Consider the following 114,182-nt stretch of genomic DNA (forward strand, 5'->3'; position numbering starts at 1 on the left):
AGGCGACGGTTCCTTCAAGACGACGAGTCATGGTTCAAGCCTTTCGATGAACGACCACGCTGCCGCGGGCCGTACGGGATAGGAGGTCGACGGCCCTATTGGCGGGCCGTACGGGGACGACGGCCGGTCAAGGCCGAGCCACGGGCACAATGGGGAAGTGAGCATCACTGGGCAGAACACCGACGACGCCACCAGCCAGGAGACCAAGAAGGAGGGAGAGCTGCCGCCCCGCGAACGCCTGGTCCGGGCAGCGTCGCGGCTGTTCTATTACGAGGGTGTACGCGCGATCGGCGTGGAACGGCTGATCGCCGAGGCCGGGGTGACGAAGGCGACCTTCTACCGGCACTTCGCTTCCAAGGATGACCTGGTTCTGGCGTATCTGCTGAGCAAGGACGCCTACTATCGGGCGGTGGCCGAACCGCTGGCCGCCGGGCACCCGCCCGAGGAGGCGATCGACCTGATCTTCGAGGCGATCGCCGAGCACGCCCGCGAGCGCGGATTTCGCGGATCGCCGTTCATGAACGCGGCCGCCGAGTACCCGGATGCCGCCCATCCGGTGCGCCGCCTGGTGGCGTCCCATCGGGACTGGACCCGCGCCCTCTTCCAGGAGCTGCTCACTCGGGTCGACCATGCCGACCCGGAGTCGGCCGCCGGTGCGCTGCTGATGCTGTACGACGGCGCGATGGCAGCCGGTTACCTTGACGACACGACGGCCGCCCACAAGACCCTGCTGGACGCGGTCCGGCTGATCCGATCGGGGGGCTGATCCCATCGGGGGCGCATGCGAGGCCGACCGTCAGGGCGGCGTGTACCGGTTCGGGATGGGCCGGCGGGTCGGCAACGCGCGGCGTCAGGTCGGCGAGGGACTCGGCGGCGGGGGCTCTCTGACCCTGGGGCGGATTTGGCTTCATGGAAGTTGTTCATCTCTGTTCGACGCGCACCTGGGACCTAGCGGCAGTTCTCCGCCTGGAGGCTGTCCCGCCCCGACGGGCGAGAGGCCACTCAGGCCACTACTCAAGAGGTAGGAAGACCGGTCGTTCTACCTGGTGACGATAGCCTACCTTGCGTACTGCGCGCCAGTGGGCCATCCGAGCGCGGGGTCCCTCACCGGTTCGGCGCTGGCCAGAGGGCCTCCCCAGCTTGCACGGCCCTGATTCTTCTGGCGCCGCCTTCGAACCGCATTCGATAGGAGCCCGAGTTGTCGCTCTGTGATGTCGGCGTTGGAGATCGAGGTCGCCACGTTCCTCGGCCGTGACTGCTATCGGCGCGCCGTTGCGTCCGCGAAGTTCGCCTCGCGGCTGTTCGGCAAGGTCGCCAGCATTTAAATCTCCCTGCCTGCAGGACCTTATTGAGCCCGACTCTGATTACATACATGCCCCTGCCAAGTCCACCAGGCCCGAGCATGCAGGAGGGAGATTGCCGGTCGCATCGCGTACGTGAGGTGCTGGTCATCGGCATGACTACGAAATTGCGGCACCTTGCGTCGCGCCTAGACCTCGTCCGAGGACCACGTAAGGCGTCCGGCCTAACCGCCAGGCCGACCTCAGCTCCCCGCCTGACCATACCCAGGCGCCCGCCCGGGGTAGAACGCCGAGGATTTGACACGCCGAATGATCAATCGGCACCCGCAGCCGCGCCCATGAACGCGAACTCCACCATCCCGACACGCAGCTCCGTCATAGCATCCCCAACCGCTCCGCGCCCGCCAGCCTGTCACGCACCGAGGGCCATCTGGCGAGGGCGTTCCGTACGTCCGGTCGGGTCTCGTCGCGCAGCGCCTGCGCGTGGGCCCGCTCAAGCACGTCGTCCAGGCGCTCGAGCCTGCCGCTCGTCGCAGACTGCACCGCCGCCTCCACCATCGCCAGGCTCATCACGTTCTCGTGCACCTCGCCGGACGGCAGCTCCCCGGTCCGGAGCGCCCGCACGAACACCTGCAAAGCACCCGCGATTCCGGAGTACGGCGGGCCGGCCGGTGCGCTGACGTCCACCTCGGCGTCGAGGACCGGCTCGTGGTCGCCGTCCCAGAGCGCAGTGCCCTTCTCGCCGCTGACCCGCCAGGTCCCGTTCCATGAGGTGATACCGCCGGGACTGCACCAGCTGCCGTTGTAGACATACCGGGTGCCGCCCTCCATCTCGAACACCACGGTCGCGTTGGCGTCCCCCGCGAACCAGCTCCACGGCGGGTTGTACGACTGGCAGTACGCCGTTACCGGCTCGGCCCGGAGCAGGAAACGCGCCGAGTCGAAGGCGTGGATCGCCATGTCGACGAGCAGCGGGTACGCCATCAGGTCACGAAACCCGCCGAACCGCTCGGATCGGAAGAACGCCGTACTCACCGTCCCGATCGCGCCGAGCCGCGCGACCATCCCCCGTAACGCTGCGAGTTGCGGGTTCCAGCGGCGGGACTGGCTGACCATGAACAGTTCACCGGTGACCTCGGCCGCGGCGGCCAGTGACAGCGCTCGGCTCACGTTCTCCGCGACCGGTTTCTCACCGAGCACCGGCAGGCCGGCGAACAGCGCGGCAGAGGTCACCGGGTGGTGCGCCTCGGGGACGGTCACGTTGATCAGAGCCTGGGCGCCAGTCTGCCGTGCGAGAGCCTCGGCGTCGGCGCCGACTGGAAGGTACGGCAAGCCGGCCGAGTCGGCGGCGTCCCGGGCCAGCGCCACGTTCAGGTCGGCGATGCCGGTGAGGGTCACCTCGGGTGAGTCGGCGATGGTGGCCAGCCAGGCCCGACCCATGCTGCCGGCGCCCACGAGAACCACCCGGAGCGGGTCCGCCGGGCTGGAGGGGATCGTCCTGAACCTCACTGGAGCGGTCCCGTGTAGCCCTGGCCCTGGAAGAACTCCTCGGTCGCGTACCGCAGGAGCACAGGATGGCTCCGTTCCGGCCGATCGGTGCGTGCCCAGGCGACGCCGTTCGCGATGACCCGGCGTACGTCCTTGTGATGGTAGGTGGGGTATGCCTGGTCCCCTGGCCGGAAGTAGAAGATCTTGCCGTGCCCGCGGCGGAACGTGCAGCCGCTGCGGAACACCTCCCCGCCGCTGAACGAGCTGATGAACACGATTTCGTCCGGCGCCGGGATGTCGAAGAACTCCCCGTACATCTCGTCCTCCTCGATGATCAGCGGGTGCGGCACGCCCTTGGCGATGGGGTGCGTGGGGTCGACCGTCCAGATGAGCTCACGGTCGTGCTCGTCGCGCCAGCGCAGCGTGCAACTCGTACCCATGAGCTTGATGAAGATCTTCGACCAGTGCCCGGAGTGCAGCACGACGAGCCCCATCCCGGACAGCACATGCCGGTGGACGCGCTCGACGACCTCGTCGGACACCTCGTCGTGCGCCGCGTGACCCCACCAGGTGAGCACGTCGGTGTCGGCCAGCACCTCCTCGGTCAGCCCGTGCTCCGGGTCGTCCAGGGTGGCGGTACGGACGACGCAGCCGTCGGCGAGGTTCTCCTCGATGCCCTGCGCGATCGTGGTGTGCATGCCCATCGGATAGATCTTCGCCACGTGCTCCTCGATTTGCTCGTGGCGGTTCTCGCCCCACACCGTCACACGCAGCGGGCCGGCGGCGGTTGTGTTTGTCATGTCGAATCCTTCTGTTAGGTTCACTTGACCGCGCCGGCGGTCGTACCTGCGGCGACGTAGCGCTGGGCGATGACGAGCAGGACGATGGCCGGCAGGGAGGCGAGCACGGCGGTGGCCATGACCGAGCTCCAGTCGTTCACATATGTCCCGATGTAGGTGTACAGCCCGAGCGTGACCGGGCGTACGTCCTCGGTCGTGGTGAGGGTGAGAGCGAACAGGAAGTCCGCCCAGGAGAAGAGAAAGGTGAACAGGGCCGCGGTGATGAGCGCGTTGCGGCTCATCGGCAACACGATGGAGATGAACGTCCGGATGTGTCCGGCGCCGTCCACCCGGCCGGCCTCCAGGACCGCCCGCGGGATGTTGGTCATGAAAGCGCGGACGATCAGGATCGCGAACGGGATGCCCGCGGTCGAGTCGGCGAGGATGAGGCCTGGGATCGAGTTGAGCAGTCCCAAGTCGTTATAGGCGGTGTAGAGCGCGTTCGCGATGACGATTCCCGGGATCATCTGCGAGATCAGGATCCCGAAGAGGAACGCGCCCGCGAAGCGGACCTTGAACTGCGCCAGGGCGTACGCTGCCGGCATCGCGATCAGCAGGCTGAACGCGACCGAGCCGAGGGCGACGACCAGGCTCGTGACCAGGTTGCGGCCCTGCTGGCCGAGCGCGCTGGCGTAGCCGTCGAAGCTGGGATCTAACGGCAGCCACGGGGTGCCGACCGCCGAGCCGCTCGGCTGCAGCGAAACGTTGACCATCCAGTAGATCGGGAACAGCAGGACGGCGAGGATGATGATCCCGGCGACGGTGCTGCCCCAGCCGGCCCTTGTGCGCCGACGCCGACGGGCGACGTGCGAAGGCGCGGGAAGCGTGGTGGTCATGACTGCCTCACTCGTCCACGGCACGCCGGTTGGCGCGCAGGTAGAAGACGGCGAACACCAGGGAGATCGCGATCAGGATGTTGCCGAGCGCGGCCCCCTGACCGAAGTCGAACTCCTGGAACGACAGGTGGTACGACTGCGTCGCGATGGTCTGGCTGGCGTTGGCGGGGCCGCCGCCGGTCAGTGCCAGGATCACGTCCAGCACTTTGATCGTGTAGACCACGCCGAGCACCAGCACGACACTCACCACCGGACGCAGCAGCGGCCAGGTCACGTACCGAAACCGCCGCCAGCTGCCCGCCCCGTCCAGTGAGGCGGCCTCGTACAGGTCCTCCGGGATGTCCTGGAGCCCGCCGTACAGGATGGTCAGGTTGAACGGGATACCGATCCAGATGTTCACCAGGATCACCGCCACCAGGGCCAGTGAGGTGCTGGTCAGCCAGCCGGGGTGCTCGCTCGCCACCCCGATGGCGGCGAGGAACCGGTTGAGCGCGCCGTTGTCCTTGTCGAGAATCCACCTCCAGACCGCGCCGGAGGCGATCAGCGGGATCAGCCACGGCAGCAGGATCAGCGAACGGAGCACGCCGTTGAGCGGGAAACGGCGCCGGAAGAACATCGCCAGGGCGAGACCGATGACGAACTGCCCGGCGATCGAGCCGGCGGTGAACAAGACGGTGTTCAGCATGGCCTTGCTGAACACCGGGGAGGACACCACCGCGGCGTAGTTGGCGAACCCGACCCACGGCGCCTCGCCGGTGTAGAAGGTGCTCGTCGAGTACTGCTGGAACGCCATCACGAAGTTCTTGACGATCGGGTAGCCGAAGAACGCCACCATGTAGCTCACGGCCGGGGCCAGGAACAGCACCCGCGCGGCGCGGTTCTGGAAGCGGTTCGACTGCCAGAAGGAAGGTCCGGCGACGGCCTCGTCGTCCGCCACAGTTTCCGGAGGTGGTGGATCTGTCTGCCGTTCCATCGTGGACTGTTGTCGGTGCTCAGCCATTCTGCGCCGCTTCCAGGGCCTTGGCCGGTGTGGCCTGGCCGGTCAGCGCGGACTGGAACGCGGTGTAGATCTTCGTGGCCGCCTTCGGCCAGTCCGCGCCGAGCTCACCGGTGCGGGCCCGCGCGGTCGGGATCTGGTCGACGAAGCCTGCCATGTTCGGGTTGCTCGAGCTGAACTTCGCCAGCAGCGCCGTCTTGGTGGGGATGGTCTGGTTGTCCTTGGCGAGGCTGAGCTGGTTGTCGTCCGAGTTGAGGCAGGCGACGATCTTGGCAGCCTTGGCCTGCTTGTCCTTGTTCCCGGTCTGCGGCACCGCCCACGTCTCACCGCCGAGCGGCGCGACGACCGGCCTGCCCGCTGCCGGTGCCGGGATCTTCACCACCCCGTACTTCACGCTCTTGTTCTCCTCCAACGAGGGGAACTGCCACGGCCCGTTCACCATCATCGCGGCCTTACCCGCCTTGAACTGGTCGTTGACGTCCGCCTGGGTCCAGTTCAGAGCGGATTTCGACACCGAGCCGTCGTTCATCAGGTCGACCCACAACTGCACTGCCTGCGCGGTTTCCGGCGTCGCGATGTTCTTCTCGTCGCCGCCGTTGGACCACATGAACGGCAGGAACTGCCAGGTGCCCTCGTAGTTCGCCGGCGCCGAGAACGCCAGTCCGTACGTGCCGCCGGAGGTCAGCTTCTTGGCCGCCGTCTTCAGCTCCGCCCAAGTCGTGGGTGGCGTTACGCCCGCCTTGGCGAGCAGGTCCTTGTTGTAGAACAGCCCGATGGTGTTGGTGATCGGCTGCAGGCCGTAGAGCTTGCCCTTGTACGTCGAGGCGCTGACCACGCCTTCGGCGTACCCGTCGGCCTTGAGCCCGAGGTCGTTCAGCGGGGTGAGGGCGCCGGTCTGGGCGATCTGCTGGAGATCAGGGTTGTCCAGCATCAGGACATCCGGAAGGGTACGTGAGGACGCCTGCTGGAGCACCTTCTGGATCAGGGTCGCGCCGGGCACCGACTCTCGCTGGATGGTGACACCGGCCTGTCGGCCGCACGCGTCGATGACCTTCTGCCAGACCGTCTTGCCCGGATCGTTGTTGTAGTAATCGAGCACCCGCAGGCTTGAGGAGTCGCCGCCGGTATTCGAGCCGCCGCCGGGCCCCCCGCCGCAGGCGCTGAGCGCGAGGGGCAGGGTGAGCATCGAGGCGAGCGCGGCCTGGGTCCGGGGGGAGCGGATCATGTCGTGTCCTTTCGGATACGGAAGGTTCCGGGGCGGTTTGGTGTCGATGGGCCAACACCGCGGGGGGGCGGGGTGGGGGGGGGTTGGGGGTCGTGCCGCATCGACGGCGGCTGAGCGGGGCGTCGATGCGCATCGACTTTGTGCGTAGCGGGTCCTGGGTCGAAGCCACCGATGATCAGTGGGCGGGAGCGGGCATCACGGTCGTACGACGAGTGAGTCGTGGCGCGACCAGCTCGATCGCGGGAGGTTCCACCGCGGAACTCGGATCGAGTAGCCAGAACAGCGTCTCCATCGCGCGCCGCGAGACGTCGCGTGGTTCCTCGGAGACATTTGTGTACTGCGGATCGGACAGTTCGGCCTCCCGGTCGGGACTGAGTCCGATGACGGAGATGTCACGGCCCGGCACGACGTCTCGCTTCCGCAGTGCGTCCAGCAGCGGCACGATCGCGTCGCTGTGCGGCACCAGCACTCCGAGACGCCCGCTGGTGCGCTGAGCGAGGAGCTGATCGGCGACCTTCGCGGCGGCCTCCCGTCCACGCTCGACCGGTTCGATCACCGTCAGCGGAAGGCCGCGCACCTGTGCCTGCCGACGCACCGATCGCAGAAACCGGCCGACGTAGTTCAGGCCACGCTTCATCGCCGAGGCCGTATAGCCCACCACGACGATCTCGTCGTGCTGGGTGTCGGCCAGCTCGTCGACGGCCATCCGAGCCGCCGCCTCGAAGTCGAGGTCGACGCAGTGCAGCCCGGCCGGGTCGGCCGGCACACCGATGAGCACCACCGGAACGGACAGTGCGGCGGCCACCGGGACCCGGTCGTCCTGCTCCTGGATGTCCATCATGATGATCGCGTCGCACAGGGCCCGTCCGGCGAGGCGCCGCAGACCCGCCGAGCCCTCGTCCGCGGTCACCAGGAGAACCTCGTGATCGTGGGCGCGAGCCGAGCTGGCGATGGTCTCTATGAACGGAAGCAACCCGAAGACCTCACCCCCGACCCCGAAGGGCACGACCAGACCGATGACCTGGGTACGACGCCCCGCCAGAGCCCGGGCACTGGAGTGCGGCTCGTAGGTGAGCTGTTCCATCGCGTCCAGGACCCGTCGCCGCGTGCGCTCAGAGATGGGTCTCTTGCCAGTCATCACATAGGACACGGTGCTCTGCGATACGCCGGCGACGCGCGCGACGTCCTTGCTGGTGAACGCCATGACACCCCTTTGGAGGAAATCGTCGATACGTATCAACCGCCAGTTCCGACACGCTACGACGGCGATCGTCCGAGCCACAAGACATCTCCGGAAATATTCTGCAATCCCTGTGGTTGCCCGAAACTCGGCCGTTGGGGCCGACCTGGGGTTCGGTCTGGCAGGCATGATCGCCGTCATGGCATTGCAGCTAGGGAGCGAAGCGAGGACTCCTTCAGGACTTCGAACGTGCCGCCGACCAGCGGGACATCTGACGAGGAGGGATGTACTCGAAGCTGACCAGCCCCAGCCGTCGCAGATCGAGTGACGGCGCATGCGTCCACCGGTGCTTCGAGGTCGTCGCGAGCGTCCACTTGGCCTAATGCCGACGCCACCGCGGCGACCGGGCCCGGTAGGAGAGCAGCGACGGGTGCGACGACACCGACCGTTGCCGGAATCCCTGCTCCCAGGTGAGCCGGGTCTCGGCTCCAAGCTCCCATCCCTTTCGGTGGACCTCGTGCCATGCCCGTGCGTCCATGCCCGCCGGGTCGTCGTGAACCAGGCGACCCCATCACGCACCAGGCGGTCGCGCACCCGGCGGACCCGCGTCCTCCTCGCGGTACCGCGCGTCGTGCTCCGCCATCGGATCCGTCGCTGGATCAGCCATGCAGACCGCCCTGGTGATGAGTTGTCGCGCCCGCACCCGTCACACCTACGACGGGACACGACGAGGCGGAAGGATGACGTGATGAGTGCGGACACGCGGCTGGATGAGCTGAGCGAGAGCGGTCTGGACGGGGTCGACGAGTCGGCGTTCTCGGGGCTGGCGGAGCGGCACCGGCGGGAGCTGCACGTGCACTGCTACCGGATGCTCGGCTCGTTCGAGGACGCCGAGGACACCGTGCAGGAGACCTTCCTCCGTGCCTGGCGGCGGCGGGAGACCTTCGAGGGGCGGTCGACGTTCCGGGCCTGGCTGTACCGGATCGCCACCAACGCCTGCCTGGACCTGCTCGCCAAGTGCCGCCCGGAGCCTGCGACCGGCGGCGAGGTGCTGTGGCTGCAGCCCTACCCAGACCGGCTGCTCGACGAGCTGCCCGCGGGCCACGCGGACGAGCCGGAGACCGTCGCCGTCGCGCGGGAGACCATCGAGCTGGCGTACCTGGTCGCAGTCCAGCACCTCGCGCCGCGCCCGCGGGCCGTGCTGATCCTTCGGGACGTGCTCGGCTGGCCGGCGAAGGACGTCGCGGAGCTCCTCGGGGACTCCGTCAACTCCGTGAACAGCGCGCTGCAGCGGGCCCGCGCCGGCATGCGGGAGCACCTGCCCGCCGAGCGGCAGGACTGGACCGGCGGCGAGGAAGACGCCGGGACGCGCGAGGTAGTGCGCCGCTATACCGACGCCAGCGTGGCCACGGACGTCGACGGACTCGCCGCGCTGCTGCGGGACGACGTCCGCTGCTCGATGCCGCCCACGCCGGGCCTGTACGTCGGCCGCGACACGGTGGTGAACGAGTGGGTCGAGAGCGGCTTCGAGGGCATGAAGCACCTGCGCGCCGTCCTCACCTCCGTGAACCGGCAGCCCGCCGTCGCCTTCTACCTCTGGCGGAAGCGGGAGGGCGCGTACCTGCCGCTGACAATCGACGTCCTCCGCGTCACCGGCGGGGCGATCACCGAGATCCTCACGTTCCACGACGACCAGTTCCCGCGGCTCGGGCTGCCGGAGCGCCTGCCGGCGGACGGCACGGAGTAGTCCCGGTGTGGACGCTCGCGCTGCGCGGTGGTCGCGGCGGTCCTGTGGAACCCCGGCCGTCGCACGGCGAGGGTGCGCATCGTCACCCCAAGGCCAGGACCGTCACATGCCGGTCAACACACCCCGTAGGCCAGTTACCGAATGATGGAGGAACGACATGAACAGCATGAATGACACCGGGGGCGTCGCAGGCCCGGCATCGGGCCAGACCAGCCACACCCACCGACTCCGCGGGCTCGCCGGCACCGGCTTGATTGCCACGCTCGCAGCGATGGTGGCCACCACCCTCGCCGCTGCGCTTGCCCAGACCGTTGGCGTCGACTTCGAGGTCCCCGATGGCGGCGAGTCGATCCCGTTGCCCGGGTTCGCCGTGGTGACCGGCTTCTTCTCCGTCGTGGGCATCGTCATCGCCGTCGCTCTTCTTCGTTGGAGCGCTCGCCCCGCCGAGCGTTTCGTGTGGACGGCAGTGTCGCTGACCGCGATCTCGTTTGTCCCGCCCCTCCTCTCCGGGGCAAACACCGCTACCACCATCGCCCTCCTCGGGCTACACCTCGTCCCTGCGGCGGTGATGATCCCCATCCTGGCGCGGAGCCTCCGTACCCGGAGCGATTGACGATCCCGCAACGGGACCACGCGCGGCGCAAGGGCGTGCGGGGTCGCTCAAGGTCGGCTCTAAAAAGCTCTGACCTGCGGAAAACGTCCGCAATCGCGATCAAGGCCGCTCCCTGCGGATATGTGAGTGCGGACACCTTGACGCGACGCCCCGTCTCGTAGAAGCCTCCGAGTGGGCAACTTCTCGCGAGGAGGTCGTACGGATGACTGGTGAAGAAGAGGCCCGGGAGCAGGATCCGGCTGCGTTAGAGCGGATGTGGCAGCACTCGCTACACCTGGACACGATGCTGTTCCAGCGGGCCAACCTGTTCTTGGTGGTGGAGTCCCTGTTGATCGTCGCCTTCGCGCTGGTGCTGGGGGTAGCGAATCAGCCGGGTAGCGCGATCACTGACATGGCTCTCGCGGTCGTGAGGGTCATCGCGGTATTCGGCATGTTGCTCACGGCGGTTTGGGGCTATGTGGGCCACCGTCACTTGCGCTACTACGAGCTGCTTCGGGCAAGACAACGAGATGTCTTTCCGGAGTACAAGGAGCTCAGGGAGCAATGGCGCCCAAGGGGCATCAGCTCTCTTCCGCTGGTCACATACTTCCTGCCGCTGCTCGCCGGCGCACTGTGGATTCTCTGCTTGCTGATCACATTGCGCTGATGCGGGCGTGTACCCGAACCCGGCTACCAGTCCTGTGAGGTGCAGAGGGGCGGGCCTGGCGGTGGCCCGTTGCCCCGTTCTTGATTGCAGGCTCTCAGCTTGCCGTTGCGTGGCGGGCATGTAGGGCATGGGGCGTTGCTGCCGCGTGATGGCCGCATCGCGAGCGGGTCGACGGGTTGGTCGCGGTTGAGCCTGATCGGATCGCTGTGGTCGGCTTCGCCCGCTCCGTCATGGCCGCAGGGCTCGGGATGGGCCGCTCGCCCAAGCTGACGGTACGGCAGCAGGCCGAACTGGTGCGCATGCATGCCACCGGCGAGTACACCGTCGCCGACCCGATGGAGGTGTTCTCCATCGGAAGGGCGACGGTGTACCGCGCTCTCGAACGCGCAGGCGTAGGCACGCCGGCCGGCGGAGCCCGGACATGAGCACGCCCGCCTCATCAGAACTGCGGCCTGGCCGCCGACGTCATCAACCCGGAACTCGAGCCGCACTCTCTGTTCTGAGGCTCACGAAGCCGTGGGGAATTGGGCCGGCAGGCCGTCCAACAACTGGCTCAGCAGCGGGTATCCGCCATCGACGCGGATCACCTGGCCGGTGACCGTGGCGAACGCGCCGTCCACGAGCGCGGCGATCGGGCGAGCCAGGTCCTGCGGCCGCAGCATCGTGCCGGTCACCGACCGATCGCGGAAGTGGCGCCGGATGCCCTCGGTGAACACCTCAGCGGTGGCATCGGTACCAACCGCGCCAGGGGCGACGGCATTGACGGTGATGCCGTCCCGTATGGCCTCGCCGGCGACCTGTTGGGCGAAGGCGTTCACGGCGGCCTTGGCAGTGGACTGGGCGGCGCTGCCGATGATCAGCTCGGCCGCGGTGGCGGAGACGTAGACGATCCGGCCGGACCGCCGTTGACGCATGACCGGCAGCACCCGCCGGGTCAGGTGGTAGACGCCGGCCAGCTCATCACTCATCTTGGCCGCGAACGCCTCCCACGGCACATGCTCCAGCGGGCCGAATGGCGGCGCCGCGGTGTGGGCGTTGGCCACCAGCACGTCGATCCGCCCGTGCTCGGCGACCACCCGGTCCACCAGCGTGGTCACCTGGGCCTCGTCAGTCACGTCGGCCTGGATCGCCTGCGCGGCGCCGATCTGCTTGGCCACCAGCTCTGCGGACTCGGCGTCGCGCAGATAGTTGACGATCACGTAATAGCCGAGCCGACCCAACTCCCCCGCGGTCGCGGCCCCGATTCCCCGGCTGGCTCCGCTGACCAGCGCCACTTGCTTGCCGTTCATCTGTCTCTCCTGACTCGTCGTACGAAGACGCGAGAGACGCTAGGTTTTGGGCTTACCTTTTGTAAGTACGCACCTTCAGGTAAGCCGTAGAGATAGCGGTAGGTGAGCAGGTGGACGAGAGCGACGCCCGGTGGATCAGTGACACGTTTCACAGCGATTGCCCCGGGCGGGAGGTGATGGAACATGTCACCGGACGGTGGGTGCCGATGATCCTGGCCGCCCTGACGCCTGGGCCAATGCGCTTCTTCGAGTTGCGCCAGCGCATCGAGGGCATCAGCGAGAAAATGCTCTCCGCCAAACTGCGGACCCTTGTCCGCGACGGGCTGGTAGAGCGCACCGTCGAGCCAACCACACCGCCGCAGGTCAGCTATGAGCTGACCGATTTGGGTCAAGGCCTGTCCCGCCCGTTCGGCCAACTGGTCCGCTGGATTTCGGCGCACACCCCGGAGGTCATCGCGGCCCAGCAGCGCTATGACCGCAGCATAAATCCTGCGGGTCAGGCGATTCCGAGTCCGTAACGCAGATCGTGGTGATCTGCACCTCCTATCATCAGCTCGCTTGCCCACGCCCTCCTGGCGTTCGACGCCAGGAGGGCGTGGTAATCGAGAGGCAAGCAACCAGCGCCGACAGCTACCGGGACCGCTCCTGCCGCGGAGTCCGACACTCCTGCCCCCGCCGCGAAGACAGAGAAGAAGAAACTCCCCAGCGTGGTCGGCATGAACCTGCAGGTCGGGCAGGACACGCTCCAGGCCGCATGCTTCTACGTCCTCGACGACCAGGACGCGACAGGACAGGGCCGATTGCTGATCTACGACCGCAACTGGGTGGTCACCAAGATGAAGCCGCCCGCAGGGAGCAAGGTGAGCGCCGACACGCTGATCACCCTGTACGCCAAGAAGTACGGCGAGTAGGTCGCCTCGCCTGTCCGCAGCCGGACAACCAGCCCGACAACCTCACGGGCACCACACGCGTCTCATGCCTGTCACGTTCCATCCCCACTCCTCAGGGGCGCGTGTTGATCAAACGTCTGCTCGTTGCAGCCACTCTCGCGGGCGTCGTTCTCGAAGCCCCCGCTGCGGCCCCTCCCCCCCTCCGCGGCCACGCTCGCGCACGCCAGCACGGCATCGTCCTGCTACAAGCAGAGCGGGAACCACTGGGGTGTGCATCACGCCCGGAGCGTTCTGCTTGAAGGCCGCCCATAACAGGTACTGCTATGCCAAGGTCACCAACAAGCGGTACAAGTGCACGTACAAGAACGCCGACCCGTACTGGCGGTGGAGAGCCTAGGAGCAGACTCCCCCTACGGAACGCGGAGAGATGCGAATGCCCCGCCGCCCCCATGGAGCAGCGGGGCAATGTCCAAACCTACGCCCAGGCGGCTACCAGGTGATGGTCGGGCTGAACCGGAAGGCATACCCGACGTACTTACCTTCGTAGTACGCATCGACGTTGAAGTACGTCTCGTAGCTGTGGCCGCCCTTCATCCAGATCACGTCGACCGGCCCGTAGCGCTTGTACCAGACCTTCGCCCGGGCGTCAGGCGTGCAATCGTAGGTGTGGCCGTTGACGTACCCCTCGGCAGTGTCGCTGACGTGAATGGTGACGCTGCAGTTCGACCAAAGGCCGGGATTCGCCGCGCAATCCAGAGTTCGGTGAACGCGTTGGCCTGCGGAGCCCGAGGTGGCGTCTTGAGGATGCCGATGCCCTTGGCCGTGAAGACTTCGTCGAACATCGTGGTGTACTTCGTGTCCCGATCGCGGATGAGGAACCTGAACCCCTCCCCCTGTCCCCCAGAGCGGCGAGTTCACCGGCGATCCGCCGGTAACCCCACAGCGGAGTCTCCCGGGCCAGACGAAGCGCCAAGGCCTGGACGGAGACGCGGATGGGAGGCCGACCCTGGCTATGGCGCTTGAAGTTCCAGCGCCGCCGTACCGGATCGGCGTGCGAGCCCAGCAGCGTGCCCGGCGTCACGAACAACCGCCGACGACCGGCTGGGGACAGCAGCCGCGCCAGCGCGCTGGTCACCGCCCGATCCGCCCACGACGGCCGAGGCCTTGCCACCTGCCGAAGCAACACCGCGAGCTGATGACGCAAGACCCGACCTCTGCGAGCGACCCAGCAGCACCACCACCCCGCGAGCCGGATGAAGATCAGATAGAGCAACCGCAGCGGCATGAACAGCGATCATGCCCGCCAGAACAGGAACGCCAAACCCAGGTCAGCCCCAACGGCTGAGGCACCCACAGGCCCAGGGCGCGCTCCCCGCCGTCGAGACGGGGCCGCCTGCTGGGCCTGCTCGGCCGCCGCACCCGCTACGGGGCCGACCCCGCGTTGCCCTCACTGGAGCTGGCCGCCAATCAGGGTGCGCAGACCGAGGTATGGACGCGCTCACTTCCTGGCCGCCTTCCTCCCGAGGGAGGGCGAGCGGGCCCAGCGTCTGCACACCGACGCCGTCGTGCTGGACACCGACATCACCACATGGGCCGGCGCGCGGGGCGTGATCCCCGAGGTGGCCGCCCGCGCGAAGAAGCGCGGTTCGACCTCGCTGACCGGGCCTGCCGGAGCCTCCACCAGTTCCTGACCTGGGAGACCTGATCGGCTCGGCGACGCCGGTGGGGCGTGCCGCCTGCCGACGGCACGCCCCACGCGCGATCCGGATCACCGGCGGCTACCCGTCAGCGGACGATGCCCTGGGTGTCAATGTGGTTGCCGTCCCAGTCGCCGGTGATGGGCAGGTCGGAGGCGTCGCCGTAGCCGATGGAGGTGGTGGTTTCGGTGCCGCTGGTCACAGGGCTGGTGCGCATGTAGAAGGTGTTGCCCATACGGACCCCGACGTTGTCCTTGCCGTCGCCGTCCCAGTCGCCCACCAGAGGGGCGGCACCGGGGTCGCCGTAGCGGAAGGTGTAGGAGGCCTGTCCGGTCTGGGGCGTGTTGGACAGGTAGAAGGTGCCGTTGGTCGGGCTGTAGGCGCTGGGGGTGTCCTTGCCGTCACCATCCCAGTCACCGATGACGGGAATCATGTCAGCGTCACCGTAGGCGACGGAGGTGGTGGTTTCGGTGGCGCTGGTGACGGGGCTGGTACGCATGTAGAAGGTGTTGCCCATGCGGACCCCGACGTTGTCCTTGCCATCGCCGTCCCAGTCGCCGACCAAGGGGGCGGCACCGGGGTCGCCGTAGCGGAAGGTGTAGGAGGCCTGCCCGGTTTCGGGGGTGTTGGACAGGTAGAAGGTGGCGGTGGTGGGGTCGAAGCTGCTGACGGTGTCCTTGCCGTCGCCGTCCCAGTCACCGCGGATGGGGATCATGGGGCTGTTGCCGTACGCGATGACCGGGCGGGTGGCCACACTCGAGCTCTGACTGTCGGACAGGTAGAACTCCAGGACGCCGAGATTCGACGAACCGGCGAAGGCGGCCAGGTCGGCCAGGCTGCCGTTGAACACCGTCGGCGAGCCCGGAAGGGTGCTGGAGGAGCCGGCGTACTGCCAGGCGGTGAAGCGTGACCAGCCCGCGGGCAAGGCTCCCGGGGACCCGCTGTAGTTGGAGGTCTCCAGAGGGTTGGCCGAGAACGACTTGTTGCTCCCCGTGCACTGGTTCCACCAGTTGGGATTGGTGTAGATGGCCGCTTCCCGGCCGGTCTGCGCCTTGACCTCGTTCACGAAGTCGCGAATCCAGGTGACCATCTGAGTGGTGGATAACCCGTAGCAGGGATACATCGGGGCGGACGTCGTCCACCAGGGCCACTCGATGTCGAGTTGCAGTGGGAGGGTCTTGCCGTCGTTGACGTACTGGGCATGGGAGATCAGCCAGTCCGCCTGGGCCTTTCCGGTGTTCACGCCTTTGTCCGGGCGGCCGAAGGCGTAGGCCCCGATGTAGACGCCGTTGGCCTTGGCATTGTGGTAGTTGGCGTTGTACGTCGCATCGACGAAGTCGAGGCCCTCAGTGGCCTTCGCCCAGCCGAACTTGACGCCCTTGGCCGCCGTCTGCGCCCAGTCGATCGTTCCGGCGTGGTTGGAGACGTCGGTGCCGCCGACCGTGTACCCCGCCGGGACGGCGGCCTGCGCCGGCTGCACCCCCAGGGCGATCGCCGATACGAAAGCGGCCACTCCGGCCATGACACGGACGGCCCGCATGGATCTGATCATGAGATTTCTCCGGTTCCAGCGGGGGCGGGATTCCTGTCCGCCCCCGGTGTTGAGGGGTTGGGTCAGCGGACGATGCCCTGGGTGTCAATGTGGTTGCCGTCCCAGTCGCCGGTGATGGGCAGGTCGGAGGCGTCGCCGTAGCCGATGGAGGTGGTGGTTTCGGTGCCGCTGGTCACAGGGCTGGTGCGCATGTAGAAGGTGTTGCCCATACGGACCCCGACGTTGTCCTTGCCGTCGCCGTCCCAGTCGCCCACCAGAGGGGCGGCACCGGGGTCGCCGTAGCGGAAGGTGTAGGAGGCCTGTCCGGTCTGGGGCGTGTTGGACAGGTAGAAGGTGCCGTTGGTCGGGCTGTAGGCGCTGGGGGTGTCCTTGCCGTCACCATCCCAGTCACCGATGACGGGAATCATGTCAGCGTCACCGTAGGCGACGGAGGTGGTGGTTTCGGTGGCGCTGGTGACGGGGCTGGTACGCATGTAGAAGGTGTTGCCCATGCGGACCCCGACGTTGTCCTTGCCATCGCCGTCCCAGTCGCCGACCAAGGGGGCGGCACCGGGGTCGCCGTAGCGGAAGGTGTAGGAGGCCTGCCCGGTTTCGGGGGTGTTGGACAGGTAGAAGGTGGCGGTGGTGGGGTCGAAGCTGCTGACGGTGTCCTTGCCGTCGCCGTCCCAGTCACCGCGGATGGGGATCATGGGGCTGTTGCCGTACGCGATGACCGGGCGGGTGGCCACACTCGAGCTCTGACTGTCGGACAGGTAGAACTCCAGGACGCCGAGATTCGGCGAACCGCCATCGATGCCGACCGGTGAGGAGTAGCCGACGATGTCGATATCCGATCGCGGGTAGCTGTGGGCCTTGATCGCGTCGCCGCTGTTGCCCTCGATCGTGTAGACGGTGCTCGCGTTGGACGAGGTGACGATGCCGACGTGGTCGATGTCCCCGCTCTGGTCCCAGTCGAACACCAGCGCGTCCCCGGGCTGAGGGGTGTAACCGCTGGAGCGGGCGTGCCAGGTGCCGTGCGTGGTCCCGTAGTCCTTGAAGGAGGAGGCCCAGCCGGTCAGGATGCCCCCGTTGGTCTCGGCCACGTCCGCGTAGCGCACCCCGGCGGTCTTCCAGACGTACTTGGAGAAGTCGGCGCACCAGTCGCTGTTGCGGAACTGCACGCCGTCCCCCGTACCGCAGCCGGAGGCCGACTTCCACGTGCGGAAGACCCCTGTGTAGTAGTTGCACCCGCTACCCATGGGGTTCTCCTTGTTGCGGGCCGCCTTGCCGGCTTCCGCCTGCGCGACCGAGACGATCGTGTCCCGGCTCGCCGCGGAGGCCGGGGCGGAGACGATCGCCTGCAGCCCGACCACCGAGACCGTCGCCGACAGCAGGCAGGTGGTGGCGCGCTTGGCCGTCGAGTTCTTCATGACTTCCCTCTCGCTTGCGTTGCTTGACGAGACCGAGAGTGGTCGGGGTCTCTCCAAACGGGCTGCAATAGCGCTGTACCGGTCCGTACTGGCATGATCGGTGCGGGCGCGAAAACTGGGAGAATCACATGGAGTTACGGCTCCTGGGACCGGTGGAAGTGTGGAACGGGGAGCGGCAGGTGCTCCTCGGGGGCGTCAAGCCGCAGTCGCTGCTGGCCGCTCTCCTGCTGGAGGCGGGCCGCGTCGTCACAGTCGACAGGCTGATCGAGGCGATCTGGGAGGACGATCCGCCGACGACCGCCCGCGGTGTGCTGCAGACCTACGTCGCCTCGCTGCGAAGAGCCTTCACCGGCGCGGGGCTGCCCGACGTCATCGTCTCCCACCGGCTCGGCTACCTGGCCGAGATCGCCCCTGACGTCCTGGACCGGGACCTCTTCCAGCGGCTCGTCACCCATGGCAGGCAGTCCGCCCAGCAGGGGCGGCACGAGGAGGCGGGCGAGACCTTCCGTACGGCTCTGCGACTCTGGCGCGGTGAGGCCCTGGGCGGGATCGGTGGCGCGTACCTGCGCGCGGAAGCCGTACGGCTGGAAGAACTGAGACTGGCGGTCACCGAGGAGCGGATCGCCGCGGACCTCGCGACCGGGCAGGACGAGCGGCTCATCGACGAGCTGGTCGAGCTGGTCGCGCTGCACCCGGCGCGCGAGCGGCTGCGCCGCGACCTCATGGTGGCCCTGTACCGGGTGGGCAGGCAGGCCGACGCGCTGGCCGTCTACCAGAAGGGCCGCCAGGTGCTGATCGAGGAGATGGGCGTCGAGCCCGGGCCCGAGCTGCGTCAGGCGCAGGAGGCCATCCTGCGTTCGGACCCCGCGCTGGCCAGGCCGGTCAAGGCCGCGCCCCGCATGCCGCGCCAGCTGCCCTCCCCGGTGCCCGATTTCACCGGGCGCGAGAAGGAGATCGTGGCGCTGCGTGACCATCTCACCGGCTCCGGCGCCACGCCGATCTGTGTCATCTCCGGCCAGGGCGGCGTCGGGAAGTCCACCCTGGCACTGCGTACGGCACACGAGATCGCGCACCACTATCCCGACGGGCAACTCCACGTCGAGCTGCGCGGCACAACAGGCACGCCGGCCGGTGCCGAGGAGATGCTCGGGCGGCTACTGCGCGAGCTTGAGCCCATCGGCACGCCGCTCCCGATCACGCTGGAGGAGCGCGCCAGCCGCTACCGGACGCTGCTGGCCGACCGGCGCCGGCTGATCGTGCTGGACGACGCCGCCTCGGAGGCTCAGATTCGCCCGCTGCTGCCGGGCAGCGAGGGCTGCGCGGTGATCGTCACCTCCAGGAACCGGCTCGCCGGGCTGTCCGGCGCCATGCTCGTCGACCTCGGCATGCTGCCGCCCGAAGCGGGCATCGACCTGCTCATCCGCATCGCGGGCAAGGAGCGGATCACCGGCGACCCGGAGGCGGCGGTGCGCATCGTCCGCCAGTGCGGTGGCCTGCCGCTCGCGCTGAGGGTTGCGGGCGCGCGCCTGGCCTCGCGGCGCCGCTGGTCGGCCCGGCGGCTGGCCGACCGGCTCGCCGACGAGCAGCACCGGCTCGACGAGCTTGCCGCCGGTGACCTGGAGGTACGCGCCAGCATCGCCCTCAGCTACGACATGCTCTCCGCCCGGGAGAAGCGGGTGCTGCGCCGGCTGGGCCTGCTCGGGCTGCCGAGCTTCCCCCTCTGGGTGGCCGCGACCGCCGTGGACATCGGCCCGCGCGAGGCCGACCAGCTGCTGGAGCAGCTCGTGGACACCTCGCTGGTCGACGAGGTGGACCCCGACGAGACCGGTCAGGCCCGTTACCGGCTCCACGACCTGGTCAGGCTGTTCGCCGGCGAGCGCGCCCGGGCCGAGGAAGGGGCCCAGGAGCTGACGGCGATGACCAGAAGGGTGCTGGGCGGCTGGCTGTGGCTGGTCGAGCAGGTCAGCAAGGTCGTCCCGACCGGGGCCGTTCCCATGCGCGTCACCCCCGGGCTGCCGCACCCGGTGGGGGAAGATGCGGCTCGCCCTGCGCTGGCCGACCCGCGGGGCTGGTTCCGAAGCGAGGAGGAATCGCTGATCGCCGCCGTCGAGCTGGCCGCCTCGATGGACCTCGACCAGCTCGCCGTCGACCTCGCCTCCGCGCTGTCCTTGGTGGCCCTCGGGAGCAGCCAGTACGTCGTCGACGACCCGTTCACCTCCTGGCACCGCACCCACGAGGCGGCGCTGGCCGCGGCGCGCCGCACCGGCAACGTGCTCGGTGAGGCGAGCCTGCTGGCGGGCCTGGGACAGCTCTACTACGAGCGGGACTTCTACAGTGAGTCCCGCCAGTACCTCAGCCAGGCGCTTTCGCTGTTCCGCGAGGCCGCGGACGTACGGGGAGAGGCCTCCACTCTGGCCGCCCTCGGCGCGGCGTGCCGCGAACAGGGCTACCTGGCCGAGGCGCTGCACTTTCTCGGCGAGGCCGAACCGCTCTGGGAGCGCCTGGCCGACACCGCCGCCATCGCCCACGTCAAACGGCTGACCGGCACGGTACGCCTCGAACGCGGCGACTACGCCGCTGCCTGGACCGACTTCACCACGGCGCTGACCCTCTACCAGGAGGCCGGCAGCCAGCGCGGCGCCGGACTGACCCTGCGCAACATGTCGCTGCACCACCGCGCCAGAGGCGAGTACGACCTGGCCGAGAAGGTGTGCGAGCAGGCGCTGGAGATCTTCCGGCAGCTCGGCGACCGGCTCATGGTCGCCTACTGCTCCCGTTCGCTGGCCAAGGTCAGGTTCCGGCTCGGCGCGCACGAGCAGGCCCGGCGTCTGCTGGAGGAGGCGCTCGGCGTCACCCGGACACTCCACGACCGCTGGGGCGAGGCCTGCACCCTGCGTACCCGCGGCGAGCTCAACCTGGCCGAGGGCCGCCTCTACCAGGCCAAGGCCGATCTGGAGGAGTCCGCGCGGCTGTGGGAGGCGCTGCGCCTGGGCCTGTTCCGGGCCCGTACCCTGCGGGACCTGGCGCTGGTCCACGAGGCCCTCGGCGATGACGCCACCGCCCGTACGACCCGGGCCGAGGCGCTGGAGGTGTTCCGGCTGCACGGCGCCCGCGAGTACGAGGAGATGTCCCAGTAAAAGGCCGTTTCAGAGGTATTACAGCGGTCTTGGATCCCGCTGGTGAACCATGGCGACGGCACGCCTCATGTGGAGTGTCCATGGTTCACAACGGAGGGCTTCCATGCCAAAGATCGTGCTCCTGTCCGACCCGCGGATCGCCGCGGTTTCCGTCAAGGAGTGCGGGGAACCGCTCGTGGACCTGCGCACCGTGGAGGCCATCCGCGTCGATCCGAGGCTGGCCGACCGCGAGGGGGCCTACGCGCACGTACGGCTGAGCGTGGCCGACCGGCTGGTGGTCGCGCAGACCCGGCTGCCCCGGGAGCTGCGCCTGCTGATCATCGAGGGGTACCGTCGGGTGGGATTGCAGCAGCAGTACTTCGACTCATCGGTCACCCGTCACCGCGGCGCGCACCCAGGCTGGGACGAGAACCGCGTTCGCGTCGAGGCCAGCAGATACGTCTCCCCGCCCAACGTGGCCCCCCACGTCACCGGCGGCGCGGTCGACCTGACCCTGTGCACCTCCACCGGCGCCGAACTGCCGATGGGCACGCCGGTCAACGCCACCCCGCCGGAGGACGGCGAGGCCTGCTACACCGCCTCGACCGCAATCTCCGCGGAGGCCACGGCGAACCGGCGCATCCTGGGCACCGCCATGACCTCCACCGGCTTCGTCAACTACCCGACCGAGTGGTGGCATTGGTCCTTCGGCGAGCGCTATTGGGCCTTCACCACGAGCGCTCACCACGCGCTGTACGGCCCCTGGGAGTTGCCGTCCTGAATCGGGTGGCGCTGCGCCGCTGTAACTCTCCGCAGGACGCGGCCGAGGTCGTTGCCGTCGCCATCGTCGGACTCCTGATCATGCGTACGGCTCCCGCCATTCACACGTGTTCAGGTGCGGTGCACGACGACACCTCGGACACTGCACCTGCCCCGGCCGGGTGCGGAAGCCGCGGTCACTGACCCGTCAGGGCAAACGACCCGCGGCCTCGGACCTGGTTCGGCGCAAGTTCACCGCGCCCGCTCCGGACGTGCTGTGGTGCGGCGATGTGACGCAGATCGACACCGACGAGGGCAAGCTCTATCTGGCCACGGTTGTTCTCCCGCCGGCTGCTCGGCTAAGGCATGTCCGAACACCACGACGCCGCATTGACCAGCGCCTCCCTGCAGATGGCTGTGTCCACCCGCGGCGGCGACGTGGACGGGGTGATCTTCCATTCGGACCGCGGCTCGGCCGCTACAAGGAGCTGTGCCGGCGTCTGGGCGTGGCGCAGTCGATGGGCCGGGTTGGCTGCACGCTCGACAATGCAGCCGCCGAGGCCTTCACCGGACAGGAATCTCACGGCTCGGGGTCGCGCCGCCAGCTCCTGGTGCGGGGGTGCCGTTCGCGGAGGTCCGGGTTGTTACGGTCCGCCCTGCTGACGCGACTATGTGGGTATGAGGCTGCGGGCCGGGCTGTGGTGGGTGGCGTCGGTGGTGATGCCGGTTGCCGTTGCCGTGGCGGGTAACCAGATACTCAACGACGGCATCTGGAGCGGGCCCTGGATCGCCATCGCTCTGGGGCTGGCAGGGGCCGGTGCCGTGGTGGCGCAGCGGGCGAGCCGCCCGCCACAGGCACCGACATCACTGGACGCGGTGGCCGCGCGGCTGGCCGGGGAGGTGCACAGGCAGTGGATGGCCGAGGCGGCCTGGCGTCGCGTTCAGCCGGTGCCTTTACAGGTGCGCTGGTCGAGCACCGGACGGCCGGTCGCGGCCGGGCGGGAGGTGGTGATCGACGACGACAGCGGCGCTAGCTGGGAGCTGCTGCCGCTGACGGGAACGGCGGAGGAGACGATCGCCGCCTTTCGTGCCCTGCCACATCGGCAGCTGGTCGTGCTGGGCGAGCCGGGGGCGGGCAAGAGCGTGCTGGCGATGCTGCTCACCCTGGGTCTGCTGAAGGAGGCCGCGGCGGGCGGGCCCGTACCGGTGCTGCTCCCGATCTCCTCGTGGAACCCCGCACTGGAGCCGGTCGAGGCGTTCGTGATCCGGCGCTTGGGTGAGGACTACAACTTTCTGACCGTACGGGACGGCGACGGCCCGGCCTGGGCGCGGGGGCTGGTCGAGGCGGGCAGGGTGCTGCCGGTGCTCGACGGGCTGGACGAGTTGCCGGTGGCGGCGCACGTACGGGCGGTGGAGGAGCTGGACCTGCTGGCCGCGGCGGGCCGACCGCTGGTCGTCACCTGCAGGAGTGAGGAGTACGAGCAGGCGATCAGGACCGGCGGCCTGGTGCTGTCCAGGGCGGCGGTCGTCGAGATCGAGCCGGTGGGCGTCGAGGAGGCCATCGCCTTCCTGTCCCATCCGGCCCCGTCCCGCGCCCGCTGGCAGCCGGTGTTCGAGCACCTGCGCGCGCAGCCCGCCGGGGTGCTGGCCATGGTGTTGTCCACGCCTTTCATGGTCTGGCTGGCCCGTGCCGCCTTCCAGGCCACGAGCACCGATCCCGCCCGGCTGATCGCGATGACCGATCGGAGCGAGATCGCGGCTACGCTCATGGACGGGTTCGTCGCCGCTGAATACCGAAGCCGCCCGGCCGGGGCTCTGCGCCGCTACCGGCCGGAGCGCGCGGCGCGCTGGCTGGGGCGACTGGCCTACCAGCTGAGGGAGACCCTCCTGCGCGACTGGTGGTGGTGGCACCTGGCGGTCAATCCCAACCCCAAGTACCCCGATCTTGCCGAGACCGGGCGGGCGATGGTGGCCATGCTCGTGGCCGGGGCGGGCCTGGTGGCGGCGGTGGGCGGTTTCGCTGGTCTGCGGGCGGCGCTGGCGGGGTGTCTGGCGATCGGGTTCGCCGCCGCCCGGACGTTCCGCCCGTTATGGCCGGACACGTACCCGCCGTACGTACGGTGGCGCTATCGCACGGCGCGGGCCGACCGCACCCGCAGGCGAAGGCGCGCGGCCCTGTTCGGGATCGTGTTCGGCCTGGCCGCGGGGTTCGTGGCGGACGCGTGGGCGGCGGCGTTGATCGCCGTGCCCGCCGCCGCGCTGGCCACCGTCGTGTGCCGTGGGCGGCTGCGCGTACCGAACATCCCACACCTCGGCTGACCTTCCGCGCCAACCACCGCAACGCTGTCCTGGCCGCCACGCGGCACGCGCTGATCGGCGGCCCGGCCTTCGCGCTCGGGGCCCTGGTGACCGGCCCGCCCGGACGGGTGGCCGCCGTGTCGGGGGCCGCGGCACTGGTGTACGCGGGCGCCGCGGCCTTCGGCGCCGGATGGTGGACCTGGACCAGGTTCCGGATCATCCACCTGTTCCTGGCGGCCCGCGGCAAGCTGCCCTGGCGGTTGTGGGCCTTCGTCGAGGACGCGCACCTGCGCCAGGTGCTGCGCCAGGCCGGATCCGCCTGGCAATTCCGGCACGCCCTGCTCCAGGACCACCTCGCCGACGCCTACTACCTCGATCACCTGGGCGGCCGCGCCAAGCTGGGAGGTCCGCGGGCCCGGCTCGAGCTGGCGCGGCTCCTGGGCGAGCGGGGCCGCATCGACGAACTGCGCGCCCGCGCGGATCAGGGCGATGGCTTCGCCCGCAGTGCCCTGGTCGGCCTCTTGCGGGAGCAGGGCAAGATCGGCGAGGCCATGGCCATCCTGCGGGAGCAGGCCGACGCGGACAACCTGCACGCCGCCTACGGCCTGGCCTCGCTGCTGGCCGAACAAGGGCTCATGTCCGAGTTGCACGCCAGGGCCGAAGCCGGTGACCTGTTCGCGCCCCAGGAGCTGGCGAACCTGCTGGAGGCACAGGGTCGGCTGGACGAGCTGCGAGCCCTGGCCGACGCCGGCGTCGAGTACGCCGCGTCCGCGCTGGGCAGACTACTCGCCGCGACAGGGCGGCACGAGGAACTGCGCACGCGCGCCGAGGCGGGCGAAGGGGGCGCGGTCGCCGCCCTGGCGAAGGTGCTGGCGGAGCAGGGGCGGGTCGAGGAGTTGCGCGCCCTGTCCGAAGCCGGCTGGCGCATGGTCGATCGTCTGCTGGCCGACGCGCTGGCCGCGCAGGACCGCGTCGAGGAGGCCGCCGCTGTCCTGCGGGCACGCGCCGACGACGGCCATCGGGATGCAGCCGACCAGCTGATCGAGTTGCTGATCGAGCGGGGCCGGATCCAGGCGCTGATGCCGGTCCTGGCGGAGTACGCGGACCCGAGAGGCCCGGAGGCCAACATCGCGACGGCCGAGCGGATGGCCGCACTGGGACATGTCGAAGAGGCGATCGCGTTCCTGGACGCCCGCATCGAGGCCGGTGACCAGTTGGTCGCCCTGAGCCTGGCCGGCCTGCTCGCCGCCCAGGGACGCGTCGACGAGGCGATCGTCGTCCTGCGGACCCGTGCGCACCGCTGGAACGATGTCGCGGCGGACAGCCAGCTGACCCGCCTGCTCGCCGAGCACGGACGCATCGAAGAGCTGCAGGCCCAGTCAGACGCGGGAAGCTGGAGCGCCACGGCCAAACTGGTCGACCTGCTGGTCGAGCAGGGACGGACCGAGGACGCGATGGAGATCCTTCGAGGTGTCATCGCGAGGGGCGGGATCGCGCCCTTCATCTGGCAACCGGTGAACCGGCTGGTCGAGCTGCTGATCGGTGCCGGACGTCTCGATGAGGCATTGGCGCTGCTGCGCAGGCGGGCCGATGCCGACGACCCGTACGCCTCGCGGGAGCTCGCCCGGCTCCTGGGCCTGGAGGGCAATGCCGATGAACTGCGGGCACGTGCCGCGGCGGGAGACGCGTCCGCCGCGTCCGAGCTGGCCAGGGTTCTGGACGAGCAAGGGCTGACGCATGAGTTGCGGGCGCGGGCCGACGCCGGAGACCCGTACGCGGCCCGGCGCCTGGGCCGCATGTCCTGAGCGGAGCATTTCCTCATGTAGTCAATCAACCCGCACGAAATTCACCGCGAAAGCCCGAGGCTGGTGATCAGCGTGCTGGAGGTTCCGCAGGACTTTCCTGGACCTGTCTTGGCGGGCAACCTGATGGAAGCCGACTTCGCGGGTCTGCCCGGTCGCCGTGATACGCGAGACTAGGGACTTTGTGAAGTGGAACTCGCGCGACCCCTCCGGCCGATCTCTCAGCGCTCTACGCGATTCTCCCGTCGAGGGTCTCTACCGACCCTGTGTCGGACCCGGACAGCGACCTTCCCCTGACAAACCGTGAACTGGCCGTCCTCGACCTCATGACCAAGGGACTCATCTCGACGGCGATCGCGCACCGCCTGGGCATCTCCGCCCGTACCGTCGGCAAGCACATCGAAAACATCTATCGGAAGCTCGGGACCAACGATCGTGTGAGCACCGTCCTCCGCCACCGGTCCGAATTCTCGACTGACCCGAAAATCGGAGCGTAGGACCGTAGCCGGGGATATGGCAGCGAACCCCTGCATGCTCCGATACGCATAGGTCGGCTCTGCGGCTTGTACGGACTTCGGACTGCGCCGTGACGCGCTGCGATTCGAGAGGAGGTGAGAGACCTGGTGCCGGGGAGGGTGGGAGCAGCCCTGACAAAGCCGGGATGTCTCAGTACTGCCGGATGGTGCGGGTCCGGTGAGCAGGGTGGAGAGGAGTACGCGAGGAAGCGTCCCTCAAAAGTACACCGGCTCGAACCTGGCGGATCAGGGCCGGAGGCGGTGCGCACCTGCCAGCGCGACGCCGGACATGGTCAAGGCGCTGCCGGCTCCATCAGGTTGCGGACTCAGCAGCAGCGGTTGTTGCTACTGGCGGGCGTGGCGGTTGCCACCATCACCGCACCGGCAAGACCGGCCGACATAAGAGCCGCGATAACGGCGGCGACGACACGACGACGCATGGGCCTTCTCCTTTGGGTTCGCTGGTGCCACACACTGGCAGAAACGGGTCGTGGACTTAGCCGCCTCGGGTGGCCGGCTCCATCAGGTTGCGGACTCAACAGCAGGAGGAGCTGCTACTGGCGGGCGCGGCGGTTGCCACCATCACCGCACCGGCAAGACCGGCCGACATGAGAGCCGCGAGAACGACGGCAACGACACGACGACGCATGGGCCTTCTCCTTCGGGTTCGCGGGCCAGTGCCCGGCCGCTGGCTCCCCGGCAGCCTTCAGCCGTTCATGTGTTGCATTGGTTGTGGTTTTTGAAATCCTGGAGTGACGTGTACTTGTATCCGTGACTGTCCCAGTAGTAGCCGTGGGAATACCACAATCGTCCACAGCCCCAAATGTAAACCCAGTGTTCCTGAGGCCGAAGATGTCGAGGTCCTCCCCGAGCTAACCGATGCGGCTGAGGCTGACGGATGGTTGCCGACGGCGACGGCAGCCATGAAGACGGCCGACAGAATTAATGCTTGTGCCGCCCTGTACATTTCCTATCTCTCTGACCATATTTTCACCTATCGCGTTCCGCCTTTTCGACCTGACTTTCAAATGAATCCCTGGCGAAGCCGCTGCCCCGACGGTCACCTGAATAGCGTCATCACATGAAAGACCAGCCAAGCAGTTCAGCAGGTTCCGAAGATTTCACAGCTTGCCCACACGATGCTAGTCTCTTACTCGCTGATACTCATCAATCGCGCGATTGACGACTGATACCATGGGGGTTGTATATTCACGGCTTGGTCTACCGCGGAGGTTTACCCTTCTCGGGCTGCCCTCCTTGCCGAAGCACCTGCGAACACCTCGCCGAGCTCGTCACGCATCCGAACTGGTAACGGCACCCTGCCGCTTGCTGCGGTAGATGGCCCGGATCGCCACGGCGAGGTACACAATCTGGACAAGCTCCGCCCGTGCGCGCCTGCCGTTCCTGATATAAGAAACCGCATGACCACCACCCGCCCTCTGGGGCCCGCCGATCCCGCCCAGGTCGGGTTATACCGGCTCACCAGGCTGCTGGGCGAGGGCGGGCAGGGCGCGGTCTATCTGGGTGTCGATCCCTCCGGCGGCCAGGTGGCGATCAAGCTGCTGCACGCCAGGCTGGCCCAGGACGCCGACAACCGGCGCCGCTTCCTGCGCGAGGTAGAAGCGGCCCGCCGGGTGGGCGCGTTCGGTACGGCACGCGTGCTGGACGTCGACCTGCACGGGAACCAGCCGTACATCGTCAGCGAGTACATCCCGGGCGAGTCGCTGCAGCAGCTCATCAGCCGCGAGGGCCCACGGGACGCGGGCGGCACGCGTCGGCTGATGCTCGCCACCGCGGCGGCGCTGAAGGCGATCCACGATGCCGGGATCGTGCACCGTGACTTCAAGCCGAGCAACGTGCTACTCGGGCCGGACGGGACGCGGGTGATCGACTTCGGCATCGCGCGGGCACTGGAGGGCACGACCATGCAGTCCAGTGCGGTGGTGGGCACGCCGCCGTACATGTCGCCCGAGCAGTTGCGTGGCGACGTGGTCGGGCCGGAGTCTGACGTGTTCTCCTGGGCGGTGACGATGGTCTTCGCGGCGACCGGGCGTCCGGCGTTCGGGCAGGACAGCATGCCTGCGGTGTTCAACCGGATCCTGCACCATCCGCCCGAGCTGGACGGGGTGCCGCCGGAGCTGCGGGGGCTGCTGGCGGCCTGCTTGGTCAAGGAGGCGAGGCAGCGGCCGACGGCGGGCGAGCTGGTTCGGCTGACCGTGGGCGACCACGTCCCACCACCACAGCAACGCGCCCCCGCTCGCCAGGCTCCGAGCACCGCCGTGCGGAAGCCGGAGCGGCCGTTCGTGGCCGCTTTCGTCGCCCAGGCGCTCGTCACCCTGGCCATCGCAGCGGTCTTCCTCATCACCGGCCAGGGCGCGTTGACCGGCTTGGCCACCCTGGCCATGGGCGGCGCGGCCGCCCTGATCCTCCGCCTGGCCGCGCGCAACCGAAGGCGCTGATGTGGAAATCAACGTGCTCATCGCCGCGCTCTTCGCCGCCGTGGTGGTTGCTCTCCTGGCCCGGCTCATCGTCGTGAAGGGACGCGGCTTCCTGTCGCGCCACCGCGTGCTCGTCGCGCTTACCTTACTGCCCCTGCAGCCGGTGCTCGGCGTCGCCGTCGGCGTGCTGCTGATCACCGGCTGGCAGTACGTCGAGGTCAACGGCCTGATCCTGGGCGTGCTCGCCTACCTCAACGGCCTGGTCGCCTTCGCGATCGTCGCCGCCATCCAGGATCTGCGCGGCCAGCGCTAGCTCTACCGCCTGTGAGTGCCCGAAACTCGGCCGGCGGACAGATCTGGGGTTTGGCCTTCCCGTTCTGACGGGCATGATCGCTGTTCATGGCGTTGCGGCTGGTTATCTGATCTTGGTTTCGGCTCGCCGGGTGGGTGGTGCTGCTGGGGCGCTCGCAGAGGTCGAAGGACACGGAGATTCTCGTCTTGCGTCGGCAGGTGGCAGGGCCTCGGCTGTCGTGGGCGGATCGTGCGGTGATCAGCGCGATGGCAGCGGCTGCTGTACCAGACGGTCGTCGGCGGTTGTTCGTGACGCCGGGCACGCTACTACGCTGGCACGCCGATCTGGGACGGCGGCGCTGGACCATCAATCGCCGCAGCCAGGGCTGGCCGCCCACCCGCACCTCCATCCAGGCGTTGGTACTTCGTCTGGCCCGGGAGAATCCGCTGTGGGGTTACCGGCGGATCGCCGGTGAACTCGCCGCTCTGGGCTGCCGAGTGGGGCCTCCACGGTGTGGCTCATCGTGAAGAAGGCCGGCATTGACCCGGCGCCGCGACGTGCGGGACTGACCTGGGGTGAGTTCCTGCGTGCTCAAGCTGCGGGGATCTTGGCATGCGACTTCTTCCACCGCGACACCGTGCTGTTCAAACGCCTGTATTGCCTTGTCGCCATGGAGCTGAGCACCCGCTTGGTGCACGTCACCAACCGGCTTTCGCGGGCGCTAAGCCTGCTGTCACCGCCTGGCGGCACACAATCGGGACCGCCCGTCCGGATACGTTCGGTTGCGGACAGGGTCCGATGAGTTTTGCCCCGCCAGATCGTCCGTCTCTGAGAACCAACCATCGCCAACCCCGGAAGGACCCTCGTGAAGCGGATCAAGGTCAACGGTGTCGAGTTGTGCGTGGAGACCTTCGGGGACCCGGCGGACCCACCGGTGCTGCTGGTCGGCGTCACCATGCTGAGCTGGCCGGACGAGCTGTGCGCGGCGCTGGCCGGGCGGTACGTGGTGCGCTATGACTCGCGCGACGCCGGCCAGTCGACGTTCGTCGACCCGGACGCGCCCACCTACGACCTCCGCGACCTGGTCACCGACGCGTCCGAGCTGTTGGTGGCGCTGGATCTGGGACGTACGCACGTGGTCGGGGTGGGCGTCGGCGGTTTCATCGCGCAGCTGCTCGCGCTCGACCATCCCGACCAGGTCGCGTCGCTGACGCTGGTCTCCACGCGTCCGGTCGCGCCCGGTCCGGTCGATCCCGACTTGCCGGACCACGCCGCGGAGATGAGCAAGCAGCTGTTCGGGCGTCCGGCGCCGGACTGGACCGATCGCGACAGCGTGGTCGACTACATGACCGGTTCCGCGCGGGTGATGTCCGGGTCGCGGGGATTCGATGAGCAGGACGTACGGGCGGCTGCCGGATCGGTCTTCGACCGAGCGGACCGGACGGCGAAGGCGCAGCGTGCGAGCCATCTCGGCAGCATGTTCGCGGCCATCGACTGCCAGCCGCGGTGGCGCGAACGGCTCGGCGAGATCACCGTACCGACCCTGGTGGTGCACGGGGACGAGGATCCGTTCTTCCCGCACGGCAACGGGGTGGCGCTGGCCGCGGAGATCCCGGGCGCCACTCTGCTCACACTGCCCGGCATCGGCCAGGGCGTGCCGCGCGTGACGTGGCCGGACGTCGTGGACGCCCTGCTGCGCCACACCTCTGACACTCCACGGGGAACCTGAACGGGGCACGCCTTGGCGGGCGTGACACAGGAGATCCAACACGACGCAATGGGATCCTCAACCAGACATCCGCCGCTTACCAGCTGGCCCCGGACACCGCGACTTTGGCCGTGCCCGCGGATGGGCAGTGCTCCGCGCACTCAACGGCATCCTCATCGGCGAAGCTGGCGCCCGCGGCCGCCCAGGCAGCAAGGCCACGTGGGGCCCACCCACCCACGCCGCGCTGCGGTGCCTCATCGCAAACGGCCCATCGCTGATCGATCGCCTCTCCACGCGCTCGCATGCCTTCGCGCCGGACCCCACCATGCTCGGCATGCTGGGGTCTCCTTGCCTGACGCGCCTTAACGACCTCTGTGCGGCTGACCAGCAGGTTCGCTTGACAACCCAAGATAACGATTACCGGACGAGGCCGTCGCCGTCATCGAGCGCTTCGCGGCCAAGATCGAAGGCTGACGGGGGCCATCAGCGAGGTGACGCGCCTATCAGAGGTCATGGTTGCAGGTAGGGCTGGAAGACGCCCTCGGGGTCCCATCGCGCTCGCACCGCCTGCAGGCGCTCCCACGTGTCGGACGTGAACGACCGCCGGCTTCGGGACGGAGCGGCCAGCAGATCGGCCTCCGCGATGTAGTGCCCGGCCGCCGACGGCGCGACCTTGCCCATCGCCTCGCGCAACCAGCGGACGTTGACCTGATCGTGCGCCGGGTCCTGCCAGATCGCGTAACCGACGACGTAGCTCCTGCCCAGCACCGAGAAGGCCATATCGGGCATCGCCGCTCCGCCGGGCGGCGCGGGAGGGATGTTCGCCAGCACGAGTGACTTGCCGGACGGAGCCTTGGCGACGTCGTCCGCGAGCAGCGGCAGCAGCGCGCCGAGGTCCTCCATCGACCAGAGGGTGTCGGCCGCGACGCGGTGGCGCTCCGGCCAGAGCGCGCTGGTGCCGTCGAACAGGGCGTCGAAGGTGGCCGGCTGCTCCGCCGAGCGGGCCAGGGCGCGCCCGGCAAGGGGGCACGCGCGGAACGCCTCAAGAGATCGGGCCGCCTCGTCCGCGGAGTCCGCGAAACAGGTGGCCGTGAGGATGATCGCCTTCGTCCCGGACTCCTGCGGCGCCGTACCGAACGTGATGCTCAGCTCGACCGTCGGGGGTAGCGACGCCGCGACCTCGACGGCCCAGGACGTCACGTCCGCCACGTCCGGGAGCGGGAAGACGTAGGCGCTGGTGGTGATCGCCGCCGGGAGACGACGCAGAGACAGCCGGAACCGGGTGACGACCGCGAAGAACCCGGGCCCGGCTCCGCGCGCCGCCCAGAAGAGGTCGGCGTTCTCGTCCTCGCTGCACCGGACCACCTCGCCGGCCGCCGTCACGGCTTCGATCTCCGCGACGCTCAGGCAGGCAGGCCCCCACACTCCGGGGTTCCAGCCGAGCCCGCCGCTCAGCAGGTAGCCGCCGAGCGCGACGGAGCCGCAGTGCCCCACGGGGAAGGCCAGCCCGTGCTCGGCGAGCGCGGCGGCGAGATCGCGGACTCTGACGGCGGGCTGCGCGCTCGCCGTGGCCGAGGCGGTGTCGACGGCGCACGCGTCGAGCCGGGAGAGGTCGATGAGCATGCCTCCGTCGCGCACCGAGGCGCCCACCCAGTTGTGGCCACCCGCCCGCACGGCGACCCGCATGCCCGCCGAGCGGGCGAACCTGACGGCCGCCTGGACGTCCCGCTCGGAGGCGGCCTGGACGATTACGTCGGGGAACCGCTCCGGCTTGAGCCCGTTCCACACCGCGGCCGCCCTGAGGGCCTCGTAGCCGGCCTCGCCTCGCCCGACGAGCAGCCCTTCGAGGTCTCGGTCTAGCTCCATGTCGGACATCCTCCAGGTGGACGCGCCCGCTAACGGGTGATCACGGCGAAGACGGCGATGGACAGCGCATAGCACAGCACGATCACGAGCGCTCCGGCGGCGCCGGCGAGGAACGAGCGGGGCACATCGGGGCGCAGCCATGCCGCGAAGGCCCTGTTGACGAGCGGCATCAGGACCCAGGTGAGGATGCTGACGCTCAGCACGTTGCTGATGAACATGGCGAAGTAGAAGGGCAGGCGCGCGCCGGTCAGCACGCGGCTCACCGTCAGGCTCAGCGCCATCACGGTCGGATAGAGGGCCAGCAGCACGCACATGGCCTGCTTCCAGTTGGGCGGAGCACCCTGCCCAGCAGCTTCGCCGCCGAACCGGAACCAGCCGCCGAACGCCGACTTGACGGTGCGCACGTCGAAGTCGATGACGCAGTCGCGACCTTCGTCCAGGAGCTTTCTGCGGATGTCGGATGCGAGCCAGTTCTCAAGGTGTTCGCGGGTGTCGAACCGGGTCATGACCACCCAGTGCGGCTGTACGCCCGGCACGGGCGCGAACGCCTCGAATCCGAGGAAGCCGGGAAACCTCCCCTCTGCCTTGTGGACCCTGTCCTGCCAGCGCGTGTAGTCGCCCTCGCGGCCCGGCCGGACGTTGTGGGAGATCACCGCCGTGACCGCTTCGCTGTCGGGCGTCCTTCCCGCGAGGACCTCCAGCGCCGGCGGCTCCTCCAGCAGCGGCCGGACCTCGTCCAGCAGGGCCTTGCGCGACTCCGAATTCAGCCATCCGGTCAGCCGGGCGATACCCGAGAAACGAAAAACAGACACCCAGGAGGGTTGCTCGCCGGGAATCGGCGGATAAGCCTCCGCCCCCTCGAAACCAGCAAATGAGCGCATGCTCTCATTTATTTTCTGCTGCCAGCGGCGATAATCCTCCTCGCGGCCTTCGCGAACCCTTGACGAAATGACCACGGTCACGCCGTGATCCGAGGCCCCACGGTTCAAACCAGGCTTCACCTGGGCAAGTATAGTCCACGGCCGCCCGGAGAAGCATGGCGGCAATGACTCGAACACAGCAATCGATCATGAAGAAATTTCAGCCTTAATTTACCTGCCGGAGGTTATGAGATGGGACCCAAGGAATTCATGGCCGAAGCCGTGCGACTCGCCACGGAGTCCGTTGTGAACGGCTGGGGCGGCCCGTTCGGCGCGGTCATCACCAAGGACGGAGAGATTCTCGCCCGCGGGCAGAACCGCGTCCTGCTCACCGGCGACCCGACCGCGCACGGCGAGATCGAGGCCATCCGCAAGGCCATCCAGATCCTGAACCCGGAGGCACCCAGCCTTGCGGAGGACCGCCAGAACGCCTCGACTCTCGAACTCGTGCCGCGCCCTGAAGGATCGCCCGACCTCCTGCCCGAGCGGGCCCGGATGCTCATGGGATACTCCCTCTACTCGAGCGGGGCTCCGTGCCCGATGTGCATGAGCGCCATCTACTGGTCGCGGCTCGACTCGGTCCACTTCAGCTCCGACCTCGAGGCGACGAGGAAGATCGGTTTCGACGACGAATTCCAGTACGAGGACTTCCAGCGGCCCCTCGACCAGCGCAAGATCCGGATCGAGCACATCTATCCCGAGCTCGGCGCCCAGGCCTACGCCGCCTGGGCGAACAAGCCGAACCACCACCCGTACTGATCCGCCGGGACGCCTAGGCCGTGTTTCAAAGGGTTGTGAGGTCGCGACTTGCGGTGATCGATGGACGACGAGGTCTCCGGTAGTTGATTTAACGACCAATGGAGGATCAGGACCGGCACCCCCTGGCGGGACGTGCCGGATCTGTATGCGCCCTGGTCGACGGTGTACGGCCGGCTTCGCCGCCGGCAATCCTGGCGGCGTTACGGGCACAAGCCGACGCCGCCGGAAAGATCGGCTGGACGGTGAGCGTGGACTCCACGATCAGCCGCGCCCACCAGCACGCCGCCGGGGCGCACCGCAACGGCCACCGGCAGAAGGAGCCACCCGGTGGAATCCAGATCGAACCAGCCGCCCACGCCCTGGGCCGTTCACGCGGCGGGTTGACCACCAAGACCCATCTGGCCTGCGAGCAGGGCCGGAAGGTGCTGGTCAGCGCGGTGACAGCCCGCAGTTCATCCGGTGCTGAACAAGATCCGCGTCCGGCGCATCGGCGGCAGTCGACCGCGGGCCCGCCCAAGTCTGGTCCTGGCGGACAAGGCCTACACCAGCAAGGCCAAGCGCGAACGACGAGCGCGCCCAAGAGAAGATCCGCGGCCTCTTCCTTGTCGGGGCCTACTGCGACACGAGTCGTTCTTCGTCATGCTGCTCCCCCGCCTCTCGATTCCAGGGGTGCGGCTGTACGGCACGACGAACCCGGACGGCCCCGGCATTGGCCGAAGGTTGCCTATCTCGACCGGGCCCGACTACACCTCGACCGCAAGGGCCAGGTCCAGCAGTGCCAATGGCAAGGACAGCAGGATCGCTTCCCCGCTTGCTTGTGATCGCCGTTTCCCAGCTTGCGAGCACCGCCGCGGGCGAGCGCGCGAACGCATGCGATCCCGCGTACCCGTAGTTCAGGCCATGATCAAAGCGCGCCCTGCAGGATTCGAACCTGCGACCGTCGGATAGATGCACGATCTTTAAGTGTCCCCTACTGACGCTTGGTGATGGTTCGTGCCATCTTGCGGTGCCGCCCGTGTCCCGCAATGCCAGATCCTGACCGCGCGTCCCTCATGCGGACATGACCCCGCCCATGCCCAGCCACTCTGCCGGGTGGCCCAGCCCGAGGTGCTCTGCTTCCTCGCCGGGGTCCCGGTAGTGCCAGCCGTACTTCCAACGAACCTAGCTCTGAGCTGCAACGTCTCTACGACAAGCCGGGGGTGGGGCGAGCTGGACCGCCGTTATGAAGAGCCAGGTCAGAGAGGGGTTCGTTGGATTTCTCGCGATTGCTACCAGGATCCCATCTGGAAGAGCGGAGCAAACGGAAACAGTGCCGAGTGCCGTGGGCCCGATCAGGCATAGATGGCCGAGCCCGGCCAGTGGTGAGCCGCTTCTGAAAGGCCGTGACGAGGGTGTGGGATCGGCTGGGTGCCGTCGGCTCATCTGAGGTTGGGGCTGGGATCGAGGCCGGTCAGGTCGGCGCTGGCGGTCCACAGGCGCGCCGCGAGTGCGGTGTCGGCCAGGTGGCCTTGGACGGGTTCGAGGGTGGGCAGGCCGCGGATCCCGAATATCCGCGGTCCCCAAAGCTGGCCGCCGCGTACGGACGAGTCGAGGACGGCCCGGACGGCGGGCCAGGCGGCGGCCTCCTTGCCTTGGAGGACAAGGCCCGTGGGCAGGCTGCGCAGTCGTTGGCCGGTGGTTCGGAGGTGGAGCGGCGGGCGTGAGGGGGTGAGGGAGTCGAGTGCGCCGCCGGGATGGATGACCACGCTCAGCGACGTGCTGCCGGCGGCGCGCAGGCGGCGGTCGAGTTCGAAGCCGAAGAGCATCTGCGCGAGTTTGGATCGTGCGTAGGTGCGCTTCGGCCGGTAGCCGCACGTGCTCTGCAGATCGTCGAGGTCCAGGCTCTCGGACTTTGCCGTGAAGCTGCCGGTGGTGACGACACGGCTCGCGGGTGTGGCCGTCAGCAGGGGCATCAGTCGGCAGATCAGCGCGAAGTGCCCCAGGTGGTTGGTGGCGAACATCAGCTCGTTGCCGTCCTTGGTCTCGCGCCGTGGCGGCCGGTCGAGCAGCACCCCGGCGTTGCAGACGACCGCGTCCAGTCTTTCCAGGTTCAGGGCGTCGGCGGAGGCTTTGAGCGAGGCGAGGCTGGCGAGATCCAGGTGAAGGTGACGGACGTGCGCGCCGGGGATCCGGGCGCGGATCGAGACCTGTGCGGCTTCGGCCTTGGCGGCGTCGCGGCCGGCGAGGATGACGGTGGCGCCGGTGCCGGCGAGTTGTTCGGCGACGAAGTAGCCGATGCCCGCGTTGCCGCCGGTGACGAGGAAGGTCTTGCCCTCGGCGCGCGGCAGGTGCCGTACGTCCCAGGGGGCTGGGCTGTGGAGGGAGGACATGATCCGGCTCCTTGCGTGGATGGCTGGTCGGGTCAGCGTCAGTGCGGGAGTTGTTCTGGGGCTGATCCGGGTGTCAGGTGGACGTGGCGGTCGGGCCATGACGCATCCCCCCTTCGAAACGAAGCCGTACTGACTACGAAACTATAATCACTATAGATTCAGATGCGTTTCAGGTTCCGGTACCATGAGAGGCATGCCGACGACGGGGCGCCGCGAGCGCAAGAAAGCACAGACCCGCCGGGAGTTGTCGGAGGCCGCGTTGCGGCTGTTCTGCGAGCACGGGTATGGCGGCGTCACCGTCGCCCAGATCGCCGACGAGGCAGACGTCTCCATCGCGACCCTGTTCGCCCACGTGCCGGACGGCAAGGAAGCGCTGATCTTCGACGACGGCGCCGAACGACGCATCTGGCTGGTCGCCGCGGTCCGCGACCGGCCCCCCGGCGAGTCAGTGCTGCAAGCCCTGCGCCGCTGTATGGCAGCCCGGGGACCCTTCACCGACGATCTCCCGCCCGAACTGCGGCGCAAGCGCGACCTCATCGTCAGCACGCCCGCCCTGCGGGAATACTCACGCAAGCTCTGGATAGCCAGCGAGAAAGCCCTGGCCGAAGCGATCGCCGCCGAGAGCGGCCGCGACCCCTCCGACATGACCGTCCGCGCTCTCGCCCGCTACATCCTGGAGATCCCCGAACTCGCGGGTGCGGAACCCGACCCCCTGGCCGCGCTGAACGCCATCTTCGACCTCCTCGAGTCCGGCTGGCCCGAGTCGCCCGAAGAAGCCTGACCGAGCCTCCACCTGGCCGGCGCACCCGCCGCGCCGAAGCCGGTGATGCGGTCGACGCCACGGAAGCACTGCAGCGGAGCAACGCGTATGCCGCCAGGGTCGGCTGGGCGCGCTGGCCGAAGCGGCGTGCAGCGCCACCTCCGAACGCGACCTGAAGCAGCTGTCCGTGACGGTCGCCATGTCTTGGCGTCTGCTCTTGTGAGGTGAGACGCGTCTTGAGCAACGGTCCAGAATGCCAGGAGGCCAGCGCGCTACGACCAGCGTGACCACGACGCCCGTGTCCAAGAGGGAGCCAACGCCATGGCCGGCCAGGGCCGCGGCGGTCGGGCGCGGCGGCACGGGCCGGATGGGAACCGCCGTGTGAGGCGAGAATCCCGCATGTTCCGGGACCTCGGGCTCTGCTGCCCGGGATCGAGGACGACGACTGTGAGAGCGGCAACGACACAGTCACCTCCGCAGGAGACACCCCATGGACATTCGCACCGCCTCCCGCGTCGCGGGCGCAGTCTCGCTGATCGTCGGATCGTTGGCCATCGCCATCCCGATCGAGATCACCGACGAGAACGCCCCGATCGCGGCCCAGCTCCAGGACTACGCGCACCATTCCGCTCTCGGGATGCTGTCGAACCTTGTCCTCCTTCCCGTGATCTTGATGGTCCCCGCCGTGATCTATGCTGCCCGCCTCGCCCGCCGGGGCGCGCCGCGCCTGGCCTTCGTCGGCGGTGGGCTGTCGGCGCTCGGCTGGATCGCCGGCGCCATGAGCATCGGCGCGGGGCAGATCGCGCTCTACCAGGGCTCCCAACTCGCCGACCAGGCAGGCGCGGCGGCGCTGATCGAAAGGATCAACGGCGATCCGGTGTACGGCACGCTCGTGGGCGTCTTCGTCCTCGGGCACGCGATTGGCATGATCGTTCTCGGCGTCGGGCTGTGGCGCTCGCGGGCGGTCGCGCCCTGGGTCGCCGCGCTGTTCGTCGCTTACCCGGTCGGGCACGTCGTCGGGCACGCGATCAGTCCGGTCCTCGACTCGATCGCCGGCGTGTTCCTGCTGGTCAGCGCCGTGGCCGTGGCAGCCGCGGTCCTGCGCACTCCGAACGAGCTGTGGGACCTGCCGGCGGGCAAGGTCGCGGCCGAGCCCGTGGCGGCCCAGACCCCATGATCTCCGATCAGGATGCGACTCCCCAGCGGCCCGCCGTTGGCCCACAATCGACGCTGATGGCTTCCAAACTCAGATCCGTCGTCTCGGTCACGGTGACGCTGGCCGTGCTCTTCGCTGCCGCCGGCGCGGCTTTGATCGGCACCGGCCGGCTGAGCTGGCTGTCGATCCTGATCTCAATAACCTCGTTGGTGTACGTGGCGGTCGCCTTCGTCGGCGCGGCGATCCTGCGCACGCGGCCGCGCAGCCGTACTGGCTGGATATTCCTCCTCTCCGGTACGGCGGCGCCGGTCGCGGCCGCGCTCACCGCCGCCGCCGACGTCGGGGCGCACGTCGGCAGGGTCGACGCCGCATCCTGGATCTATCTGGCGCAGACCCCGTTCAGCCTGCTCAGCGTCCCGGTGATGGCGACCTTCGGGATCCTGCTCTTCCCCGACCGCCGCCTGGACACGCGGCGCTGGCGGGTGCTCGGGCTGGCCTTCGCCGTCGACCTGCTCGTGCTGCTGGTGTGGGCGCTGCTCTCGCCGGACTCGGTGGAGGTGCAGGGGCTCTACAACCCCATCGCGGTGCCCGGCGCGGACGGGCTGGTGATCAGCATCCTGCTCGTCGGCCCACTCAGTCTGCTGGCCTGCGTCTCGCTTTGGCGCTTCGCCCGGCGCGACACCGGCCCGTACGCACCCGCCCTGCGCACGGCCGCGCGGGTGTCGTTCGTCGTCCCCGCCTCCTACCTCGCATGCGTGGTCGCGGGATTCACCTCCGGGGACACGGCACCCATCGCCGTCCTGGAGAACCTCGCGGCGATCGCGGTCGGAGCCGCGGCGTGGATCGGCATCGCGCGGCACGGGCTGTTCGACACCCGCGCGGTGCTCAACCGGGCGCTGGTGTACGGGTTCCTGAGCCTGGCGCTCGTCGCGGTCTACCTCGTCGCGGCCGTCTCACTCGGCCTGGCCTTCGGCGGGCTCGTGCCGCAGGTCGTCGCCGCGGTCATGGCCGCCCTGGCCGTGCTGCCGCTGCGTGACCTGGTGCAACGCCGGATCAACCAGCTCGTCTACGGGCTCCGGGACGATCCGGCGGCCGCGTTCGCCCGGCTCGGCGACCGGCTGGACGCGGCCGGGGCGCCCGAGGACATCCTCCCGGCCGCCGTCCGTACGGTCGCCGAAGCCCTTCGCCTGCCGTACGTCGCGATCGAGGCGGGCGGCGAGGTGCTGTGCCGTCACGGCCGCGCGCTTCCCGGCCAGACGCAGGCGCTGCCGCTGCCCTTCGCCGGCGAGACGATCGGCCACCTGATGCTGCAGACCCGCAGCGGCGGCGACTTCTCGGCCGACGAGCGGCGGCTGCTGGCGGACCTGACCAAGCAGGTGGCCGTGGCGGCCCGCGCGGTCGTGCTGACCCAGGCGCTGCAGTCCTCGCGGCAGCGCCTGGTGACGACGCGCGAAGAGGAGAGGCGGCGGCTGCGCCGCGACCTGCACGACGGGCTCGGCCCCACGCTCGCCGGCATCGCTCTGGGCATCGACACGGTACGCCGGGCGACCCCGCCGGACGGGTCTGTCGCGGATTTGCTGGCCAGGCTCCGCGAAGCCACCGAATCGGCGGTCGACGACATCCGCCGCCTCGTCTACGACCTGCGGCCGCCGATCCTCGACGAGCTGGGCCTGGCCGGGGCCGTACGGGAACAGGCGGTACGGCTGGGCGCGGCGAGCATCGACGTCCCCGAGGCGCTCCCCGCGCTGCCCGCCGCGGTGGAGGTGGCCGCCTACCGCATCGCCGTCGAAGCCCTGACCAACGCGGCGCGCCACGCGCCGGGAACGCCGGTGTCGGTCCAGCTCACGGTGAACAGCCGCCTGGAGCTGTCGATCGCCGACGGCGGCGCCGGGCTGCCGGACGGATACCGCGCGGGCATCGGTCTGAACTCGATGCGGGAGCGCGCCGCGGAGCTCGGCGGCCTGTGCGTGGTGAGCCGGCGTGACCCGTGCGGAACGCTCGTGCGCGCGGAGTTCCCACTGTTCGAGGAGGCGCTGTGACGGTACGAGTCGTCGTGGCCGATGACCATCCGCTGTTCCGGGAGGGGCTGCGGTCGCTCATCTGCGACTCGGCCGAGACCGAGCTGGCCGGGGTGGCCGCCGATGGCGACGAGGCCGTCGCCGTCACGCTCGAGCAGCGCCCCGACGTGGTCGTCATGGACCTGCGGATGCCCGGTCTCAACGGCGTCGACGCGACCCGCAGGATCGTCACCGCGCTGCCCGAGGTCGCCGTGCTGGTGCTGACGATGGTGGAGGAGGACGCCTCGATATTCGCGGCGATGCGCGCGGGCGCACGAGGTTACGTCCTCAAGGGCGCAGAACCCGAGACCATCCTGCGCTCGATCCTCGTGGTCGCGGCGGGAGAGGTGATCTTCGGTTCCGCGGTCGCCGCGCGCCTGACCCAGTTCTTCGCGGTCGGCGCCGGCGCCACCGTGACGCCCTTCCCCAACCTCACCGGCCGCGAGCGCGACATCCTCGCGCTCATGGCGACGGGCGCGGACAACAGGACCATCGCGCTGCGCATCGGGGTGACGGAGAAGACCGTGCGCAACAACGTGTCGAACATCTTCGCCAAGCTGCACGTCGCTGACCGGGCGGCGGCCGTGGCGCGAGCGCGTGACGCCGGGCTGGGTTCGGCGCCACAGGACCGGTTGGGAAGGTAAGACAGGGCAGCCGCAGGTCAAGCGCGTTGTCGTGATCGGCCCCACGAGCGTCGTGTCGGCCCCAGTCCGTGGCGCCGATCACTGTGGCGTTGGCCGGCCAGATCGCCACCGTACGGCCGTCGGGTTCGGCGCGCACCTGCTGGACCCCAGGGTCGCTCCAGCATAAAGCTCTGGTGGTCCGTCCCTGAGGTGGGGTGGATCACGAGAGTTTTCGCTTTGCAGAGGCGAAGCGAGCTGGTGTTCTCAACCAGCACGGGCGGATCGATGACTGCCCCTCAACGTGCGCATGGATGTCCGCAAGGTGCTTGACAGGTCAGGGCTCAACGGGAGCTACGGCACAGCTTTGTCTCGCTGCTGTCGGATCACGGTGTCCCGATAGAGGACATTTCCCACCCAGGTGCAGGTCCAGGCCCCGGATCCGGTCGCCACGCACCTGCATGGCGGTGAAGTGGGCATACCCGGCGAACGCGAGCGGCGCCAGGTCCTCGGCCTCGGCGACCCGGCCGTCACGCTGCACAACGAACGAAGACATATCTCACTCCCAGCAGTACGGAATGTGCGTCCTGCGGGCGAAGTTAAGGGTTGACATTGATGGCAAGGTCAAGCGGGTAGTGGAGCGAGCACATGCTGATCGGCGAGTTGTCCCGGCACACAGGGGTCAGCACGCGACTGCTGCGGTACTACGAGGCGCAGGGCGTGCTGCAGGCCCATCGCGGCACGAACGGCTACCGCTTCTATGACGACGACGCCGTGGTCACCGTGCGCCAGGTGCGCGCGCTGCTGAAGGCGGGCCTGTCGACCGAGGTGATCCGCGTGGTACTGCCGTGCGTACGCGGCGAGCGCCCCGACTTCGAGTGGTGCGCCGAGCTCTGGGACATCCTGAACGGCGAGCTCGAGGCCATGAACGAGCACATCGGCGACCTCCAGCGCAGGCGCGACGTCCTCGCGGGCTTCGTCCGGAACCGCTGAGGCTGTCCAGGTTCAGCGGCCACGCCCCCGGCGACCACACACAGTCACCGTGCCCCGGCCTACATGTACGGCAGGCCGCGCGGCGCCCGCTTCTTCCAGCAGTCCTCGAACCCGCGCGGGTACCCGGACCTTGGTATAGGCGTTGAACGACTCGTGGACAGAGCCGCCGCTCGCCCCCTGTCTGCAGACGATCAGCGCACCTCAACCCCTGGAATCAATCATCTGGCCGCCGAGACGGATGATCCCGCGGGAAGCGGCGACCGTCACGGCGGCGGTCCGGTCGTCGACGCCGAGCTTGGCGAAGATGTGCAGGAGGTGGGTCTTGACCGTGGCCTCACTGATGCACAGGTGGGCGGCGATGGCCTTGTTGCTCATCCCCTGGGCGACAGCGCAGAGGACCTCGATCTCCCGACCGCTGAGGGCGTCAGGCGCATCGGCACGCGCCCACGACAACACCCGGGTGGCGATCGTCGGCGACAGCGCACTCTCTCCTCGCGCCGCCGCCCGGATCGCGTCGAACAGCTGCTCACGGCGGGTGTCCTTGAGCAGGTAGCCGATGGCTCCCGCGTCGATGGCACGCGAGATGTCGCTGTCGGTGTCGTAAGTGGTAAGGACGATCACCTTGGCGCTGGGGTCGTGTTCGCGGATCCGGTTGATCGCCGTCGCGCCGTCGATCTCGGGCAGCTGCAGGTCCATCAGGGTGACGTCGGGCCGCAGGTCGTGCGCCAGCCGTACCGCGTCTGTGCCGGAAACCGCCTCGCCGACCACCTCCAGGTCGTCCTGGGTGCCGAGCATCGCCCGGATGCCGTCACGGACCACCGGATGGTCGTCGGCGATCAGGACCCGGACGGTCATCGCGCCCCGCTCAGCGCCGCTGCCGGGAGGCTGGCCACGACCGTGGCGCCCGCGCCGGGAGCACTTTCCACGAGCAGTGTGCCGCCGAGCTGCTCCATCCGTTCCCGCATGATCGACAGACCATGTCCGGAGGCGGCCCGCTCGGGATCGAAACCGCCGCCGTCGTCGTGGACATCCAGCACGACCAGGTCCTCCATGTACGACAGGGTCAGCGTAACCTGCTCGGCACTGGCATGGCGGCGTGCGTTGGCGACCGCCTCCTGCGCCACGCGCAGCAGCTCTGCCTGGACTTGGGCTTCCAGCGGCCGGAGCGTGCCGGTGATCACGCTGTGCGCCTCGATGCCGGTCTCGTCGGACAGCCGGCCGGACAGCCGCCGCAGAGCCTCTGGCAGGCCGCATTCGTCGAGGTCGCCGGGGCGCAGCGCTCGCACCACGCGGCGACTTTCAGCCAGGTTCTCCCGGGCCGCCCGTAAGGCCTGGCTGAGGTGCTTGTTGTCCGGCAGGGTCGCCTGCGCTGCCTCCAGCAACATCACCACGCTGGCGAACCCCTGGGTGAGGCTGTCGTGGATGTCCCGGGCAAGCCGCTGCCGCTCGGCCGCCACTCCCGCCTGCCGTTCGGCCGCCGCCCGCGCTTCCTGCGCGGCCTGCAGCTGGTCGATGAGCCGCTTGCGCTCGGCGCTCTGCTGTGCCACGGAATTGAAGTATCCGACAGCGGTGGCCGCGCTGATCGCGATCAGTGCGCTGATGGCGATCTCGGTCCAGGTGATCGACCCGGTCGTGTGGTATCGGTGCCACAGCCAGCCCCCGGCGCACGACACCACCGCGACCAGCCCGACCCGCACGGCGTCCATGCAGTACGGCACGAGCACGCTCAACCCGACCACCAGGAAGGAGGAATCGACGGCGAACAGCCCCAGCCAGAGCAACCCGCCGCCCAGCACGTACGGCACGGGCACGTCACCCGAGGGCGGCGTGCGCAGCACGAACCACACCGCATACCAGGCGGCCAGCCCGGCCACCAACACCACCGGGAGGAACCGGCCTCCCTCCATCACGGGTCCTGCGGAGGTCAGCACCAGCCACGAGACGAAAAAGGCGTGCTGCCACCGACGCCGCGACCGCTCCCAGGACTCCATACCGCTGACGATATTCAGCCTTCTGCCGGATCGGCATCAACCAGTCGACTGATCGCATAATCGGCGCACCGCTCGATGCGGGCGCAGCCGTACCGAAACCAGACTCGACGGCGTGACCGCAATCCCCAGCCCGTCCCAAGCCGTCTGGCATCTGGGCCCGATCCCGATCCGTGCCTACGCCCTTCTGATGGTCCTCGCCGTCCTCGTCGGCGTCTGGGTGACGCGGCGCCGTTGGGCCGCCCGCGGAGGCGATCCCGGCGCGGTGGACGACATCGCCACCTGGGCCGTGCCGTTCGGCCTGGTCGGCGCCCGGCTCTACCACGTGGCCACCGACTGGGAACTGTACTTCGGACCCGGCCGACAGCCGCTGCGGGCCTTCGCGATCTGGGAGGGCGGGATCAGCATCTTCGGCGCCCTCGCGGGCGGCGCGCTTGGCGTGTGGCTGACCTGCCGGCGACGCGGCATCGCGCTGCGCGACTTCGCCGACGCCGTCGCTCCCGGGATCGCGTTCGGGCAGGCGATCGCCCGCTGGGGCAACTGGTTCAACCAGGAGCTGTACGGCAGGCCGACCACCTTGCCGTGGGCACTGGAGATCGACCCCGCCCACCGGCCGCCCGGCCTGGAGTCCACGGCCACCTACCATCCGACGTTCCTCTACGAGTCGCTGTGGAACCTGGGCGTGGCAGGGTTCGTCATCTGGGCCGAGCGGCGGTTCCGGCTCGACCGTGGCCGGACGTTCGCGCTCTACGCCGCGGCCTACACCGCCGGCCGTACCTGGATCGAGTGGTTGCGCATCGATCTCAGTCACCACATCCTTGGCCTGCGCCTCAACGACTGGACGGCACTGCTGATCTTCTCGGCCGCGGTCATCTATCTGGCGGCCACGAGGAAGGCCACGCCAGCTGATCGATCAGGCGGCCACATGTCCACGCGCCAGCTTCAATGAGACAGGACATCGGACCAGTAGGCGGGGTCGTTCCGAGTGGCCTGGGTCTTGGGGTGGTCGGCGCCCTGCGCCCGCTCCATGCTCTTTGTCGGTGTGTCGGGTCAGGTGGGAGGCGGGCCGAGGATCTGGTGGCCGTGGCGCTGGCCGGCCTCGATCAGGCGGGGGATGTCGGGCGGGGTGGGGTCGGGTCCGGCGGTCCAGTGGTGGTCGCCGCAGTGGTCTTTCCCTCGAGGATGTAGAACGCCTCGTCCTCGCGGTCGTGGATGTGCTGAGGTGGCCCGAAACCGACGGGGGCGGACCACTCGATGAGGGTGAAGGCGCTGCCGGTCTGGTCCGCGCCGGCCTTCACGGTCATCCGGGTGTCCAGGAACCACAGGTGCGGGCCGTCGGCAGGGGTGAGCAAATACCCGGTGGGGTCGAAGCTCATCGGGCATCCTCGGGTTCGTCCTGGGCTGGGTGGTAGAAGCGGATCTCGATGCCGTCGGGATCGTGCAGGCCGACCAGCACCTGGCCGGCGTGCCCTGTGACGATGCCGCCGTGCGGCTCGGCCAGGTCGTCCAGTCGCTGCTGCCAGGCCTTCAGGTCACGCAGGGTGGGTACGCACAAGGCCATCGGGTCGAATCCAGCCATCGCGGCAGCACGTACCGAATCTTGACGCAGGGCCACATCGACGACGTTGTTCGCATCACGCAGGGCGACACCCATGAGCTTGCCGTCCTCGACGAACTCGATGACGACGCGCAGGCCTAGAACGCGCTCGTACCAGTCTCGGCTGCGTTCCACGTCCGTTACCGGGAGTTTGACGTGGTGGAAGCCGTTGAGTGTCGCGCCCATGGGCACCTCCGAAGGATCTCACTAGAGCAGTCTCTAGCGAATGTTCTCTAGAGTAAGCTCCAGCGAATGAGCGATCCTGTCAAGAGCACGACCGGAAAGGGCACCCGCCGAGCCGCTCAGGCGCGTGCTACCCGGAGACGGATCACCGACGCTGCGCGGGAGCTGTTCCTGCGGCAGGGGTACGCCTCGACCACCCTGGATCAGATCGCCGCCGCGGCCGGGGTCGCGGTGCAGACGGTGTACTTCCACTTCGGCAACAAGGCCACAGTTCTCAAAGAGATCATCGACGTGCTGGCGGTCGGCGACGACGAGCCGATACCGATGCTGGACCGGCCTTGGGTGGAGCAGGTACGCAACGAACCAGACGGCCGCCGGGCGTTGGCGATCTGGCTGGCCAACAGTCGCGTCATCTTCGGCCGGGTGGCGCCGATCATGAAGATCGTCCGCGACGCCGCCGGCGCCGATGCCGAGATGGCCGCGCAGTGGGAGACCAATCAGAACCAGCGCTTCCTCGCCCACCACACCCTCGCGCGGCAACTCGCCGACAAGCAGGCCCTGCACTCGGACCTGTCGACCGAGGAGGCGGCCGACGTCATCTTCACCCTGGTCAGCTTCGAGGTCTACCTCTTGCTCACCGACGCACGCGGGTGGACGCCCGATGAGTGGGAACGCTGGATCCACAAGACCCTCGCCGCCGCGATCCTGCGCTGAAGCCGACACCGGGTACGGGAACGAGCGGGCGACCACTCGGGCGCCAAAGAAGTCCGGCAAGTCTGCCACGCCTTTCTGGCCGTCGGCGACACGGTCCGCTGGGTTAGCAGCGGTGACCTCGACTGCGAACCACCCTGAACTTTGGTTCATGAAGTCTTCAGAGATCGACACATATCTCCTGGAGTCGATTCCCTTAATCGCGGAGGTGACATGGGCGAGGCGAGTCCATATGCGACTGGCGGCGGGAGAACGGCGCTAGAGCACCGCTATGGAGCATTGCGTACGCTAAGGCGGTTCGGCGGGGTCAGTGTGGGTGCTGAACGCGGGCTGTTCGGGTGCTTGGGGATACGTTCCGGTTCCGATGCAGGTCCACTCCCGAGTAGACGGGTTTTCCCTGCTGGGCCACGTCAGGTGGCGGCCTTGCCGGTGAGGGAATCGAGCTGAGTCAGGATCGACGGGTCGCTGATCTTCTCGTCCTCAGCGAGCAGGAGCACCTTGCTCAGAATGATGCTCGTCATCTGGTCCTCGTCGGCGAACGGCAGGAATAGCCGCCGGTGCGCACTAGCGCCGAACGAGGCGGGCACCACACAAAGGTAGCCGCCCGGGTCGACGTGGATGCTACCGCTGGTCAGATGAACCCGGTAGGTCGCCCGGGTGCCGCGTACCACGGCCGAGTGCCCCTCGACGGTGACCCGGGCCAGCCCCAGGTCGGCGATGAGCGCTGTGAGTACCTCCGCCCGGCTTGCCGCCTGCGCCGGCGACAGGTACGTCTCCGGCTCGATGCCGGCGACCGACACCATAAGGTCCAGGTCTCGCATGACCTCGGAGAACGCCACCGGCGGCACGTCGACCAGCGGCACTGGTGTGCCGACGACGTTGCCCGTGCCGGTCGGGGCGCCGTAGCGGCCCAGGTCACGGTAGCCGCCGGTCAGGAAGTGGATCTCGCCGACCAGGACGTTCCCCATCCCGAAGTAGCCGTGGAAGTCGCAGCGCAGCGCCGCGATGTGACTGTCGCCGACGGCGCGGGTCGCCTGGTGGTCGTCGTACTTGCCGTGGGTGAACCAGCCCCGGCCGGACAGCAACTGGCCCGCCACCTTGCCGTTGACCGTCTGTCCGGCGAACCGCCGCGACACATCACCGGCCTCGCGTTCCGCCTGGGTGAGCACATACAGCTCCCGAAACGCCTGCTTGACCGGCTGCCGGAGGCGACGCCGCACGATCTCTGCCTGCCAGTCGGCGAGCACTCCCCGTTCGTGCAGTTCGACGGGGTGGACGGCGGCGATCGGGCCAGTGGTGTCGATCTGCTCGAGCAGATCGATCACGCCCGCCTGGTCACGCCAGAGCAGCACGCGCAGCATCGCCGCACCGGCAGGCAGCGACAGCAGTCGGGCCAGTTCGTCCGGTGCCAGCGTCCCGGTGGTGGCGACCAGCCGTTCCACCAGCCCGGCTCGCATCCGGCGAGCCTGGTCTCGCAGTCGCTCCTGGTGCTCACGCAGGTCCTGGTAGCCAGGGTCGGTGCGGACGGCGGCCGGCACCGACTTCAGCGCTTTGCCTGCCCTGCTGACCGTCATCGTCGGGTCAGCGCCGTCGAACCGCAACGCGATCCGGTAGTGGCCGACGTCGGCCTTCGTAGGGGTCTCGGTGGCGATGCGCGCCTCGCAGTCCCATTCGAGGCGGCTCGCATCTGGAACGCCGGCTACCTGCGCCAGGTGGTCGAGGGCGATCGTGATCGCGGCCGCGTGGCTGTGCCTGCGGTTGGGGCCGAGCTTGGCGCCCTTCTTCGCGGAGTCGCGCAACGCCAGGTAGCGGTCGAGGACTGTCTCGTCCGGAGCGAGGGGCAGCATCCCGAACGCGGCGATGCCCTGCAGCGCGTTGTGCTTGACGCGCTTTACCACCTGGGCACGGTTCCACCCCATGACCGCGGAGACCAGCTCGTTCGGTTCGAGTTCCAACAGGCGCCGAGCGGCGTCCTCGCCGGCGTCCTCGATCGCGGCGAGGAGGACGGCCCGGTCCTGGCGGGTGGCTTCGTGAACTGGCATCGCCCGGATCAGGCGCAGCAACGGCGCGGCGCGTTCCAGGCCGAACAGCGGTAGCAGCGCGTCGGCGTCACCCGCGCGCAGCCGCCATCCGAACGCTTGGCGCTGCTCCTCCCCCGGCCGGTCCCGCAGTAGGTCGAGCAGGGCGCCGCGTTCCGCGTTTGTCAGTTCCGCCACGCCGAGGTGGTCGGCAACGCGCTGGTCGCCGTGCCAGGTCAGCGCCACCCGAACGAACCGCAAGCCGCGCGGTACCAGCACCTTAGGCAACTCGTCCCAGTCGGCCGGGGCTGGTGCGGAGACGAGCCGCCAGGTCAGCGCGTCCACGTATTTCCGTACGGCGTCCGCGCAGGCCAACGGCGGACCGGTCATATCGCCGGTCGGCGATTGGCCGATGATGGCGTAGCCGAGGTAGCCGTCGTCAGCGATGGCCCGTTCGACCACGGTGGCGTCCAGGGCGCCGGCCCGGTGCAGCGTGTCGAGAATCTGCGCCACGGTCTCCCGGTGCAGGGTCCCCAGCGGGGTGAAGACGAGCAGCCGCAGCAGATGGATATCGGCGGCGGCGATGGCCCTCTCCGCCACCTCGTCCAGCAGCAGCCGGTGCCGGACGTCGCACCCGAGAAACGCAGCGAGCAGGGCTTTCCGGCGAGCCGTCGGCCACGGCGCTGCCAGCAGGCCGCTTATGTCGTCCGGCCGGTCGACCCGGAAGCTGGCGTCGTAGAGCTCGTCAAGCTCCTCGACGATGTCGCCCACGTGAGGTGCCAGGTTGCCGATCGTCTGATCGTCGCCCCGCTTGATCCGGAGCCGGATCTCCTCGGCGGTGTCCCGCAGGACCACCAGGTCGCCGGCCTTCGCCGCGACCCGCGCCCGGTCCACCAGCCGCCACAGTGCCTCGCGCTGTTCGCAGACGACGTCGATGTAGATCTCTGGTACCGATCGCTCCACCGCAGTCAGCCTCCCGCCAGGGCGACCAGCCGCACGAACACGACCGGCTCACCGAGCCGCAGCGCGACCTCCTCGTCCAGGTCGACGACCTGCCGCCCGCCGACGAAAACCACGAACGTGCCTCGAGCGAAGGCCCGATGCGCCCGGGCCACCTCCGCAGTCACATCCAAGTCCGCCGACACCTGCGGCGACATCCTGATCGCACCGGTGCTGGCCTGCATCCGGAGATCGTCGTCGGACAGGTACTGGCGGTCGAGGATCCGCCGGCAGCGCGCCGCGTCGACGCGCAGCTCCCAGATCTGTTCCACGACCGTGCGCCGAATCAGCTCCCGCACTGTCGTGCGATCGTCGGCCAGCTGCACCAGCACCGCCGGCACGTCATCGCCGGACCCGCCAGGCATCCGGCTGCGCACCTCGATATCGACCATGGCCGCCACCATAGAACAGCAGGCGGACAACCTGGTCATATCACTGCACCGCAGTGAACTGGCCTCACCGGTCAGGCGCGCGGGTCGAATAGCAGGTCACCACAGGAGGCGTTTACGCCGGCCGGCTTACAGGCGAGCCGCCGTTCACCACCCGCCCCGACCTGCTCAAGCTCCTTATACAGCGCATATATACCCTCAGTAGATAGTCCCCGGCACGAGTGTTCCCCTTGCCCTGCTCGGCCGTGCGCCAAGCCATGGATACGACCTCAAACGCGGCTACGACACATACTTCGGCCGGGGCAAACCGCTGCCCTTCGGCCAGGTCTATTCCACGCTCGGCCGGCTGGCCAGGGACGGCAGGGTCGCGGCAGGGCCTGGTCGGCCGCGTCGCCCAGATCGAGCAGGCCAACGCCAGCGGCCGCATCCCCGCGCTGTTCGTGCACGGCCTGTGGCTGCTGCCGTCCGGCTGGGACCTGTGGGCCGCGGTGTTCGCCGAGGCCAAGGCACACCCCGAGGTCTTCGCCGACAAGACCGTGGGTCAGGTCGCCGACCATTTCGCCAACATTCGGGAAGCTGGAGCGCCAGCTGGTCGTCATCGGCCACTCCTTCGGCGGGCTGCTCACCCAGATCCTGGCCGGACGCGGCCTGGCCTGCGCCTCGGTTGCCATCGACCCGGCGCCGTAAGGGGTACTGCCGCTGCCGCTCTCCTCGCTGCGCGCGTCCGCTCCGGTGCACGCCACCCAGCGTCCGGCGAGCGTCGCCGGTCTGCAAGGCCCCAGCGGCGCTCCCGCCTGGAAGAGCATTCCCTCCTGGTTCCTGATCGCCGGATCCGACAACACCATCCCGCCCGCCGCCCAGCGCTTCATTGCCGTCCGTCGAACAGGTGGCCACCCACCCGACGGACGGCCGGTTGTGTGTCCCAGGTGCCAGGCCTACGGCTGGGCGGTCCGCGTGACCGTCGGCCGGGTGTGCAGCAGCGTGCCGCTCCGGTCGAGGTCCTCCAGCTCAGCCTGGGTAGCCTCCATCAGCGCCGTCTCCTCCGCCGCCGCGTACAGCTCGTGGGCCTCCACCAGAGCCTGCTGAGCCGGGGTGCTGGATCTGGCGGCTAAGGCCGGGGACGTCCGGCAGATGGGCTGGTCGCTGACCTACGCCAGCGCGGCCTGCTCGGCCTCTGGCTTTGCGGTTCTCGCAGATACTCAGGGCCCAGGACAGGTAGTTCAGGTGGACGGCCTCCAGGGCCGCATCACCTAGCATCCGCGCTGCCACCGCCGACATGACGAACACCGCGTGCCAGTGTCCCCAGTGCATCCACTGGTCGGAGAACCAGTGCATGGACTCGGCAAGCCCTATGCGATGAATTTTGAAGCGGAACAGGGGGCCTGGGCGGCGGAGCGGCGCGCAGTATTCGCTCAGATCCCGACAGGCCCGAACCAGGTCTGGCAGACCAGTTCGGGCGGAACCTGGCGGATCGCCGGCTGCGCCGACTACCACTGCCAAATATGAGTTCGGCTTGCATCTGACCACTACTCGGAAGGCCGACACCATAGCCGCGCTTCGGCTGGCCCTCGGTGAGGTCACCGCGTTGCTGGGCCGTCCGCTGATCAATGTCGTGACCGACCCGGCCAGCGGACAGATCTGGTCGGTCGCGGCGGTCACCGACAACGGACCCGCGTTCAAGTCGATCGCGTTCGCAAGTTTCCTCGCTGCCCGTCCCGAACCCAGCGCCCGCGCGAGGCATCGCCATGAAGCGGCCGATCGAGGTTTACCGCGGTCAGGCCGATCCGGCAGCCCCAGCTCTCCCCGCTCTGAAGCCCTGCCACCTTTTTGCGTGGACAGACAGAGGCAATCCCGCAGTGACGACGGACGCGGTCGCTCGCTGCCCTTGATCCGTGTACCGGGCTTCAGGTGCGTTCAGGTTCGCTTCAGCAGGCCCACGGGAAATTGAACCGGCTCGCGGCCCAGTACCGCGAGACCAACCCCGACGAGCGAGCCTGACTGCACGGGTTGCGCCGCGGTGTTGCTTCGTGCTGCCCCGCTCATCCCTTTGTACCTACGAGAGGCCTCCGTGATTCACTCCCACAGATCGCTCGCAACCGCGGTGGCCGGCGCGGCGCTGCTGGCCGCTATGACCGGCTGCGGTTCGACCGGTCAGGCGCAGCCATCGGCGGCTCCTTCCGTGGATCCCCAGAACAAGCAGCGCCAGAACCAGGCCCAGCTCGCCACCTGCATGAAGGGCAAGGGTTTCACCTACCACCCGATCGTCTCCGCCCCGGACATCCCAGAAGAGCAGAAGAAGGAGATGTCCGGCGACTACGAGGCCATGAAGAAGCACCGGAGCAAGTACGGCTTCGGCTGGGCCGCTTCGATCGTCTACCCGAACGACCCGGGCGGGCGCATGGTCGCCCGGACTGTTGAGGGCGCGGGCGACGACCCGAATTCGAAGGTCATCGCCGGGCTGTCGAAGGCGCAGCGGGAAGCCTATTTCGCCGGGATGGACGCGTGCATGCTGCAGATGCTCAACAAGGCCACCGGCCGCAAGATGACCTCCATGCAGGAGGCGGCGAAGGCCCAGTCCGAGATGATGAAGCAGGCGATCAACCGCGAGCTGAACGGCGACGCCCACCTGGTGGAGCTGGCCGGCCAGTTCGCCGACTGTCTCAAGGGCAAGGGCTTCAGGGTCACCTCCCAGCAACCCGCCGAGATCGCCAACAGCACCGAGGAGCCGTTCCGGCAGGAGCTGAGCAAGCTCGGCGAGAAGCCCACGCCCGAGCAGGCCCGCCCTCTCCTGGCGCGCGAGATCAAGGCCGCGCTGGACGACCTGGAGTGCGGCAAGGATTTCTACGCCGCCTACCGGCCCAAGCTGAACACCGTCTACGACCAGGCCGGAGTGTTCGGGGGCATGGGCATGGCCATGGCCGTCGAGGAATAGCCCCTGAGGGCCCGCCGCTCCATCCCTCACTCCATTCCATCGAAGCGAGTTCAGCATGCGCAAGTTCAGGGCGTCCGCAGGCGAGCCGGCTGCGGAGCCCGGCGGTTCAGGCACAGCCAGGTCGGGTGTCTCGAGGAACAAGGTACTGGCCGGTGTCGTGGCCGCAGTGGTGGCGCTCGCCGGCATCGGCTGGGCGGTGGGTGCGGATCTGCGCTCCCCCGCCGACCAGTTGGCCTCGCGCCGCCCGCCGAAGCCGTCCCTGGTCACCGTACTGGTCGAAAGACGGAAGCTCACCAGCACCGTCACCGTGAACGGCACGCTCACCTACGGCTCCCCGCTGCCGGTCACGCTGGCCGGCACGGTCGGCGTGACCGGCGCCACGGGTGGAGACGGCGGTACGGGCGGAGGTGGCGGCACACCCCAGCGCGTCACCAAGGCGCCCCAAACCGGCCCGATCCGTGAGGGTGACGTGCTGATGCAGGTCAACGGGCGGCCGGTGTTCGTCTTTCGCGGGCGGCTGCCGATGTACCGGCCGCTGGTGCCGGGCACCGAAGGCGACGACGTCCGCCAACTGCAGCGCGCACTGCGCCGCAAGGGCGTGCGGGTGCCTGTCTCGGGCGTCTTCGACCAGGCCACCGTCACCGCGGTGAAACGCTGGTACGCCAAGCGTGGCTACCAGGCCCAGGAGCCTGACATGGAGGCGCGTAAGAACCTGCAGACCTACCGCGAGACCGTGCGCAACAGGCAGGCGGAGCTGGCCGAGGCCCGCAAGGCGCTGGATGAGGGCCTCGATGTCCAGCCGCTCAAGCTGCGCCTCGACAACGCCCGCCGCGACCTGCGCTCGGCCGAGCAGGCGCTGCGGGACGCGCTGCGGCAGGACATGACCCCCGATCAGGCCGCAAAGCTGACCAGCCTACGGCAGGCTGTGCGCACCGCCGAGGAAGCAGTGCTCGCGGCGGAGAAGGACCTGAACGAGGCCAGGGAGCAGAACAACAACACCCCGCCGCCGCCCGGCACCCCGCCACCATCTGAATCACCGCTGCCCACTCCCACACCGTCCCGCTCGACGGACACCCGCCTGCTGGAGATGAAGCTCGCCAACGCCCGGCAGGCCCTGTACGAGGCCCGCAAGGCCGTGGACGACTACTTCGATCAAGTCCGCGATGAGCAGGACAAGCGGCTGGAGGAGCTGCGCAAGGCGGTGCGCACCGCGAAGGAAGCCGAGGCCACTGCCAAGCAGAGCCTGCGCAGGGCCCGGGAGGTCTCCCCGCTGCGGATGAAGGTCAGCAACAGCGCCGCCGGTCTGGCCGACGCCCGCGACATGCTGGCCGAGTTCCTCAAGACTTACGGCGTAAGCCTCCCGGCGGGCGAGGTCGTCTTCCTCCCGACGCTGCCGGCCCGTGTCGACAAGGTCGAGGTCAAGCCCGGCGACACCATCCAGTCCAAGGTCGCCACCGTGACGAGCTCCGCCTTCGCGATCACCGGTTCGGTGGAGGCCAAGGAGGCCAAGCTGCTGCGTCGGAACCAGAGTGCCACCATGGAAACCCTCGACGGCACCTTGCTGCCGGCCAGGCTCGCCGCCACCGGGGAGGCCGCCCGCGTCACCTCGCAGGACAACAAGAAGGACGAGAAGCAGGACACGCCCGACACCGGCTCGGTGCCGATCCTGCTCACTCCCGACACCGCCAAGGGGTTGAAGGCGCTGGTCGGCTCGTCGCTGACGGTGCGGATCTCCGTCGGCTCGACTGAAGGGGAAGTGCTGAGCGTGCCGGTCGCCGCCGTCGTCACCTCCGCCGACGGCCGCCCCCGGGTACGGCTGGCGCTCGACGGCGACAGGACCCGCGAGGTCGAGGTGCGCACCGGGCTGACCGCCGACGGAAATGTGGAGATCACGCCCGTGCAGGCCGGCGCGGTCAAGGAAGGCGACCGGGTCGTGGTGAGCGATGCCTGAGCCCGTGATCGAACTGACCGGCGTCTGCCGGGACTTCCCCGCCGACCCGCCGGTGCGTGCGCTGGACGATGTCACCCTGCGCGTCGACCACGGCGACTATCTGGCCATCATCGGCCCGTCCGGGTCCGGCAAGTCCACGCTGCTCAACATTCTCGGGCTGCTGGACCGGCCGAGCTCGGGCTCGTACCGGCTGGATGGCATCGAGACCACCACCCTGCGCGACGGCGCGCGAACCCGGCTGCGCGGCGCGCGCATCGGGTTCGTCTTCCAGTCCTTCCACCTGCTCTCCCACCGGACGGTGGCCGAGAATGTGATGCTCGCCGAGGTCTACGGACGGCACCCGCATCGCGGCCGCCTGGCCCGCGCTGAGCAAGCGCTGGAGCAGGTGGGTATGGGACACCGCACCGGTTTCCGGCCGGGCCAGTTGTCGGGCGGCGAACGCCAGCGGGTGGCCATAGCCCGTGCCCTGATGGCCCGGCCGTCCCTGTTGCTGTGCGACGAACCCACCGGCAACCTCGACAGCCGCAACACCGAGGCCGTCCTCGACCTGTTCGACGGGCTGCGTTCCCAGGGTCTGACCATCCTGGTGATCACCCACGAAGACGGGGTCAGCGCCCGCGCCAAGCGCCGGGTGCGCATCGGTGACGGCATCCTGACCGAGCAGGGGTGAGCATGCACATCCGCGATCTGTGGGCTGAATCCCTCGCCGGGATGCTGGCCCGTCCCGTCCGATCGGCCCTGACCACCCTGGGCACCGTTCTGGGGATCACCACGCTGGTGGTCACCATGGGCATCGCCGCGACCGCCGGCAACCAGATCGTCGGCCGCTTCGACGAACTGCTGGCCACCAGCGTCACCGTCGAGGTGCCGCAGAACAGCCGCCAGGCCCTGGTGTCGTGGGAGGCCGCCGCGGACCTGCGGCGGCTTCGCGGCGTGCTCTCGGCCACCGCTCTGGCACAGAGCGACAAGAGCTCCAACCTCGTGGTGACCGCCAACAACCTGCTCGACCCGACCCAGGTGGCCGGGCAGACGCTCGCCGTCGTCGCGGCCACCCCGGACCTGCCGGCCACCACCCGCGGCAGACTGCTGACCGGCCGCTTCTACGACGCGGGCCACCTCACCCGCGGCGACCGCGTCGTCGTGCTGGGCGAGCAGGCCGCTGCCATGCTCGGCATCACCCGGCTGGACCACGCGCCGGCGGTGTTCATCAACGACCGCGCCTATACCGTCATCGGCATCATCGGCGGCCTGCAGCGCGAGCAGATCCTCGCCAGCGCGGTCCTGGTGCCGCCCACCCTCGGCCCCGACTTCGGCCTGAAGAACGTCACCCGTGTCCTGGTCGCCACCCAGCTGGGCGCCGCCGAGCTGATCGCCCGCCAGGCCCCTCTCGCCCTCAGCCCCAACCACACCGGCGAGCTTCAGGTGATCGCCCCGCCCAGTCCCAAACGCGCCCGTGACGGCGCCCAGGACGACGTCAACGGCCTGTTCCTCATCCTCGGTTTGGTCTCCCTGATCGTGGGCGCGGTCGGGATCGCCAACGTCACCCTGGTCACCGTCATGGAGCGCGTCGCTGAGATCGGTCTGCGCCGAGCCCTGGGGGCCGCCCGTCGCCACATAGCCGCCCAGTTCCTGCTGGAGTCCAGCCTGATCGGCCTGACCGGCGGAGTCATCGGCGCCAGTCTGGGCACCGTCGCCGTCGTCGTGGTGGCGGCCGTCCGCCAGTGGACTCCGGTGCTTGACATGCGTCTGGCTCTGGCCGCCCCTGCGGCCGGCGCGCTGGTCGGGCTTTTGGCCGGACTGTATCCGGCCTTGCGTGCCGCCCGGATGGAGCCCGTCGATGCCCTGCGCTGACCGGCGACCGGCCTAGCCCAGAGGAGTCCACGGCCCGCCCCACGGCATCGCTGCCCCTGTGCCCGGCCCGCCACACGCCTCCACGTCCACGGCTCCATCAGCTCGCGGGTCGACGCTGAGGAGGTCGCCCGAGAGACCTACCGCTGCTACGCCTTGTGCCGGCAACAGCAGGACGTCCAGCGCCTGGCTGACGACGATCGCCAGCCGCATCGCCTGGACCTGCTCGGCCGGTGACGCTCCGGTCAGCACGGACCGGGGCGTCACCGGCCTGCGGAACCAGGTCAGTGGTTCAACCCGCGACGTCACTCCTACGACTCGTCAGGGCTCGAGGTCGGCCACGCCTTTGCCGCTCGCCACATCGAAGGGCACGGAAACCTGGTCGTGCGCGATCAACCAATTGCCGTCGATCTTCCGGAAGCAGAAGGTGGCCCGGACCCACATGCCGCTCGTCGCCGTCCCGTTCTTCAGCGTGCCGCTGAGCCGGCCGAAGCCGTGCCCGAACGCTACTTCGTCGCCCACGGTGAGTGTCAGGTCGCGAACCTCATAGTTCACATCCTGGAAGAACGTGAACACCTTCGCCCAGTTCTTCAATTTCGCCTCCACCCCTACATGCTGCAGCGGCGGCTCGACGTCGAAGGACACGACATCCGTTGTGTAAAGCCGCTTCAGGCCGTCGAGATCCTTGGCTCGGAGCGCTTCGACGATCTTGTCGGCTTGCTGCCTGATCTCGGCTTCGTCAACCTCGCGTTGCGTAGGCATCGCTACTCATCCCTTCCATTCGTGCGGAATCTCGGCTTCTCACTAGTACGACAAGACAGCGCCCCGGAATGTCAGGCCCGCGGCTGCCGTGCCAACTTCGGAATCGGCCGAAGTTCAAGAAATCTGGCCGCAACCAGTTCCCCTGGCGACGGTCCCTGTCGCGGGCCCGGCGTCGGGCGTCGCGAGTGACCCTGATCAGCCTCACCACGGCCCCCGGTGGCAGCGGCCGTCAGCGGACCGGTGGGATGGAGGCGCGCGTCAGCCCGTCGTCCAAAGCCGGAGTTTCTCGGGGTTGAAAATTGCCCAGATGCGCTTGATGCGGCCGCCCGCGATATCGAAGGCCAGCACCGCCGCGGTGGTGCCGTCTTTCTGGGCGACCAGGCCGGGCTGGCTGTTGACGGCGCGCTCCAGGATCGTCAGACCGGGTGCCCGGGCAGCCAGATCGACGCAGGCGCGGGCGACCTGCTCGCCGCCCTCAACCCGCTGGCGCCGCACGACGAGGCCGCCACCATCGCCGATGACCATGGCATCGGGGTCGAGCAGGCCGATCAGGGCGTCGATGTCCTTGGCTTCCCAGGCCTGCTTGAAGTCCCTGACGATGCGGGCCTGCGGGGCTGCCGGTGCCGGGGAAGGCTGTGACGCGCGAACGCGACGGCGGGCCGAGAAGGCCAGCTGGCGGCACGCCACCGGGGTACGGCCGACGATCTCGCCCACCTCGGCGAAGGAGTATCGGAAGACATCGTGCAGGACGAACGCGACGCGCTCGGCCGGGGTCATCGATTCCAGCACGACCAGGAAGGCCATACTGACCGACTCATCCAGGGTGACCCGGTCGGCCGGGTCGACGGTGGTGCCGCCCGGCCGCCCATCGATCCACTCACCGGGTTCGGGCAACGGCTCGGGGATCCATTCACCCACGTAGGTCTCTCGCCGGGCCCGTGCCGAGCCGAGCATGTTGAGGCAGATGCGGCCGGCGACCTTCGTCAGCCAGGCGCCGGGCGACTCGATGGCGTCCTGCTGCTGTGCGGACATCGCATACCAGCGGGCGTAGGTCTCCTGCACGGCATCCTCGGCCTCGGCCAGGGATCCAAGGAGCCGGTAGGTGAGATTGATCAGCCGGCCCCGCTCGCTCGTGACCGCATCCAGGCCTGGACCAGGTCGGCCATCCCCTGGCCCAGATCGGTTGGTCATGGTGTCGGCGGCTCCCTCTGTCGCATCTGCTCTCACGGGTTCGACAAGACAGCGCACCGGAATGTGAGGCCGGCACGGCACCTAACATTCCTGAGGGCTGCGTTGTCGAGCTGGTGAGACGAAACGACCAGCCCAGGAGGCACCGTGACCACTCCGATGCAGGCAACCCGGTTCGCCGACCCGGCGCCCACGAAGCACCTGGAGCGGGCGGCCAGTGCGCTGACCGCGCGCGGGTTCACCGTCGAGATCCTCGACGACGTCGCCGCCGCTCGTACCCGCATCAAGGATCTGGTACCCGAGGGTGCCAGCGTATTCACCGGGGCCAGCGAAACCCTCCGCCTGTCCGGCATCGAGGCCGACATCAACACCAGCGGACGATACGACGCCGTCAAGCCACGCGCCCTGGCCATGGACCGCGTCACTGAACATGACGAGATCCGGCGGCTGATGTCCACCCCCGACGTCATCGTAGGCAGCGTCCACGCGGTCACCGAAACCGGCTCCCTCGTGGTCGCCTCGGGCAGCGGAAGCCAGCTTCCCGGATACGCCGGCGGTGCCGCCCGCGCGATCTGGATCGTCGGAGCGCAGAAGGTGGTACCCGACCTGCCCACCGCGCTACGCCGCGTCGAAGACCACTGCCTTCCACTGGAAAACGCCCGCACCCAGGCAGTCCACGGGTGGCCCAGCGCCATCAACCGCCTCCTCATCCTCAACGCGGAATTCCACCCCGGACGCGGCACCGTCCTCCTGCTCCGCGAAGCCATCGGATTCTGAGGCAACGTCAACAGGTCTGGCACGAATGCGCTGGTGACAGAGCATGCGGTCAGTAGGGTGATCTTGGCGTCAACGCCATTGCGTTTGGCTCTGCCGCTGCTGGTCAATGGGGCTTGAACCAGGAAACGGGACTCCGGGTAGATCAACGATCGGCGAAGAAGGTCGATCAAGTCCAGGAGTCCCGTTGCAGCAGAAGTCTGTCGTCACACCGGCACGGTCGACAGCGTGGCGTACAGTGCCAAGCTCGTGGCGCCCGTCAACAAGGCGGCCAACTCCATCACCCTGCCGCCTCCACGACCATGGCCGCCAGGGCCGCCGCGCTGGGGAACTCCTGATGATCGCGTAGGTGGGTGGCAACCTGGTTCGACGAACGCTCCGCGCGGGTCGTCAACGGCTGATCGGTGCGCGGAGCACGGCCGGGCCGCCGGGTACGGTGCTCAGGCCGAGCGCGACCGCCTCGTCATCCTGCACGGCTGCCGACAACTCCATGGTCAGACCCATCCCCCTCGCGGTGAAGCTCCCCGCCGGGATCCGGCTGCCGTCGCGGTTTTCCAGCCAGACCAGATAGCGCTGGCCGGTGGTCAGGCCGCTGACCGACAGGTCCACGGCCGTGCCCCACGGGCGTACGTCCAGCTCGGCCGAGACCCGCATACCGCCGGAACCGTACGCCACGGTGGGCCTGTCCGTGTTGAACACCCCAGAAAGCCCGGAAAGCAGCGTCACCACCGCGACCGCGGCCGCCACGAGCCCTCCGGCCCAGGCCAGCCGGCGCCGGCGCCTGTGCACGTGCCGGGTGCCGACGGCGGTCAGTACGCTCTCGCGCAGCCAGGGCGGCGGCGCGGGCGGCGGGGAGACGCGGGCGGGGTCGGCGTGGCCGAGCGCACCGGCCACCGCACGCAGCCCGTCCAGCTCGGCCCGGCAGCCGGGGCAGCCGTCGGCGTGCGCGAGCAGCGCGATGGTCTCGGTTTCCGGCAGGCGGCCGAGCGCGTGCATCCCAAGAAGAGGCTGATAGTCGCGGCAGCTAATCACCGTCCCACCCCATCTCCTCCATGACCAGGCGAAGCGCCTTGAGCGCGTAGAACACCCTGCTTCGCACCGTACCTGGAGGAATACGCAGTTCGGCGGCGAGCTCAGCGGGCGCCCGGTCACGCAGATGGACCTCCACCAGGATGTGCCGCTGCTCCGGCGACAGGCGCCGCAGCGCCTCCTCGACCTGCATGCCGAGCAGCAGCCCCTCCAGGTCGTTGCCCGACGGCAGGTCCTCCCCCTGCTCGGCCGAGAGCTGCGGCCGCGCGGACCGCGCCCGCATGAGATCGATCACCACATTCCTGCAGATCGCGAAGAGCCAGGTGCGCGGGGACGACTGCCGGTGGTCGTACCGGGCCGCGGTACGCCAGGCGCGGACGAAGGTCTCCTGCACCGCGTCCTCGGCCAACCCAGGGTCGCCCAACGACCGCCTGGCGAAGGCGAACAGTTCGCCTCCGTGATCGTCGTAGACCGCCCGCAACGTGGCCTCGTCATCCAGCCGCACGCGTCCTCCTCTCACTCCCCGGGGCATACGGAACGGATCGCTGCGGCGTTCATCCATTTTCGTTGAACTTTCACGTGAACGCGACGCGCGGTGGCTCCGTACCCCCTCCCGTCATCAGTGACATCAGCAACCGACGGAGGAGACGACATGCGTAGAGGTGTTTGGGCAGCAGTGCTCGGGGCGGCAGTCTCGATGACCGTGGTGTCAGCGGTTCCCACGCTCGCGGACACCGCGTCCGGGTCCGAGCAGCGCGCCGACGTACGTATCCAGTCGCCGAGGGCCGGCGCGTCGACCGGGGTGGAGGGAGCGGCCTGGACGATGGAGCTGTCCGTCCACTACCGCGACGGCCTCAAGGCTGCGGGGTGGAGCGGGCCCCAGGTCACCGGCCCCCAAGGCGGCACCGGCACGTTCGGGCCCGGCAAGGACGACAAGCTGCCGGGCCTTGTCGTACTGCTCTCCACCACGACAGGCTTCTCCGGGCCCGGCACCAACCTGGCGAACCTGTTCAACGTCACCGGGGTGGCCCAGCGGGACCAGAGCGGGACCAGGATCTGGGACTCCTGGCTGGTCGGCAAGGCGCTGTTCGGCAAGGACGTCGACAGCGTGGTAACCGTTGCGGTCGTGAAGGACCTCGACGGCAACGGCGTGCTCGACGACGCCCCTGACGTGGTCAAGGACGTCACGGGCGACGGCCGGGTCGACGCCCGTGACCTGCGCGAGCTGGGCGTGGCGTCGAACGTCGCCGCGCTGCCGTTCCGGATCAGCGGCGCGGCCGCCTGACCGGCTCGCCACCGGATCGACCGACCACGAGGCGCCCCGGATGACGTGTTCGCGCCCGCGGGGAATCCCCGGGGCGCGGCTCGTCGGACCGATAGCTTGGCGGTCCCATCCGCGCATGGAGGCTCTGGCGGACAGCTTCGAGGAAGTCATCGGACTGGACCTGATCAGGCCCCCGTCCGTACGCCGGCCTCGGGCCGTTCAGGCCTGCGTCAGTGCGTGCTCGGGGTGGTCGGGTGTGTCCTGGCGAAGCCGGCGGGTCAGCTCCCGGACGAAGGCCGCGACGTGCGGCGGCTGGGTGCCGGGGCGGGTGGCGCAGTACCAGACCCGGGTCTGCGGCCTGGTCCCGACCTGCACCAGGCTGATGTGGTGCGAGGTCACGTAGGGGGCGGCGACCCAACTGGGCAGGATGGTCACTCCCTCTCCACCGGCGACCATCTCGATCAGCAGGTCGGTGATGACCGGCATCGTGGTGACGCGGGCGGGCCGGGCGCCGTGCGGGATGGGCAGGGGCGTGGCAGGGATCCGGTTCTGGTCATAGATGTCGTAGAGGATGAGATGGGCGTCGTCGAAGTCACGCGCGGTGACATGGCGGCGATGCGCCCAGGGGTGTCGGTCCGCGACGACGGCCACCATCTCGTCCTCGAACAGGCGGGTCAGCTGGACGCGATCCATCTGACGGTCGAGCTTGGTGACCAACGCGACATCGACCAGGTCCTCGACCAGAGCGGAGATGGGCTCGTCACCGGGGACCGACTCGATGCGCACCTCGGCGTCCGGCTGCTGCTCCCGGAAGCCGCGGATGACGGGGGGCAACCACTGAAACGTGGTGCTGCACTGCGCGGTGAAGCGCACCCGCCGGTCGCGACCGTCGCGGATCTCCCGCACATCGCGCGCGGCGGCGCGCAGCTCGGTCAGGACCTGGCGTGAGGCGACCAGCATGCGCCGCCCCGCGGGATTCGGCACCAGCCTGCGCCCCTGCCGCTCGAACAGCCGTACGCCCAGCCTCTCCTCCAGCTTGGTGAGGCGCTGACTCAGGGCGGGCTGGCTCACGTAGAGACGTTCGGCGGCGGCCGTCAGGGTGCCGCTGTCCGCCAGGGCGTCCAGCAGCTCGAGATCACGCAGATCCACATCCAGATCCATAAGCTCAGATTATCATTATGCCTATAACTTCGTCTTGGACGAATGGGTTTCTCGGGCCGTACGGTCCTGGTGTCAGGTCAGCACCACCACTCGGGAGAACCATCGTGTCCAGCAGAAACACCACCGTCATCGTCACCGGATCGTCCAGCGGCATGGGCCTCGACATCGCCCGCGCGTTCCTGGAGCGAGGCGCCAACGTCGTGCTCAACGGCCGCGACCCCGACAGGCTCGCCAAGGCGGCCGCTCTGCTCGGCCCCTCGGAACGGCTGGCCGCGGTGGCCGGGGACATCGGGGCCAGGGCCACCGGCGAGGCGCTGGTCACCGCGGCCGTCGAGCGGTTCGGCGGGGTGGACGTCCTGGTCAACAACGCGGGCGTCTTCGCGCCGAAACCGTTCGTGGACGTCACCGAGGAAGAGCTGGACGGCTTCTTGACCAGCAACCTCAAGGGCACGTACCTCACCACGCAGGCCGTCGTACGTCGGATGGTCGCCCAGGGCGGCGGATCCATCGTCAACATCGGCACCGTCCTCGTCGACCACGCCATGTCGGGATTCGCCGCCTCCGCTCCCCTGGTGAGCAAGGGCGGGGTGCACGCGCTGACCACGAGCCTGGCCGCCGAGCTGGCCGGCCACGGCATCCGGGTCAACCTTGTGGCGCCCGGCGTCATCAGGACCCCGCTGCACAGCGCTTCCGACGTGGACTCCTATGGCGGTATCGCTCTGCTGAACCGGGTCGGCGAGGTCGAGGAGACCACCGCCGCGGTGCTCTATCTCGCCGAGGCGGCGTTCACCACGGGACACATCCTGCGCGTCGACGGCGGCTACGTGACCGGCCGCGCCTGAAGACCGATCGCCCCATCATTCGACCCGTTCATTCGACCCGTTCATTCGACAATGAAGGACTGAGCCATGCCGTACGTCAACGTGAAGATCACCCGTGAGCGCGCGACGCCCGAGCAGAAGGCGGAGATCATCAAGGGGGTCACCCAGCTGCTGGTGGACGTGCTCGACAAGGATCCCGCCACGACGTTCGTCGTGATCGACGAGGTCGAACTGGAGGACTGGGGCGTCGGCGGTGTGCCGGTGATGGAGTACCGGCGCAGGCAGCGCTCATGATCTGGGTGTACTAAAGCAATGAAGTTGGTGTCAGTCGGGACTCTCCGATCTCCGACCGACTAGGAGATCGGCGCTCTGTGGTCAACCCGGCCCAAGCTCGGGAGCTGCTCACCGCGGTGACCTATGTGGGCAGGACGCGCGGCCGGATGCTTGCGGCCATGTTCGCGTGCATGTACTTCGGTGGGCTGCGTCCTGCTGAGGCTGCCGGTCTCCGAGAGAGGGACTGCTACCTCCCGGAGAAGGGCTGGGGTTGCTCACGCTGGAGAAGACCCGGCCGCAGGGCAACACGCGCTATACCGACTCGGGCGAGGCGCACGATGTACGTGGTCTCAAGCATCGGGAGGAGACAGAGACCCGGTTGGTTCCGATCCTGCCGGAGCTGGTGGCTTTCATTCGCGACCACATCGCCATGCATGGCGTCGGAGAGGACGGGCGGCTCTTCCGGACCCGCACGGGCGGTGTGATCTCGGGGTCCGCCTACGCCAAGGTGTGGAAGGAAGCCCGGACCTACGCCTTCATACCTGACCAGGTCGCCTCTCCCCTGGCCGCCCGGCCGTACGACCTGCGGCACGCGGCCGTCTCACTCTGGCTCAACGCCGGCGTGCACGCGCCTGAGGCCGCCGAGCGCGCAGGACATGGCGTGGACGTGATGCTCAGGGTCTACGCCAAGTACATCAACAAGAGGTGGCGAACAAGCGGGAGCCGATCATGCCCAAGCCAACGACGGTAACGATCACTGGTCAAACTCCTGCGCCACTCGCGTATTGAATCCTGCCGATCGTCCCTCGACAGCACCTCCTAGGGCGCCGAGCTTCCGGCAGGGCTCGATTGGGCTCGGCTCACAGGTGCCCGAACGTGCCGGGCAGCAGTATGTCGGGATGTTTGGGGTCGAGAACCCTGACAAGTGTTCGGGTGGACGCGCGGGCCGCCGCGCCGGCACCGCTCGGGCGGCTCCCGGGCCAGCCCGTATCTGCGGATTACCACCATTACCGATGATCGTGTGATTGGTGAGCACGAGTAGGGCGCGGAGCAGCTTGGTGGCCACCGCGGTATCCATGCGGAACCTGGTGAGGATGCACCAGCCTTTCAGGTCGGCGAAGCCGTGTTCGACGGGGGCGCGTTCGACACTGATCAGATGGTTGACCTGTTTTGAGCCGTGGTGAGGGGCTTGTTGCGGACGGCTCCGCGGCCGGTGATGACCGCGGATTGTCCAGGCTCGTCGTCCAGGCCGACGAAGCCGGGGTCGGCGATGGCGCCCAGTCCGGCCTCGCGGAGGTGAGCGGTGAGCTGATTGTGCCGCGGTGGTGATCTCGATGATCCCGAAGCTGGGCGTGATCATCGACGCCTACCGAGGCCCACGCACCCTCATCCACGGCGACAACCGGCTGGACAACCTGCTGTTCCGCGACGATGTACCGACTCCGGCGACAGTGGACTGGCAGACCGTGGGAGTCGTCAAGCTACCGTCGGCCGATGCCGACGGTATGTCCCACATCCGGCCGTTGGTGGCTTAGTCAAGCGCCTCTCGGGCTGTTAATCTGCGCGCATGTCGGATCTGGGACCCGTGGCTTGGCCGCCTGAGCCGATCAAGACCGAACGGCTCGTGCTCCGTGAGTCAGAGGCTCGCGACCGTGCGGCGTTCATTGAGCTGCTGGCATCGCCTGAGGTGCATACCTACCTCGGCGGCCCCCGGGCGCGTGACGATCTTGAGCGCGAACTGCCCGAGGTGCCCGAGCGGTGGCCTGGGAGTTTCGTGGTTGATCTCGACGGGGCAATGATCGGCCAGGTCCTGCTCAGGAGAGCAATGCACCGCCGCCCGACTGCCACAGGCAAAACCGATCTCGGTTACCTGTTCCTGCCGCAAGCCTGGGGATTCGGATACGCCACCGAGGCGTGCGCGGCGGCACTCGACTGGTTGGACGGCGTCCTTCCCGGCGAGCCGGTGGTGCTCACCACCCAGAGCGCCAACGTCAGCTCGATGCGTCTCGCGGCAAAGCTGGGGTTCACTGAGGTGGAGCGGTTCCATGCCTGGGACGCTGAGCAGTGGCTCGGCCTGCGCTCCCCGGTCACGCCGTCCGCCTGAGCCAAGGTCGCCAGGGCGGGTACCCAAAGATTGTCCAGGTGGTCGGTGCGGAACCGGCGGCGACTTCCTGGGCATCACCCTGCTCGACACATCAAACCCAGCATGACCGCTACACCGACCAGATCTTCGGATCGGCGCTCTGTTGTGCATGTAGACACACGACCAGGAAGTCCAACTGATCAGCCCCAGGATGAGGTGGGCATCCAGGTCGGCGGTGATGGAGAAGTTCGCGTGGCGCCTGATCCGGGTGGTGCCGGGGAGGGTGGGAGCAGCCCTGACAAAGCCGGGACATGTCAGTACTGCCACATGGTGCGGGTCCGGTGAGCGGGATGGAGAGGAGGACGCGAGGGACCGGCGTCGTAACGTCCCTCAAAAGTACACCGGCTCGAACGTGGCGGATCAGCGCCGGAGGCGGTGCGCACCTGCCAGCGCGACGCCGGACATGGTCAAGGCGCTGCCGGCTCCATCAGGTTGCAGACTCAGCAGCAGCGGGAGTTGCTACTGGCGGGCGCGGCGGTTGCCACCATCACCGCACCGGCAAGACCGGCCGACATGAGAGTCGCGAGAACGGCGGCGAGGACGAGACGACGCATGGGCCTTCTCCTTCGGGTTCGCGGGCCAGTGCCCGGCCGCTGGCTCCCCGGCAGCCTTCAGCCGTTCATGTGTTGCATTGGTTGTGGTTTTTGAAATCCTGGAGTGACGTGTACTTGTATCCGTGACTGTCCCAGTAGTAGCCGTGGGAATACCACAATCGTCCACAGCCCCAAATGTAAACCCAGCGCCCCTGAGGCCGAAGATGTCGAAGTCCTCCCCGAGCTAACCGATGCGACTGAAGCTGAAGCATGGTTGCCAACGGCGACGGCAGCCATGAAGACTGCCGACAGAATTAATGCTTGTGCCGCTCTGTACATTTCCTATCTCTACGAAGAACACATGCGGGCCCTGCGCCACCGCAAGGGCTGGAAGTACCAGGTGGCCAAGAACATCTTCGGGACCACCCGATGGGATCTGGCCCGGTGGGATCGCGCCAAGGTGGACACCGGTCTGTCCAAGCTGCGAGCCAAGCAGGCCGCTTTGAAGGCCAAGCAGCAGGTGGAGGCGGCGGCCACTACAGCGGCCGAGACCTCGCCCGCTCCGTCCTCCCCTGCACGGCCGTCCCGGAAACGCGTTTGCGGGACGGCCGTGCAGGGGACTTCGGACGCCGGCGTTTCCGCAGGAACGATCGTCCCGAAACTCGTTGTCAATTTCTCCGAAGTGCCCTGCGCGCGCGACCTGGTGAGACACCCACATGTGCAGGGGACGGGGTCTGAGGAACATTGGAACCGGATCGTGCGCTAAGCGTTTGTCCTGGTGAGCATCGGTTTGACCCCCGATGATCGCTACCGGAAGCCTTCGAGGGTCTTGTCATAGACCTGTGGGAGGTTCACGGTGCCGGTCGAGTTCTTGTCCGATGAGCAGGCAGTAGGGTTCGCCTCGTTTCAGAGACCGCCTACACGCGTTCAGCTGGAGAAGTACTTCTTCCTCGATAGAGCGGCTCGAGGAACGGATCTACGCGGCATCATCAATCTTGCCGTGGTGATCGGCTTAGAGAGTCGCCGTCACGGGACGGCGGCCGCCAAGGTGGGCGGGAACAGAGGTGAGCGCCGCTACCACGAGCACGGTTGCCAGCACCAGCGCGATCAGCTGCCAGGGTGTGGGAAGCGTGGCCCTGTCGCTGTCGCCACCGGTGATCGTGTTGATAGCGGCGAACAGCGCCCAGCCTCCAGGGAAGACACCCAGGACGGCACCGAGGAGCGCAGGCAGCACCTGCGCGGTTGCCAGGGCGACGGTCGTTTCCCGCGGGGTGGCGCCCAGAGTGCGCGCCAGAGCCGACGCATGCCGGTTGTCGAGCACCGTCGCCCAGGTGATGACGATGGCGTTGACCGCCGCCAGGGTGAGCAGGATGACCGTCCAGACGAGGAGCACGTGCCGCAGCACCGCCACCTGGGTTTCGGTGTACGCGCCCGTGCCTGGCTGGTCGCCGAGGAAGGCGTTGAGCACCAGTAGGACGTAGATCCCGCTGACCGTGACCGCGATGCTGATCACGCCCAAGACGAATCGTCGCGGCCGACGGGCGGCGACCCGCAGAGCGAGCAGCAGTGGGACGGGCAATCGCGCCGAGAGAATGATCAGCCAACCGGTGCGACGAGGTGGGCGTGCCGCGTCGGCCAGCGCGCTGACGGTGCTGGAGCGGGCGCCGCGCACGGCCGGGACAGCGGTCGCCACCACGGCGACACCGAGTGCCACAGCGGTCACCAGACTGATTGTGGACAAGGTCAGCGACGCCGTCCCCGCGCTGCCAACGAGGCCGGCACTGGACTCGGTGAGCAACGGAGCGGTCAGCGCTCCGATCGTCAGCCCGGCCGCGGCCGCGACGGCGGCCACGAGGAGATACTCCGCGAGCAGCACGGCAGCGACCAGGCTCGGGGTGCCGCCGACTGCCTTGAGGAGTCCAACGCGTCGGTGCTGGTCGGCCATGCGGCCGCCGACCAGCACCGAGAGACTGGCCACGGCGAGCAGGCCGAGCAGCCAGGCGCCGATGAGCAGCAGGATCTGGGAGTCTTTGGCCAGGTCGGTGGCGTCGGCGAGGATGCTCTCCCAGGTCTGCATGGGCATGGCGCCGCCGTGATCGCCGCCGTTCCGGTCGACGAATGCCTGCGCTTTGTCCGGGTCGGTCAGCTTCAGGTTCATCACGTAGGACAGGGAGCTTGGGTCCGAGGCGAGGCTCAGCACGTCCGCCTGGGTGAGCCAGACCAGCCCGGGATTGTGCAGCAACCCCGCCGGCAGGTCCCGGTCGTCGGGGATGGCGCCGTTGATGCAGCCGGCGGAGACGATGCAGGACGCTCCGGGATAGGGCGGCATGGCGGCGGTGACCGCGACGCCGACGACCTTGAACGACCTGCTGTCCAGGGTGACCGAGTCGCCGACGCCTACATCGAGCGAGTCGGCGAAGGCGGCCTCGAGCACCACGCCGCCGTCGCTGACCCAGCTGCCTTGCGTCACCTGGGGCTGATCGACCGCCGTGATGGTGGCGTCGCGCCCCATGGCCTGGACATCCGACGTCCGGCCGGACGCCTCAAGCTTTCTCGCGATGACGGGGTAGGGTCCGCTGTGCGCGGTGACGCCGGAGGCGGTGGCCAGTTTCCCGAGCTCCGCGAGGTCGGCGGTCTGGCCGACGTTGGCGACCACGTCGGGTCCCTTGGTCGCCGCCCGGGTGCTCTGGTACGGGTCGCCGGCCGCGTCGCGCAGGACGAGCCCGAGCGTCAGCGTCGTGGTGGCGGCCAGGATGGCGATCAGCAGAAGCGCGGCCTCGGTGCGGCGACGCCGGAGGTCTCGCAGGGCGAGACGGATCACGAGAAGGATGCGGCCCATCGCGGTCAATCCTCCAGCCCGGCGAGCGCGCCGAGCTGCCCGGTGGTGCCGCCGGTCAGCCAGGTCTCGTCCACGAGCGCGCCGTCGCGCATCGAGAACTTCCGGTCCGCAGTGGCCGCGATCCGCGCGTCGTGGGTGACGATGACCAGCGTCTGCCCGGACTCGTGCAGGTCCTTGAAGAGCTGGAGGACGTCCAAGGTGGCGGCGCTGTCCAGGTTTCCGGTCGGTTCGTCAGCGAGGACGACCAGCGGCTCGTTGCTCAGCGCCCGGGCGACCGCGACCCGCTGCCGCTGGCCGCCGGAGAGCGCGGAGGGCAGGAACCGCGCCCGGCCGGCGAGCCCGAGCTGATCCAGCAGCTCCTCCGCGCGCCGCCGTGCGACCCGCGGCGAGCGTCCGGCGAGCAGCGCCGCCAGCTCAACGTTCTCCACGGCGGTGAGCTCCTCCATCAGGTGGAAGGACTGGAAGACGTAGCTGACCTCGGTCCGCCGCATCCGGGCCAGGGCCTTCTCGCTGATGTTGTCGATGCGCCGGCCGTTCAGCGACACCTCGCCGCCCGAGGGCCGGTCCAGCCCGCCGAGCAGATGCAGCAGCGTCGACTTTCCGCAGCCGCTCGGTCCCATGATCGCCACCGTCTCTCCCGCGCCGACGTCGAGACCGACGCCGTCGACGGCGCGCACCAATCCTTCCCCTTTGCCGTGCTCCTTCCGCAGCCCGCGGGCACTCAGTACGGGTGCCTCGGCGGCATTGCTCACGATCCACTCCTTCGATAGGTCCAGTTCTGCTTACGGGTCTTGAGCCGGCGCAGGTCCGCCTCAAGCGGGAGCACGATGTCCTCCGCCAACAGCGCTGCGGACAAGCGGGTCCGGCTCGGCCATGGCGGGGCGCTGGGTGCGGGCGACGGTGAGAGAGGCGGCCGGCTCGGCCGCTGCGGCAAGCGCGTCAAAGAAGCGCCAGCGCCTTGGCCACGCCGGGGTCGCGCCCGGTGGCCAGGTCGAGGGCGGTCATGGGGGCGTAGTGATCGACCGGGACGCCGATCGTGTCGATGATTTCGCGGGCGGGCCCGAGGTGCCGGACCCTGGGCAGGAGCACGGCGCTGCCGTCGTCGAGGAGGTATGCCTCGCTGGGGCCGGAGACAGCCCCAGCGGTGCGGGTCCCGATGAGGGTGCCCATGCCGTTGTCCTTGACGGCCGCGCTGAAGTCCTCGCAGGCCGAGGCGCACCCGCGGTCGGTGAGGACGATCAGGCGCGAGCCGAGCAGCGGGACGCTGTCGTCGGTCCGGTTGGGCGCGCACTCGCCCTTGAGCGGGCAGAAGTAGCTGGTGACCTTGCCGTGCGCGAATGCGCCGAGCAGCCGCGTCACCTCGCGAGGTGATCCGCCGCCGTTGCCGCGCAGATCGATGACCACGACCTTCGGTTTGTCCCGCAGCTTGGCGATGACCTGGTCGGCGGCGCCTTCGTAGAATCCGGGCAGTTGGACGTAGGTGACGCCGCCGGCGAGCTTCTTTGACGTCACCGCCGGAGGCTGCCGCGTGATAGGGCCCTCTCTGAGCTCGACGATGCGGGTCCGTCCCGTTGTGGGCCGCTTGAGCGTGAGCCGTACCGTGCCGGAGGCGAAGGCGTCGAGGATGCTCTGATTCACGGTGTCTCCGATGAACGCCGGCACGCCATTGGCCTTGACGATGATGTCACCGGCTCTGATATCGGCTTTGGCGGCGGGGCTGCCGGGCAGGACGCGGGTGATGAACATCGGCGGCCGGGCCGCAGGGTCGAGCTGCGATCCTCCCTGCTGAGCCGACGCGCCCACGATGCCCGTTCCGGTTGGCCCGCCCTCTTGCGACGGGGTCGGCCTGACCCAGCGGGCGTGGTTGTCGTGCAGTCCGGCGACCATGCCGGTGATCGCGGCGCGCAGGGCGGCGGAGTCGCCGACGCCGAGGACTTTCGCGAAGGCGGCCCAGTCGGTGTCGTGGTTCCCGGTCAGGGCGGGCAGCCGAAGGTCGGCCCGGTCTGCGCCGCGCCGCATCAGGTTCTGGGTATAGGCGGCGAAGGCGCTCTTCAGCAGCTCCTTCGAATCCATGACCGGGCCGCGGTAATAGTTGTCCAGCACGCAGAGGTACGCCTGCCGGAGCGTGTTTACCGATGTCGGCGGTGCCGATTGCGGCGGTGGTGCCGTGCTTGTGGTGCAGCCCCCGCCTGGGGTGGCCGATGGGGACGTCGGCTGGGACGTCGTGGCCGATGCTGACGCGGGTGCGGACATGGAGCAGGCTGCCACCAGGACGGCCGCACAGAGGGATCTGATCATGGCCGCCAGCGTGGCCTGAAGCGGGTTACACGGTCGTGAACGGATCCGTTAACGCCATTGAAACCCCGGTTCGAGTATGAACGTCTGATGCGGATTCTGGTGGCCGAAGACGAACGCGACCTGGCCGATCTCGTGGCGGTGGGATTGCGCCGCCATGCCATGGCCGTCGACGTGGTGTACGACGGGGCAGCCGCGGTGGAGCGGCTGGCGGTGCACGACTACGACGTTCTCGTCCTGGACCGGGACCTGCCCGAGATCCACGGCGACCTCGTGTGCGGTGAGCTGGTGGCGCGCGGGAGCCGTACGCGGATCCTGATGTTGACGGCGGCGGCGTCGGTGCCGGAGCGAGTGGCGGGTCTGGGGATGGGGGCCGACGACTACCTGCCCAAACCGTTCGACTACGCCGAGCTGGTCGCGCGGGTGCAGGCGCTGGGGCGGCGCAGCCAGTCGCAGGTACCACCGGTGCTGATGCGGCACGGGATCGTGCTCGACAGGCACCGGCTGCAGGCCTCGCGGGACGGGCGGCACCTGCATCTGTCACTCAAGGAGTTCGCCGTCCTGGAGGTGCTGATGAGGGCGGACGGCGCGGTCGTGAGCTCCGAACGGCTGCTTGAAGAGGCGTGGGACGAGAACGCCGATCCGTTCACCACGGTGGTGCGGGTCCTGGTCAGCCGCCTAAGAGCCAAGCTGGGGGACCCACCGTGCATTCAGACCGTTCCCGGCGCGGGATACCTGCTGTGACGACGATCCGGGTACGGCTCACGCTGATCTACTCTGGACTGTTCCTGCTCACCTCGGTCGTGTTGCTGGTCACGGTCAACCTCCTGCTGCGCCAGGCGCTGAAGACGCGGGTCGCCCGGTTACCCGGGGGTGCGGTGGCGCCGCAGCAGCAGATGCCACGGCTGCCCGATCTGGTGAACGGCGTGATCGGCTACCAGTGGGAGATGACCACCTTCACGGTGGGGATCTTGACGCTGGTCTCGTTGGCCGTCGGATGGCTGGTCACCGGGCGGATCCTGCGGCCCGTCCACCGGATCACCGCCACCGCGCAGCGGCTGTCTCTGTCGACCCTGCACGAACGGATCGCGCTCGTCGGGCCGAAGGACGAGCTGAAGGAACTGGCCGACACCTTCGACGCGATGCTCGACCGGCTCGAACGCTCCGTCGAAGGGCAGCGGCGGTTCATCGCGAACGCCTCCCACGAGTTGCGGACTCCGCTGGCCGTCCAGCGGGCGGCGATCGAGATCGGGCTTCCCGAGGACGTCGGCGAGATCCGCGGCACGCTCCTGCGCCACAACCGCCGCGCGGAGAACCTCATCGACGCCTTGCTGGTCCTGGCCCAGGCGGAACACGGCCTGGACAACAGGAGTCCGGTGGCCGTGGATCAGGTGGTACGGCGCGTCCTGGCGGAAAGAGATGCGGACGGCGTCAGTGTGAGGGGGCGGGCAGAGCCGTTCGTCGTCGACGGGGACCCTGTCCTGCTGAACCGGCTCGTCACCAACCTCCTCGACAACGCGGTCCGCTACAACCATCCCGGCGGAACCGTTGAGGTAACGCTCTCCCGTGGAGCGCTGACAGTGTGTAACACCGGCCCGCACGTGCCCCAGGAACGTTTCGGCGACCTCTTCAAGCCCTTCCGACGGCTCGACACGACCCCCGGACAGGGCGCCGGGCTCGGATTGTCGATCGTCGCAGCCATCGCGAAGGCCCACGGGGCCGACGTGCGAGCGAACCCCAACCCGGGCGGCGGGCTGGAGCTCGTCGTACTTTTCGCGGGATCCGAGGATGCATCCCCCGCAGGAGGAACAGCGGAGTGATACATGTGACACGGAATTGAACTTTTGTGTCACAGCAGCGCTCGCTCTGCTCCTCGCGGCCCAGGATGATGTGCCGGCGGACGAAAGGGCGACCTGTACCGCTTCAGAATTCACGCCGTCCTGGTCGGCCACTCGACCGGCGGTGGCGTGGTGGTGCGCTATCTGAGCCGTCACGGTACCGGCCGAGTGACCAAGGCGGTCCTCCTCGGCGCCGTGCCACCGCTGATGCTCGAGACGGCGGACAACCCTGAGCGAGGCGTTCTACGGGTTCAACCGTGTCGGAGGGCAATCGACGGGAGTTCTGGCCGCAGGGCATGGCTGCTGGGCTGGGGCGGCGCTGGACTGTGTCAAGCAGTTCTCCGAGACGGACTTCACCGTCGAGCTGCCGAAGATCGACATCCCGGTGCTGGTCGTGCACGGTGAGGACGACCAGATCGTGCCGATCGCGGCGTCGGCGCTCAGGATGGCCGAGCTGTTGCCGCAGGCGAGGTTGAAGGTCGTCCCGGGAGCCCCGCACGGTCTGGTCGGTGCGTATGAGGAGACGTTCAACGGAGGACTGCTGGAGTTCGTATAGAGCTGAACGTCTGTTCGGCTGTGAATGCCATGCCGCCCTAGCTGAGGGCGCGGTTCGGTGCGTCAGTCATTCGACGCCGCGACGCGGTCAGGGCGGTTCATGGCGTCCCGAAGGGCGGCGCGGGTGGTGACGCCCAGTTTGGGGAAGACCCGGTACAGATGGGAGCTGACGGTACGTGGCGACAGGCGTAGCCGTACACCGATCTCCTTATTGGTGAGGCCGCTGGCGGCGAGGTCGGCGATTCGCCTTTCCTGCCAGGTCAGCGGCATGTAGGAGGCGGAGACCTGCGGAGTTGCTCCGACGATCCGCAGTTCGGTGCAGGCTCGCTCGGCCCATGCGGTGGCGCCGAGCCGTTCCAAGGTCTCGGCGGCGCGGGCGAGGAGCGGCCGGGCGGCGGTGCGTTCGCGGGCGCGGCGCAGGCGGATCCCATGGGCCAGCTGGATCCGGGCCGTTTCGAACGGGAATCGCGCGGCCGCGGGATGGGTTGTGGCGCGCGCGAACATTTCGGCGGCCTCCCGCTCGGATTCCGCGGTCATCGCGAGCGCTCCGTAGCAGGTCAGGGCGAGGCGCGGGGAGATGTCGGCGAAGCCTGCGTCGCGGGCGGCGAGGGCGTGGCGGCGGGCTTGTTCGGTGCGGCCGGTGTTCAGGGCCGCCTCGATGAGGTCGAGGAGGGTCCGTGACGCCGGGGCGCAGTAGGTCCGGAACGTCCCCGGTGACGTGATGTCGACGGCATGGCAGTATGCGGCCTCATAGTCGCCCGCGCTCAGCGAGACCGTCACGGCAACGGAGTCGGCGAGGTCGGTAAGAAGACCGATCCCGCGCGGACGGGCCCAGGCTTCGACCTCAGCCCGCAGTTCGAGGGCCCGAGCGACCTGACCGCGCAGCGCCGCGAGCTGCGCCAGATAGGCACGTGTCTGGTGAGCGAGCAGATGGCGACCGTGCTCGATCTCCAGAGCGAGGGCCCGTTCTCCAGTCCGCACAGCGGCGTCCCAGTCGCCTGATCCCATCTGATCCAGCATGATCACCGTCAGCATGAGCATGCCGCTGAACACGGTGCCGGTCTCCAGTTCGCGGTCTACTACGCGTTCCAGATGAGGTCGGTACTGGCTGACGATATCGAGGTGGTATGCCGCGATGGCCAGGCGGGTCACATCCCAGGGCTCGCGGTCGCGCAGGTTCGCCGCGGCCCGCTCCAGAGGCCCGTCCCAGCCACGCCCGTGCAGGACCACGTCGCTCCAGGTGTTGCTATAGATCTGTGTCTGCTCGGTGACAAGGTCGCCAAGGGATGCGAGCGTCTCATGAGCCTCGTTCCAGAGGGCGGGGTCGGCAGCGTACTGGGTGACCGCGAGCAGGAGGGCTTGCATGCGGGCGAGGGTTTCAGTGGGCTCACCGTCCCGGCCCTCGATCGCCGCCATCAGCTGTCGGTAGGCGGAGCGCACGTCACCGTCCTCGAAGAACGCCTGGTGGATGGCATTGACGGCTGCGTCCGGCCCGGAAATGAGATGGACAGCGGGAGGCTCGCCACCGAGGCGAGCCGAGTATCCGGAGAGGAACGTCGCGTAGCTGAGCCGCCGGGCCCGTTCCACCGCGTCTTCGCTCAGCTCAGCTGCACGGGTCAGCCAGCCCACGGCGGCGATGGCGCCACCACGGCGGATCGCCGAATTGGCCGCGGCCTCCAGCGCCCGGGCGGCCTCCTCGTCGGGTGCGACATAGGCCGCGGCCAGATGCGTCGCACGCCGTTCAAGGTCGTCTCGGTGGACGTCCGCGAGCGCGCGGTGCGCGGCTCGGCATTGCTCGGGGGTTGCCATCTGCACGACACTCGATCGGACCAGCGGATGCCGGAAGGTGACGTACCCGGTGACTGGTTCAACGTCCAGCAGGCCGTACGCCACCGCCTCGTCGACGTTCCGCATCCGGTGGCGTGGCTTCGGCCCGCCGTCGCCCGGCCGAGTCCCGACGCCGTCGAGTGCGCCCACCAACAGTTCCACACGGGCCGCGTCACTGAGCGCGGCGATGCGGGAGCCGTACAGGTGGTGCAGCCTCCGCGGCAGCCCGGCGTCGCCGGCCTGGGACGGTAGTTCCAACAGCGCGAGAGGGTTGCCGAGAGCCTGGTCCAGCACCCATCGGCGCGCCCGCTCGTCCAGGGCCGGGTGGTGCTGGTCGAGCAGGCGCACCGCGTCCTCGTCGGTGAGCGGCCCGACCGATATCTCGGGCAGCACCGCCATGTCGAACCGGGAGACGACGTCGTCCCGGACCGCGACCAGCAGCTTCACCGAAATGCCTCCGATCCGGCGCCCGACGAAGCCGAAGACGTCGGCGCTGGAATCGTCGAGCCACTGACCGTCATCGAGGATCACCAGCAAGGGACGTCGCGTGGCGATGTCCGACAGCAGTTCGAGCACCGCGATGCCGAGCGTCATCAACGAGGGAGGATCGTCGGCTCGCTGCCCGGTGACCGCGTCGAGCACTGTGCGGCTGTCGTCGCTCAGCGGCAGCAACTGGTAGAGCAACTGGTGCAACCCGGAATAGGGCAGCTCGGACTCGGCCTCGACCCCGGTGATCCGGCTCACGAGGTGGCCGTCCCGGACGGCCAGCTCCGTCGCTTCCTCCAGCAGAGCGCTCTTGCCCACTCCCGCCGCGCCCCGCACCACGAGCACCCGGCCGGCGGTGGACTCCACCATGCCGGAGATCTCCGCCCGCTCACGACCTCTACCGATGATCACTACCGCTGATCCCCGTTCTGCTCCGTGACCTGTCTGGTGAGCAGCTTCCCTCGGCCGGAGGCCCCAGAGCCCCAGGGGACATCCCTGGCCTGTTCCCTGGGGGGCACGGGGTTGCGCCGGGGCCCCGTGCTCGTGGGGTCAGGCCCGGTGGGTCACCGACCCGCCCGGACGCAACGGAAGCCCTTGGTCTGGCCCGCATAGGGTAGCGGCACAGGTTGCGTTGGACTCGCTCGCCGGACGCGGTCGTCAGGGTGGCGGAGAGAGTGGCCGGTGCTCGCCCGTCCTCGACCCAGGAGATCAGCGCGGTGAGATCGTCGGTCGGCCCCCGCTCAGGCCGCAATGCTCGGTGCCCGGCGCCAGGAACAGCCGGATGAAGTCATCGACGTCACCTCCGGTCGCGCATTCGACACGCCGCCGATAGTCGACCGTGCCTGCCGTGGGAATCAGCTGGTCGCGGGTGCCGTGCCAGGTGAGGAGCTTGCCGCCCGTGTCGCGGAACGCCGACAGGTCGGCGTCGCGGGTGCCGATGACATCGTCGTACTCGGTGCGGGTCTGCTGGAAAAGCTCTTCGAACTTCGCATAGGTGAGCTCGGACATGTCGTACTCCGGGTTCTTCTTCACGAAAGTCGCGGCCCAGGCGGCGGGCACGAGGAACGGAACACCGCGAACGGTGCCGGACTCGTCCGGTGCGGTCGCGGCGAGGTAGTCGAAGGATGCGCCACCGGCAGGCCGTACCAGAGACGCTTGCCGCTTCAGGTGCGCGGCCCGTCCCAGATCGCCCGGACCACGGCCGCGTCCGCCGCGGTGATCGTGACCTGCTTGCTTGCCGACGAGTGCCAGTTCGTGTTGCGACCGGTCGGCGAAGTTCGTCAGCAGCGTCTGGTCAATCTGACCATGTTTCAGCGCCCAGCTGGTGTCGAGGGCCTCGGCGCTGACGCTCGGTCGTTCAGGCGTCGTCTGACTCACCGTCAGATGACCGATGTGCGCGCCCGGAGCACAGCCGAAGGTGGGAGCGTCACACCGCTCACGCAGAAGGTGAACTACATGAACAGCCAGTACAGGCGGCTTTTCGCCGTGGCAGCCGTCTGCGTTCTCCCCGCCGCCGCCAACCCACTGCGTGGCGTCGCCTCTGACGCCGCCGCGCTGCGCGGTCTGATCGCCCACGTCGACGGGCCCGTCATCCTCGTCGGCCACTCCTACGGCGGCAACGTCATCAGCGTTGCCGGCGCCGGAAACAGCAAGGTCAAAGCCCTCGTCTACGTGGCGGCGTTCCTGCCGCAGGCCCGCGAAAGCGCACTCGGCCTGAGCACCAGGTTCCCCGGTTCGACCCTGCCCGACGCCCTTGAGACGGTCACCGGCCCCGACCTGTACATCCGGCAGGATGCTTTCCACCGCCAGTTCGCCGCTGACGTTCCCGCCCCGCAGGCGGCGCAGATGGCCGCGTCCCAACGCCCGGTCGCGCAGGCCGCACTGGAGGAGAAGGCGACGGCCCCCGCCTGGCGGGAGAAGCCGAGCTGGGACGTCATCACCACCAAGGACCTCAACATCCCCGTGGCCGCCCAGCGGTTCATGGCCAAACGCGCCAACGCCCATATCACCGAGGTCGCCGCATCCCACGCGGTCACCGTCTCGCATCCCGGCGTCGTGATCGACGCCGCCGCCCGCGCCACCCGCTGAGAAACGTCATGGACTGGAAACTCGAAGTCATCATCGTGCCGGTGTCCGACGTGGACCGTGCGAAGGCCTTCTATACCGAAACGCTCGGATTCCGGCTCGACGCGGACTTCCCCGTCCGCGACGGCTACCGCGTTATCCAGGTGACCCCGCCGGGATCCGCCTGCTCGATCATCTTCGGTGACGGGCTGACCCCGACGGCCCCGGGCACCTACCTGGGCCCGCATCTGATCGTCACCGACCTCGAAGCCGCCCTCAAGAACCTCGCCGCGCGTGGCGTGACGGTGAGCGCGCCGTTCCGCGACGAGTCGGGTGTCTTCCACCATCCGGGCGACGCCGAACGGGTGCCCGGGTTCCACCCCGAGCGTGCCGGCTACGGCTCGTTCGCCTCCTTCCACGACCCCGACGGGAACCAGTGGTTCCTCCAGGAGATCACCCAGCGCGCTCCCGGCCGCTGAACCGCTGGCCGCCCACGGGAGGGCGGGACCACTGCCCTCCCTGTCTACCTTTGGAGATCCTGTGCGTATTTTCGACGTCGTCGTCATCGGCGCCGGACCGGTCGGCGAGAACGTCGCCGACCGGACGGCCGCCGCCGGGCTGGACACCGTCATCGTGGAATCCGAACTGGTCGGTGGAGAGTGCTCCTACTGGGCGTGCGAACCCAGCAAGGCACTGCTACGGCCGGCACTGCTGCACGCCGAGGCACGCGGCATGCCCGGCATGGACCCGGGCCCACTGGACGTCGAGGCCGTCCTGCGGCACCGCGACCGCATGTCCGGCGGCTGGAACGACCAGTCCCAGGTGCAATGGCTGAAGCAGGCGGGCATCACCCTGATCCGCGGGCACGGACGGCTGTCCGGGCCCCGGACCGTGGAAGTGACTGGTGCCGACGGCGCCGTCCTACGGCTGTCGGCCCAGCACGCCGTGGCCGTCTGCACCGGAACCCGCGCCGCTCTCCCATCGCTGCCGGACCTGGCCGCACTGCGGCCCTGGACGAGTCGCGAAGCCACCAGCGCCACCCGGGTCCCGCCACGGCTGGCCATCGTCGGCGGGGGCGTCGTCGCCGTTGAGATGGCCACCGCCTGGCAAGCCCTCGGCTCGCAGGTCACTCTCGTCGTCCGGGAATCCGGGCTGCTTACCCGGATGGAGCGCTTCGCCGCCGAACTGGTCACCGACGCGCTCCGCGCCTCGGGCGTCGACCTGCGGTTCGACACGACCGTCACCTCCGCGACCCGCGCCGCCGACGTCCGCCTCATCCTGTCCGACGGGGAGGCGCTCCACGCCGATGAGCTCCTGCTGGCGACCGGCCGGGCCCCCCGGACCGACGACCTCGGCTTGGAGACCGTCGGCCTGCGCCCCGGTATCTGGCTGCCGAGCGACGATACCTACACCGTGCCCGGCGTCACCGGCGATTGGCTGTATGCCGTCGGCGACGTCAACCAGCGCGCCCTCCTCACCCACCAGGGCAAATACCAAGCGAGGATCGCCGGCACGGTCATCGCCGACCGCGCTCGCAACCATCCCCTTGACCACAGCCCGTGGAGCCGCCACACCGGAACCGCCGACCATGCCGCCGTCCCCCAGGTCCTCTTCACCGACCCCGAGATCGCCTCCGTCGGCCTCACCACCGACGACGCCGCGCGCCTGGGCAGGGATGTCGACATCGTCGACTACGACCTCGGCCTCGTCGCCGGCGCCCACCAGCACAGTCCTGGTTATCTCGGCCGCGCCCGCATCCTCCTCGACCCCGCCCGCGGCACCATCCTGGGCGCGACCTTCGCCGGCCGTGGCGTCGCCGAACTCCTCCAGTCCGCGACGTTCGCGATCACCGGCGAGATCCCGCTGGACCGCCTCTGGCACGCCGTCCCGGCCTTTCCCACGCTCAGCGAGGTCTGGCTGCGTCTCCTCGAGACCTACCGGGACACCGCCGCACCTCTGCGCAGTGGGCGCTGAGACCACACCAGAGAGGAGAGCCCGAACATGGAGTGGTTCTTCCTGCCATGGACCCTCATGGCCTACCTACCCGGAGACTTCAACGCGACCTGGCATGGGAGTGAACGGAACCGGTACGAGCCTCCCGGATCCGCGGAGAAATGGCTGATCGAGATCGTCTATGAGACGGTCGCTGCCGAAACCCGCTGCACGAGATGCGGCGCTCCCCTGGAACGTCCCCGTCTCCGAGCAGGCGCCTGGCCCGTCCGGGTCGCCACCCGCTGCCGGGGCAGCGCCCGCCATCGCCACCGCGCCGCCGTCTCCCGCGCCCCTGACGGCCTCCACACCGACCCTCTCATCCGCGCCTAGGAGGAGCCCCCGTGAAAGTGATCTTCAACTCCGTCCATGCCCTGGCCGACGCGCTCCGCCGTGCAGCCGAAGCCCATGCTTCCGACTCCGGCCCGGACCTCGGTTCCGACTGGCCTGTCTGGTACGCCCACCACATGGCCGCCTTCAACGGCTTTGGCCGCTTCAGCCATCTGCCCGAGCCGGTCCGCCTGAAGGACACGATCGCCACCCATCCCGCGGCTCCTCCGCCCGACCCCAACGGCAACCGTGATCCTGACCACGAATTCGTCCTCCGCTACGCCTCTCCGGACTTCTGACCGAACTCATCGACCCACCGGACACCGCGTCCGGACCAGCGACACCCTTGGAGCTTCCGATGACCTCATCGACGACACACGCCGATCCCCTCTCGCAAGGCACCCACACCTACCTCGTGGCCGGCCTCGTTCAGCGGTACCACGTCCACGGGACCGGCCCCGTGTGCGTGGCCCACTCCGGGGGGCCCGGCATCTTCTGGGAGTACATGCGGATGCCGGCCCTCGAAGAGCACCTGACCATGGTGTACGTCGAGCCCATCGGCACCGCGCCGGACAATCACCTGCCCTCACACCCCCACGGGTACACGCGGGAGCGCTACAGCAGCTTCCTGGGGATGCTCATCACCCGGCTCGGTGTCCGGAAGGCGTACCTGCTGGGGCACTCGCATGGCGCCTTCGTCGCCGCTTACCACGCCCTTCACCGCTCCGAGCAACTGGCGGGGGTCGTCCTGTATGAGGGCGCTCCCGTCACCGGCCCGGAACATGGTGCCGAGGCGGGTCGCATGGTGGAGGCGTTCGCTGCGAAGCACGCCCACCACCCGGGGCTGCCCGGCGTGCTGGCCGCGTTCGGGGCGATGTCCGGTATCTGCAACGACGAGCAGACCGAGGCAGTCGCCAAGGGCGTGCTGCCGTCGTACTTCGCTGACTTCTGGGGCAACGAGGAACGGTACGGCCGGTTCCGGAACGCGATCCGGGCCACGTACATCTCCGGCCTTGACGAAGATCTCATCCCCGACACCGTCGATGATCGCGCCGCTCTCAAGAACCTGACGGTGCCCGCCCTGGTGATCGTCGGCAGGCACGACGTGATCTGCGGTGTGCGCTGGGGGCTCGAACTGGCCGAGCTGATCCCCGGCTCGGTCCTGCTGATCCTGGAGAACAGCGGCCATCTGGGGCATGTAGAGGAACCCGAACTGTTCGCCGACGCGGTCCGCCGATTTGTCACGGAAACCGCAGAACCCCAGGACAGCGCCGGACAAGCGTCGAAGTAACTTCACCTCCGGGCCGCCCTGAGGCCAGTTCGCGGCGGAGGTCTTCCTGCGGGCGCGGTATGCGGCGGCCCCATACTTGTTGCCGCACCGTTGGCGACACATGCCGTGAGGACAGCCGATGTAGACCTGCGTGCACCAGAGTTGCCGCGCTCCTTCGCAGGAGGATCTCCGGGCCGCCGAGCAGTTCGACGTCCTGGTGGCCAGGGCCTGGCAGGGGAATCGTCGGTGTGGCGGCCGCTGTCGCCTGCTGTGGGTCGCTGGGACTTCGCGCGCGGTCCTGTTATGGAGGGCGAGCAAGCTCTTCGAGAGGTGTCCGAGCGTCACCTTCGCCCGTCACGTCCGTGTCTCCGGTATCCGTGTGGTCAGTTGTCACTCTTGAAGATCGTCAATACCTGCAGCACCTCCAGGTAGATCCACACCAGTGTCGTGGTGAGACCGAAGGCGGCGAGCCAGGCGGCCTTGTCCGGAGCGCCATGGGCGATGGCATCTTCGACCTGCTTGAAGTCCAGGGCGAGGAAGGCCGCGCCGAGCACGATGCCAACCAGACCGAAGACGATGCCGAGGACCCCGCTGTGGAAACCGAGGCCGTTCCCCGCGCCGAAGGCGGAGAAGAGGGCATCGGCAACCAGCAACAGCAGGAAGCCCATCGCGGCGGCGCCGACGAAGCCTGCGAACCGCTGAGTGACCCGGATCCAGCGCATCCGGTAGGCGATGAGCGTCCCTGCGGACACCGCGAATGTGCCGAGCACCGCCTGGCCGACCACACCCGCAGCGATGTGCGTCGAGACAGTGCTGGAGAACACGCCGAGGAAGACGCCCTCGAATGCGGCATACCCGAGGATCAACGCCGGGGACGGGGTCGGTTTGAACACCTGGATGATCGACAAGACAAAGGCGATGACGGCTGCGGCCACGGCAATTCCATAGGACCGGCCGAGGTTCGCCTCATCGACGGGCAGCAGCAGCCAAGACAGCACGGCCGTCAGGACCACGATTCCAAGAGTTGTCGCGGTGCGGACGATGACGTGGTCCATGGTCAACGAGGCTGAGCCGACCTCTCGACTGGTGTCGGTGGGGGGAACGTAGGGATTAGTCCCGTAGTCGCCTGCAGTGGCGTTCACCGGGCCGCGCTGATATGAGCCCGACGGGCCAGTGCTCCATCGGGAGAGGATTGGGTTGCTGCTCTTCACGTTATTTCTCCTCTGTTCGCCGCATCTGCGGCTGGTACGGATGGTTGGTCAGCCGGTCAAGCCGTCCGGTTCCGGCCGCTCATTCAGGCCTCGGCCACATCCGCACGCCGCCGGTGCCGCTCACGAAGCGCACCTCGCGGTGAAGGAGCTGGCGTCCGATGCCGCCTGGTGAGACCGGGCCCGATTTCCGCCCGGAACTCGACCGTGATCGCGGCAGCCGTCTCCTGGGCGAACTCGAACCTCGCCCGCATCGGCTGCCGGGTGAACTCATCAAACAGCTGGTCGAGGTCCAGGTCCTCGGGCGCCGAATGCGCTCGCCATGGTGACTGGTCACGGTGCATACCTTCCGGAAGTTCCCTTAGTGGTCGAGGTCCGTGCATCAACCCTTCGCCGGGAGCGAGGATCCGCGCATCGGTCACATGACGCTCAATGTCCCAGGGTCCACTGGGTCACTTGGCCTGAAGAGGGCCCGAGAAAGACTTCCGCAGGGACAACAGAGCGACTACGGACAGCAGGGCGGCGAGGAACTTGCCCTTGAGCGTGCTCGGCCGCCGGGGTCAGCTCCGCGTCGACCCGGGCGGCGGCGGTTACTTCGGCCCGGTGGCGCCGATGGAGTGGACCTTGAAGATCCCGGGGTCAATCGTGGGCCAGACATCGGCACGAGAGGGTCCGGAGTCGGTCAGCACCCTCAACACCTCCTTCGGGCTGTGTGCGGACATCAGGTGGAAACCTGCGACTGCCAGGGGAGCTCCATAGCTGAAATCGCAACCGGTCTGACCGGTGACGGGATATGTGTGTGTCTCAGCTCGCAGGAAGCGCCGTCATTTGACTGATGTCAGTCGCGGCACCGCAGCGAAACAGTGGGTGCACCGAGGACAGACCTAACCCGAAGTCGACCTGTCCGTGGTGCCCAAGCAGGCGCACTGAATCCTGTACGGCGCGCGTCGACGAGACGGCCGGGCGTTCCGATGAATACTCCACACACAATCAAAGCGGGTTCGCACGGGGCGCGTACTCTGACGATCACCTCTCCCGCCCAGTTGCCGAACTCATCCGCCGCACCGGACGCCCGCTCATCTGGCCACCGCCGAGACGGAGTGGGACCTCGAGCTGTTCCAGGCCTGACCGAGGAGTTCGGGGATGTCATGCTCGGCCCGCCCGGTGCCACACCCGCGAGCCTGGGTACGGACTGGCAGGGGTGAGTCCCGGATCTAGCGGTCCAGCAGATCGCCGTTCTGGTTCAGGGCAGCGGCGAGCTGGCGGCGGGAGGTGATGCCGAGCTTCCCGAAGACGTTGCGCAGATGCCACTCGACGGTGCGAGCGCTGAGAAACAGCTGGGCGCCGATCTCCGAATTCGTCAGACCGTCGGACGCGAGGCGGACGATCAACGTCTCCTGGGCAGTGAGGGTGCTCTCGCTCTCCACCGTGCTTTGCCGGACCCGTTCGCCGGTCGCCACCAGTTCGCGGCGGGCGCGTTCGGCGAACGCCCTCATCCCCAGATCGGCGAACATCTCGTGAGCGATCTTCAACTGGTGGCGGGCGTCCACACGGCGGTTGTCTCGACGAAGCCACTCGCCATAGACCAGGTGCGCCCGGCCCAGTTCCGGACGCAGCGGAGTTCGACCGAGCCGGTCTATGGCCTCCAGATAGTGCTGCTCTGCGACGTCTCCGCCGCTGAGCAGCGCGCGCGAGCGAGCCTCCAGGCCGAGCCCCACATCGGTGCCGCCAGCCGACGTCGACTCCGCCAGCCGGGCGAGGGCCGCCTCGGCGACCTCGACGGCCCCGGTGCGGGCGGCGGCTTCGACCAGTTCGGGCAGCGACCACAGGGCGACGAACAGATCGGAGGAGCTCTCGCTGGACGCGACGGCGGCGGCCAGTGCCTCGTCGTAGCGGCCGAGCCCGTTGTAGAGGACCGCAGCCACCCAGTTCGCGTACGTAACGCTCAGGCCCTGGCCGGTCACCGCCGCCTCGGCGATCATCGAACGTATGAGCGGGACGGCCTTCTCCTCATCGCCACGCAGGCAGGCGAGCATCGTCGGGCCCAAGGCGGCCGCGGGTGCCCCGGTCGCCTCACAGACCGTCTCGGCCTCGGCGAACATGGCTGCGGACGCTGCGAATTCGCCCGACCAGGTGGTCACAGTTCCCAGCGTTGCCAGCACGATCGGCAGCAGGTCGAACGCACCCACCGTCCTGAGAACCTTGAGTTCCCGTTCGAGGAGGAAGCGCCAGTTGGTAAAGTCCCAGCTGCCGACAGCGGCGGCGTGCGCGAACCAGCCCCAGCGCAGTACCTCGTCCGGGGTGAGGGAGGCGTCGACGATCGCGCTGACCGCTCTCCTCAGGACCGATGCCGCGGCGTCCGGGCCCTCCACGATCACCCGCGCCAGCGCGTCGAGGACGAGTTCGGCCTCATCCGGGTGTGCCGACACCGGCAGCCCACGCGCGGCTTTGGACACGTCCGCCAGGCTTCCGCCGATCGCGAGGTCACCCGCGAACATCGCGGCCATCCACGCGTTGAGGTATGTCTCGCGAGCCAGGTCGAGGTCGAGTGGTTCGAGTCGCTTAGCCGCCTTCAGTAGCAGCGGCGGACCATCGTTGCCCAGCCCGGAGGCGAAGGCGACATTCCCCCGCAGCAGGTCCGCGCGGGCGCTCTGCAGTTCTGTCAGCGGTTCCGCCCGCACGATCGCGAGCAGTTCGAGGACACGGTCGTAGGAGCCGGCCTGCAGGTTGGCCTGAGCCGCGGCGAGCATATGGTCGGCCCTGCGCGTCGGATCGACGGTCAGGGCAGCGGCCTGCTCCAGGAACGCCGCCGCCGCGTTGGGCCCGCCGCGGGCTTGAGCCCTGCTCGCGGAGCGTTCGAGATCGGCAGCTGCGTCTTCGTCCGGCCCGTCCGTCGACTGCGCTCGATGCCATGCCCGGCGATCCGGATCGGCGACCGGATCGGTCGACTCTGCCAGCGCGCGATGCACGGCGCGCCGCTGCTCGGTCGTCGCCGATCGGTAGGCGGCCCTTCGGAGCAGCGGATGCCGGAATCTGATCCGATGCCCGAAATCGGCGAGTCCCGACTCCGTCGCGGGCCGAGCCGCCAAGTGCGAGATCCCCAGGAGGCCAGCGGCTCGCCAGATCAGCTTCGCGTCGCCCGAGGGGTCGGCCGAAGCCAGGCAGATCAGCTGCCTGGTGTCGCCGGGCAGCGCATCCAACTGCCGGGCGAAACTCTCCTCGATCCGTCCCGACAGCGGCGCCGTTCCCGGAAAACCGAACCCGCCGGCCAGTTCCTGCCGGGACATCGTCCGCGGCAGCTCCAACAGCGCCAGCGGATTGCCCCGCGTCTCGGCCACGATCTGATCCCGTACTCGCGTGTCGAGCGGCCCTGTCAGCGCGGTGGCGAGCAGTTCGTGCGCGTGCTGGTCGGCCAGCCCGTCGAGGCGCAGCTCACGAACGCCGGCCACCTCATCGGTCGGAGTCCGCGTCCCGAACACGATGCCGATCGGGTCGGCCCCGAGCCTCCGCGCGACGAAGCCGAGTGCCTGCGCCGACGCCCGGTCCAGCCAATGCAGATCATCTGCCACGCAGAGCAGCGGCTGCTCCCTGGAAACCTCCGACAGCAGGCTGAGGACGGCCATCCCCACCATGAACCGTGCCGGAGGCGGCCCCTCTGCCAACCCGAAAGAGGTCCGCAAGGCCAGCTGCTGCGGTGTGGGCAGCGCCTCCACCCGTTCCAGCAATGGGCTGCACAGCTGGTGCAGCCCGGCGAAAGCCAACTCCATCTCCGACTGCATGCCCGACACCCGCAGCACTCTGAATCCGCGCGCCTTGGCGGCCATATCGTCGAGCAGTGCCGTCTTGCCGAGCCCCGCGTCCCCGCTCAGGACGAGGGCACGTCCCTCACCCGCGCGAACGGCCTTGAGAAACTCCATGAGCGTCTCCCGTTCGCTGACCCGGTTGACCAGCTCGACGGGCGCATCTGCCAGGCTCGGCACCACCAACACATCCTTTCACCTGCGCGGATAATGCCATGAGCGCAAAGGTCTCAGCAATTTGTCGTCGGTGGCCGGGAGCCAAGAAAGGAGGGGGCCTCGCATGGTGAGACGGTCGCGCTCCAGAAGCCTCGACATTTACACATTATTCGCACCTCCAAGCGCGTCGAGCACCAGATCGATCGTGACGGCGTCGGGACCTGCGCTGACTGCTTGGCGGGAGACCAGGTCGGGTGGTGCGTGGCGGCCAGGCGCACGGCTTCGCGGTACTCAACCAGCCCGTTCGTCCGGGCGTCCGCGCAGCAACCCGACCGTGCCCGTTCGCACACGGCGCAGGCAAGATCGCGGCTTGTGCCCGTTCGTGTGCTGTACCGGATAGTGGTTCGGGTGTTCGGCTGGCTGATATTGCTCGGCCGCAGTCAGGCGTCCAACGGGCGGTCAGTTCTGTGATGTCGACCGCGTTCACCAGTGCCTGCAGCTCGAGCCGCGGGCCGTTCGCTGTCGGTGCCGGCTGTTAGCGTAACGCCCGAAATGATCCGATCACGCTGATGCGGGCAGGAGATGGCATGACGACGGAGAACGTCGGCGCGGTTCGGCTGTGATGGTGGCAGGCCCGGCCGGACGGCTCGGACGGCGACCCGTTGAGGACGGCCATCGCGTTCACTGCGCCTCGATCGTCAGCCTCCCATAAAGCGGCTGTCCGGAATCACCGTGGCCCCTCAGCCAGAGTTTGGACACCACGTTCAGCTGCCGTGGCTGGAAGATCCCACAACAGCTCGTCAACGATGTGCGCGGCATGACCCACCCTGCGTTCACCGCGACATCGCGGGCAGCCGACGACTACCTGAATGAGCGTGCGCTCCCTGATCGGCTGACGGCGCTCGGGAAGCCGCTGCTGGTGATCTTCGGTGAGGAGGACCGGCGTCACGCCGCCGAATACCGCGCCGTTCCGGGCGCGAGAGTCGAGTTGCTGCCCGATGTTGGACACTCCCCCCATGCTCGAGGATTCGCCGCGCAGACGCGCTGATCGAGACAATGAGCCGGCTTGTCCCGCCCGGACTTGCATGCGTGAGGGTCGGGCATCCTGCGACACCTGCCATTAGCCTCGGCCGCATGGTGTTCGACTCCGTTCATTTCGATCTCCAGCCCTATGCCGGTTTCGACATGGATCGATACGTTCGGCGCACGCACTGCAGCTGGGAGAACCTCGGCTGGCAGTCCTTGCTCGCGCAACGGTTCGACCATGTCCCGATGGTCGAGGACATGGAGTTGCCGGCCGCGGCGGACTTGCACCTGATACTGCCCCTAGAGGGTCGGACTGTGATGGAGACGCGGATCGGTGGTCGATGGAGCCGCCACACCTGGATGCCGGGGCGGCTCGAACTGGGCGTCCCGGACCGGCCCGCCCTGCGCCGCTATCGCGCGGAGGGCCCGTTGCGCAGCGTGCAGGTCCATATCCCGCGCGGCATCGTCGAAAAGGCCGCGGAGCAGCTGGGTGGCCGCGCGGTGGACTACGCGAGCATGGCGGCGTCCGTGGCCGCCGGCGATCCGCTGATCGAGGAGGCTGTCCGCGCCGTCGGTTCCGCCGACGAGACCGGCGACCTGTACGCGGAGTCCGCGGCCGCCTTCCTGGCCGTACACCTGCTCACCCGCCACTCCCGGCGACCTGGTCAACGGGCGCCGGTGCGGGAGGACGCACGCGTCCGCGCGGCGATCGCCCTCATGCGTGACCGGCTGGCCGAACCGCTCACCCTGGCCGACATCGCGGACGAGGTGTATCTCAGCGTCTATCACCTCGTCCGCGTGTTCAGCCGAGCAACAGGAGAAACGCCCCACCGGTTCCTCACCCGGTTACGGATCGAGAAGGCGCAACGCCTGCTGCGGGATACCGATCTCCCGGTCGCCCAGATCGCGCCGCTCTGCGGTTTCGCCAGTCCCGGTGCTCTGTCGACGGCCTTCCTGCGGCACACGGGCGTTCGTCCCTCGGCATATCGCAATTCCTGACCGCTCTCCCGGCAATCTCGGGCATGGCCCTGGGGGCGGCCCCTTTCTAGGGTTTCGTCCATGTCTGGAAACTCGGCGACAACGCCTGAGATCGAGCCCTACCCCCTGCACATTCCCGACCGCGATTTGGCGGACCTGCGGACTCGTCTCGACGGGGTTCGGCTTCCCGAACCAGAAACGGTGCCGGACGCCGCGCAGGGTATCGAGTTGGATCAGCTGAGGATGCTGCTGAATACCTGGCGACAGCATGACTGGCGGGCCAGGGAAAAGCAGTGGAACGCGATTCCGCATTACCGCGTGCGCCTCGACGGCCTGGGTATCGCGTTCTGGCACGTGCGCTCGCCCGAGCCCACAGCGCTCCCCTTGTTGTTGACCCACGGCTGGCCGGGCTCCTTCCTCGAATTCGAGAACGTCCTCGGGCCGCTCAGCGATCCGGTCGCCCATGGCGGTTCCGCGAGTGACGCCTTCCACGTCGTCATCCCGGCCCTGCCAGGGTTCGGGTTCAGCGACCGTCCACGCGAGCGCGGCTGGCACCCCGCCCGTACGGCGCGGGCGTGGGCCGAGCTGATGACCGTGCTCGGCTACGAGCGGTTCGGCGCGCATGGCGGAGACTGGGGCGCGTTCGTCAGTACCGAACTGGCGCGCCTGGTGCCCGAGCGCGTCGCCGGCCTGCACCTGACGATGCCGATCGCCTCTCCCCTGCCGGACGACCGGATCTCGCCGGACCCGGCGGAACAACGCATGCTGGAGCGGCGTGACATCCATCTCGCGGACGGATACGGCTTCGGGATGATCATGAGTACGCGCCCGCAGACGCTCGGCTACTCCCTGCTCGACTCGCCTGCAGGTTTGGCGGCGTGGCTTGGTGAGAAGTTCGCCGCCTACTCCGACACCCGACCGGAGGCCGGCGGCGGGGTGAGCCTGTCGCAACAAGTGGACAACATCGCCCTGTACTGGCTGACCGGGACCGGTGCCTCCAGTGCTCGCTGGTACTGGGAGGCCATGCGGTGGGTACCACGCAGCGCCGAAGAAGAGAACGGGCAACCGGTGACGGTGCCCACCGCCTGTTCGCTGTTCCCGGCCGAGCCGTGGCCGACCGCCCGGCGCTGGGCCGAGCGCCGCTACCACGACCTCCGGTCATGGCACGAGCTGGACCGCGGCGGCCACTTCCCCGGTCTGGAACAGCCAGATCTTCTGGTCTCCGAAATCAGGGCCGCATTCCATCACGTACGTCACCATCCCGGCGATCTCACACAGTGAGGGTCTCCCCTTCATCGGCAGTCGGCCTCGCGACGTCAGGGGTGGAACTCTGCCGTCTTGCAGGATGGGAAATCTCTCGCTGAGTGAGAGGGCCGATGCGGGTCGGCGCGTATGTGCGTACGCATTCCTTGCGGGTCGAACAGGATAAGAAGCCGCCGTCGGCGCTGCCCAGCCGGTGCGGCAAGGACGTGTCGAACTCGGCTGCCTCACCGGGCGGCAACGTCAGGTCGCGCTCGCCGAGGATGAGCCGCAGGCGTCTGCTGAGCATGTACGGCCAGCAGCACGAACGTCATCCCGAACTTCCGGATCGGCGTGAGGTGGATCCGGGGGTGCGCGGAGCGCCTACGAGGAGTCGCGGCCCCACCGCCTCGAGCACCTCGTCCATTTCGTGGTCCACGAGGCCATCTTGCGAGAACAGCAAGATTTCGTGCCATATCGGTGTGCGCCTGGCGAGACTGTGCGGGCACCGACGGAAGGAGTCTTGATGAACGCCAGCGACGCGGTCATGTTCTGGGACGGCGTGTACGAGGCACGACCAACGGCCACCGATCCGCGGCCGCGCCCGTACCTGAGCCCGCGGGAGGTCGCGGCGGGTATCGACCTGGACGCGGTGACGTGGACGGTCGAGCGGGCGACGCACTCCGCAGGATCGCGATCGGGCCGGGCGGGCGCACCGCCGAGGTCACCGACCACGTGCTGCTCATCCGGCGCACCGCCTGACCCGGCGGACCACGAAGAGAGGAGACCACCATGCCTGACACCGTGCGCCGCCGCGACACTCCGCCGCCCCTGACCGGGAGCAGCGAGGCTGAGGTCCTGCGCGGATTCCTCGGCTACCTGAGGACCTCGGTCGCCGCGAAGGTCGCGGGTGCCCCCGAACCGGAGGTGCGAACGGCCGCGGTGCCGTCGGGCACGAACCTGCTCGGCCTGCTCAACCACCTGACCTTCGTCGAACGCTCGATATTCCTCGGAGACCACGTCACCGACTGGCCGGCGACATTTCAGGCCGCGCCGGAGGACAGCGTGGCCGATGTCGTCGCCCGCTACCGCGAGGCGGTCGAGCGCGCGAACGACGTGCTCGACGGGTGCACCGACCTCGGCGCACCGGTCCCTCGACCGCGGCTGGACCGCCCCGCTCCCAGCATCCGCTGGGCACTCACCCACATGATCGAAGAGACGGGCCGCCACGCGGGCCACACGGCACGACCGGACGCTGACCCCACCTTCTCCAGGACAGGAACACCTGATGACCGCAACCCGGCCGTTGTCGCGCCGCTTCCTCCGATCCGCGCGTACGGCGGCGACCGTCACGCTCACCCTCCTGCTCACGATGGGCACCGCAGCCTGTTCCACGCCGGCAGCCGGCGACGTTCCTCCCTACGCCGTCGCCACCCAGGAGGATCCCCAGTTCAAGAACACCTTCCGGCACGAGTTCGCCGACGTCGACGGCGTCCGGATGCACTATGTGACCGGCGGCAGCGGCCCGCCAGTGGTGCTCATACACGGTTGGCCGCAGACTTGGTACGGCTGGTGGCCGATCATGCCGGCACTTGCCAAGAACCACACCGTCTACGCTGTCGACCTTCCCGGACTGGGCGACAGCACCGGCTCACCGACCGGCTACGACAAGGCCACTCTGGCGCGGTACGTGCACACGCTGATCGCCGGTCGGCTCGGGGTGCGTGACGCCCGCGTCGTCGGACACGACTTCGGCGCCGCAGTGGCATTCCAGTACGCCAGCCAATTCCCCGACGACACCGCCCGCCTCGGCTACTTGGACCTGCCGCTACCCGGGCCCAGGATCGATGCGTCAACGTACCGCTCACTTAGCTGGCACATCGCCTTCCACTCCCAACGACGGGTCCCCGAGGCGGTGGTCGGCGACGACGTCCGCGAGTACCTGGCGCTGTTCTACCCGCAGGTATCGTTCGGCGGAACGGCGTTCGGCGGGACCTCGGATCGATCCCCGTTCACCGACGCCGAGATCAACGAGTACGCACGGACCTATAGCCGGCCTTCGGTCCTGTCGGGCGGCTTCGAGCTCTACCGCGCCCTCGACAAGGACGTCCGTGATACCGCGGCAGCGGCACCGGTACGTGTCCCGACCTTGCTCATGACCGCTCAGGGGCAGCTCGACGCGATCCGAGCCACGGTGGCCCCGCGCATGACCAAGATCGTGCGCGCGGTGGACGTGCCGCACGCAGGGCACTGGCTCGTCGAGGAGAACCCTCGGTTCGTCACTGCGGAGCTGGTGCGTTTCCTCGACGGGAACAGGTGACAGAGGCCGCCCTCACCAACCGAGGTGGGAACCCGCTCACCAGCGCGCGCGACAAGATCGGGATAACGTGACCCCTGGAGGAACTGGACAATGCCGATGGATCCAGGCACCCCTTCAACCATCGCGCCGACGTGGAAACGATCTACGGAGGAGGGACGCGTGACAATGGGACGAGTACTGGTGGTGGGTCTCGATCCTGCCAAGCTCCAGGGCTGGGACCCGAAGCCGGTTCAGGCAGCGCTCGCACGCGGTCGTGCCCGCTTCGACGATCATGGGCTCGAGGCCGACTGGTGCCTGGTGGCACTGGGTGAGAATCCCGAAGGAACGATCGTGGAGGCGCTGACTCGCGAGGACTACGCCTGCGTGGTGATCGGGGGAGGCATCCGCACGCACGAGCCGTTGTTGGAGTTCTTCGAGAAGGTGGTCAACCTGGTCCGGCAGCACGTGCCCGGCGCAGCCATCGCCTTCAACAGCAGCCCCGAGGACTGCGCCGACGCGGCATTGCGGTGGCTGCGCTAACGACGTGGGAGCGGGCCAGATGGTAGCCGCTCCATGAGCCGCGGAAGCCGTCCTGGGCCAGGTGACCCGTCAGTCCATGAGCTGGTAGGGCAGCAGAACGGTGGCTGCTTCGGTACGGCGGCGCCGCGCCTGCTGGGTGTCGCCGAGTTGCTCCCATGCCTGGCCCAGCCGGGCCAGCATGCGCCCGGCAAGCAGGGGGTCGTGCATGGCTTCGGCCATGGGTATCGCCTCCTCGCCGACGGCCACGGCGTCCTTGGGCCGGCCGGCCGCCAGGTAGACGAGCATCAGCCGGTTCGCGGGCCAGGCGGCGCGCAGCGGCAGACCGCCCTGGCGGTAGGTCTCGGCGCTGACCAGTAGGTGCTCGGCCGCCTGGTCCAGCTCGCCCGCGCGAAAGCACACGATCCCCAGCGCCATCTGGTTGACTCCGAGGCTGTGCGGGTCGCCTGCCAGCCTGCCCAACTTCAGTCCCTGCTCGGCGTGGCGCCGAGCGTCGGTGATGGAGTCGTCGTCGGCCAGCGCCATGGCGAGCAGGGCGTGGATCATCGCGCTCAGCTTCGGATGTGCCCGGGCGTCGACCTGTGCGAGTGCCTCGGACAACAGGGTGATCGCCTCGTCCGTCGCCGACATGCGCTGCGCGCCCAGGCCCATCGCGAGCAGCACCGCAGGCAGGAAGATGGCGTCCTCGACCTCGGCGACCCCGGTCACCTCGGCGAGCAGGGGAACCTCGCCCAGCAGACCCTCGCGGCCGGAGCTCGCGATCGTGGCGGCCGCGTTGGCCTGCTCGGCCCGCATCCAGGCGCGGGCCGCCGGTGCTCCGGAAAAGCTCAGCTCAGGGCGGCCCGTACCGGCCGGGTGCACAAAGCCTGGCAGCACCACCCGGCACACGCCGCGAATGCCGGCCATGTAGTGCTCGAAGATCCGCTGCGACGCGGCCGCCTGTTCCTCGCCGCCGGCGAGGCTCCTGCCGTACAGGCGCAGCAGGTCGTGATAGTGGTAGCGGCCCGGCGCGACGGTCTCCAGCAGGCTCGCGTCGACCAGGGCCTCGCACAGCTCCTCGGCTTCGACAAGGGCGACGTCGAGCATCGCGGCCGCCGCTTCGACCGGCAGGTCCGGCCCCTCGGCCAGCGCCAGCAGCCGGAACGCCCTGGCCTGCTCCGGGGGCAGCTGCTCGTAGCCGAGCGCGAAACAGGAGGCCACCGTCTCCTGCCCGGCCTTGAGCTCGTTGATGCGGCGTTGCGCGTCGGCCAGCCGTACCGCCAGAGCTTCCAGCCGCATGCTCGGCCGGGCAGCCAGCCGGGCAGCCACGATCCGCACCGCCAGCGGCAATCCGCCACACGCCTTGACCAGGTCGGCGGCGGCCTGCGGCTCGGCCATCACCCGTGCCGGGCCGATGACACGTCCGAGCAGCTGTAGTCCCTCATCGGCCGGCAGCAGGTCAAGGATCGTCAGCCGGGCACCGGCGATGCCCGCCGGGCGCACGCGGCTGGTGATGATCACGGCGCAGGTCGCCGAGCCCGGCAGCAGCGGCTCGACCTGGCCGGAGTCGGCGACGTCGTCGAGCACGACCAGCACCCGCTTGTCGGCGAGCAGGGACCGCAACAGCGCCGCCCGCTCCGGCAGGGCAGGCGGAATCTGACGATCGGCGTAGCCGAGCGCCCTCAGGAAACCGGCCAGCACCTCCTGTGGGGCGAGGTCCCCGCTGCGGAGGTTGGCATACAGCTGACCGTCCGGGAAGTTCTCACGTACGGCATGCGCCACGTGGATCGCCAACGTGCTCTTGCCGATACCGCCAGGGCCCGACACCCCCACGACCGGCATCGTGTCCGTGCCCACCTGCAGCTGTTCCACCAGATCCCGGACGACGTCGGGCCTGCCGGTGAAGTCGGGAACCCCCGCCGGCAACTGCGCCGGGCGAAGCCCGGCGGCTCCCGCGGCGATGATCGGCCGATCGGCGATGATCTGCTGGTAGACCGCGGCCAGTTCGGCGGACGGGTCCACGCCGAACTCCTCGGCCAGCAGCAGGCGGGTGTCGGTGTAGACGGCGACGGCCTCGGCCTGCCGTCCGGCCCGTTTGAGTGCCAGCATGAGCTGGCCGGACAGCCGCTCGCGCATCGGGTGCGCGGCGTGCAGTGTGCTCAGCTCGGCGATCACCTCGGCGTGCCGGCCCAACGCCAGGTCGGCATCGACCCTGGACTCCAGGGCGACCAGACGCGTCTCGGCCAGCCGTGCGCGCTGTCCCTGCGCCCAGGCGCCGGGCAGCCCCGCCAGCGGCTCGCCGCGCCAGTACTCCAGCGCTCGATGCAGCAGCGTGTGTGCCTCGGCCACCGGCGCCTGCGCGGCCTCGCTCAGCAACCGGTGAAAGTCCGCCACATCGGTGGTGCCGGCGCATCTATATCCGCCCGCAACCGACTCGATCATCTCGACGCCCAGGATCGCGCGCAGCCGGGAGAGGTACTGCCGCACGACGTTCACCGCGGACTTGGGCGGCGCGTCGGGCCACACAATGTCGATCAGCTGCTCCGAGCCGACCACGCGGCCTCCGGCCAGGAGCAGGGCGGCCAGGGTCAGGCGCTGCTGAGGGGAGCCCAGGTCGAGTTCCTCCTCGCCCCGCAGGCAACGTACCGGTCCCAGCAGCTCAAAATACACTTGGGGATGATAGGCCACATCCTGCACCGCCACGCTGTGCGGTTGGCGAAGGCATCGGTCAGTTGGGCACGCCACTCAGCCGTCGGGCCAGGTCGGTGGCGTCCTTCTGGGTGAAGGGGCCGCTGATCTCCAGGGCGGGACCAGGAATCGGCTGTGTGACGGCCGGTGCGGTGATCACTTTGCCGTCGATGACGATGGCGAGTTGGTTCCGTGGGGCGGGCTTCTGGGACAGGGTCGATGTCAGCGCGGCGAACTTGGCGCTGTCGGTGTTGTTGAGCGTGACTTGGACTACCCAGGTCGTCCCCCCGGACAGGCCGGCTGTCGCCTTCTCTGCTGCGATGCCGGTCATGCCCTGGCCGAGCTTGTAACACGAGGTGCCGTCGAGGGCGCTCACCGTACCCGCTGCACAAGGAACGGAGGACGTCTCGAGCACGGGCAGCAGCGCGAAGGACGTCACGTGTGGCTCAGATCGGGGCGCTCCGGTCATCGCCGTGAGCGCTCTGGCCGTCATGAAGATGATGCCGACGACCAGCCCAAGAGTGACGATTGTTCCCGCGACAATCGTGATCACATGAACACGCCTCACAGAACCCCTCCCCAAGGCGAGCCATCCCCTTTCGTATGACCGTCAGGGAGTTCTCCACCTCTACTCGCGTCGACCGGAACCTCTCGGTCGATCATCTCCCGGCAGCAGCCGCAGGAGCGCGAAGATGGTCGTCATGGTGAGGTAGACCGGACGCAGCACGACAGATCCACCGGCTCGCCCGGAAGATCTGCCACGGCGGTGGCAGCCAGATCCGCCAGCCGTACCGCGAAGACCAGCTCGCCGCGCTCGGCCTGGTCGTCAATTCCGTCGTGCTGTGGAACACCCGCTACCCGTCGACCAACTCCGTGCCCAGGGCGTCCCGGTAGAAGACGAGGACGTCGCCCGCCTCAGCCCCACGCCCACATCAACTTCCTGCTACGCCGTCACCGCCTCCGTACACACTCAAGGCGTTCGGCCGCTCGGCGAAGTCCTCGACCTGCGGGTTACCGCCAGTTGTGTCGAAGGTGTGTGGTTCATGCCGGTTTATTCGTTGGGCATAGGGTGGGCGGGGCGCTGCGACTTGTTCAGGTGAATTTCAAGGCTCGGGATGACTCGGCGCTGGGCCGGTTCTGGGCGGAGGCGCTCGGCTGGGGTGTTTCCAGCGAGGGACCCGGTGCGACCAACGTTGAACCTGTGGGTTTCGTTTGGCCGGACCCCTCCGCCGTCTGCGTCGATGTCGTCGCCGTCCCGGACCCCGAAACGGTGAAGTACCGCGTGCACCTCGATCTCGCCACCACCTCTGCGGCCCATCAGGCGGAGTTGGTCGCGCGCCTGAAGGAGCTCGGCGCGACGCCCGCCGATGTGGGCCAGGGCGACGTCCCGTGGACGGTCCTGGCCGACCCGGAGGGCAACGTGTTCTGCGTCCTGGAGCCTCGGGAGATCTACCGGGACACCGGGCCGATCGCCGCGGTGGTGGTCGACTGCGCGGACCCGAGAGCCATGGCCCGGTTCTGGGGCGAGGCGATGGACTGGACCCTGCACGAGGTGACCGACGATCACGCGACGCTGCGCTCCGCCAAGGGTGTCGGGCCGTATCTGGAGTTCCTCCGCACGCCCGGCGTGCCGACCGTGTGGAACCGCGTCCATCTCGACCTGCTGCCGTACCGCGGTGACGATCAAGCGGCGGAGGTGGCCCGGCTGCAGGCCCTCGGCGCGACGCTGGCCGATGTGGGCCAGGGAGACGTCCCGTGGGTCGTCCTCGCCGACCCGGAGGGCAACGAGTTCTGCGTCCTCGGCCCGGCCTGACGCGGAGCCTCCCCGCCTTCGGGCAAGCCCCTGGACGTTGTGCTTGATCTCCAGACGCTGAGAGTGTGGCGACTTCGGTTATCTAACAGGCTCGACCAGAGGGTCCGCCTGCATCGGATCGCCAGGTGGCGGTAGCCCCGCCCACCCTGGCTCGCCGCTGGCCGTTCGGTATCTGCCGGAGGGGACCGCGGCGGTGCTCTCGCGTTCGGCAGTCAGGATGGCTGGACTTCCTCGAAGAGGGCGAGGGCTTCGGTGGGGTCCGGGCTCACGAGGCGTTCCAGACCGGCCGCCGTGATCTCCGCCCACCTGCCGGCCCGTACCCACATCTGTTCTTCGAAGGCACGGACGGCCTCGTCCAGATCGCCAGGGCCGGGGGCGGCGGCGACGGACTCGGCGAGTTCGGCGCCTTCCAGCATCGCGAGGTTCGCGCCCACCCCCAATGGGGGCATCAGGTGGGCGGCGTCGCCCAGTAGCGTCACCCCGGGGACGTGGGCCCAGGTGTGGGACACGGGCAGGACGTAGAGGGGACGGTGGACGAAAGCGGTGCCGTGGCGGAGGAGGTCGAGGACGGGATCGGCCCAGCCGTCGAACAGAGCCAGCAGGCTTGATCGCATGGCCTCGACGTCAGCCTGGTCCGGGTTCGTTTGCCAGTCCAGCGGCGCGCGGAACTTGGCGTACACCTTGACGTGGCCGCCGCTGTTGCGCTGGGCGGTGACGGAGCGGTTCACGCCGTACACAGCCGTGGAACCGTCGCCGATCAGCCGGGCGAGGTCGGGGTGGCGGGTGTCGACGTCGTCCAGGGAGGTCTCGACCGAGGTGACGCCGGTGTAGTGCGGCGTCGCGGAAGAGACTGCCGGGCGGACCCGGGACCAGGCGCCGTCCGCGCCGACCACGAGGTCGAACGTCTCCTGTCGCCCGTCCTCGAAACGGACCAGCACGCCATCCCTGGTTCCCGGCACCACCTCCGTCACGGCCCTCCCCCACTGGACGTCCAGAGGGCCGAGCAGCAGGTCACGGAGTTGTCCGCGGTCGATCTCGGGATTGGCTCGGTCATCCGGACGGGGTTGCCAGTCGCGGAGGACGGTCCCGTCCACATCCAGGATGCGCATGGCCTGCCCCTCGGGGCGGGACAGCGCCTGGAACTCCGCCAGCAGCCCCGCCTTGCCCAGCGCGAGCTGGCCCATCCCTTCGTGCAGGTCCAGCGTGCCGCCCGGAGGGCGGGCATCGGGGGCGGGATCGCGTTCGAGGACGGTGACGGGGTGATCGTGGCGGTGCAGGACGCGGGCGAAGGTAAGGCCGGCGGGGCCGCCTCCAATTACGGCAATACGATGTCTCATGTCGATACACTGTATTTTGCTAAGACGGTGTATCGCAACAGTACAATGTATCCATGACTGTGTGGGACCGGCCGGAGCCGCCGACTCGCCCCGTGCCACTCGACCGGGAGCGAATCGTTGCCGCCGCCATCGCGCTGGCCGACGAGGGCGGGCTGGAGGCGGTGTCGTTGCGCAAGGTCGCCGCCCGGCTGGACGCCGGCCCGATGCGGCTGTACGGATACATCTCCACCAAGGAGGAGCTGTTCGACCTCATGGTGGACGAGGTCTACGCGGAGATCCTCCCCGAGGAGCAGCCCGGCGACTGGCGGGAGGTGCTGCGCATCCGCGCCCACCGCACCAGGCAGGCCTCCCTCCGTCACGAATGGCTGGCCGACCTGCTCGGCGGCCGTCCGACCCTGGGCCCGAACGCCCTCGCCGTAACTGAGGCCACGCTGGCCGCCCTCGACGGCCTCGCCGACGTCGACACCGTCATGCGCGCCGTGGAGACCGTCGGCGCCTACTTCACTGGAGCGATCAGGCGCGAGATCGCGAACCTGCGGGCCGAGCGCGCCACGGGCCTGTCCAAGCGCGAGTGGCAGCGCGCCTCCGGCCCGCATCTGAGAAAGATGCTGGACACGGGCCGCTTCCCGGCGCTGGCCAAGGCCGTGTACGACGGCACGGAGGTGGACGCCGAGGTGTCCTTCGCGACCGGCCTGGACTGGGTCCTCGACGCCGTGGCCGTCAAACTCGCCCGGCCGCCGGCGTAACCGCACAGGATTTCCAGGTGACATCCGTGGCACCGCACCGGACGACAGGGCGGCGCTGGAAGCAGCGAAACGCGGGCTCCTACGCCGTCAGCCGCACACCCTCGGATTCGCGCTCAGGTCAGCCTGCTCCCCCTGGAACAACCAGGCCATGGGCGCCCTCCTCCTCAGCGATTCATGATCGTTCTCAGCGGCTGTCCGCCGATTCCTCGCCCCCGGATCGGTGAAGGTGTCAGTCCATCGTGATGGCCTCACGTGAGTCCGTGATGGCCTCACGTGAGTCGAATTGCGCATCTGGAGGAGGCGGCCCCAGCCGGGATCTGCTTTCCAGATGGCGCAACCCTCGTAGGCGTCCAGGGACTTTAGCCCCTACCTGCGGCAATCAACGCACGGCACAGTCGAACCATGACGCGTCACCCCGATCCGCGACTGGACTCACACAGACGGCTGTCCCGCCAGGAATCCATGCGCCTGCTGCAGCTTGTCACGCTGGGCAGGATCGCCTTCATCAGCAGAGCCTTGCCCGCCATCCGCCTCGTCAGCCATATCGTCCAGGACGGCCACATCATCATCGGAATCTCCAACGATCTCGAGATCTCCGCCATCCTGAGCTCCCCCGGAGCCTCTCTGGTCGTCTACGAGGCGGACATGGTGGATATGACAACGCACCTCGGCTGGAGCGTCGTCGTCGGTGGTCGCGCCGTGCCCGTCACTGACCCGGAGGAGATCGCAACTGTCCGCCCCCGGATCCGGGGATGGGCAGGCTCAAACCCGGATCTCTTCGTGCGGATCAAGCCGGAACTTGTCACCGGGTTCCATGCCGGCGACGGGAACAGCAGTTGACTGCTCCCCTCCCTGGAAGTGAGGAGATTTCTGCATCACCGCCGACTGGCCGCCGAGAAGAATTCTCCTCGAGAGGATCGGCTCTACAGCTGTTTAGCTCTCCGCCAGCCCGGCGGTGAGCACATCTCTGGCTGCATTCATGTCCCGGTCGAGAATGGCGCCGCAGGCGCGCTCCCCCGCCGAACGCTCAACTGCCTCTTCCCTTGTACGGCTCCGCATGCTGAGCGGTCCACCATCAGCGTCCGGTCGCACCAGGCCATCCTGGGCTCCAGCATGCTGCGCAGTTCCCGCTAGGAGGCCTCGGAGATGGCGGGCCAGACGATGGTTGTTGACCATAGCGCGGACAGGGAGTTTTGCCACGGCGATCATTTGGTTCTCGCGAACAAGCCGTGTCGTGACCCTGCGCAGGTGATCCCTTCTCCGGTCAGTGATCCTGGCGTAGACGCGGGCGACCTCAGCTTGGCCTTGGACTGGTTCAGCGCCCCCTTCTCCTTGCAGTTCAGGCCCACTGAGCCCTTCCAGCTTGCGACGACCCCCGCCGCTCGTGGCGAGGGCCATCTTCTCCACGGTCGACGGCGTTGTCAGCGCTGCGATTCCTGCCCCCACTCCGACGGTCTGCTCGAACGGAGGCAGCGGGGCCAGGTAGGGATCAGTCAGCTTTGGCGGAGTCGAGATGGCGGGTGTCACCGAGGTTGACGACCTGGCGGTTGTGGAAGAAGTCGTCTTCGCGCAGCGTGGTGATGCTGCCGGATGGCACCCGGAAACTGGCATGACCAACCGCCTTGATCGGCATCTTGATCCAGGACGTCACGACGAATGTCAGGGAGCCACCGTGCGTCACGATGATCTGATGTTCGCAGGGGCGCTGCAAGATCTCGTCCATGGCTGAGTAGATGCGCTGCGCCAACGCCGCCTTGGTCTCGGCACCCTCCACGCCCTCGTCATGTTCCAACCGTTCCCCGACAGCCGGCGGCGGGACGAATCGTTGGTCCAGCCATTCCTGTGGCCTTCCCCCCGCCTCTCCATAGGATTTCTCCCGCAGTCTGCGGTCCAAGATTGACTTCACGCCGAACAGCTCGGCAATCTTCTCGGCCGTTTGCCGGGTGCGCTGCAGATCCGAGGAGAACAGCTCCACATCGACACCGTCCGGGATCTGGGCCCGCAGCGCCTGAGCAATGGAGGCTGCCGCGCTGAGGCCGGCCGGCGTCAGCTGCGAATCATGCCAGCCGCCGACAACCCCCTCCACGTGGTGCGTCGCCTCCGGATGGGTGACGGCGTAAATGGTGCGCATGAGCGAGCTCTTCCTGTAGGGAGCTGTTCTTGAGTGATCTTAGGAGTGCTGTACGAGCTCTCTGAGACGATCACGAATAGTGCTGGTCGTCGCGCCGCTGCCTGTCCGCGTGCTCATGCGGAACTTCTTGAGAGAGTGATGGCCTGGGCGAGGTCACGGTAGGTGGGCATGCCCAGATCGACGACGGCATCGCGGCGGGCGATGAGCCCGTCGACTTGCGCGAGTTCTGCTTCGGCAGCGGCGAGGCTGATCTGGAGTCCTTCGGCTTCGGCGGTCCAGCCTTCGCGTTCGGCTTCGGTGATGCGGGCGAGCAGGTTGTCGCGGGCCCGGACGTGGTCAAGGTGTCGAGTGGCTGGGGCGCCGAGCCTGGCGAAGTTGCGGCGAGCTTGGGCGAGGCTCAGTTCTCCTCTCTGGCGGGACGCCCAAGCTTGGCTACCTCCGCTTTGGAGGCTGCGGGTCACAGGCTGCGGGCGGTGATGTCGCCGTTGGAGGTGGTGGCGCGGATGTCGAGTTCGGCAGTCCCGTCGTTCTTCAGGGCGTTGGTGATGCGGCCGTAGCTGGTGCCGGCGTCCAGGGCCGCCGAGACACCGGCGGCGGCGACGATCGAGATGTCGCCGGACTGGGTGCTGAGCACGACCGTGCCGCCCGCGGCCTCGGCGATCCGGATGTCACCCCGGGAGGTGCTGATCTCCGCGGAACCGCCCAGCCGACCGACCTCGACATCGCCGTCGACCGCGGTGAGCCGGACGCTCGCCGCCTCGTCGATCTTGATCTGGCTGTAGGCGCCCTCGAAGGCGACATCGCCCAGACGGCCCACGGTCCGCAGCTCAGCACTGGCCGCCTTCGCCTCCACCCGGGAACCGGCGGGCAGCTGGACCGTCACCTCGATGGATCCAGACGGGCCGAAGTACTGGTTCTTCGCCTCGGCACTCTCGATCCGCAGCACACCGTCGGCGTACGCCACCGTGGTCTGCTCGGCCGCCTTCACATCACGGCTCTTGGAGGCATTCGCGGGCACGACCTCGACCACGGTGTCAGCCCGGTCAGCGGCGATGAACTGAACGCGCCCGGCGGGGATGTTCAGGACGGCGGAGATCGCGGCGGGGGTGTCGAACTTCTGCATCATGTGCTCCTGTGCTGCGTTGTTTCGAGTTCGGTGCGGCCCAGTTCGCGGCCCCGAGGCCGCGATCGCTGAACCGTTCATGGCGTCTACCATCGCCGACCGCTCTGATACCGGGCTGTCACCGCCCTGATGCCGCCGCTGACATGGCCCGGAACTCCCGAAGGTACGGCGAGCCGCAGTCGCGGCCGGCCCGGCGCTCGGCGGCGTCATGGGTGGTATGCGCGGCGGCCAGTTCCTGGTGCCGCTGACGGCGTACGGCCGGCAGAACCACCTGACCGACCTGCGCATCGCAACAGCCGCCGTCTCCCTGACAGGCCCGGCGATGAAGTCATCGGCGGAGGACCACATGGCCGCGCGCACCTCCCTCGTCGGCGCCGTCCCGCAGTCGAGCCGGCTGACCCCAGGCCGCCCACGTCTGCCGGGGAGCGTGGGCCACGGAAGGTGTCGCCGGGCGATTACGTCCCTACTTATCGGCGGATGACGGCGAAGGCGTTGCCGAAGGCGCAAACAAGCAGATTGAGCTGCGAGAAGGCCACAGCATCGCACGCACCCGGGAGGGTCAACACGTCGAGGCGGCAAGTCCCAGACGCGCGCCTTCCCATCCCAGCTGCCGGTGACCGAGACCGGATGGCCGACCGGTTCGGTACACGCCACCGCCTGACCAGGCTGGCGTGGCCGGTCAGCGGCTCGCCTGTCTGCCGACCGGAAGCCAGATCCCACCGTCCCATCGCTGGAGCCGATGACCGCGACCTGGCGGCCCTCCAGTTAGCGACGCGGTGGGCATAGCTACCTGAGCTGCGTCCATCACCACAGTCGGCGTGGTCCGGCTCCTTCTGGACGGACCAGATCGACAGCAGTCGAGGTAGCACGCTCCGCCATGCCCGACACCGGTTCGCCACTCTTCATCACGTGCTGATGTCGATCAATCCGCGACAAGACAGCAAACAATCACAACGATCTGCCTGGCTCTGGCTGTCCGATCGTGTCGGTTTGCCGGATCACGGTTGTCAGGACCAGGGTGCGGATGATCACGCAGATAGTGACGCCGGCCGATAGCCTCCGCCTCGGCGTTCGAGATTGTCCAGGTAAACCAGTGCGCGAATCGGTGTCGTGAAATCCGCCGTCGTTGATGTCCCTGATGTGGATCGCCTAGGTGCACCATCAATCCTGGATCAGCAGCGGCTGCGCCTAGCCGCCCGGCGCTAATGGGTTAACCTCGAAGATTACAGAGCTCGCGAGATCGCCGATACAGTCATTCGGCACCTTGAGTCCTGGCGGTGTTGATTTATTCCAATCAACGAATCCTCCAGCGATCTTCACCTTGGAACCCTCTAGGAGAATAGTTCCATTACCTAGCCGAACACCCCGCTTGCCATTCTCGATAAGCGGCCGAGTATCTTGTGGCCACAAAGGAATGACAACTTCATGCGATGGCGACTCGCGCGCATCCTTCAGCACGAGGCACTTGTTCGTCGGTTCGAAGGTTAGTCGACCCGTTAGAAGTGCCTGCATCCCGAAGTTGTTGTGATAATGCACCAGGATCCGGGGATCGCTTCCTTTTATGGTTACGCGATCCGACGGCGCCTCATTGGCGCCCGCAGCACAACCGACAATTGCAGGAAGCATCACAGCCATCACCATGCGACCGACAACCCCACCGATGCGCTTCTTCACACTACTCCTTAACATAAGACCGTGCGTCGGGGCCAAATCGATGCCCCGAACGCACGATGACACCGCTTTGCGAATGGCAGCGGATATCTTCCTATGCCCCTGGAGGCGCCGTCCAGACGCCCCAGGATTGAGAAGTTCCGTTTAAAGCGGAGGCGATGAGGGCGACCGGGGTGAAGCATGAGGTAATCTCTCCCCCGTAGCCGCAGAGGCCGTAGTGGATTCCCCATGCAGTATTGGACTTGTACCAGGGTCCACCACTATCACCGCCTACCGATATGCTCCGGTCCATGATGATGAGACCGGCCGCATTCGGGCCCGATACGTCTATTTCCTTGATGTTTGCGCATGCCGCGTATTGACGAGCATCGCCGTAACTACATATGTTCTGGCCCTTTGCGGGGCTACTTCCCTCATAGTACACATAGCGAGGCTTGTTGTAGTCGTAATAGAAGGTTCTGGTCAGTACAAAGGTCCCGCGGGTCCAAGCACCGATGTCATAGGTCGACGAGCGCTTACTAAAGTTACTGGTGGTGCAATCTCCTTGCGCTGGGTGATTGCAGTACGTTCGGCCGCCCCCGGAGCCGCAGTGGGCGGCGGTCGCTGTCAGGCGAGCGCTAGGGTCGCTTGGGAAGTACCCGTTGATGATGTTGAATCCGGTGGTGCAGCCAGAGAAGCTGCCGCCACCCCTCATGTAACCGTCTTGGGGTGTGACCAGATCCTTCTCGCTGAGGCGAACGTTGATGCTGATCTTGGCGTTGAAAGCCTGGGCCGGCTGAAGTTTAGCGACCATTGCCTGTCTCGCCGCTCCATCCTTGGGCATCACACGAGGCTTAACCGTGATCTCTACGACACCAGTGTCGGTGTCGTAGCCGCCCATGAGGGTTTGTACAACATCCCGTTTTGCAGCGACGCTAGCGTACGCCGCATCACGCGCCTGCTTTAGATCTGACTGCGAGAACCCCTTGTTACCCACAAGCTCAACGGCTACAGGTAGTGCCTTGGCGAGTTGGACTGCATAATCGGGAATCTTACCCTTGAATCCGATCTGCGCTTTGAGTCCATTTTCCAGGACCGCGAGGCCGGAGATTTCTGCAGGGAATCGCCGTTCCAGCGCTGCGCCAATCTCGTTGAGGCGCGGCTGCCAGGCAATTCGTTCAATCGCCTCTTCGAGGGTGATCTTCTGATCCCTTACGACGAGCTTCAGGTCGTTCAGCTCGCTCAAGGGTAGATCATCGATCTTGAGTTCGGGCTCTGCTGCTGGATCTACTCCATCTTCTTTTGCCCGAGCGGTCGCACTGGGGTTCGCGGCAACTTCATGCGCCACATACTCATCGATCCCCTGGGCCAGCGATATGTTTCTCTGCTCGGCCGACCGTTTGATCGTCTCCAGGGTGGGGCGTTTCGGGACAGGCTGCGATTCCCTTGGCAGTATGATGATTGTTCTATCGCTTTCCGCCGCAGCGGACTCGACAGGCGCAATCGCCATAGTTGCCGGTACAGCAATGAGCATGGCGTATAACACCCGCCTGAGTCTTCGTCGCTCGTTCACGCATCGCATCCCTTCTCGTGATCCTGCGATCGAAAGCGCACCGTTAGGCCATCGTGATCATTTGTCATCGGCCAACGCTAAGTCAAGCCTTGATTGTTGCGGCTGCATCACGTAACGTCCACGCCATCGCATTCATGACGTAATCAAAAGACTACGGTTGGCGGTCTACATTTTTTCTAAATGAGGACCAGTTCTTGCGGAGCGTTGATTTTCAAATGCGCTCCGTGCACGTGACTCTACTTCGACAAGGCTCTGACACGGCCCCGCGGAGATCCGCCGCGAGCGATACGCCGTCAATGACGGCCTGCCAAACTCGCAGGACAAGCTCCGCAATACAGTCCGCGCTGGCTACGATGTCGACGGCTCTGACCGGGGAGCCTATTCATCAATTGCACGACAAGGCTGTCTGCCTGCCTGGCGAGCGAGAGAGACCGTCACAATGTCCGCATCGCAACGCTGTCAATGACACAAAACCGTCGCACTTGTGTTAACGGATATTATCAGAAGACGTACACGCGCGAACGGATTTTTCGAGTTCGCTGATAATATGAGACAACCCTAAAGTGTAATGCTCCACCGAATTGTTTCGTCCGGCTAAATAGTCATGGTGTAATCAGACGGCTGACTGTTCCTGTCTACGGCCAGAATGGTTTCGGTGAATACGCAGGATGAGACGGGAATCCGCAAGAGAGCGGTCTCACTATCAGCCGGATGGCGAGCACCGATGTGACGGCTAGAGACATGAGTTCGTCCGCCCGGAGTGCCCTTCGAGCGCGGCAGGCCACGAAGCGTCGATGACCTCGGCGCTGGCCCGAGGCGTGTGCTTGCCTGCACCAGGAGAAGGGTCACCAATGCGGAGGCTGAATCGGAGCTCCTTGCGCGTCCGCCAGAACACGGCGATGCACCGGCGTCGTGGTCCGCAGGTCCGGAAGGTGCGACGCAATGGCGGCTTCTGCGGGGGCCTCGTATGGATCGTCACGGAGTCAGGACGCTCTTCAAGCTCACCATCTACCAGGATCACCTGAAACGTGGGAATGGTCGTCTCTATCCCGGTCCGAGATTCCGCTGTCGTCTGGGTTACGGCCTGAGCCCGGCATGATTGCCCTCTGGGCCGCTCGAGACGTGTCCACGTGACCCTTCTGCGCCGGGATGATGATCATGTCGCCGCGCTGGTCGAGGAAGGTTGTCGTAAGCGGCGTCTGCCAGCCGACATGTCGTCGGTGAAGAGCGCGTGCGGGGCCTGTGCCGGGGTTGGCTTAGGTGGTGCGCTCGATCAATGTCGCTCGCGGAGATCATTCCGTACCACGTCGAAACAGGGCCTCAGGATCTCCAGCGGGCGCCGGCCGGCCTACTGGTCGCCTTCCGTCGGGAGGAATCGACGTGACTCAAGCCGGAAGCCTGGGAGACCGAGGAGCTTCCTCAGGAGCCAGCGAGCCAGCCTGACTCGACCGCGCCCAGCGCGCTACCGAACGAGATGAAGATCTCGCCTCCATGGCGGAGATTATGGCTGCGTTGTACGGGCTTCCAGGCCACAGGGGTTTTCCCTTTGGGCTACAGCTGACGCAGTGCCTGCATGGCCTCCTTCTCGATGCGCGAAAGGTCGTGGAGGAGGACGCCGGCCTGCTTGAGGGGCCCCGCGTCGCCGCTTTCTCCGGCTTTCGCGATCAAGGTTGACACGTCCGTCCACAGGGTGGCGGCCTCGGCGTACAGCCTGTGACCGGTGCGGAGGTTGCCGTTGTCGATCAGTTGGGTGCACTCGTCGAGGAAGTCGCGGTAGAGGGCGCGGAACAGGGCTCCGCCGGTGCCGCCCTTCTCCATGAGGAGGGCGGCCTGCGGCAGGTCCTGCTGCGGGTCGTCGGCGCGCTGGAGCCAGCCGGGCACTTGCTTGCCGGCTTTTTCGATGCCGCGGTGGCCCAGGTTCGCGATGGGAGCGGTGAGGAAGGCGGCGGCACAGTCCCTGATGGCGGGGATGATCTGGTCCTGCCAGGAGATCGGGTGAGCCGGCAGGGCGATGGTGAAGGATCGGTTCCTGGCCGTCATCGGGCCGCGTTCGGCACGCGCCATGGCGAGGCTGGCCCGGCTGGTGCGCACCGCTCCTCCCTGCTGGTCGGTGTCCACCAAGTGGACGTCGTGCTCGTCGTAGCCGTACATGGCGACGACATGGCCGCCGAAGTGCACCTTGGACCGGAAATAGTCCAGGTGGTAGCAGTCGAGCTGGAGACCGACCGGCCGACCGGCGTCGATGGGCGCTGCCACGTTCTCCCACGCCTTGCGCGGTGAGGCGGTCTCCTGGGCCGTCAACGTCAGCCCCAGCCTGGCAGCCAGGTTCGTGGTGAGGTCGAAAGGCTTGACGCGGCCTCCGAGAAAGGGGAACGCCATGCCCTTGCTGTCCCAATAGAGGAAGGACAGGCCCGAGCCCAGCCCGAACAGCATCGGCTCGGACAGATCAAGCCCCTCATGCCGCAACAGCACCCCCAGCGCCGTCGTCTCGCAGTGCTCCATGCCGCGGGCCTCGATGTCCTTCACGATGGTCATACGTCGCTCTCCTCAACAAGCGTGTGCAGCCGCTGTCCGCGTCGACGGGCGCCCTGCGGCACTCGTCATGCTGACGCGGCGAACGGTCACACGGGCTCCCGCTACTTCCTTGACCGGCTACCAGGACCGTCAGGAGAAGCATGAGGCCTCCCTCAGGGGGAGAGTCCAGCCCATGCCTGGGGCTCGACGCCTCCCATCCGGCGGGTGCCCTGAGGTTGGCCAGGACGCGCTGCTGATGGGCACCAGTGATCAGCAGCGCCCGCCGTAAGTCCGCCGAGGAGCGGTTGCGGATACTGCCCCGGTTGGAGCGGGCGTCCAACGTCGACAGCGTGCTGGTCGATCGGGAGAGCGCCCATGTGGATGTGACGGCGATGTGGGCCGCGGAGCAGGTGGCCGCCAGGGCGGCCGAGGCGGGACGCCGGGCTGCGCCGACCACGGCCACCGAGATCGCGGGCGTCGGCAAGGAGCAGGTCCGTGCGGCGCTGGAGGAGGTGGTCCCGGAGTACGGCGCGGTCATGGCGGACCGTGCTGGTGAGGAAGTACGCCACAGTGTGCCCGGAGTACGGCGCGGCCGAGGCGGACCGCGCCGGTGAGGAGGTACGCCACCGTGTGCCCGGGACTTCCGGATCCGCTGCGGTACATCAGGGAGTTAGCGGAGGCTCAGGCGTGGGCTTGCTGGGCGTGTTTGGGCAGGAAGCCGACCAGGAGCAGGGTGAGCAGGTAGAGGGCGGCGGTGAGTGCGGTGACGACTTCACCGGCGTCGAAGAAGCCGCCATGCCCGGCCTGGGCGAAGAAGACGGTGCCGAGGGCGGCAGCGCCGATGGCGTTGGCGAACTGCTGGACGGCGTTGAGCATGCCCGATCCGGTGCCGACCTCTTCGGCGGTGGCCTCGCCGAGGACGTAGTCGAAGATGGGGATGAACACCAGGCCGGAACCGAAACCGGCGATCAGCAGCGCGGGCGCCAGAGTCCAGGAGGTCAGGGAGTCCTGCCCGTGGGCGATGGTCCACCACAGCACGATCAGCCCGACGGCGGCGATGCCGAGGCCGAGTTGGAGGGTGGCGCGGCCGAGGCGTTCGGCGAGGAAGGCTCCGGCGAGGCCGACGGCGATGGCGCTCCCGAGGGCCCAGGGGATCAGGGTGAGGCCGGTGTGCAGGGGTGTCCAGTCCGCGCCGAGTTGCAGCATCAGGTTGAGGGCGAGCTGGAATCCGGTGAGTGCGGCGTAGAAGCCGCAGACGATGACCAGGCCCACGACGAAGCTGCGCTTGCGGAACAGCGACGGGGTGATCACCGGATGTGCGCTGCGGCGTTCGGAGATCACGAACAGCGCGAGGACCAGGATGGAGGCGGGCATCATGGCGTAGGTCCAGAAAGGCCAGCCGAGTTCGCGGCCCTGGACCAGCGGGATGATCAGTAGGGCTGAGGCCAGGGTGAGGAGGCCGACGCCGCGCAGGTCGAGCCGGGCGCTGGTGTCCTCGCCGGCGTTGCGGGGCAGGAAGTACCGGCCCAGACCCAAGGCGGCCAAGCCGATGGGGACGTTGATCAGGAAGATCGAGCGCCACTGGCTGCCGAACAGGTCCAGGTGCAGCAGCCAGCCGGCCAGGATCGGCCCGGCCACGGTGGCCAGGCCCATGATCGGGCCGAACGGGATGAGGGCGCGGCGCAGGTGCTCGGGCGGGAAGACGACCTTCACCAGCGCGAAGCCTTGCGGGATCATCACCGATCCGCACAGGCCCTGCAGCGCGCGGGCGCCGATCAGGAACCCGACGCCGGGGGCGAGGCCGCAAGCCAGCGAGGACAGGGTGAACCCGGCCATGCCGAGCAGGAACAGGCGGCGGCGGCCGATCAGATCGCCCAGCCGTCCGGAGGTGACCAGGCCGAGGGCGAACGCCGCGGTGTAGGCGGCCAGGACCCACTGCACGGTGGTGTCGCTGCCGCCCAGATCAGCCCGGATCGAGGGTCCGGCGAGGTTGGCGACGGTGGAGTCCAGCACGTCCATGAGGTCGGCGATGACCACCACCGCGAGCACGAGCCAAGCCCTCCGTAGCGACAGGGTCAGAGAACTTTGTTCAGTAGTCATGAACTAAGTTCTAGGCTACGAACATAGTTCATGTCAAAGTAGGGTGGTGAGCATGGATCCGAGAGCACGCCGGACGGCCCGGCACCTGCAGCCCGGCGGCGCCCCGGCTCACCCCGAGCCGCGCCGGAAGCCCCTCACCGTTGACAGGATCGTCGACGCCGCCCTGCACGTGGTGGCGACTCAGGGCTACGACGCGTTGACGATCCGCGCCATCACCGGCGAGCTGGGCACCAGCCCGTCCTCGCTGTACGCGCACGTGGTGAACAAGGCCGACATCGACGATCTGATCGTGGGACGGCTCAGCTCCGAGCTCGTGCTGCCCGAACCGGACCCGGCCCGGTGGCGGGAGCAGATCCACGGCGTCTATGGCCAGATCCGCGACCAATACCTGCGCTACCCCGGCATCTCCCGCGCCGCGCTGGCCGCCGTCCCCACCAACCTGGAGACCCTACGGGTCGGCGAAGCGATCCTGGCGATCCTGCTCGCCGGCGGAATTGACCCCCAGACCGCGGCCTGGGCAATGGACTCGCTGTCCCTCTACACCGCCGCATACACCCTGGAGATCTCCCTGGTCCACGCGCGAAAGACCGACCAGGGACATGAATGGGTCCTCAGCCGCGACGAACTCCTCGACCGCCTCGGCAACCTGCCCGCGGAACGGTTCCCCCACACCAGAGAGCACGCCGCCGAACTGACCTCCGGCAGCGGACACCAGCGGTTCGACTTCACCCTCGACCTGATGCTCGACAGCATCTCGCGGTCCGTCGCCTGCCCGACAGTGTCTCGGTGAACAGCAGGCCGTACGGCAGGCCGCGATCGCCTCGATCCGCACCAGGACGCGGCTCACCCGGGCTAGCCACGCGCAGGTGCAGAAGCCGCAGAAACGGCCAGCCGTACGAACAGCCGTGTGTCACGCCTCCAGGTCGGCTGGGGGTCGCAGGGCGTTGGTGGTGGTGCGCAGGGCGGTGATGAAGGCGGTGGTGGCCGGCGGGTCGGGTGGTTCGCCGAACGTGGCGAGGTAGATCCGGCGCCGGAACGCGGTCAGTTCGCTGGCAACGACCCCTTCCGCGTGGTGTGAGCGCAGAGCGAGTCCTGGCATGGTGGTGACCCCGAGCCCGACGGCGACGAAGGCCTGCTCGACGACGATGTCGTCGCTGACGTAGGCGATGCGCGGGGTGAACCCGGCGGCGCCGCAGAACTGGACCAGCTCGCCGCGGCAGTTCTCGCAGCCCGCGATCCACGTCGAGTCCCGGTGGTCGGCGAGCGTCTCCTCGGCGTGCCTGCTGAGCAGGTACATCGGGTCGTCGAGGAGGTAGGAGTAGCGGATGCCGTCGTCCGGGACGGTGTCGTCGTAGCGGTAGACGATGGCCAGGTCGGCCGAGCCGTCGCGCAGCTGCCGATATGCCAGCTCGGGATGGGCGTCGGCCAGGTGGAGTTCGATGTTCGGGTAGGACCGGGACAGCGCCGTGGCCGCCGGCGGGACCAGGACGCTCAGGGCCGAGCTGAAGGCCGCGACGCGGACCCGGCCGGTCTGCAGCCCGAGCTGGGCGGCCAGTTCAGCGCCGGCCGCGTCGACCCGGCCGACGATCTCCGCCGCGCGGCGGGCGAGCAGCTCGCCCTCGGGGGTGAGCCGGATGCCGCGCCCGGCGCGCTGGATCAGCCTGGCTCCTGTCGCCGCTTCCAGCCGGGCCAGATGGTGGCTGATCGAAGGCTGCGAATAGTGCAACGCCCGGGCCGCTTCGGTGACCGAGCCGTGGGCGGCGACCGCTGCCAGGACGCGGAGCCGTACGAGATCGAGCATTCATCAAGACTATCGATGGATTTTCGCCGAATGTGGCATTAGACGCATACGACCTCTTGAGTGCAGGCTCGTCGGTGAGACCAACCGCAAAGAAGGAAACGCCATGACTGGAAAAGTGCTCTGGTGCTTCACGATGTCCCTTGACGGGTTGGTGGCCGGTCCGAACCACGAGATGGGCTGGATGACCGGGTTCACGGTCCGTCCGGGCCTGATCGACGAGTACATCGAGAGCACGGGCGCGGTGTTGGGGGGTCGAGACGGTTGGGACGCGACCGTGGGCAGGAGCCGCCCATGGGGCGGCGCCTGGCACGGACCGATCTTCGTGCTCACCCACCACCCCGAGGACGCCACGCCCGCTGACGACGTCACGTTCCTGAACTGTGGCCCGGCCGAGGCGGTGCGGATCGCGCTGGCGGCGGCCGGCGGCAAGAACCTCGGGGTGTTCTCGCCCAACATCGGCGCTCAGCTTCTCGAACTGGGACTGATCGACGAGATCGACCTGCACATCGCACCGATCCTGCTCGGCGACGGGATTCGGCTGTACGACAACCCCGGCGGTGAGCCGATCCGCCTCCACGGCCTCGAAGGCGACCCCAGGTCGGCCGTCCGCGTACGGTACCGGCCCACCACGACGGCGAAGATCTCGGGCACCTGAGGGGTCATGCGTACCTACCGGGAACTGTTTCGAACGCCCGAGTTCACGCCGCTGTTCGTGGCCTCATGCGCGCACGTCGCCTCGACCACGCTGAACGGGCTCGCGCTCGCCACACTGGTGTACGCCCGCACGGAATCCCCGCTCCTGGCCGCGTTGAGCATGTTCGGGCCGTCGTTCGCCGAACTCGTCGGCGCGACCACGCTCCTGTCGGTGGCCGACCGGGTGCAGCCGCGTGCGGCGCTGACGCTCACCACGCTCGCCGCCGGCGCGGCCGGCTTGACACTGGCCACGCCGGGCATGCCGCTGTGGGCGATGTTCGCGGTGATCTCAGTGATGGGCCTGGTCACCTCGGTCGGCAGCGGTGTCCGGTACGGCCTGCTCAACGAGATCGTGCCGCCGGACGGGTACGTACTCGGCCGGTCGGTCCTCAACATCTCGGTCGGGGCGATGCAGATCGCCGGTTTCGCCCTTGGTGGCATCCTGCTGACGGTGGTGTCGCCGCGCGCGACGCTGACCATCGGCGCGGCGCTGGCCTTCGGCGCCGCGCTGGTCCTGCGGTGGGGACTCAGCGCCCGCCCGGCGCGGATGTCCGGCCGCCCGTCCATCGCGGTTACCTGGCGGGTCAATCGGCATCT

103 protein-coding genes and 4 pseudogenes (2 of these 107 running past the window's edge) are annotated in these 114,182 nt (G+C 68.2%); 60 read left to right on the plus strand and 47 right to left on the minus strand.

Translation table 11 applies throughout. The annotated features are described in order from the left end of the window. On the minus strand, positions 1-31 hold the 5' portion of the coding sequence (locus tag KIK09_RS34875; RefSeq protein ID WP_214323703.1) for an SDR family NAD(P)-dependent oxidoreductase. The gene continues 731 nt to the left of window position 1, outside the view; the window shows 31 of its 762 coding nt (coding positions 1-31); it begins with the start codon at positions 29-31; its stop codon lies beyond the left edge, outside the window. A gap of 126 nt (positions 32-157) precedes the next feature. Between KIK09_RS34875 and KIK09_RS34880 the strand changes: the two genes are divergently transcribed. Beyond that, positions 158-766, plus strand: coding sequence for a TetR/AcrR family transcriptional regulator (locus tag KIK09_RS34880; protein ID WP_214323704.1), 609 nt, complete (start codon positions 158-160; stop codon positions 764-766). Positions 767-1,676: 910 nt separating this feature from the next. On the opposite strand, the gene KIK09_RS34885 is transcribed toward KIK09_RS34880, so the two are convergent. The 6 genes from KIK09_RS34885 to KIK09_RS34910 form a co-directional block, all read right to left on the minus strand. Continuing rightward, positions 1,677-2,810, minus strand: coding sequence for a Gfo/Idh/MocA family protein (locus KIK09_RS34885; protein WP_214323705.1), 1,134 nt, complete (start codon positions 2,808-2,810; stop codon positions 1,677-1,679). Further along, positions 2,807-3,589, minus strand: a complete 783-nt coding sequence (locus KIK09_RS34890; protein WP_214323706.1) for a ThuA domain-containing protein — start codon at positions 3,587-3,589, stop codon at positions 2,807-2,809. The genes KIK09_RS34885 and KIK09_RS34890 overlap by 4 nt, the downstream gene beginning before the upstream one ends. 20 nt (positions 3,590-3,609) lie before the next feature. Then, complete coding sequence (locus tag KIK09_RS34895; protein ID WP_214323707.1) at positions 3,610-4,464, minus strand: carbohydrate ABC transporter permease; 855 nt, start codon at positions 4,462-4,464, stop codon at positions 3,610-3,612. A 7-nt stretch (positions 4,465-4,471) separates the two neighbouring features. Then, on the minus strand, positions 4,472-5,401 hold the full coding sequence (locus KIK09_RS34900; protein ID WP_308164472.1) for a carbohydrate ABC transporter permease: 930 nt from the start codon (positions 5,399-5,401) through the stop codon (positions 4,472-4,474). A 55-nt stretch (positions 5,402-5,456) separates the two neighbouring features. Continuing rightward, a complete protein-coding gene (locus tag KIK09_RS34905; protein ID WP_214323709.1) occupies positions 5,457-6,686 on the minus strand; it encodes a sugar ABC transporter substrate-binding protein in 1,230 nt (409 codons plus the stop codon). Positions 6,687-6,861: 175 nt separating this feature from the next. After that, entirely contained in the window at positions 6,862-7,968 is a 1,107-nt protein-coding gene (locus KIK09_RS34910; protein WP_214323710.1) for a LacI family DNA-binding transcriptional regulator, read from the minus strand. A gap of 646 nt (positions 7,969-8,614) precedes the next feature. Here KIK09_RS34910 and KIK09_RS34915 point away from each other — a divergent pair. The 4 genes from KIK09_RS34915 to KIK09_RS34930 all read left to right on the plus strand — a co-directional run bounded on the left by KIK09_RS34915 (position 8,615) and on the right by KIK09_RS34930 (position 11,297). After that, the gene (locus KIK09_RS34915) at positions 8,615-9,613 is read left to right on the plus strand and encodes an RNA polymerase subunit sigma-70 (RefSeq protein WP_214323711.1); all 999 of its coding nucleotides are present in this window, start codon (positions 8,615-8,617) and stop codon (positions 9,611-9,613) included. 157 nt (positions 9,614-9,770) lie between these two features. Beyond that, positions 9,771-10,226: a DUF6069 family protein gene (locus KIK09_RS34920; protein WP_214323712.1), complete on the plus strand. Its 456-nt coding sequence runs from the start codon at positions 9,771-9,773 to the stop codon at positions 10,224-10,226. Between the two features lie 202 nt (positions 10,227-10,428). Further along, positions 10,429-10,872, plus strand: a complete 444-nt coding sequence (locus tag KIK09_RS34925; RefSeq protein ID WP_214323713.1) for a hypothetical protein — start codon at positions 10,429-10,431, stop codon at positions 10,870-10,872. A 176-nt stretch (positions 10,873-11,048) separates the two neighbouring features. Beyond that, positions 11,049-11,297: a helix-turn-helix domain-containing protein gene (locus tag KIK09_RS34930; protein WP_250574280.1), complete on the plus strand. Its 249-nt coding sequence runs from the start codon at positions 11,049-11,051 to the stop codon at positions 11,295-11,297. Between the two features lie 81 nt (positions 11,298-11,378). Here the strand turns inward: KIK09_RS34930 and KIK09_RS34935 are convergent, their stop codons facing one another. After that, positions 11,379-12,161 carry an SDR family NAD(P)-dependent oxidoreductase gene (locus tag KIK09_RS34935; RefSeq protein WP_214323714.1) on the minus strand — a complete coding sequence of 261 codons (783 nt, stop codon included), beginning with the start codon at positions 12,159-12,161 and terminating at the stop codon, positions 11,379-11,381. A gap of 110 nt (positions 12,162-12,271) precedes the next feature. Between KIK09_RS34935 and KIK09_RS34940 the strand changes: the two genes are divergently transcribed. Both KIK09_RS34940 and KIK09_RS34945 read left to right on the plus strand, forming a co-directional pair. Then, complete coding sequence (locus tag KIK09_RS34940; RefSeq protein ID WP_308164474.1) at positions 12,272-12,679, plus strand: winged helix-turn-helix transcriptional regulator; 408 nt, start codon at positions 12,272-12,274, stop codon at positions 12,677-12,679. Between the two features lie 198 nt (positions 12,680-12,877). Beyond that, positions 12,878-13,072, plus strand: a complete 195-nt coding sequence (locus KIK09_RS34945) for a hypothetical protein (protein WP_214323715.1) — start codon at positions 12,878-12,880, stop codon at positions 13,070-13,072. Positions 13,073-13,540: 468 nt separating this feature from the next. Here the strand turns inward: KIK09_RS34945 and KIK09_RS34950 are convergent, their stop codons facing one another. Further along, positions 13,541-13,969 (minus strand): hypothetical protein, encoded by a 429-nt coding sequence (locus KIK09_RS34950; protein WP_214323716.1) that lies wholly within the window; start codon positions 13,967-13,969, stop codon positions 13,541-13,543. Positions 13,970-14,523: 554 nt separating this feature from the next. Here KIK09_RS34950 and KIK09_RS34955 point away from each other — a divergent pair. After that, positions 14,524-14,742: a hypothetical protein gene (locus tag KIK09_RS34955; RefSeq protein WP_214323717.1), complete on the plus strand. Its 219-nt coding sequence runs from the start codon at positions 14,524-14,526 to the stop codon at positions 14,740-14,742. A 94-nt stretch (positions 14,743-14,836) separates the two neighbouring features. Here KIK09_RS34955 and KIK09_RS34960 read toward each other — a convergent pair whose 3' ends face one another. Both KIK09_RS34960 and KIK09_RS34965 read right to left on the minus strand, forming a co-directional pair. Continuing rightward, on the minus strand, positions 14,837-16,288 hold the full coding sequence (locus tag KIK09_RS34960; RefSeq protein WP_214323718.1) for a GH25 family lysozyme: 1,452 nt from the start codon (positions 16,286-16,288) through the stop codon (positions 14,837-14,839). A 74-nt stretch (positions 16,289-16,362) separates the two neighbouring features. Next, positions 16,363-17,709 (minus strand): CHAP domain-containing protein, encoded by a 1,347-nt coding sequence (locus KIK09_RS34965; RefSeq protein ID WP_214323719.1) that lies wholly within the window; start codon positions 17,707-17,709, stop codon positions 16,363-16,365. Positions 17,710-17,837: 128 nt separating this feature from the next. Between KIK09_RS34965 and KIK09_RS34970 the strand changes: the two genes are divergently transcribed. The 9 genes from KIK09_RS34970 to KIK09_RS35010 all read left to right on the plus strand — a co-directional run bounded on the left by KIK09_RS34970 (position 17,838) and on the right by KIK09_RS35010 (position 30,658). Continuing rightward, positions 17,838-20,846, plus strand: a complete 3,009-nt coding sequence (locus KIK09_RS34970; protein WP_214323720.1) for an AfsR/SARP family transcriptional regulator — start codon at positions 17,838-17,840, stop codon at positions 20,844-20,846. Positions 20,847-20,949: 103 nt separating this feature from the next. Further along, a complete protein-coding gene (locus KIK09_RS34975; protein WP_214323721.1) occupies positions 20,950-21,606 on the plus strand; it encodes a M15 family metallopeptidase in 657 nt (218 codons plus the stop codon). 656 nt (positions 21,607-22,262) lie between these two features. Further along, positions 22,263-23,903: an NACHT domain-containing protein gene (locus KIK09_RS34980; RefSeq protein WP_214323722.1), complete on the plus strand. Its 1,641-nt coding sequence runs from the start codon at positions 22,263-22,265 to the stop codon at positions 23,901-23,903. Then, positions 23,858-25,687 (plus strand): hypothetical protein, encoded by a 1,830-nt coding sequence (locus tag KIK09_RS34985; RefSeq protein ID WP_214323723.1) that lies wholly within the window; start codon positions 23,858-23,860, stop codon positions 25,685-25,687. Before KIK09_RS34980 ends, KIK09_RS34985 begins: the two co-directional genes overlap by 46 nt. Positions 25,688-25,950: 263 nt before the next feature. Then, positions 25,951-26,181, plus strand: coding sequence for a LuxR C-terminal-related transcriptional regulator (locus KIK09_RS34990; RefSeq protein WP_214323724.1), 231 nt, complete (start codon positions 25,951-25,953; stop codon positions 26,179-26,181). Positions 26,182-27,620: 1,439 nt separating this feature from the next. Then, a complete protein-coding gene (locus tag KIK09_RS34995) occupies positions 27,621-28,658 on the plus strand; it encodes a serine/threonine-protein kinase (protein WP_214323725.1) in 1,038 nt (345 codons plus the stop codon). A gap of 1 nt (position 28,659) precedes the next feature. After that, entirely contained in the window at positions 28,660-28,950 is a 291-nt protein-coding gene (locus KIK09_RS35000) for a hypothetical protein (RefSeq protein WP_214323726.1), read from the plus strand. 490 nt (positions 28,951-29,440) lie between these two features. Next, the gene (locus KIK09_RS35005) at positions 29,441-29,731 is read left to right on the plus strand and encodes a hypothetical protein (protein WP_214323727.1); all 291 of its coding nucleotides are present in this window, start codon (positions 29,441-29,443) and stop codon (positions 29,729-29,731) included. A 63-nt stretch (positions 29,732-29,794) separates the two neighbouring features. Then, positions 29,795-30,658 (plus strand): alpha/beta fold hydrolase, encoded by an 864-nt coding sequence (locus tag KIK09_RS35010; protein WP_214323728.1) that lies wholly within the window; start codon positions 29,795-29,797, stop codon positions 30,656-30,658. A 489-nt stretch (positions 30,659-31,147) separates the two neighbouring features. On the opposite strand, the gene KIK09_RS35015 is transcribed toward KIK09_RS35010, so the two are convergent. Beyond that, positions 31,148-32,503, minus strand: a complete 1,356-nt coding sequence (locus KIK09_RS35015) for an FAD-binding oxidoreductase (RefSeq protein WP_214323729.1) — start codon at positions 32,501-32,503, stop codon at positions 31,148-31,150. Positions 32,504-32,532: 29 nt separating this feature from the next. Next, entirely contained in the window at positions 32,533-33,465 is a 933-nt protein-coding gene (locus KIK09_RS35020) for an antibiotic biosynthesis monooxygenase (RefSeq protein ID WP_308164477.1), read from the minus strand. A gap of 150 nt (positions 33,466-33,615) precedes the next feature. On the opposite strand from KIK09_RS35020, the gene KIK09_RS35025 reads away from it, so the two are divergent. After that, entirely contained in the window at positions 33,616-34,182 is a 567-nt protein-coding gene (locus KIK09_RS35025) for a nucleoside deaminase (protein WP_214323730.1), read from the plus strand. A gap of 1,418 nt (positions 34,183-35,600) precedes the next feature. On the opposite strand, the gene KIK09_RS35030 is transcribed toward KIK09_RS35025, so the two are convergent. Continuing rightward, the gene (locus tag KIK09_RS35030; RefSeq protein WP_214323731.1) at positions 35,601-36,551 is read right to left on the minus strand and encodes an SDR family NAD(P)-dependent oxidoreductase; all 951 of its coding nucleotides are present in this window, start codon (positions 36,549-36,551) and stop codon (positions 35,601-35,603) included. 193 nt (positions 36,552-36,744) lie between these two features. Between KIK09_RS35030 and KIK09_RS35035 the strand changes: the two genes are divergently transcribed. The 5 genes from KIK09_RS35035 (at position 36,745) to KIK09_RS35055 (ending at position 42,137) form a co-directional block, all read left to right on the plus strand. Beyond that, positions 36,745-37,332 (plus strand): TetR/AcrR family transcriptional regulator, encoded by a 588-nt coding sequence (locus KIK09_RS35035; protein ID WP_214323732.1) that lies wholly within the window; start codon positions 36,745-36,747, stop codon positions 37,330-37,332. Positions 37,333-37,801: 469 nt separating this feature from the next. After that, on the plus strand, positions 37,802-38,488 hold the full coding sequence (locus tag KIK09_RS35040) for a hypothetical protein (protein ID WP_214323733.1): 687 nt from the start codon (positions 37,802-37,804) through the stop codon (positions 38,486-38,488). Between the two features lie 56 nt (positions 38,489-38,544). Beyond that, positions 38,545-40,506 (plus strand): sensor histidine kinase, encoded by a 1,962-nt coding sequence (locus KIK09_RS35045; protein ID WP_214323734.1) that lies wholly within the window; start codon positions 38,545-38,547, stop codon positions 40,504-40,506. Further along, entirely contained in the window at positions 40,503-41,168 is a 666-nt protein-coding gene (locus KIK09_RS35050) for a response regulator transcription factor (RefSeq protein WP_214323735.1), read from the plus strand. Before KIK09_RS35045 ends, KIK09_RS35050 begins: the two co-directional genes overlap by 4 nt. Before the next feature lie 624 nt (positions 41,169-41,792). After that, positions 41,793-42,137, plus strand: a complete 345-nt coding sequence (locus tag KIK09_RS35055) for a MerR family transcriptional regulator (RefSeq protein ID WP_214323736.1) — start codon at positions 41,793-41,795, stop codon at positions 42,135-42,137. A 201-nt stretch (positions 42,138-42,338) separates the two neighbouring features. On the opposite strand, the gene KIK09_RS35060 is transcribed toward KIK09_RS35055, so the two are convergent. Both KIK09_RS35060 and KIK09_RS35065 read right to left on the minus strand, forming a co-directional pair. Further along, on the minus strand, positions 42,339-42,992 hold the full coding sequence (locus KIK09_RS35060; RefSeq protein WP_214323737.1) for a response regulator: 654 nt from the start codon (positions 42,990-42,992) through the stop codon (positions 42,339-42,341). Then, positions 42,989-44,128, minus strand: coding sequence for a sensor histidine kinase (locus KIK09_RS35065; RefSeq protein WP_214323738.1), 1,140 nt, complete (start codon positions 44,126-44,128; stop codon positions 42,989-42,991). Before KIK09_RS35065 ends, KIK09_RS35060 begins: the two co-directional genes overlap by 4 nt. 112 nt (positions 44,129-44,240) lie before the next feature. Between KIK09_RS35065 and lgt the strand changes: the two genes are divergently transcribed. Continuing rightward, positions 44,241-45,074, plus strand: a complete 834-nt coding sequence (lgt, locus tag KIK09_RS35070; protein ID WP_214323739.1) for a prolipoprotein diacylglyceryl transferase — start codon at positions 44,241-44,243, stop codon at positions 45,072-45,074. 154 nt (positions 45,075-45,228) lie between these two features. On the opposite strand, the gene KIK09_RS35075 is transcribed toward lgt, so the two are convergent. Then, entirely contained in the window at positions 45,229-45,501 is a 273-nt protein-coding gene (locus KIK09_RS35075) for a cupin domain-containing protein (protein WP_214323740.1), read from the minus strand. Further along, positions 45,498-45,908 (minus strand): VOC family protein, encoded by a 411-nt coding sequence (locus KIK09_RS35080; protein ID WP_214323741.1) that lies wholly within the window; start codon positions 45,906-45,908, stop codon positions 45,498-45,500. Before KIK09_RS35080 ends, KIK09_RS35075 begins: the two co-directional genes overlap by 4 nt. Before the next feature lie 66 nt (positions 45,909-45,974). Between KIK09_RS35080 and KIK09_RS35085 the strand changes: the two genes are divergently transcribed. Beyond that, on the plus strand, positions 45,975-46,619 hold the full coding sequence (locus tag KIK09_RS35085) for a TetR/AcrR family transcriptional regulator (protein ID WP_214323742.1): 645 nt from the start codon (positions 45,975-45,977) through the stop codon (positions 46,617-46,619). A gap of 407 nt (positions 46,620-47,026) precedes the next feature. On the opposite strand, the gene KIK09_RS60215 is transcribed toward KIK09_RS35085, so the two are convergent. From KIK09_RS60215 to KIK09_RS35100, 3 genes are all read right to left on the minus strand, one after another. Beyond that, entirely contained in the window at positions 47,027-49,597 is a 2,571-nt protein-coding gene (locus tag KIK09_RS60215) for a DUF4132 domain-containing protein (RefSeq protein WP_214323743.1), read from the minus strand. Between the two features lie 5 nt (positions 49,598-49,602). After that, positions 49,603-50,025, minus strand: a complete 423-nt coding sequence (locus KIK09_RS35095; protein ID WP_214323744.1) for a hypothetical protein — start codon at positions 50,023-50,025, stop codon at positions 49,603-49,605. Positions 50,026-50,957: 932 nt separating this feature from the next. Beyond that, a complete protein-coding gene (locus tag KIK09_RS35100) occupies positions 50,958-51,095 on the minus strand; it encodes a hypothetical protein (protein WP_214323745.1) in 138 nt (45 codons plus the stop codon). A gap of 995 nt (positions 51,096-52,090) precedes the next feature. Between KIK09_RS35100 and KIK09_RS35105 the strand changes: the two genes are divergently transcribed. From KIK09_RS35105 to KIK09_RS35120, 4 genes are read left to right on the plus strand one after another with little or no spacing between them, the layout of a single operon-like run. Further along, a complete protein-coding gene (locus KIK09_RS35105) occupies positions 52,091-52,954 on the plus strand; it encodes a hypothetical protein (RefSeq protein WP_214323746.1) in 864 nt (287 codons plus the stop codon). Between the two features lie 55 nt (positions 52,955-53,009). Beyond that, the gene (locus KIK09_RS35110; protein WP_214323747.1) at positions 53,010-54,905 is read left to right on the plus strand and encodes a peptidoglycan-binding protein; all 1,896 of its coding nucleotides are present in this window, start codon (positions 53,010-53,012) and stop codon (positions 54,903-54,905) included. Further along, positions 54,898-55,575, plus strand: coding sequence for an ABC transporter ATP-binding protein (locus KIK09_RS35115; protein ID WP_214323748.1), 678 nt, complete (start codon positions 54,898-54,900; stop codon positions 55,573-55,575). The genes KIK09_RS35110 and KIK09_RS35115 overlap by 8 nt, the downstream gene beginning before the upstream one ends. A 2-nt stretch (positions 55,576-55,577) precedes the next feature. Next, entirely contained in the window at positions 55,578-56,756 is a 1,179-nt protein-coding gene (locus KIK09_RS35120; protein ID WP_214323749.1) for an ABC transporter permease, read from the plus strand. Between the two features lie 12 nt (positions 56,757-56,768). On the opposite strand, the gene KIK09_RS35125 is transcribed toward KIK09_RS35120, so the two are convergent. The 3 genes from KIK09_RS35125 to sigJ form a co-directional block, all read right to left on the minus strand. Beyond that, on the minus strand, positions 56,769-57,062 hold the full coding sequence (locus tag KIK09_RS35125; protein ID WP_214323750.1) for a hypothetical protein: 294 nt from the start codon (positions 57,060-57,062) through the stop codon (positions 56,769-56,771). A gap of 12 nt (positions 57,063-57,074) precedes the next feature. Beyond that, positions 57,075-57,515, minus strand: coding sequence for a YybH family protein (locus KIK09_RS35130; protein WP_214323751.1), 441 nt, complete (start codon positions 57,513-57,515; stop codon positions 57,075-57,077). Between the two features lie 258 nt (positions 57,516-57,773). Next, complete coding sequence (sigJ, locus tag KIK09_RS35135) at positions 57,774-58,706, minus strand: RNA polymerase sigma factor SigJ (RefSeq protein WP_214323752.1); 933 nt, start codon at positions 58,704-58,706, stop codon at positions 57,774-57,776. A 144-nt stretch (positions 58,707-58,850) separates the two neighbouring features. On the opposite strand from sigJ, the gene KIK09_RS35140 reads away from it, so the two are divergent. Further along, positions 58,851-59,480, plus strand: coding sequence for an LUD domain-containing protein (locus KIK09_RS35140; RefSeq protein ID WP_214323753.1), 630 nt, complete (start codon positions 58,851-58,853; stop codon positions 59,478-59,480). Between the two features lie 387 nt (positions 59,481-59,867). On the opposite strand, the gene KIK09_RS35145 is transcribed toward KIK09_RS35140, so the two are convergent. Both KIK09_RS35145 and KIK09_RS35150 read right to left on the minus strand, forming a co-directional pair. After that, entirely contained in the window at positions 59,868-60,509 is a 642-nt protein-coding gene (locus KIK09_RS35145) for a zf-HC2 domain-containing protein (RefSeq protein ID WP_308164480.1), read from the minus strand. Then, positions 60,502-61,011: a sigma-70 family RNA polymerase sigma factor gene (locus KIK09_RS35150; RefSeq protein ID WP_214323755.1), complete on the minus strand. Its 510-nt coding sequence runs from the start codon at positions 61,009-61,011 to the stop codon at positions 60,502-60,504. Before KIK09_RS35150 ends, KIK09_RS35145 begins: the two co-directional genes overlap by 8 nt. A 147-nt stretch (positions 61,012-61,158) precedes the next feature. Between KIK09_RS35150 and KIK09_RS35155 the strand changes: the two genes are divergently transcribed. Beyond that, positions 61,159-61,791 (plus strand): hypothetical protein, encoded by a 633-nt coding sequence (locus KIK09_RS35155; RefSeq protein WP_214323756.1) that lies wholly within the window; start codon positions 61,159-61,161, stop codon positions 61,789-61,791. 198 nt (positions 61,792-61,989) lie between these two features. Here KIK09_RS35155 and KIK09_RS35160 read toward each other — a convergent pair whose 3' ends face one another. Beyond that, a complete protein-coding gene (locus tag KIK09_RS35160) occupies positions 61,990-62,931 on the minus strand; it encodes a LysR family transcriptional regulator (RefSeq protein ID WP_214323757.1) in 942 nt (313 codons plus the stop codon). Positions 62,932-63,035: 104 nt separating this feature from the next. Between KIK09_RS35160 and KIK09_RS35165 the strand changes: the two genes are divergently transcribed. From KIK09_RS35165 to KIK09_RS35190, 6 genes are all read left to right on the plus strand, one after another. Continuing rightward, positions 63,036-63,773 carry an SDR family NAD(P)-dependent oxidoreductase gene (locus KIK09_RS35165; protein ID WP_214323758.1) on the plus strand — a complete coding sequence of 246 codons (738 nt, stop codon included), beginning with the start codon at positions 63,036-63,038 and terminating at the stop codon, positions 63,771-63,773. A gap of 66 nt (positions 63,774-63,839) precedes the next feature. After that, positions 63,840-64,046, plus strand: a complete 207-nt coding sequence (locus KIK09_RS35170; protein ID WP_214323759.1) for a tautomerase family protein — start codon at positions 63,840-63,842, stop codon at positions 64,044-64,046. A 250-nt stretch (positions 64,047-64,296) separates the two neighbouring features. Beyond that, on the plus strand, positions 64,297-64,776 hold the full coding sequence (locus KIK09_RS35175; RefSeq protein WP_275956373.1) for a site-specific integrase: 480 nt from the start codon (positions 64,297-64,299) through the stop codon (positions 64,774-64,776). 583 nt (positions 64,777-65,359) lie between these two features. Continuing rightward, positions 65,360-65,560, plus strand: coding sequence for a hypothetical protein (locus tag KIK09_RS35180; RefSeq protein WP_214323760.1), 201 nt, complete (start codon positions 65,360-65,362; stop codon positions 65,558-65,560). Positions 65,561-65,592: 32 nt separating this feature from the next. Beyond that, positions 65,593-66,129 carry a GNAT family N-acetyltransferase gene (locus KIK09_RS35185; RefSeq protein ID WP_214323761.1) on the plus strand — a complete coding sequence of 179 codons (537 nt, stop codon included), beginning with the start codon at positions 65,593-65,595 and terminating at the stop codon, positions 66,127-66,129. Positions 66,130-66,996: 867 nt separating this feature from the next. Then, positions 66,997-67,467: a hypothetical protein gene (locus KIK09_RS35190; RefSeq protein WP_214323762.1), complete on the plus strand. Its 471-nt coding sequence runs from the start codon at positions 66,997-66,999 to the stop codon at positions 67,465-67,467. A gap of 246 nt (positions 67,468-67,713) precedes the next feature. On the opposite strand, the gene KIK09_RS35195 is transcribed toward KIK09_RS35190, so the two are convergent. The 3 genes from KIK09_RS35195 to KIK09_RS35205 all read right to left on the minus strand — a co-directional run bounded on the left by KIK09_RS35195 (position 67,714) and on the right by KIK09_RS35205 (position 71,643). Next, the gene (locus tag KIK09_RS35195) at positions 67,714-69,540 is read right to left on the minus strand and encodes an FtsX-like permease family protein (RefSeq protein WP_214323763.1); all 1,827 of its coding nucleotides are present in this window, start codon (positions 69,538-69,540) and stop codon (positions 67,714-67,716) included. 5 nt (positions 69,541-69,545) lie between these two features. Continuing rightward, positions 69,546-70,292 (minus strand): ABC transporter ATP-binding protein, encoded by a 747-nt coding sequence (locus KIK09_RS35200; RefSeq protein WP_214323764.1) that lies wholly within the window; start codon positions 70,290-70,292, stop codon positions 69,546-69,548. 187 nt (positions 70,293-70,479) lie between these two features. After that, a complete protein-coding gene (locus KIK09_RS35205) occupies positions 70,480-71,643 on the minus strand; it encodes a S41 family peptidase (RefSeq protein ID WP_214323765.1) in 1,164 nt (387 codons plus the stop codon). A gap of 64 nt (positions 71,644-71,707) precedes the next feature. Here KIK09_RS35205 and KIK09_RS35210 point away from each other — a divergent pair, with 64 nt between their 5' ends. From KIK09_RS35210 to KIK09_RS58225, 4 genes are all read left to right on the plus strand, one after another. After that, positions 71,708-71,857 carry a hypothetical protein gene (locus tag KIK09_RS35210; RefSeq protein WP_214323766.1) on the plus strand — a complete coding sequence of 50 codons (150 nt, stop codon included), beginning with the start codon at positions 71,708-71,710 and terminating at the stop codon, positions 71,855-71,857. A 68-nt stretch (positions 71,858-71,925) separates the two neighbouring features. Further along, positions 71,926-72,579, plus strand: a complete 654-nt coding sequence (locus KIK09_RS35215; protein WP_214323767.1) for a response regulator transcription factor — start codon at positions 71,926-71,928, stop codon at positions 72,577-72,579. Beyond that, complete coding sequence (locus tag KIK09_RS35220; protein WP_214323768.1) at positions 72,576-73,655, plus strand: HAMP domain-containing sensor histidine kinase; 1,080 nt, start codon at positions 72,576-72,578, stop codon at positions 73,653-73,655. The genes KIK09_RS35215 and KIK09_RS35220 overlap by 4 nt, the downstream gene beginning before the upstream one ends. 337 nt (positions 73,656-73,992) lie before the next feature. Beyond that, the gene (locus KIK09_RS58225) at positions 73,993-74,229 is read left to right on the plus strand and encodes an alpha/beta fold hydrolase (RefSeq protein WP_275956386.1); all 237 of its coding nucleotides are present in this window, start codon (positions 73,993-73,995) and stop codon (positions 74,227-74,229) included. A gap of 62 nt (positions 74,230-74,291) precedes the next feature. Here the strand turns inward: KIK09_RS58225 and KIK09_RS35230 are convergent, their stop codons facing one another. Together KIK09_RS35230 and KIK09_RS60715 are read right to left on the minus strand one after the other, a co-directional pair. Beyond that, positions 74,292-76,952 carry an ATP-binding protein gene (locus tag KIK09_RS35230; RefSeq protein ID WP_214323769.1) on the minus strand — a complete coding sequence of 887 codons (2,661 nt, stop codon included), beginning with the start codon at positions 76,950-76,952 and terminating at the stop codon, positions 74,292-74,294. After that, positions 76,939-77,549 (minus strand): annotated as a pseudogene (locus KIK09_RS60715) (tannase/feruloyl esterase family alpha/beta hydrolase). The gene KIK09_RS35230 and the pseudogene KIK09_RS60715 overlap by 14 nt, the downstream one beginning before the upstream one ends. Positions 77,550-77,996: 447 nt before the next feature. Between KIK09_RS60715 and KIK09_RS35245 the strand changes: the two are divergent. The 5 genes from KIK09_RS35245 to KIK09_RS35265 all read left to right on the plus strand — a co-directional run bounded on the left by KIK09_RS35245 (position 77,997) and on the right by KIK09_RS35265 (position 82,215). Continuing rightward, entirely contained in the window at positions 77,997-78,629 is a 633-nt protein-coding gene (locus KIK09_RS35245) for an alpha/beta hydrolase (RefSeq protein WP_214323772.1), read from the plus strand. Between the two features lie 8 nt (positions 78,630-78,637). Beyond that, the gene (locus tag KIK09_RS35250) at positions 78,638-79,084 is read left to right on the plus strand and encodes a VOC family protein (RefSeq protein WP_214323773.1); all 447 of its coding nucleotides are present in this window, start codon (positions 78,638-78,640) and stop codon (positions 79,082-79,084) included. 61 nt (positions 79,085-79,145) lie between these two features. Then, positions 79,146-80,579, plus strand: coding sequence for a dihydrolipoyl dehydrogenase family protein (locus tag KIK09_RS35255; protein WP_214323774.1), 1,434 nt, complete (start codon positions 79,146-79,148; stop codon positions 80,577-80,579). A 359-nt stretch (positions 80,580-80,938) separates the two neighbouring features. Beyond that, positions 80,939-81,223: a hypothetical protein gene (locus KIK09_RS35260; RefSeq protein ID WP_214323775.1), complete on the plus strand. Its 285-nt coding sequence runs from the start codon at positions 80,939-80,941 to the stop codon at positions 81,221-81,223. A gap of 59 nt (positions 81,224-81,282) precedes the next feature. Continuing rightward, positions 81,283-82,215: an alpha/beta fold hydrolase gene (locus KIK09_RS35265; RefSeq protein WP_214323776.1), complete on the plus strand. Its 933-nt coding sequence runs from the start codon at positions 81,283-81,285 to the stop codon at positions 82,213-82,215. 362 nt (positions 82,216-82,577) lie between these two features. Here the strand turns inward: KIK09_RS35265 and KIK09_RS35270 are convergent, their stop codons facing one another. Continuing rightward, positions 82,578-83,405 carry a Bax inhibitor-1/YccA family protein gene (locus KIK09_RS35270; protein ID WP_214323777.1) on the minus strand — a complete coding sequence of 276 codons (828 nt, stop codon included), beginning with the start codon at positions 83,403-83,405 and terminating at the stop codon, positions 82,578-82,580. 1,211 nt (positions 83,406-84,616) lie between these two features. Next, a complete protein-coding gene (locus KIK09_RS35275) occupies positions 84,617-87,385 on the minus strand; it encodes an ATP-binding protein (RefSeq protein ID WP_214323778.1) in 2,769 nt (922 codons plus the stop codon). Positions 87,386-88,109: 724 nt separating this feature from the next. Here KIK09_RS35275 and KIK09_RS35280 point away from each other — a divergent pair. The 3 genes from KIK09_RS35280 (at position 88,110) to KIK09_RS35290 (ending at position 90,643) form a co-directional block, all read left to right on the plus strand. After that, a complete protein-coding gene (locus tag KIK09_RS35280; protein WP_214323779.1) occupies positions 88,110-88,406 on the plus strand; it encodes a hypothetical protein in 297 nt (98 codons plus the stop codon). Positions 88,407-88,492: 86 nt separating this feature from the next. Next, a complete protein-coding gene (locus tag KIK09_RS35285) occupies positions 88,493-89,383 on the plus strand; it encodes a helix-turn-helix domain-containing protein (protein ID WP_214323780.1) in 891 nt (296 codons plus the stop codon). A 60-nt stretch (positions 89,384-89,443) separates the two neighbouring features. Then, on the plus strand, positions 89,444-90,643 hold the full coding sequence (locus KIK09_RS35290) for an epoxide hydrolase family protein (RefSeq protein WP_214323781.1): 1,200 nt from the start codon (positions 89,444-89,446) through the stop codon (positions 90,641-90,643). Positions 90,644-90,678: 35 nt separating this feature from the next. Here KIK09_RS35290 and KIK09_RS60720 read toward each other — a convergent pair. Further along, positions 90,679-90,920: pseudogene (locus KIK09_RS60720) on the minus strand (cupin domain-containing protein); the annotation flags it as partial. 473 nt (positions 90,921-91,393) lie between these two features. Between KIK09_RS60720 and KIK09_RS35300 the strand changes: the two are divergent. The 3 genes and pseudogenes from KIK09_RS35300 to KIK09_RS35310 all read left to right on the plus strand — a co-directional run. Then, positions 91,394-91,831 (plus strand): annotated as a pseudogene (locus KIK09_RS35300) (DinB family protein); the annotation flags it as partial. Positions 91,832-91,889: 58 nt separating this feature from the next. Beyond that, positions 91,890-92,921 (plus strand): alpha/beta fold hydrolase, encoded by a 1,032-nt coding sequence (locus tag KIK09_RS35305; RefSeq protein WP_250574282.1) that lies wholly within the window; start codon positions 91,890-91,892, stop codon positions 92,919-92,921. 165 nt (positions 92,922-93,086) lie between these two features. Beyond that, positions 93,087-93,440, plus strand: coding sequence for a hypothetical protein (locus tag KIK09_RS35310; RefSeq protein ID WP_214324193.1), 354 nt, complete (start codon positions 93,087-93,089; stop codon positions 93,438-93,440). Positions 93,441-93,509: 69 nt separating this feature from the next. Here KIK09_RS35310 and KIK09_RS35315 read toward each other — a convergent pair whose 3' ends face one another. Then, positions 93,510-96,086 carry an AfsR/SARP family transcriptional regulator gene (locus KIK09_RS35315; RefSeq protein WP_214323782.1) on the minus strand — a complete coding sequence of 859 codons (2,577 nt, stop codon included), beginning with the start codon at positions 96,084-96,086 and terminating at the stop codon, positions 93,510-93,512. A gap of 58 nt (positions 96,087-96,144) precedes the next feature. Further along, entirely contained in the window at positions 96,145-96,657 is a 513-nt protein-coding gene (locus KIK09_RS35320) for a SecDF P1 head subdomain-containing protein (RefSeq protein WP_214323783.1), read from the minus strand. A gap of 182 nt (positions 96,658-96,839) precedes the next feature. Between KIK09_RS35320 and KIK09_RS60725 the strand changes: the two are divergent. Together KIK09_RS60725 and KIK09_RS35330 are read left to right on the plus strand one after the other, a co-directional pair. Next, positions 96,840-97,204, plus strand: a pseudogene (locus KIK09_RS60725) (Tn3 family transposase); the annotation flags it as partial. After that, positions 97,201-97,917, plus strand: coding sequence for a VOC family protein (locus KIK09_RS35330; RefSeq protein ID WP_214323784.1), 717 nt, complete (start codon positions 97,201-97,203; stop codon positions 97,915-97,917). The pseudogene KIK09_RS60725 and the gene KIK09_RS35330, both read left to right, overlap by 4 nt. A gap of 212 nt (positions 97,918-98,129) precedes the next feature. Here the strand turns inward: KIK09_RS35330 and KIK09_RS35335 are convergent, their stop codons facing one another. Next, a complete protein-coding gene (locus tag KIK09_RS35335) occupies positions 98,130-99,254 on the minus strand; it encodes an FAD-dependent oxidoreductase (protein WP_214323785.1) in 1,125 nt (374 codons plus the stop codon). A 53-nt stretch (positions 99,255-99,307) separates the two neighbouring features. Between KIK09_RS35335 and KIK09_RS35340 the strand changes: the two genes are divergently transcribed. Beyond that, on the plus strand, positions 99,308-100,000 hold the full coding sequence (locus tag KIK09_RS35340; RefSeq protein WP_214323786.1) for a TetR/AcrR family transcriptional regulator: 693 nt from the start codon (positions 99,308-99,310) through the stop codon (positions 99,998-100,000). A 402-nt stretch (positions 100,001-100,402) separates the two neighbouring features. Then, positions 100,403-100,840 carry a pyridoxamine 5'-phosphate oxidase family protein gene (locus KIK09_RS35345; protein ID WP_275956374.1) on the plus strand — a complete coding sequence of 146 codons (438 nt, stop codon included), beginning with the start codon at positions 100,403-100,405 and terminating at the stop codon, positions 100,838-100,840. A 93-nt stretch (positions 100,841-100,933) separates the two neighbouring features. Here KIK09_RS35345 and KIK09_RS60730 read toward each other — a convergent pair whose 3' ends face one another. The 7 genes from KIK09_RS60730 to KIK09_RS35380 all read right to left on the minus strand — a co-directional run bounded on the left by KIK09_RS60730 (position 100,934) and on the right by KIK09_RS35380 (position 109,012). Then, the gene (locus KIK09_RS60730) at positions 100,934-101,398 is read right to left on the minus strand and encodes a transposase (RefSeq protein WP_214323788.1); all 465 of its coding nucleotides are present in this window, start codon (positions 101,396-101,398) and stop codon (positions 100,934-100,936) included. Positions 101,399-101,489: 91 nt separating this feature from the next. After that, complete coding sequence (locus KIK09_RS35355; protein WP_214323789.1) at positions 101,490-102,131, minus strand: histidine phosphatase family protein; 642 nt, start codon at positions 102,129-102,131, stop codon at positions 101,490-101,492. A gap of 113 nt (positions 102,132-102,244) precedes the next feature. Further along, positions 102,245-102,592, minus strand: coding sequence for a hypothetical protein (locus KIK09_RS35360; protein WP_214323790.1), 348 nt, complete (start codon positions 102,590-102,592; stop codon positions 102,245-102,247). After that, positions 102,589-103,254 carry a DUF4097 family beta strand repeat-containing protein gene (locus KIK09_RS35365; protein ID WP_214323791.1) on the minus strand — a complete coding sequence of 222 codons (666 nt, stop codon included), beginning with the start codon at positions 103,252-103,254 and terminating at the stop codon, positions 102,589-102,591. The genes KIK09_RS35360 and KIK09_RS35365 overlap by 4 nt, the downstream gene beginning before the upstream one ends. A 1,188-nt stretch (positions 103,255-104,442) precedes the next feature. Beyond that, the gene (locus KIK09_RS35370; RefSeq protein ID WP_214323792.1) at positions 104,443-104,928 is read right to left on the minus strand and encodes a hypothetical protein; all 486 of its coding nucleotides are present in this window, start codon (positions 104,926-104,928) and stop codon (positions 104,443-104,445) included. 91 nt (positions 104,929-105,019) lie between these two features. Beyond that, positions 105,020-106,477, minus strand: coding sequence for a chymotrypsin family serine protease (locus KIK09_RS35375; RefSeq protein ID WP_214323793.1), 1,458 nt, complete (start codon positions 106,475-106,477; stop codon positions 105,020-105,022). Positions 106,478-108,028: 1,551 nt separating this feature from the next. Beyond that, positions 108,029-109,012 (minus strand): BtrH N-terminal domain-containing protein, encoded by a 984-nt coding sequence (locus KIK09_RS35380; protein ID WP_214323794.1) that lies wholly within the window; start codon positions 109,010-109,012, stop codon positions 108,029-108,031. A gap of 245 nt (positions 109,013-109,257) precedes the next feature. Here KIK09_RS35380 and KIK09_RS35385 point away from each other — a divergent pair, with 245 nt between their 5' ends. Continuing rightward, positions 109,258-109,605, plus strand: coding sequence for a hypothetical protein (locus KIK09_RS35385; RefSeq protein ID WP_214323795.1), 348 nt, complete (start codon positions 109,258-109,260; stop codon positions 109,603-109,605). A 67-nt stretch (positions 109,606-109,672) separates the two neighbouring features. On the opposite strand, the gene KIK09_RS35390 is transcribed toward KIK09_RS35385, so the two are convergent. After that, entirely contained in the window at positions 109,673-111,040 is a 1,368-nt protein-coding gene (locus KIK09_RS35390; RefSeq protein ID WP_214323796.1) for a DHA2 family efflux MFS transporter permease subunit, read from the minus strand. Positions 111,041-111,143: 103 nt separating this feature from the next. On the opposite strand from KIK09_RS35390, the gene KIK09_RS35395 reads away from it, so the two are divergent. Beyond that, positions 111,144-111,881: a TetR/AcrR family transcriptional regulator gene (locus KIK09_RS35395; RefSeq protein ID WP_214323797.1), complete on the plus strand. Its 738-nt coding sequence runs from the start codon at positions 111,144-111,146 to the stop codon at positions 111,879-111,881. Positions 111,882-112,001: 120 nt separating this feature from the next. On the opposite strand, the gene KIK09_RS35400 is transcribed toward KIK09_RS35395, so the two are convergent. After that, a complete protein-coding gene (locus KIK09_RS35400) occupies positions 112,002-112,892 on the minus strand; it encodes a LysR family transcriptional regulator (protein ID WP_214323798.1) in 891 nt (296 codons plus the stop codon). Between the two features lie 103 nt (positions 112,893-112,995). On the opposite strand from KIK09_RS35400, the gene KIK09_RS35405 reads away from it, so the two are divergent. Then, positions 112,996-113,547, plus strand: coding sequence for a dihydrofolate reductase family protein (locus tag KIK09_RS35405; RefSeq protein WP_214323799.1), 552 nt, complete (start codon positions 112,996-112,998; stop codon positions 113,545-113,547). Between the two features lie 6 nt (positions 113,548-113,553). Next, on the plus strand, positions 113,554-114,182 hold the 5' portion of the coding sequence (locus KIK09_RS35410; protein WP_214323800.1) for an MFS transporter. 589 nt of this gene lie beyond the right edge of the window; the window shows 629 of its 1,218 coding nt (coding positions 1-629); its start codon is at positions 113,554-113,556; the stop codon falls past the right edge of the window.

It is taken from the genome of Nonomuraea sediminis (assembly GCF_018531495.1).
In the GTDB taxonomy this organism is placed as follows: Bacteria; Actinomycetota; Actinomycetes; order Streptosporangiales; family Streptosporangiaceae; genus Nonomuraea; species Nonomuraea sediminis.

What these genes read in the sequence shown, in the direction of transcription:
- KIK09_RS34890 (WP_214323706.1), bottom strand. Translation starts at nt 3,589, where the DNA reads ATGACAAACACAACCGCCGCCGGCCCGCTGCGTGTGACGGTGTGGGGC.
- KIK09_RS34895 (WP_214323707.1), bottom strand. Translation starts at nt 4,464, where the DNA reads ATGACCACCACGCTTCCCGCGCCTTCGCACGTCGCCCGTCGGCGTCGG.
- KIK09_RS34905 (WP_214323709.1), bottom strand. Translation starts at nt 6,686, where the DNA reads ATGATCCGCTCCCCCCGGACCCAGGCCGCGCTCGCCTCGATGCTCACC.
- KIK09_RS34915 (WP_214323711.1), top strand. Translation starts at nt 8,615, where the DNA reads ATGAGTGCGGACACGCGGCTGGATGAGCTGAGCGAGAGCGGTCTGGAC.
- KIK09_RS34920 (WP_214323712.1), top strand. Translation starts at nt 9,771, where the DNA reads ATGAACAGCATGAATGACACCGGGGGCGTCGCAGGCCCGGCATCGGGC.
- KIK09_RS34925 (WP_214323713.1), top strand. Translation starts at nt 10,429, where the DNA reads ATGACTGGTGAAGAAGAGGCCCGGGAGCAGGATCCGGCTGCGTTAGAG.
- KIK09_RS34935 (WP_214323714.1), bottom strand. Translation starts at nt 12,161, where the DNA reads ATGAACGGCAAGCAAGTGGCGCTGGTCAGCGGAGCCAGCCGGGGAATC.
- KIK09_RS34945 (WP_214323715.1), top strand. Translation starts at nt 12,878, where the DNA reads ATGAACCTGCAGGTCGGGCAGGACACGCTCCAGGCCGCATGCTTCTAC.
- KIK09_RS34960 (WP_214323718.1), bottom strand. Translation starts at nt 16,288, where the DNA reads ATGCGGGCCGTCCGTGTCATGGCCGGAGTGGCCGCTTTCGTATCGGCG.
- KIK09_RS34965 (WP_214323719.1), bottom strand. Translation starts at nt 17,709, where the DNA reads ATGAAGAACTCGACGGCCAAGCGCGCCACCACCTGCCTGCTGTCGGCG.
- KIK09_RS34970 (WP_214323720.1), top strand. Translation starts at nt 17,838, where the DNA reads ATGGAGTTACGGCTCCTGGGACCGGTGGAAGTGTGGAACGGGGAGCGG.
- KIK09_RS34975 (WP_214323721.1), top strand. Translation starts at nt 20,950, where the DNA reads ATGCCAAAGATCGTGCTCCTGTCCGACCCGCGGATCGCCGCGGTTTCC.
- KIK09_RS34980 (WP_214323722.1), top strand. Translation starts at nt 22,263, where the DNA reads ATGAGGCTGCGGGCCGGGCTGTGGTGGGTGGCGTCGGTGGTGATGCCG.
- KIK09_RS34995 (WP_214323725.1), top strand. Translation starts at nt 27,621, where the DNA reads ATGACCACCACCCGCCCTCTGGGGCCCGCCGATCCCGCCCAGGTCGGG.
- KIK09_RS35015 (WP_214323729.1), bottom strand. Translation starts at nt 32,503, where the DNA reads ATGGAGCTAGACCGAGACCTCGAAGGGCTGCTCGTCGGGCGAGGCGAG.
- KIK09_RS35025 (WP_214323730.1), top strand. Translation starts at nt 33,616, where the DNA reads ATGGGACCCAAGGAATTCATGGCCGAAGCCGTGCGACTCGCCACGGAG.
- KIK09_RS35030 (WP_214323731.1), bottom strand. Translation starts at nt 36,551, where the DNA reads ATGTCCTCCCTCCACAGCCCAGCCCCCTGGGACGTACGGCACCTGCCG.
- KIK09_RS35035 (WP_214323732.1), top strand. Translation starts at nt 36,745, where the DNA reads ATGCCGACGACGGGGCGCCGCGAGCGCAAGAAAGCACAGACCCGCCGG.
- KIK09_RS35040 (WP_214323733.1), top strand. Translation starts at nt 37,802, where the DNA reads ATGGACATTCGCACCGCCTCCCGCGTCGCGGGCGCAGTCTCGCTGATC.
- KIK09_RS35045 (WP_214323734.1), top strand. Translation starts at nt 38,545, where the DNA reads ATGGCTTCCAAACTCAGATCCGTCGTCTCGGTCACGGTGACGCTGGCC.
- KIK09_RS35055 (WP_214323736.1), top strand. Translation starts at nt 41,793, where the DNA reads ATGCTGATCGGCGAGTTGTCCCGGCACACAGGGGTCAGCACGCGACTG.
- KIK09_RS35060 (WP_214323737.1), bottom strand. Translation starts at nt 42,992, where the DNA reads ATGACCGTCCGGGTCCTGATCGCCGACGACCATCCGGTGGTCCGTGAC.
- KIK09_RS35065 (WP_214323738.1), bottom strand. Translation starts at nt 44,128, where the DNA reads ATGGAGTCCTGGGAGCGGTCGCGGCGTCGGTGGCAGCACGCCTTTTTC.
- KIK09_RS35075 (WP_214323740.1), bottom strand. Translation starts at nt 45,501, where the DNA reads ATGAGCTTCGACCCCACCGGGTATTTGCTCACCCCTGCCGACGGCCCG.
- KIK09_RS35080 (WP_214323741.1), bottom strand. Translation starts at nt 45,908, where the DNA reads ATGGGCGCGACACTCAACGGCTTCCACCACGTCAAACTCCCGGTAACG.
- KIK09_RS35085 (WP_214323742.1), top strand. Translation starts at nt 45,975, where the DNA reads ATGAGCGATCCTGTCAAGAGCACGACCGGAAAGGGCACCCGCCGAGCC.
- KIK09_RS35095 (WP_214323744.1), bottom strand. Translation starts at nt 50,025, where the DNA reads ATGGTCGATATCGAGGTGCGCAGCCGGATGCCTGGCGGGTCCGGCGAT.
- KIK09_RS35110 (WP_214323747.1), top strand. Translation starts at nt 53,010, where the DNA reads ATGCGCAAGTTCAGGGCGTCCGCAGGCGAGCCGGCTGCGGAGCCCGGC.
- KIK09_RS35115 (WP_214323748.1), top strand. Translation starts at nt 54,898, where the DNA reads ATGCCTGAGCCCGTGATCGAACTGACCGGCGTCTGCCGGGACTTCCCC.
- KIK09_RS35120 (WP_214323749.1), top strand. Translation starts at nt 55,578, where the DNA reads ATGCACATCCGCGATCTGTGGGCTGAATCCCTCGCCGGGATGCTGGCC.
- KIK09_RS35130 (WP_214323751.1), bottom strand. Translation starts at nt 57,515, where the DNA reads ATGCCTACGCAACGCGAGGTTGACGAAGCCGAGATCAGGCAGCAAGCC.
- sigJ (WP_214323752.1), bottom strand. Translation starts at nt 58,706, where the DNA reads ATGACCAACCGATCTGGGCCAGGGGATGGCCGACCTGGTCCAGGCCTG.
- KIK09_RS35155 (WP_214323756.1), top strand. Translation starts at nt 61,159, where the DNA reads ATGCGTAGAGGTGTTTGGGCAGCAGTGCTCGGGGCGGCAGTCTCGATG.
- KIK09_RS35160 (WP_214323757.1), bottom strand. Translation starts at nt 62,931, where the DNA reads ATGGATCTGGATGTGGATCTGCGTGATCTCGAGCTGCTGGACGCCCTG.
- KIK09_RS35170 (WP_214323759.1), top strand. Translation starts at nt 63,840, where the DNA reads ATGCCGTACGTCAACGTGAAGATCACCCGTGAGCGCGCGACGCCCGAG.
- KIK09_RS35180 (WP_214323760.1), top strand. Translation starts at nt 65,360, where the DNA reads ATGATCCCGAAGCTGGGCGTGATCATCGACGCCTACCGAGGCCCACGC.
- KIK09_RS35185 (WP_214323761.1), top strand. Translation starts at nt 65,593, where the DNA reads ATGTCGGATCTGGGACCCGTGGCTTGGCCGCCTGAGCCGATCAAGACC.
- KIK09_RS35190 (WP_214323762.1), top strand. Translation starts at nt 66,997, where the DNA reads ATGAAGACTGCCGACAGAATTAATGCTTGTGCCGCTCTGTACATTTCC.
- KIK09_RS35195 (WP_214323763.1), bottom strand. Translation starts at nt 69,540, where the DNA reads ATGGGCCGCATCCTTCTCGTGATCCGTCTCGCCCTGCGAGACCTCCGG.
- KIK09_RS35215 (WP_214323767.1), top strand. Translation starts at nt 71,926, where the DNA reads ATGCGGATTCTGGTGGCCGAAGACGAACGCGACCTGGCCGATCTCGTG.
- KIK09_RS35245 (WP_214323772.1), top strand. Translation starts at nt 77,997, where the DNA reads ATGAACAGCCAGTACAGGCGGCTTTTCGCCGTGGCAGCCGTCTGCGTT.
- KIK09_RS35250 (WP_214323773.1), top strand. Translation starts at nt 78,638, where the DNA reads ATGGACTGGAAACTCGAAGTCATCATCGTGCCGGTGTCCGACGTGGAC.
- KIK09_RS35265 (WP_214323776.1), top strand. Translation starts at nt 81,283, where the DNA reads ATGACCTCATCGACGACACACGCCGATCCCCTCTCGCAAGGCACCCAC.
- KIK09_RS35285 (WP_214323780.1), top strand. Translation starts at nt 88,493, where the DNA reads ATGGTGTTCGACTCCGTTCATTTCGATCTCCAGCCCTATGCCGGTTTC.
- KIK09_RS35290 (WP_214323781.1), top strand. Translation starts at nt 89,444, where the DNA reads ATGTCTGGAAACTCGGCGACAACGCCTGAGATCGAGCCCTACCCCCTG.
- KIK09_RS35305 (WP_250574282.1), top strand. Translation starts at nt 91,890, where the DNA reads ATGACCGCAACCCGGCCGTTGTCGCGCCGCTTCCTCCGATCCGCGCGT.
- KIK09_RS35310 (WP_214324193.1), top strand. Translation starts at nt 93,087, where the DNA reads ATGGGACGAGTACTGGTGGTGGGTCTCGATCCTGCCAAGCTCCAGGGC.
- KIK09_RS35335 (WP_214323785.1), bottom strand. Translation starts at nt 99,254, where the DNA reads ATGAGACATCGTATTGCCGTAATTGGAGGCGGCCCCGCCGGCCTTACC.
- KIK09_RS35340 (WP_214323786.1), top strand. Translation starts at nt 99,308, where the DNA reads ATGACTGTGTGGGACCGGCCGGAGCCGCCGACTCGCCCCGTGCCACTC.
- KIK09_RS35345 (WP_275956374.1), top strand. Translation starts at nt 100,403, where the DNA reads ATGACGCGTCACCCCGATCCGCGACTGGACTCACACAGACGGCTGTCC.
- KIK09_RS60730 (WP_214323788.1), bottom strand. Translation starts at nt 101,398, where the DNA reads ATGGCCCTCGCCACGAGCGGCGGGGGTCGTCGCAAGCTGGAAGGGCTC.
- KIK09_RS35355 (WP_214323789.1), bottom strand. Translation starts at nt 102,131, where the DNA reads ATGCGCACCATTTACGCCGTCACCCATCCGGAGGCGACGCACCACGTG.
- KIK09_RS35365 (WP_214323791.1), bottom strand. Translation starts at nt 103,254, where the DNA reads ATGCAGAAGTTCGACACCCCCGCCGCGATCTCCGCCGTCCTGAACATC.
- KIK09_RS35380 (WP_214323794.1), bottom strand. Translation starts at nt 109,012, where the DNA reads ATGACCATCGTGAAGGACATCGAGGCCCGCGGCATGGAGCACTGCGAG.
- KIK09_RS35395 (WP_214323797.1), top strand. Translation starts at nt 111,144, where the DNA reads ATGGATCCGAGAGCACGCCGGACGGCCCGGCACCTGCAGCCCGGCGGC.
- KIK09_RS35400 (WP_214323798.1), bottom strand. Translation starts at nt 112,892, where the DNA reads ATGCTCGATCTCGTACGGCTCCGCGTCCTGGCAGCGGTCGCCGCCCAC.
- KIK09_RS35405 (WP_214323799.1), top strand. Translation starts at nt 112,996, where the DNA reads ATGACTGGAAAAGTGCTCTGGTGCTTCACGATGTCCCTTGACGGGTTG.